The sequence below is a fragment of the Frigoribacterium sp. Leaf263 genome (genome assembly GCF_001422285.1).
Lineage (GTDB): Bacteria > Actinomycetota > Actinomycetes > Actinomycetales > Microbacteriaceae > Frigoribacterium.
Genome location: NZ_LMMO01000004.1, coordinates 333846 through 443065 on the forward strand (window position 1 = coordinate 333846; position 109220 = coordinate 443065).

A 109220-nucleotide genomic window follows, 5' to 3' on the forward strand; every position below is an offset into this window, starting at 1 on the left:
CGAGGGCCGCGACGCCGAGGTTGCGGCACTGGGCCAGGTTGAACACCGGGTCGGGCGAGTCGACCGTCCGGATGACGGCCTCGGGCAGCGCCGCCGCGTACCAGTCGCGGACGACCTCGAAGGCCGCGATGCGGCTGGGCTGCGGACGCCAGGGGAGCACGACGGTGACCATCCCGCGAGCCTAGCGGCGGGGTGTCGGCGATCGGGCCGCGGCGGTGGACACGCTCGGCGTGGGACCCGCTCGGCGGGCCGAGGGTCGCCGGCGGGGGAGCGTCGGCGCCGGCACCCGCCCGCGCCTGCTCGCCCTGCTCGCCCTGCTCGCCGCGCTCGGCGCGTCCGCTGGCCGCGGAACGCGGGCGTCCCCCACGCCGCAGCCGCCGTGCAGACGCCGTCGATACCCTGACGGCGGCTGCTCTGCGCGGCCGACCGTCCGGAACGAGCCGGGCGCCGCCTCCGCGGTCCGCCCCTCGGCCTGCGGGTGCCCGTCGGTCGCCTCGGCCACGATCCGCGGACGGGCCCCGGGTCGGAGAGGCACCCCGTGACCAGCGCATCCACCCCCTCGCCGTCGGCTGGCACCTCCTCGATCCCCGTCCCGCTCGGCGGCCCTCGGAGCGGCGGGGTCCGTGCGGCGGACCGCCGTGCGGCGGACCGCGGCTCGGCGGAGTGGGGTGCAGCCCGGACGGCCGCCCGCCCGCCGATCCGCCTCGCGGTCGTGCTCGGGCTGATCGCCGCCGTCATCTCCGCCGCGGGCTCGTGGATCCCGTCGTTCTGGGGCGACGAGGCGGCGAGCGTCATGTCGGCGCAGCGCCCCCTGCCCAGCCTGTTCCACATGGTCGGCCACATCGACGCCGTCCACGGGCTGTACTACCTCGGGCTGCACTTCTGGATCGACCTGTTCGGCGCCTCCCCCTTCTCGACCCGACTGCCGTCGGCGCTCGCCGTCGGCGCGATGGTCGCCGGGGTCGTGCTGCTCGTCGACCGGCTCGGCACCCGCCGCCTCGCCGTCATCGCCGGAGTCGTCGCCGCCGTGCTGCCCCGCGTCACCTCGATGGGCACCGAGACGCGGTCGTACGCGATCGGCGCGGCCCTCGCCGTCTGGAGCACCTGGGCCCTGGTGCGGATCGTGACCAGCCGGCACCGCGCCTCCCGGGCGGACTGGGTCGCCTACGGCGTGCTCGCCGGAGCCGGCGTCGGCGTATTCGTGTACTTCGGGCTGATCGTGGGCGTGCACGCGCTGCTGCTGGCCGCGCTCGCACGCGACGCGCGTGTCTCGGCCGGAGGCGTGGCGGGTGCCGGCGCAGCCGGAGGGCGCCTGCGCGAGGGTGCCGACGTCCTGCGGGCCTGGGCGGCGACGGTCGTGGTCGCGTTGCTCGCGGTCTCGCCGATCGTCGTCTTCTCGGTCGCTCAGCGGGGCCAGGTGTCGTTCCTCGCGCGTCGCGACACGACGAGTCCGCGCGCGCTGCTCGTCGAGCTGTGGTTCGGCGACGCCCGCTTCGCCGTCGTCGCGTGGGCGCTCGTCGGGGTCGCCGTCGTGGCGCTCGTCGTCGGACTGCTGCACCGCGCCCGTGACGGCTGGACGGCCGCCCTCTCGGTGACGCCCCGGGGAGTGCTCACGGTGACGGCGCTCCTCCTCGCCTTCGTCCCCGCCGTCTCGCTGCTCGTGCTGAACCTCGCCGTGCCCGCGTTCTCGGGTCGCTACCTGTCGTTCAGCGCACCGGCCGTCGCGATCCTCGTGGCGATCGGCATCGACGTGCTCGCCTCACGACGAACGGCGGTCGCGGTGCTCGGAGTCGCGCTCGTCGTGGGGCTCGCCGCCCCCGTCTGGCTCGACCAGCGCGGACCGTACGCGAAGAACGCGACCGGCTGGCAGGACCTCGGCGCCCTCGTCGGCGAGCACGCCTCGGCCGGCGACGCTCTCGTGTTCGACGAGTCGCCGAAGCCGTCGATCGAGCCGCGACTCGCGCTGCACACCTACCCCGACGGGTTCGAGGGGCTGCGCGACGTGACGCTCAAGACGCCGTTCATCGACGCCGACGGCTGGCGCGACGACGTGCTGACGGTGCCCGAGGCGGCCGCGGCCGGTCGCTTCGACGACGCCCCGCGGGTCTGGTTCGTCGAGTACGTCGCGGCCGACGGCAGCACCTCGCCCAAGTCGGGTCTGCGCGAGCTGCTCGGCGACGGCTACGTCGAGGTCGACTCCTGGAGCACGCACCGCGCCCGCCTCGTCGAGCTCGAGCGCTAGCGCCGCGCGCCGCTGCCGGCCGCGCGCCGCTGCCGGCCGCGCGCCGCTGCCGGCCGCGCGTCCCGCGCGCCGGCGCGTCCCCTTCGCGACACCCCGTTCTCGGCGCGACACCCGCATTTATCGGGGTGCATCGCCGAAAACCGGGTGTAGCGATGGGCCGGCCTGGGCTGGCCGGGCGTGGCCGGGCCGACGCGATGGCGCGTCCCCTTCGCGACACCCCGTCCCCTTCGCGACACCCCGTTCTCCGCGTGACACCCCGTTCTCGGCGCGACACCCGCATTCATCGGGGTGTATCGCCGAAAAGCGGGTGTACCGATGAGCTGGCCGGGCCGGGCCGGGCCGGGCCTGGCCGGGCGCGGGCGGGCCGGCGCGCTCACCCCGGCTACCGCGTCAGCGCGGTCAGCTCGGCGCGCGTGCGGGCGCCGGCCTTCCGCAGCAGGTTCGAGACGTGGAACTTCACCGTGTTCTCGCTGATCCCGAGCGACTCGGCGATCGCCCGGTTGCGTGCGCCCGACGCGACGAGGCGCAGCACCTCGCGTTCGCGGACGCTCAGCGCCACGGTGTCGTCGAGCGACCCGCTCTCGGCGGGCGGGTCGAGCGGCAGAGTGACGGCGACGTCGGATCCCCAGCCCGGCGTCGAGGCGACCGAGAGCGAGCCGTCGAGGGCCGTCACCCGCTCGGCGATGGGTCGCAGCGAGTCGTCGTGCACGGTCAGGGCCCCGGCGCCGTCGTCGCGGATGCTCATCAGCAGGTTGAGGCCGTCGCAGTCCCACTGGATGCGCACGCGGCGCGACTCGCCGGTGTCGACGAGGGCGAGCACGGCGCTCCGGACGATGGCCCGGGCCGCGTGGGCGACCTCTCCGGGCAGGGCCCGACCCGTCGCGGGCGGTTCGACGAACTGGACGTCGAGGTCGCCGAAGCGGACGAGGGGCCGCAGATCGCTCCGGAGGCGCGCGAAGGCCCCGACCACCGGCTCGAGCAGCAGCGACCGCTGGTGGTCCGTCTCGGTGCGGATCTCGACCATGGCCGAGGCGGCGATGTCGATGGCCATGGTGCGGGCGGCGCGGTCGTCGAGGCGGGCCGACCGCAGGGTCGCGAGCAGGGACTCGAGCGTGAGGGCCTGCCGGTCGACGAGCTCGGCGACGGTTCGGGCGTGCTCGACGACGAGCGATCGGCTGGCGGGCGACGGCAGATCGGCGAGGGGCGCGGTGGTGTCGAGCATGGGGCCAACCTATCCTCCACACGGCGGCCCACCCGAACGGGTAGTCGCACCTCGTCGGATGCACGGCGCACGAGGAGGTGCGGGCGAGCAGGGTGGTACCCATGCCCTCCGCAGACAGCACCCCCACCCCCGCCGACGCGCTCGAGCTCGTCCGGGCCGAGGTCGATCAGGCGATCCGCGCCGTGGTCGAGACGAGCCCCGACGGTCTCGAGGCCGTGGCCGATCTGGTCTCGGGCGCCGAGCGCGTCTTCGTGCACGGTGCCGGGCGCTCGGGTCTGGCGCTGCGCATGACGGCCATGCGCCTCATGCACCTCGGCCTCGCCGTGCACGTCGTCGGCGACGTCACGACCCCTGCGATCCGCGAGGGCGACGTGCTGCTGACGGCGAGCGGCTCCGGCACGACGGGCGGCATCGTCCGTGCGGCGGAGGCGGCGACCGAGGCCGGCGCCCGCGTCGCCGCGGTGACGACCGCCTCCTCGTCCCCCCTCGCCGAGCTCGCCACGGCCGTCGTCATCGTGCCGGCCGCCGAGAAGCTCGACCGCTCGGGCGACGCGTCGGCGCAGTACGCCGGCGGCCTGTTCGAGCAGGTCGTCGTGCTGGTCGGCGACGCGCTCTTCCACGCCCTGTGGAAGCGCTCGGGCATCGACGCCGACGACCTCTGGCCTCGGCACGCCAACCTCGAGTAGTCGCACCGCGCCTCCTCGATCCTCCCCTCATCCGCATCACAGAAGGAGCACCACATGAAGCTGCAGTTCGCCATGGACACCCTGACCACCGAGGCCGCCCTCGAGCTCGCCGCCGCCGCCGCACCCAGCGTCGACATCATCGAGCTGGGCACGCCGCTGATCAAGGCCGAGGGCTTCCGCGCCATCACCGCCATCAAAGAGGCGCACCCCGACAAGATCGTGTTCGCCGACCTCAAGACGATGGACGCCGGCGAGCTCGAGGCGGGCGAGGCCTTCAAGGCCGGCGCCGACCTCGTAACCGTGCTCGGCGTCGCCGGCGACAGCACCATCGCCGGCGCCGTCAAGGCAGCCAAGGCCCACGGCAAGGGCATCGTCGTCGACCTGATCGGCGTCAGCGACAAGGCCGCCCGCGCGAAGGAGGTCGTCGCGCTCGGCGCCGAGTTCGTCGAGATGCACGCCGGCCTCGACGAGCAGGCCGAAGAGGGCTTCACCTTCGAGAAGCTGCTCGAGGCCGGCAAGGCCTCGGGTGTGCCGTTCTCGGTCGCCGGCGGCGTCAAGGCGTCGTCGGTCGGCTCGGTACGTGACGCGGGTGCGCAGGTCGCCGTCGCCGGTGCCGCGATCTACGGTGCGGACGACGTCGCCGCGGCCGCTGCGGAGATCCGCGCCGCCATCTGACCCGAGTGCCGGTCGGCCCCCGGGTGGCCCTCGGGGGCTGGCCGGGAGGAACGGCCGTCGTCAGCGCCATTGCTGCCGGCGGCCGCACCTCCCGGTCTGCCGGGGTCGAAGCTAGCGCGGACCTGAGCCGTAGTCGAGTCCGTCTCGGGTGGTCGTAGTGTGATCGTGATGAGCGAGCCGATCACCCCCGAGCCCACCTCCGCCCCCGAGCCCGGCATCTACCGGCACTTCAAGGGCGCCCTCTACGAGGTCGTCGGCACGGGCCGCCACAGCGAGACCGACGAGGCCCTCGTGTTCTATCGCAAGCTCTACGACGACTACTCGTTCTGGGTGCGTCCCCTCGACGACTTCGTCGCCACCGTGCAGCGCGACGGCTACGACGGTCTGCGGTTCGTGCGCGAGCACTGAACCACCGCCGCATCCCTCTGCAGGATGATTCTGTGCGGATGATCAGGAATCTTCTGCATACTTGCCGCTTCGCCCGAGCGCACGCCCGTCTGACGGGAGCGTGGGCGGACGACTCGAGGCTCTCACGCCTCGACGGACCCCCACCGCCGATCCCCGGCCTCGACGACGTGTCATCTCCGTCGTCCGAACCGGGTCGTGACCTCCTGCGTGCACCGAGGAGGCGCGGGTCGGCCGAGCACGAGGACTCCATGCCCCCCGAGACACCAGGCACCACCCCTGCGCCCACGACCCGCCGCGCGCTGGCCACCGCCCGCCGCCGGGCCGCGCGCCGCAAGCTGATGACGATCGGCTCGATCGCCGCCGTCGCCCTCGTCGGCGGCACCGGCTTCGCCGTGTACACGACCTCCGGGCCCGCGACCGGGACGACCACCGCCTCCCACGCAGCCGACGTCGAGGCGCAGGAGGCCGCGATCGCCGAGTCGCTCAGCGACGCGAAGGCCAAGTCGACGATCTCGATCGCGAACCAGGTCGTCGCCGCGACCTCGGGCAAGGTCGACACCAGCGCGCTCGAGACGTCGGTCGCCGCACTCGACGACTACGAGTCGCTCGACGCCGACGCGGTCGACGACCGGGTGGCGCACACGGCCAGCACGGCGCAGACGGTCCAGGCCGCCGCCGCCGAGGTCGACAAGAAGGTCAAGGCCGCCGCCGAGAAGAAGGCCGCCGAAGAGAAGGCCGCCGCCGACGCGAAGGCCGCTGCGGAGGCTGAGGCCGCCGCCGAGGCGAAGGCCGCTGCGGAAGCCGCCGCGGAGGCCGCCTCGCTCGCCGAGGGCAACACCGTCGCCGGGGCCCAGGCCACCGCGCAGCGACTCGCCTCGTCGGACTACGGCTGGGGCGCCGACCAGTTCTCGTGCCTCGTCTCGCTGTGGACGAAGGAGTCCGGCTGGAACTACCAGGCCTACAACGCCAACGGAGGCGCGACCGGCATCCCGCAGGCGCTGCCCGGCAGCAAGATGGCGTCGGCCGGCTCGGACTGGGCGACGAACGCCAGCACCCAGGTCGCCTGGGGCCTCGACTACATCGACCGCGCCTACGGCAGCCCGTGCGGCGCCTGGTCGCACAGCCAGGCGGTCAACTGGTACTGATCCGTCCGACTCGAGACGCCCTCCCCCTCGCGGGGAGGGCGTCTCGTCGTTGGAGCGCTTGCGCCTGTACGCGCTCGCGCCCTCGGGCGGGCGTCGAGCTCGAGTGGTCGGAAGGTGCTCTTCGGCGGGCTGGAGTGAGCATCTTCTGACCAGTGGGGCGGGCGCGGGCGCGGGCGCGGGGGCCGGCCACGGATGCGGCCGCCGGTAACACGCCCGACACGCACCGCGCCTCCTCGGCTGTCATGATCGGCGGATGAGACGCCACGCCGCCGCCCTGCTCGAGTTCGACGTCGCCGCTCCGGCCGAGTTCGTCCTGTCGATCGCCGTGTCGCGGCTGTACGACGCCGTGACCGACGAGACCCTGGTCGTGACTCAGAACGGCGAGCCGATCACGGTCCGCGAGCTCGACGACCGGCACGGCACCCGGCTGCATCTCTGCGACGTGCAGGAGGGGCGGGTCGTCGTCGACTACCGGGCCGTCGTCGAGGGCCGCATCGGGCCGGCCGAGCTCGACGAGATCGACCTCGTGAGGTACCTGCGTCCGAGCCGGTACTGCGAGTCGGACACGCTCTTCCCGACGGCACGCGCCGAGTTCGGCGGGCTCGAGGGGCGCGACCTGCTGGCCGCCGTGAGCTCGTGGGTCGGTGCGCACCTGGCCTACGTGCCCGGGGCGAGCGCGCCGACCGACGGCGCCGTGCAGACGCTGCTCGACCGGCGGGGAGTGTGCCGCGACTACGCGCATCTCGTCGTCGCGCTGCTGCGGGCGCTCGACGTGCCCGCCCGGCTCGTGTCGGTGTACGCGCCCGGTCTGTCGCCGATGGACTTCCACGCCGTCGCCGAGGCGTGGGTCGACGAGCAGTGGCACGTGGTCGACGCGACGGCGCTCGCTCCGCGGCAGTCGCTCGTGCGGATCGCGACGGGGCGAGACGCGTCGGACACCGCGTTCCTCTCGAGCCGAGGAGGCGCGGTGACGGTCGCGAGCATGCGCGTCACCGCCGTCGTCGACGAGCTCCCCACCGACGACGTCGCCGAGTTCGTCAGCCTCGGCTGAGCCGCTGAGCCGCCGACCCTCGGCTACCGCTCGGTGAGCGCCGCCGCGTAGGCCTTGACTGAGCGGTGGTAGCGGGGGAGGGTCGGCTCGAGGGCCTCGACGGCGACGCGCAGGGCCTCGTCGGCACGACCGGCGCTGTGCAGCGCGAGGGCGAGGAAGACCTTCGGGGCCGCTCCGGTCGCCGGGTGCTCGGGGGCGTCGCAGAGCATCGCGATGGCCTCGTCGACGCGCCCGTTGTTCCGCAGGGTGGAGGCGTGCTGGACGACCATCCGGGCGGCGCGATCGGGGTCGACGGCGTCGAGACCGGCCGCCGTCGCTGCCGCGTAGTGCCGGTCGGCCTCGACCTCGTGCCCGCCCGAGTCGTAGGCGCCGCCCAGCTCGAACTCGCCCAGGGCGGGGTGCGGCGCCTCGTCGGCCAGCACCTGCACGACCTCGATCCGCCGCTGATCGTCGATGGTCTCGTCGGCCCACGCGGCGGCCACGCGCGCCTCCCAGTCGTCGCGGTCGTCGCTGCTCATGCGCCCACGCTAGTCAGTCCCGGGGCTTCTCCGACGGCTGCGGGGTGCCCTGTCTCCGCCGCCTCCGGGCCATCAGAGTGCGGATGAACCCGATCTCCAACGCGATGCCCATCACGAGGGCGCCTCCCGCGATGATCAGGTCAGCGCCTTGCATGCCGGTCGACAGGGCGTAGATCGGTATGGCGATGATGATTCCGGCGCAGATGACCACATTGCCCGCCGCACCGATATCGGTGGATGACGTCGATCTGTCTGGCTCATCGGGTGTCGGCATCGTCGTCGCGCTCACTTCGTCTCGTTCGGATGGTTCGTGTGGACGTGCTCGAGAAAGACCGTCCGCCCTTCCACGAAGTACCAGACGCGTGCCGTGCCGCGGGCGGTCGGCTTGTGCTGCCAGCGCTCGAAAGCCTCGCCGCCGCGGTCGATGGTCCCGAGTTCGCCGCGGAGTCGGTGGTTCGTCGGCGTCGTCGTGAGCGGCGTGCTCGTCAGGAAATCCCGCGTGTCGGTCATGGCGTTACGGATCGTCGACGTCAGGTCTCGCCATCCCCGGGCTGCCTCGGACGTCGCGAACCGGAGCTCGTACTCGATCTTCTTCGGCGGGCGGGGGACGAGCTCGCCCCTCTTCGTCGTCGCCACGGCTAGGGGCGATCGACGATCTGGTCGGCCTCATCGTCGAGCCACTCGAGATCCACACGGCCGAGCCCGGCGGCGACGGCCGTGGCGGTCTCTTTCCAGGCCGCCAGCTCGACGGTCACGAGATGCGACTCATCGGTGGAGAAGGAGGCGCGCGCCGCGTCGAGGAGATCACGCGCGCAGGTCTCGCGGTCGCCGGGCGACAGGGCGAGCATCCACGGGAAGGCCCGTGACATGCGCTCGCTCAGAGTGCCCTCCGTGTCGACGGTCGCCGTGATCAGCTGAGCGGCGAGGTCGAGGAGCGTCGTGCGCCCGACCGCCTCGCGCAGCGACATCAGGACGAGGTCCTCACCGTCACGACGGGTCACCGTCACGGGGTGGTCCTCGGCCTCGGCGAACACTTCTGCGGAGTGCTTGCTGAGGTCGGACGATCGACGGGTGCGGGAGCGGCTCTCGGTCGTCTGGCTCATGGGGCTACTTTATTCCGAACATGTTCGGAAGTCGAGCCGGCACCGGCCGGGCAGGTGCCTCGGTCAGCGCAGGCCGGGCGGGAGGGGCGACTCCGTCATGAGCTCGGCGGACAGCTCGAGACAGCGGAGACGGGCGGGCGAGAAGTCGTAGGGCATCGTGCCGAGGGCGTCCATCGCGGTGCGGGGCGCGCGTCGAGCGCCGTCGGCACGGGCAGGGGAACCACCGGCACCGCCGTCGTCGGCTGGCGGGTGCAGCTCGTCCCAGAGGTCGATCAGCGCGAAGTCCTCGTCGGGCTCTCCGGACTCGACGATGGCGGCGAGCAGTCGCTCCTCGAAGGCGTGCCGCTCGGCCGCCGCCTGCGCCACCCGCGGGTCGTCGACCGCGACGGTGTCGTCGAGGGCCTCTTCGGCGGCGTCGACGCGGTCGGACTCCGCGCGGAGGTCGGGTCGCGAGGCCAGCAGGATGAACCGCCCGGCCTGCATCGCGGCGCCGAGAGGGCTCAGCATCCGCTCCGACACGAGCAGCGTGTCGAGGTCGGACTGCCGCAGCGATCCCTCGGGCAGGTGCTCGAGACGACGGGCGACGAAGTCGTCGAGCAGCCCCAGCCGACTGCCCCGGGTCCGCATCCGCTCGACGGCCGCCCGCTGTCGCGCGAGCTCCGCCTCGCGGGCTGCGAGCGTGGTCTCGAGGCGCTGCAGGACGTCGGTGACGTCATCGTCATCGCCTCCTGCAGCCGCAGCGGCATGGATGGGAGGCCCCTCGGACCCCGCGCCGCCGAAGGCCCCGCGGATGTCGTCGAGCGAGATGCCCGCGCCGGCCATCGTGCGGATCCACAGCAGTCGGATCATGTCGTCGTACCCGTAGCGGCGTCGGCCGTCGCCGCCCCTCTCGGGTGCGGGCAGCAGCCCGAGCTGTTCGTAGTGACGGATGGCGCGCGGCGTCGTGCCGACGAATGTCGCGGCATCGCCGATCTGGACCTGGCGCGGCGGGATGAAGGACGGGTGCATGAAGGGGCCTTCCTCGGCGGACGGAGCGGGACGGGGACGGAGAAGAGACGGGAGCGGAACCGGGAACGCAGCCTCTGCGACCCCACGGACAACCAGACCACATGACGCTACGGAAGCCGCAAGCCCCACCCGCGGCCCAGACCCCGCATCCGCCGCCTCAGACCCCGCCGACCTCATCGCTCTCGAGGCGCTTGCCCATGCTCACGGCCTCGTACGTCTCGTAGCCGAGGCTCTCGTAGAACGCCAGGACGTCGGTGTTGTCGGGTCGCACCTGCAGCTGCACCTTCGCGCAGCCGAGGGCGGCGAGCATCGACTCGGCCTCGCCGACGAGCGCTCGGCCGAGCCCCGTGCCGCGCTGCGAGGCGGCGACGGCGAGGTAGTGGATCCACCCCCGGTGCCCGTCGTAGCCGACCATCGCCGTGCCGACGACCGACCCGTCGTCGTCCGCGACGAGGAACAGCTCGGGTTGCGTCGTCGTCTTGCGCCGGATGTCCCGGTACGGGTCGTTCCAGGGTCGGGTGAGCCGCGCCTCCTGCCAGAGGGAGACGACGGCCTCGGTGTCGGCCTCGGTGAACGCTCGGATCTGAACCATCCCCCGAGCCTGACACGAGGCGGCGCGGCGCCGGGAAGCAGGGAGGCGCACCTGGGGAGAACGCGAGGCGCACCGAGCCCTGTGGTGGGCTCTCAGCGCGGGGTGGGGGCAGGCAGCGGCACCGAGTACTTGAAGCCGACGTGCGAGTCGACGAAGCCCAGGCGCGTGTAGAAGCGGTGGGCGTCGGTCCGTGCCGCGTCGGAGGTGAGCTGCACGAGGGGCGTCTCGAGCTCGACGGCGGCCTCGTCGGTCACCCAGCGCATGAGCGCCCCGCCGATCCCCGACGACCGCACGCTGCTCGAGACGCGGACGGCCTCGACGAGCAGGCGGGAGCTCCCGCGGCGGGCCATGCCGGGGATCACCGTCAGCTGCAGCGTGCCGACGACGGCGCCGTCGGGGCCGGCGACCACGACGATGTCGTTGCCCGGGTCGGCGATGATGTCGGCGAGGGCCCGGGCGTAGGCGTCACGGTCGTCGTCGCTGGCCGTGTCGCCGCGACCGGCGCTGACCGGGTCGTCCGAGAGCAGCCGCATGATCGCCTCGAGGTCGTCCGGGGCGGCCCGGCGGACGACGAGAGGCGTACCGCCGGTGCGGAGGGTCGAGGGCAGTGTCAGACGATCGATCACGGTGACATTCTCTCGCTCGCCCTGCCCGCGCCTCCTACCCGACCGGGGTGATCCCGGTTCGACCGCGCCGGCCCGCTACGGCGTCGAGTCGGAGCCGGCGACCGGCCCCGTCGACGCGCGATCGAGTCTCAAGCCGAGCACGGTCCGCACGGCGATGCCGCCCCCGCCGCGGTCGTCGTCGAGCCGGGTCATGCCGATCTTGCGGGCGACCCGCTCGGACGCCGTGTTGTCGGGGTGGATGATGGCGACGAGCTCGTCGGCGATCCCGTGCTCGCGGGCGAGGTCGCGGCATGCGGCGGCGGCTTCGGTCGCGAGCCCCCGCCCCTGCAGCTCCGTGCGGACGTGGTATCCGACCTCGAGCTTCGGCTCGCCGTTCACGTCCTGCCAGGTCAGACCGCAGTCTCCGACGAAGACGCCCTCGCGGGTCTCGATGATCCACAGCCCGAAGCCGTCGGCGGCGTAGTTCTCCTCGTTCCAGGCGATCCACCGAGCGGCCTCGTCGCGCGTCTTCGGGGCCGGGTAGAACTCCATCACCCGGGGATCCCCGAGGAGGCGCGCCATGTCATCGAGATCCCCCGACGTCATCGGCCGGAACCGGAGGCGCGGGGTCGCAGCGGGGAGCACACCAGCACTGTAGTCACCGGCACCCACCCCGACCGCCCGACCCCTGGTCAGCACGGCCGGGAGCGAGCACACTGACGCCATGATCTTCTCCGTCATCGCCCCACTGGTGCTGGGCGCGGCCTTCGTCGGCCTGTGCCTCGTCCTCCGAGACGAGCATCGTGCCCGCCGCGCTCGCCGCGGCCGCCCCGAGTAGTCGCGCCGGCCGCTCGTCGGGAGGTGGGGCGGAGCTCCGGCAGGCCGCTCCGGGCGCTACCCTCGCGATGTGAACAACCTCTGGGTCCGCGTGAAGACCTCCTCGGGCGCCCGGCTGTGGGTGCTGGCCCTGGCGGCTCTGACGCTCGTCTGCCTCATCGTCGGATTCGTGGCCGTCGGCGTCGGCGTGAGCAATCTCTCCGGCCTGTGCGGGGTGCTCGACGAATTCGGCAATGAGACGCTCGAGTCGTGCGAGCGCGACGCCTCGAGTCTGGTGTGGGGCAGCGTGCTCGCGGTCGTCGGACTGTTCCTGGCCGGCTTCACGGGGCTGGCCGGCGCCGTCGTGTGGTCCGTCGAGGGGCTCCGCCGCCCCTCCGACCGGCCCGCCGCCGGAGCGGACGGCCACCGTGCTGGCGCGACGGACGGCGATCGCGCCGCCGTGACCGACGGCGACCGCATCGCTGCGACGGGCGACGACCGCGTCGCCGAGACTCCCCAGAGCTGAGACGCTGCGGTGGCGTCCGTGACGAGAAGATCGGCTCGAGTGGGGAATCCACGTGATCCCGGCGCCAGCCGCTGGTTCGGCTGAACCGGATCACTCGGCGGTGGAGGAGCCGACCGTGTCCGCTCCGCGGTCGTGCCGCCTCCGTCCGGGCCTCGGGCACGGCCTGCTGGCCGGGGTGGGGTGCCACCGCGAAACAGCTATTACGCATGGATGCGTAATAGCTCGCGGCGCATGACATGCCCCTGGGATGGGAGCGCGGGCCGGGGCCGGAACTGGATCCGGGACGGGGCGGAGTGGGCGCGGAGCGGGAGCCGGAGCCGGCACGGGACCCGCACCGGGCTGAGGCCCGGGCTAGGGCTGCTGCTCCGCTCGCGGTGCAGCCCCGCCGCTCTCGCCAGCGGGCCCAGCGGACCCAGCTGCGACAGCCTCGCCGGCGCGCACCCACCTCCGGGCCCGCGCGATGCGCACCAGCATCAGAGGCAGGACCACCAGCAGGATCGCGGCGAGGACGATGAGCAGCACGAGGCTGAAGACGTCGACCTCGTCCAGCAGTCGCGTGATCTGCTGGATCATCAGCCCCGTGTACAGCAGCGTGATCCACGCCACCTGGAACGGCAGGGTGATGCTCGAGACCTGCGCGTAGATCATCGCGGCGTCGCGCTCGGCGGGGTCGAGGTCGACCCGGCGGCGCCCCAGCACGGCCTTGCCGACCTTCTTCAGCAGCGTCGTGTCGCCGCCGACGCTCTCGCGCAGAGCACGGTTGAACGGTGCCGAGACGATCATGCAGGTTAGGGCGGACGCCGTGAACGCCAGCCCGAGCGCGACCAGCAGGCTCTCCGCCGCGTCCTCGAAGCCGACGAACACGACGAGGGCGAAGGAGGCGGCGATGAGGACCGCCCCGAACACGAGCGCGATGATGACGACCTTCCGCCGGATCTCGCGCTGCGCGACCGGGGCCCACGGCGGCGCCCCCGCGCGATCGGCCTGCTCGCGCCGCAGCAGGGCGGGGCCGACGACGACCGCCGCCGCGGTCAGCGCCGCGCCCACCGCGACGAACAGCACGGGCACCCACACCGGCGCGCCGTTGATCACGCCGTACGCCACGACCCCCGCCGCCCCCACGACCTCGGCGAGCCCGACGCCGAGGTACCAGGCCCGCAGGCGGCGCCGGCCGGCCGCGCCGCGCCGGACGTCCCACGTCGCGAGCAGCGACCCGAGCACGAGCGGCCCCCCGCCGAGGAGCAGCACCCCGAAGACGGCGAGCATCAGGGTCCACTCGTCCTCAGGAGGCGCGACCCCGAGAAGGAGGAGCGGCGCGGCGATGATCAGCCCCGTCAGGAGGAGGACGGACGCGACGGATGCCAGGACTCTCATGATGCGTGCCCCCCAGGCGGTCGCGGTCGAGGCCCCCGCAGCAGTGCTGACGACCTCTCACCAACCTAGGCCAACCGGCCAGACGACGATCATCGCCCGGCCCGGCGAGCCTCCCGCACCGGCCCCGCACCGGCCCCGAACCGGCCGACCTCACCGCCTCAGGGCTCGAGCCCCTCCGGCACGGGGTACCCGGCGAACGGCTCGGCGCGGCGCTCGAACTCGGCGCGGCGCGATTCGGGCAGCAGCCCGTTCGCCCCGTACGACAGGGCGATGGTCTCGGGCTCCCACCCCTCGTCCTCGGGGCTGGCGAGGCGTTCGGCGAAGGTGCCCTGGGCGTCGTCCTTCGACAGATCCTGGAATGTGAACGAGAGCCACTGGCCGGTCGGCCCCTCGATGCCGCCCGAGACGATCACCTGCTCGGGCAGCGTGGTGCCGCCGGTGTACTCGAGCCGGTCAGCGTCCGGTTGCGGGTAGCGATCTTCGTCGTACACGGGTTCGGACCAGCCGTGTCGGGCGGCGACCTCGCCGATGATGGCGACCGCCGCCTCCTTCTCGGCCCACGTCCGCGGCACCGACGAGGTCTGCTCGGTCGGCAGGTTCACCACCTGCAGCAGCGACTCCCCGCCCCACCCGTTCTCGACCGGGAACGTCACGTCGATGTCGGCCTGATCCCCCGGAGGCGCGACCCACCTCACCGAGAACCGCTCGGTCAGCGCCGTCTTCATCTCGTCGATCATCGCCTCGCCCTCCGCCAGGCCCTCTTCGAGGCTCGGCCCCGCGAGCACCTCGTCGACGCCGATGTCCACCCGGCCGGGGTGCTCGCTCCAGTCGAGCTCGGTCTCGCGCCCCGAGGCGTCGACGACCGTGGTGATCACCGGTCCCGGCGACAGCAGCCAGGCCAGGGCGCCCAGGCCGAGGGTGGGCACGAGCAGAGCCAGGACGACGACCGAGACGACCGTCCCCCGCCTGCTCGACCGGCTCCTCCTGCCCTCGTCGGCGGCGGGCGGCTCGTACGTGTCGGAGGGCATGGGGCCGAGTCTCGGGCAGATCGGCGGGCCTCCGCGTCCACCGCGAGGAGGACGGACCGCGCCGGAAGGGGGATCCAGGACGGTGGGAGGCGCGGGGTCCAGGATGCAGGGATGGCACACATCCTCGTCACCGGCTCGACCGACGGCCTCGGCCGCGGCGCCGCCGAAGCCCTGCTCGACCAGGGGCACCACGTCGTCGTCCACGCCCGCAGCGACTCGCGCGGGGAGGTGCTGCAGCCCCTCGTCGACCGCGGAGCCCGACTCGTCGTCGCCGACCTCTCCGACCGCGACGCCGTCACGGCGCTCGCCGACGAGTTGAACGCGCTCGACACCCCGCTCGCCGCCGTCATCCACAACGCGGGACTCATCCGCGGTGCCGCCATGATGCCCGTCAACGTCGTCGCCCCGTACCTGCTCACCGCTCTCGTCACGGCGCCGACACGGCACGTGTATCTCAGCAGCGGCATGCACAAGAGCGGGACCGCCTCGGTGCTCGACGGCGTCGACTGGTCGGGGTCGCGCGAGACGGGGTCGTACTCCGACAGCAAGCTCTTCGTGACGGCGCTCTCGGCGGCTGTCGCGCGCCTCCGGCCCGACCTGCGGAGCAACGCGGTCGACCCGGGCTGGGTGGCGACGAAGATGGGAGGCGCGGGGGCGCCCGACGACTTCGGACTCGGTCACCGCACCCAGCGGCTGCTGGCGCTCGGCGAGCTGGGCGAGGTCAGCGGGGCGTACTGGTTCCACGACGAGCAGCAGCGGCCGCACGACTCGGTCGGCGACGAGGGGTTCCAGGACGCCGTGCTCGCGGTGCTCGAGCGCGAGACGGGCGTCGCGCTGCCGCAGCGCTGAGCGTGGGTGTGAGGCGGGTCCCCGTCATCGGCGGCGGGTCAGCGCTGACCGCCCCGGATGACGGGGACCCGCCGCACGTGTCACACAGGCTGCTCGACCACGCCCTTGCGGAGGATGAAGCAGCCGTACGGCCCCCAGTCCGACGTCCGCACGACGGCGAACGAGCGCCGCGCCGCCGCGTAGAAGTCGAACCGCTCCAGTGCCTCGACGGCGACCGGTCGCCCGGCCGCCGCGTCGAGCATCTCCTGGAACGCCTCCTGCACCGGCACGACCCGGTCGGGGTCGCCGACCACCTGCATCCGCTTCACCGGGGCCGGCACGAACGTGTCGAGCGGCATCAGCGACAGGATCGCCGCCCCGGCCCGCGGCAGATCGCAGCCGGCCAGATCGATCACCCGTCCGTGGGTCGTGTCGGCCGCGATCGACGCCGCCGGGTGGTTCACGTCGCAGAGCAGCAGGTCGTCGCCGTGGCCCATCGACATGAGCACCATCAGCAGCTCGGCCGTCAGCGCGGGGTCGATCCCCTTCAGCATGATCGCGTCCTACTCGCGAGCCGAGGCCCGGTTGTTGATCTGGTCGAACGCCACGGCCACGAGGATCAGCAGGCCGATCGCGATCTGCAGATAGAACGAGTTCACGGCCAGCAGGTTGCCGCCGTTGTTCAGCACCCCGATCAGCAGAGCCCCGCACGCCGCGCCGATCGCACTGCCCCGGGCGCCCGACAGGCTCGCCCCGCCGATCACGCACGCCGCGATGGCCTGCAGCTCGAACCCGGTGCCCGCGGTCGGCACCCCGGCCCCGAGTCGCGAGGTCAGCAGCACCCCGCCGACCGCCGACAGCAGCCCGGCGATTCCGTAGACCGTGATCGTGACCAGCCGCACCGGCACGCCCGCCAGTCGTGCCGCCTCCGGGTTCGATCCGACGGCGTAGACGTAGCGGCCGAACACCGTGCGCTTCAGCACGAACGCCGCGATCGCTGCGATGACCACGAACAGGATCAGCAGGTTCGGGATGCCGACGACCGAGCCGTTCGCGATCTCCTGGAACCCGTCGGGCAGCCCCTGGATGGTGTTCGCGTCGGTGATGACGAGCACGACGCCCCGGGCTATGCCGAGCATGCCGAGCGTCGCGATGAACGGCGGCAGCTTGAACCTCGTCACGAGCAGCCCGGTGATGATGCCGAGCACGGCGCCGACCAGGGCGCCGAGGAGGAGCGCGAGGGGGATCGGGACGCCCGCCACGAGCAGCTGGGCCGTCGCGGCGCCGGCCAGCCCGAGGATCGACCCGACCGAGAGGTCGATGCCCCCGGTGAGGATCACCATCAGCTGACCGATCGCGAGGATGCCGTAGATCGACACCTGACGCGCCAGGTTCGCGAGGTTGTTCCCGGTCAGGAAGTCGTCGCTCAGCAGAGTCAGCGCGCCGAACACGACGAGCAGGACGACGAGCACGCCGCTCTCGCGGCCGGCGATGCTGCCGAGCGTGGTGACCTTCGGCTTCGCTGCGGCCCGGGCGGCGGCGGCCGAGGCGTCGTCGCCGTTCCGCACCACCCGGATGGTCGTCGTCTCGATGGGTTCGCGCCACATCAGCTTAGGCATTGGGTACTTCCTCGATGTTCTGTCGGGCGACAGGGTCGGAGTGTGGATCGTGACTGAGCGGCGGGATGCCGCGCAGATGGTCGGCGGAGTCGTCGACCCCGCCGCTGGCGAGGCGGAGCACGTCCTCCTCGGAGGCGCCGCCCGGAAGCTCGCCGGCCACGGCGCCCTCGCGGAGGACGACGACGCGGTCGGCGAGGCCGAGCAGCTCGGGCAGGTACGACGAGACGACGATCACGGCGAGACCGCGTCGGGCCAGGTCGTTGATGACGTCGTAGAGCTCGCCCTTGGCGCCGACGTCGATGCCCTTGGTCGGCTCGTCGAACATGATGACCTTGGGCTTCGTCAGCAGCCAGCGGGCGAGCAGCACCTTCTGCTGGTTGCCGCCCGAGAGGGTCGACACGGGCTGGTCGTACGAGCCGGCGCGGATCCGCAGGCTGTCGAGCAGCGCATCGGCCTCGGCGGCCTGCGCCCTGCCGGGGAGCAGGCCCTTCCGCGACCCGACCCGCAGACTCGCGATCGTCACGTTCTCGCGGATCGACAGCTCGGGCAGCAGTCCGAGCACCTTGCGGTCCTCCGTCAGCAGCGCGATGCCGGAGTCCATCATCGTGCGGGGTCCGTCGGCGCGGACGGCCACCCCGTCGATCAGGATCTCGCCCGACGCGACGGGCTCCGACCCGAACACGTTGAGCAGCAGCTCGCTGCGACCCGACCCGAGCAGCCCGCCGATGCCGAGGATCTCGCCGCCTCGGGCCTCGAGGTCGACGGGCGGGCTGTCGGGCGTCCGCTTCAGGGCCCGGAGGCTGAGGCGCGACGGCAGGACCTCGCGCGCCTCCTCGGGATAGAGGGACGACACCTCGCGACCGACCATGGCGTTGATCAGGGTGTCCTCGGTGTAGTCGCTCATCGGGCCGCTCTGCGAGAGCTCGCCGTCACGCAGCACGGTGACCCAGTCGCCGATCGCGAACATCTCCTCGAGCCGGTGCGTCACGTAGAGGATGGCGACGCCCTCCCGCTGGAACTTCCGGATCTGGTCGAGCAGACGGTCCGACTCGGCCTCGGTCAGCGCGGTCGTCGGCTCGTCGAAGACGATCACCTTGACCGCGTCGGCCGTGACGACCTTCGCCACCTCGACCAGCTGCTTCGTCGCCGCGGGCAGCCGCTCGACGATCACGTCGGGGTCGACGTCGTCGAGCCCGAGGGAGTCGAGCACGAACCGGCAGCGGTCGTGCAGGTCGCGCGCCCGGATGACCCCCGAGCGCGAGGGCAGTCGACCCATGAACATGTTCTCGCCGACCGACAGGTGCGGCAGCAGGCTGAGCTCCTGGTACACGGCCTGCACGCCCGCGGTGCGGAGGGCCGCCGGGGAGGCGGTGGTCACCGTGGCCCCGTCGATCTCGTAGTCGCCCGAGTCGCGAGGCACGGCCCCGGTGAGGATCTTGATCAGGGTCGACTTGCCGGCGCCGTTCTCGCCCGCCAGGCAGTGCACCTGCCCGGGGACGAGCTTGAGCGAGACGCCGCTGAGGGCCTGCACGGCGCCGTACGCCTTCGAGACGTCCGTGAGCTGCAGCACGGCGGTGCCTTCGGGCTCGCGGATGGGCATCAGTCGATCTCGGCGGTCTGGGGCTCGAGCAGCGACTTGATCTCGGGGGTCTCCATGTTGTCGCGGTCGGCCACCGCGACGCCGGGGTCGAGGCTCGCCGGCGGGATGCGGCCCTGGGTCGCCATCGCGGCCTCGACGACGCCCTGATAGCCGAGGAACCACGGGTTCTGCACGATCAGCGCGTCGATGCTGCCGTCGGCGAGGGCGGCGTTCTCGGCCGGGTCGGAGTCGAACGCGACGACGGCGATGTCGTCCGCCGCGTCGTTGTCCTTGATGGCCGTGGCCGCGCCGACGCCCGAGCTGTTGTTGTCGGCGAAGACGCCCACGAGATCCGGGTTGGCGGAGATCGCGTCGTTCACCTGCGAGGCGGCGGTCGCGATGTCGTTGTTGTTGTAGCTCTGCAGGCTGGAGTCGATGTCGGGGCAGTCGACGGCGAGCCCGGCGCGGAAGCCGGCGTCGCGATCCTGGTTGGCCTCGATGCCGGCGATGGGCGCCTCGACGAGCACCTTGCCCGTGGTCGTGCCCTGCTCGGTGAGCAGCTGGCACATGCGCTCGCCAGCGGCCGTGCCGGCGAGCACGTTGTTCGTGCCGATGTGGCCCTCGATCTCGGCCGTGACCTTCGTGTCGGCCGTGATGACCTTGATCCCGGCCTCGCGGGCGGCGTCGATGGAGGTGTTCAGCGCCTCGCTCGAGCTCGGTGCGATGAGGATGGCGTCGGCGCCGCGCGAGACGGAGTTCTCGACGAGCTGCACCTGGCCCGCGATGTCGGTCTCGGAGGTCGGACCGAACGTGTTCACCTCGATGCCGTAGTCGGTCGCGGCGGCCTCGGAGCCCGCCAGCAGGGTCTGCCAGTAGGCGGAGTCGCTGGCGCGGATGATGACGTCGACCTTGACTCCCGACGCCGCGCCTCCTGCCCCACCTCCGTTCGAGGCCGCCTCGGAGACCGTCGCCCGGCCGCCGACGACGCCGCCGACGAGAGCCACGAGGGCGATGGTCGCCACGAGGGAGAGTGAGAAGACTGTTCTAGATCGCGCCATTGCGTTTCCACCTAGGTGTGAGAGGGGTTCGGGGTGCTCGTGTTCGTGTTCGTGTTCGTGTTCGTGTTCGGGCGGTCGGCCGGCGCCTCCGGTCGACGAGCGGTTCCGGAGGCGCCGGCCGGGGAGCCGGGCGGCTCCCGTGTCAGGCGGTGCGGCCTGCGGGCGCGATGCTCATCAGCTCGTTGCGCAGACGCTGCGAGGCGATGCCGTCGGCCTGCTCGATGACCTGCGTGATGCGGTCGACGCCGACGGCCTCGATCTTCGCGATGAGCAGCTCGACGGTGGCGCGGTTGGTCTCCGCCTCCTCCTGAGCGTCCTCGCGGATCGGGAACGTGTCGAAGTAGATGACGCCGTCGTAGTCGTGGCGAAGCAGGTAGTAGAGGAACTCGATCGTCTCGAACGGGTGGATCGACCCGATCATGAGCCCGTCGTCGTGGTCGTTGTTGCCGTCGTTGAGGTGGACGCCCCAGAGCTTGCCCTCGGCGAGGAGGAGGGCGGCGCCGAAGCCGGGCGCATCGCCGGCCATGAGCATGTGGGCGAAGTCGAGGGTGGCGCCGACGTTGGGGCGGTCGATGAGCTGCAGCACGTGGAGGGTCTGGCCGACGCTGCGGATGACGGAGTGGACGCGCTCCTCGTAGGGCTTGTACTCGATGCTGATGCGCACGTCGGGGCGGTAGTCGGCGAGCTCCTGGAACGCCTCGACGATGCGGCCGAGGTCCTTCGCGTAGTCCTTCTGGAACGTGTAGTCGAAGCCGTCGAAGCCGAGCCAGACGGTGACGAGGTCGCTGCCGCCGAGGGCTGCGGCGTCGATGCCGGCCTTCGTCAGCTCGATGGCCTCACGGCGGACGGCCTCGTCGCGGTTGCTGTACTCGCCGTGGACGAAGTCCTTGCGGAACCGCATGGCCACGCTGTTGAGGGTGAGTCCGAGCTCGTCGAGGAGGGGCTTCATGTCGGCGGGCTCGATGCCGACGAAGTGCTCGGGGTAGTTGAGATCGACGTAGTCGATGCCCTGGGTCGCGCTGATGCGGCGGAGGGCTGCGGCGGTGTCTCCACCGGCGATGAACGAGTTGAGGCGCGTGGCGAACTTCATGGTGGTGACTGTACGGATCATGACAAGCATTGTCAACCCGCGTCATTCTGATTCACTTGGTTACGGGCCTTTGTGCTGTGTAGGCCGCGCTCTTCGACTCACAGCTTTGACAATTTTTGTCATCAGCGCCTAGTCTCGGCCCTGGCGACGGCAGGTCGCCCCGCATGATGAAGTGGAGAACGGCATGACGGCGCACGCCATCCTGGTGATCGGCAGCATCAACTACGACCTGATCGTCAGTCAGGAGCGGCTGCCGCGCCGGGGCGAGACGCTCGTCTCGACGGGCTTCCGCGGCGACTTCGGCGGCAAGGGCGCGAACCAGGCCGTGCAGGCCGCGCGGCTCGGGGCCGAGGTGCTCTTCGTCGGGGCGGCGGGGGCCGACCGGTACGGCGAGCTCTGCCGGCTGAACCTCGAGAGCGAGGGCGTCGACCACCGACTGCGCCCGACCGAGGCGTCGAACGGACTCGGCATCGTGCACGTCGTCGGCGAGGGCGAGGTGCACGCGACGATCGTCGAGGGCGCCAACGCCTTGGTCACCGGGCAGTGGGTCGGCGAGAACGCCGACCTGGTCGCGTCGTCCGCCGTGGTCGTGCTGCAGAACGAGGTGCCGGCGTCGGCGAACGAGCGGGCCGTGGCGCTCGCCGCGGCCGCCGGGGTGCCCGTCGTCTACAACGCGGCGCCGGCGCGACCGGTCTCGCTCTCGATGACGCGGGCCTGCACCTGGTTCGTGGTCAACGAGGACGAGGCGGCCGAGTACCTCGGGCACCCCCTCGGCGAGGTGACGGACGACGCCGCGATGCGGGCCGTGGTGGGCGAGCTAGGCTCGTTCTGCTCGAACGTCGTGCTCACCCTCGGAAGTCGCGGCTGCTACGTCTCCACCGATCACCGGGCGGAGTTCGTGGCGGCGGTCGCGGCTCACGCGGTCGACACGACCGGCGCCGGCGATTCGTTCATCGGGGCCTTCGCCGCGGCGATCGCCGAGGGGGTCGATCCGTTCCGGGCCGCCCGCACGGCCGCGTTGGTCGCCTCGGTGACGGTCGCGGGGATGGGCGCGCAGTCCAGCATGCCGACACGGGAGGCCCTCGACGATGAAATCGTTCGCCAGACATCAGCTGATCCTCGATCGCGTCGCGCTGGGTGACTCGATCCTGATCGACGACCTCGTCACGGCGACGGGTGCGTCACCGTCGACTGTCCGACGGGACATCCGCGAGCTCGAGCAGTCCGGTCACGTCGTGAGCCTCCGAGGAGGCGCGATCCGGGCCGAGGAGCGTGCGGCCGAGCTGCCCGCCGCGATGAAGTCGAAGATCAACCGCGACGAGAAGGTCGCGATCGCGAGGGCGGCGGCCGCGATGGTGGTCGAGGGCGAGACGATCTACGTCGACTCGGGCACCTCGCTGACCGAGTTCATGGTGGCTCTGCCGAACATCGCGGTGCACGTGATCACGTCGAACACGCAGGTGCTCGGGATGGTGCCGCGCCCCAAGGTCACGGTGACCGCGCTGGGCGGCGACTATCTGCCCGACATCGGCTCGGTGGCGGGCACGATGACCGACCGCCAGCTGGAGGACCTCTACTTCGACCGGGCGTTCATCGGCGTGACCGGCATCGACGCCGACGCCGGTGTGACCACGTTCGACATCCGCGAGGCCAACAAGAAGCGTCTCGTCCAGGCCCACAGCCGAGAGACCGTCGTGCTCGCCGACAGCAGCAAGTTCGACGTGGTCTCCCTCTGCCGCTCGTTCGGCCTCGCCGCCTGCACGGTCGTCAGCGACCGTCACGCCCCCGTGCTCGACGCGGCCGCCGCCTACGTCGTCGCCGGATCCTGAGTCCGGTCCGTCACGAAGACGCGGTGCGACGGCTATCGTCCACGGCATCAGCCAGTGAACGGAGAGAGCATGTCCCGGCATTCAGACAGACCGCACCACGTCGATGAGGCACGGGCCCTCGTCGCAGACGCCGTCGAGGCGGTGAGCTGACATGGATCTCGGGATCGGCGGACGCAGAGCTCTGGTCACCGGAGCGGACTCGGGCATCGGATGGCACACCGCGCAGCAGCTGCTCCGCGAGGGCGTCGTGGTGGTCATCACCGACATCGACGGAGGCAGGCTCGATGCCGCGGCAGCGGAGCTCGAGGCTGCTGACGGGACGCTGTTCGCGTTCCCCGCCGACATCCGCGACGTGGCCTCGCTCGAACGGCTGCACGCCTCCGTGCGGGACGCGGTGGGGACGATCGACATCCTCGTCCAGTGCGCCGGTGTTACCGGAGCGCAGGGCATGTTCCACGAGATCGATGACGAGGGCTGGGTCAGCACCATCGAGACCGACCTCCTCGGGCCGGTGCGGCTGGTGCGCGAGTTCCTCCCCGATCTCCGAGCCGGGGGATGGGGCCGCCTCGTGCTGACGGCGTCCGAGGACGCCGTCCAGCCGTACGACGACGAGCTGCCGTACTGCGCCGCGAAGGCCGGCATCCTCTCGTTCGCCAAGGGCCTGTCGAGGTCCTATGCCACGGAGGGCCTGTTGGTGAACACCGTCAGCCCGGCGTTCATCGCGACCCCGATGACCGACGCGATGATGACCAAGCGGGCGGACGAGAACGGGACGTCGTTCGAGGAGGCCGTCAGCTCGTTCCTCGAGGAGGAGCGTCCGTATCTGGAGCTCGGGAGGCGCGGCGAGGCGGATGAGGTGGCCAGCGTGATCGCGTTCCTCGTCTCGGATCGGGCGAGTTTCGTCAACGGGAGCAACTACCGCGTCGACGCCGGATCGGTCGCGACCATCTGACCGGAGTCCGTGGTCGCCGACCGGTCGAGCGGACCGGCGTGAGCGTCGTGCCGCCAGACGTCGGGCGGCAGGCGGCAGGCGGCGGGCGTCAGGATCCCGGCGTGACGTCCCGGATGACCCTCGCGGGGTTGCCGACGGCCACCACGCCGCTCGGGATGTCGCGGGTGACGACCGATCCCGCCCCGATGACGCTGTCGTCGCCGATGCTCACGCCGGGGCAGACGATGACCCCGCCGCCCAGCCAGACGTTGTCGCCGATGGTGATCGGTCGGGCGGCCTCGAGCTTGTCGCGCCGCGGCTGGGGCTCGACGGGGTGCGTGGGGGTGAGCAGCTGCACGTTCGGCCCGATCTGGCAGTCGTCGCCGATCGTGATGGCGGCGACGTCGAGGGCGGTGAGGCCGTGATTGACGAAGGTGCGGGCGCCGATGCGGATGTTCTCGCCGTAGTCGACGAAGAGGGGAGGCTTGACGTAGGCGTCCGCGCCGAGCGACCCGAGCAGCTCGTCGAGCAGGGGCCGGGCGGCGGCCTCGTCGTCGATCGCCGCGCGGTGGTAGGCGTCGGTGAGCCGCATCGCGCGTCGCGCGAGCCGGGCGCTCTCGGGGTCGTCGGCGATGTAGAGGTCGCCGGCGAGCATCCGCTCGCGGTTGGTGCGGTCGTCTCCGGCGAAGTGATCGACAGTCATGTGTACGAGCGTACGCTGATCGTCATGACCGACCTCGACTGGAACTCCGGCACCTGGACGACGACGCCCACCCGAGTGGAGGTCGCAGCGGACGGGATGCGCGTCACCGCCGCCGAGGGCAGCGACGCCTGGCGCACCACCTCGTACGGCTTCGTGCACGACACCGAGCACGCCCTTCTCGCTCCCTTCGCTCAGGACACCGCGGTCGAGGTGTCGTTCCGCCTCGACTTCGCCGCGCAGTTCGATCAGGCGGGCCTCTTCGTCAAGGTCGACGAGGCGACCTGGATCAAGGCGGGGGTCGAGCGCAGCGACGGCGAGGACAGCCTCGGAGCCGTCGTCACGCGCGGCGTGTCCGACTGGTCGTTGTCCCCCGTCTCGGGTTGGCACGGTCGTCTCGTCACGATGCGCGCGAGCCGGTCGGGCGACGCGCTGACCATCCGGGCGAGGGTGGACGACGAGCCGTGGCGGATGGTGCGGGTCGCACCCCTCGACGCCGATGCGGCGGTGACCGCCGGGCCGATGTGCTGCGCTCCGTCCCGCGGCGATCTCACCGTCCTCTTCACCGCGTGGCGGAGCGTGGCCGCCGATGCGAGCCTGCACCCCGACGACTGACCCGTGACGGGCGACGCCGAGGGAGGGGCGGGGCCGGCATCGCGCACCCCTGCGCGGCGGCCCCACCCGGAAGCACGAGGACCCGAATCCCCGTACCCCGAAGCCGGAGAGTGAACTGCCCCCGACGTGCTGGAGAAATTACCCGGTCTGTCAGCGGCAGGTGCGGTTCTTGTTCGATGTCGAACCATGCTCCGAGTGTCCGTCGGGTCGCCGCCCGTCCAGCGGTGCGACGGACGGGGTCGCGGATGCGGGTCCACGTCGTGCTCGCGCGATCGATACGCGCGTGGCACTGTCAGACCATGCGCTTCGAGACGACGATGTTCCAGGCCGGTCGCAACACCGGCATCGAGGTGCCCGCCGAGGTGCTCGAGGCCCTGGCGGGCGGGCGGCGTCCCGCCGTGCGCGTGACTCTGGGCGACCACTCGTTCACCTCGACCGTCGGCGCCATGGGGGGACGCGCGCTCATCCCCTTCTCCGCCGAGAAGCGTCGTCTGACCGGCATCGGCGGCGGCGACGCCCTGCAGGTCGACATCGAGCTCGACACGTCGTCTCGCGAGATGCCCGTCCCGGCCGACCTGGGCGAGGCGCTCGAGGGCGCCGGGGTCACCGCCGACTTCAAGGCGCTGGCCCCGAGTGCTCGCAAGGCCCACATCGTCTCGGTCGAGGGGGCCAAGACCGACGCGACGCGGGCGCGACGCATCGACGGCGTCGTGCAGAAGCTCCTGCAGTCCCGCGCCGGGGTCTAGGTCGCGGCGCGCGGTCGGCTAGCGGCGCGCGTCCTCCTCGGCGGTCGCGGTGGATCAGCAACCCGCACCGTTCCCGACGGGCCGGCGCTGATCGCAGTCGACCGTCGACCGCTGCTAACCGGCCGGACCCTCATGCAGCACCCTGCGCGCGACGAGGTTGCCGAGCAGTTGGGCGACCTGGACGAGCACGATGATCAGCACGATGACGGTGACCATGACGACCGTGTCGAACCGCTGATAGCCGTACGTGATCGCCAGGTTGCCGAGCCCCCCTCCGCCGACGAGGCCGGCCACGGCGGTCGCGTCGACGAGGGCGACGAAGATGTAGGTGAGTCCGAGGACGAGCGGTCCCAGCGCCTCCGGCACGACGATCGTCGCGAGCACGCGCACGGGCGAGGCCCCCATCGCGGCGCCCGCCTCGACCGAGCCCCGGTCGACCGCGACGAGGTTGGTCTCGGCGATGCGGGCGATCGAGAACGTCGCCACGATCGTGAGGGCGAAGATCGCCGCGTTCGTGCCGATGCTCGTGCCGATCACGACCCGGGTCAGTGGGGAGATCGCCACGATCAGGATGATGAAGGGGATCGGCCGGATGACGTTGATGACCGCGTTCAGCGCGGTGAAGACCACGGCGTTCTGCAGCAGGTTGCCTCGACGGGTCGAGTAGAGCACCAGCCCGAGCGCGATGCCGAGCACCGTCGCCAGGATGAACGACACGGTCACCATCTGGAGGGTCTGCAGCAGCGCTGTCACGATCTTGGGCCACAGCACCGCGGCGTCGAGGTCACGCATCGGCGGTCACCTCCGACACGATCGTCGTGCGCCGCAGATCCACGACGGCCGCGTCGATCGCGTCGTCGTCGCCGAGCAGCTCGATGGTGAGGTCGCCGAAGAGCCGGGACTGCAGCTCGCTGACCCCGCCGTAGACGACGTTGAAGTCGACACCGTGGGTGCGGGCGATGCGCGACAGGAACGGGTCGTTCGTCTCGCGGTCCTCGACGTGGAGGCGGACGATGCGGCCGGTGTGCACCTCCCTGATCCGGTCGAGCGCCCCCGGTGTCGCCTGGTGGTGCAGCACCGACGACACGAACCGCTTCGAGGTCGGGTGCTGCGGGTCGGCGAAGAGGTCGTACGTGGAGCCGCTCTCGATCACCTCGCCGCCCTGCATCACCGCGACGCTGTCGGCGAGCTCGCGGATGACATCCATCTCATGCGTGACCAGCAGGATCGTCAGTCCGTACTCGTCGTTGACCCGCCGCAGCAGGTCGAGCACCTCGCCGGTCGTCTGGGGGTCGAGGGCGCTCGTCGCCTCGTCCGAGATCAGCACGTCGGGTCGGTTGGCCAGCGCCCGGGCGATGCCGACCCGCTGTTTCTGACCGCCTGAGAGCTTCGCGGGGTACTCGAGCGCCTTGTCGGTCAGCCCGACGAAGTCGAGCAGCTCGTCGACCCGGTCGACCGTCTCGTCGCTCGAGAGGCCCGAGAGACGCAGGGGGTAGGCGATGTTGCCGTAGACGGTACGTGACGAGAGCAGGTTGAACTGCTGGAAGACCATGCCGATCCGTCGACGGGCCGCGTAGAGCTCCTTGCCCTTCAGCGATGACACCTCGCGTCCGTCGACGACGACCCGGCCGCTCGTCGGCCGCTCGAGGGCGTTCACCGTCCGCAGCAGGGTCGACTTGCCCGCCCCCGAGTACCCGACGATGCCGAACACCTCGCCGCGCCGCACCTCGAGGCTCACGTCGCGGAGCGCGTCGAACCGACGACCCTGCACGATGTACGACTTCGACACGTGCTCGAACGAGACGACCGGGGCGGCCGTCGGGGCGGCCGTCACGACGTGATCTCGCGCGCGGCCGTCTCGAGCTCGGCGAGGGTGCTGCGCAGATCGTCGGCCGACACCTCGACCAGCTGCGTGTTGCCGAACGACTCCTTCTCCAGGGCCTCGGCCACACGCGGGTCGGCGTACGCCTCGTCGAGGAGGGCCCAGGCCTCGTCGTCGGTGTCGTCGGCCCGCGTCACGACGGCGTTCACGTAGGGGCGGGACTCATCGCTGAGCGAGTCGTCGAGGTAGAGCGCGTCGTCGGCGTCGATCTCCTGCGTCGGGTCGAAGTACGAGGTGCCGACGACGACGGCGTCGAGGCTCGGGTCGTCGAACTGCGTGGGGATCGTCGTCGCGCCGATGGGCACGAACTCCAGGTCGAGGTCGTTGCCGGTCACGTCGTCGACGGTCGGGTAGACGCCGACGTCGGGTCCGAGCTCGATGAGCCCCGCCGCCTGCAGGATGAACAGCGCCCGGGCGCCGTTCGAGGCGTCGTCGGGGATGGCGATCCGGTCGCCCCGCCCGAGGTCGTCGAGCGAGTCGAGGGTGGCCGAGAAGACGCCCCACTGCGTGATGGTGGTAGAGAACACGGGAGTCAGGTCGGTGTCGTTCGCGACGTTGTACGCGCTGAGGAACGCCGTGTGCTGGAACGCGTTCGCGTCGACCTCACCGGCGACGAGCGCCGAGTTCGGCAGCGTCCAGTCGTCGAAGTTGACCCACGTGACGTCGAGGCCCTCCTCGGCGGCGACGGTCTTCACGGTGTCCTGCAGGTCGCTCTCGCCGCTGCCGGCGATCGTCACCGAGAGGCGTTCGCCCGACCCGGATGCGCTGCCGGCGGCCTGGGCGTCGGAGCCTCCGACCGCCGTGCCGGCCCAGAAACCGCCGCCGACGAGTGCCGCGGCGGCGACCGCCCCGAGGCCTGCGAGGAGCCCGCGGCGCCGTCGGCGGCGCGAGTCGTCGAGGGAGGCGCGGAGACCGGAGGGTGCGCTGCCTGCGGTGGTGGACTGCGGTGCGTCGTGCGGTGCTGCGTCGTGATCGGACACGGTGACTCCTGAGGTCGGGGCGGGTGATGGCTGTGAACCCTGCCAGAGGCGCTGCCCGTCATGCACGACATGTGTCGCCAGCTTTCCCCGTGTTTCGTGACGTTTCGTCATGTGACGGGCCGCTGTCGCGAGACGGAGCGGACATGACACAACAGACCACATGAGCGAACACAGCAGAGCCCTCGACGAGCGCCTCGAATCGGTCTTCGGCCCCGTGATCGAGGCGATAGCCGCCGGTGCCGTCGAGCGCGAGCGCGACCGCCGCCTCCCTTACGACGAGGTCGCGGCCCTGCGGGCGGCCGGGTTCGGCGCCCTGCGGGTGCCGACGGACTTCGGGGGGTGGGGCGTCACGCTCGAGCAGGAGTTCCGCCTCCTCATCCGCCTCGGCGCGGCCGACTCGAACCTGCCGCAGCTGCTGCGCGGGCATGTCGCGTTCGTCGAGACGCAACGGGCGCAGCCCGACGGGGAGCTGCGCACCGAATGGCTCAGGAGGCTCGGTGCCGGTGCCGTCCTCGTGGGCAATGCCCAGGCCGAACGCGGCGGCGCGACCACCATCGAGACCCGGCTCGACGAGAGAGACGGCCGTCTCGTGTTGAACGGACGCAAGTTCTACAGCACGGGGACGATCTACGCCGACTGGCTCTGGGTCGGGGCCATGCGGGGCGATGAGCCCGTCGCCCTGGCCGTGCCGGCCGATGCGCCGGGGGTCTCGCGCAGCGACGACTGGAACGGGTTCGGCCAGCGACTCACAGGCAGTGGCACGACCGTGTTCGACGAGGTCGAGGTCGACCCGCGGCAGGTGCTCCCGTGGCGCGAGAACGCGGAGCGTCGCCCGCTGGCCTTCACCCAGGGGCTGTACCAGCTCGTCCTGCTCGCGGCGCAGGCCGGCACCGCCCGGGCCGTCCTCCGTGACGCGATCGACTTCGTCCGCCCGCGCACCCGCACGTTCGGCGTGGCGGGCGTCTCGCGACCGAGCCAGGACCCCTCCGTCCAGAGCGTCGTCGGTCGACTCTCGGCCATCGCGTCGTCGGTCGAGGCGATCACGCTCTCGGCGGTCAGGGGTCTCGAGGCCGCCGAGGGTGAGGACTCGGCCGGCGACGACCGCTTCCAGGCCGCTCTGGCGACGGTCTTCGAGGCGCAGCAGGTCGTGCTGCCCCTCGTGCTCGAGGCCGCGACCTCTCTCTTCGAGGTGGGCGGCGCCTCCGCCGTCGATGCGAACCGGTCACTGGATCGGCACTGGCGGAACGCCCGGACCGTCGCCTCGCACAACCCGGCGATCCACCGCCAGCGCGCCCTGGGGGACCACCGGCTCAACGGCACACCCTTCCGTGTCGGCCCCAGCTCTGCGGCGCCGAACGCCCAGACTGAGGATTCGGGCAGCGTCAGAGTCCATCGACGAGTCTCCTGACCGTTCTCCTCACCCGAACCGAGGACCAGCCCGAAGCGGGCCGCCTCCGTTCGCCAGGGATGCCCCTTTCGCGACTTCTCCTGGCATGACACCGCTGCTGCCCGCCAGAGGGTCGTTCATCGGGACATCTCTTTAGGTCCGGTTTCGTCGCACGCGGTCAAGTGGCGCCTGTCCTGCGGATTCGCGTATGCCTGTCCCGCAAAAATGCCCGGTGAAGGGGGTCTGAGCGCTACAGCCGTCGGATGCTAGTCGGATACGCCCGCGTCTCGACCTCGGGGCAGGATCTCGCAGCACAGCGTGATGGTCTTGCAGCGCTCGGTGTTGACGATCAACACGTGCATGTTGACCACGGCTTGTCAGGCACGACTCGAGCCCGCCCGGGCCTTCGTGAGGCATTGGCCGCGTGCCGGGCCGGCGATGTGCTCGTCGTCACGAAGCTCGACCGTCTCGCCCGCTCGCTGCGTGACGCGACCGACATCGCGGACGAGCTGACGAAGAAGGGCGTTGCCCTGAACCTCGGGGGAGCGGTCTACGACCCCACCGACCCCGTCGGCCGGCTCCTGTTCAACGTCCTCGGCATGGTCGCCGAGTTCGAGGCTGACCTTATCCGTGCCCGCACCCGAGAGGGCATGGCGATCGCCAAGGCCGCCGGCAAGCTCCGCGGCCGCAAACCCAAGCTCACCGCGTCGCAGGAGAAGCACCTCGTGCAACTGCACCGCGCAGGCGAACATACGACGAGCGAGATCGCCGAACTGTTCGGCGTCGCCCGCTCGACGGTCTACCGGGCAATTCAGCGAGGGGAGCAGCCCTGATGTGGTTCTTCACCCGAGTTAGAGCAAAATCAAGACCCTCCGCCGCGTAAGTCGGATTCAGCACCACCGTTGACAACGCCGCATCATGGGAGGAACTGGAATGAAGCAGTCCATCGGGATGCTCGTACTTGGAGCCCTGGGGCTCATTGTCGGACTCACCTTGCTCCTGACGGCCGGTTCACCCTGGGATCCGGGTGGAAGAGGAATGCCAGTCGTGTTCGGGATCGTGGCCGGGCTTGGCGGGGGTCTAGTTCTGTTGGTGATTGGCTTCGCTCGCCTCGTAAGGGGCCCTAAGAACTAACCCCGCTATGTAGAGGCTCAACCGTCGGCAGAGCGCCCTAGAGACGATTGGTCACCGTACCCAATTGCTCGGCGCGACCCGGCCGCAGCATCTGGGCTCAAGCCGGATAGTGTCTCGTGCGTGTGGACTAGCGAAGGAAAATGGCTACCGAACACCGAACGTGGCCGTCAGGTTTTCAAGTGGTGCGTGTGGGTGGGCGTAGCCGGTGTCTTGGTGTTCATCGTTGTTGTCGGTGTGCAGTCTCGGTAAAAGCAGTGCTTATTTCCGGCCACCACGCGACTGACAGCGAGAGCCGGCGGGAATGGTTGGGGCTCCCGCGCCTAGCAGTGGGCCGCTCGCACCACTGAGGCCTAGGTCTGAGCGATCGAGCTGTGTCCGATAGCCGATCCGCGTCCATACGCGTGCGACGGGCCTGCTGCGAGGCGTTCGTGACCAGACGATCTCGGGAAGGGTATGACCTAACCCGAAGGAGTACGTCTGATGGCCCGTTTCCGTTCTCTACCGCTTCGAGCACTCCTGCCCGTGCTCTTCGTCGTCACGGCTGCCATGTGGCTGGGTGTCGGTGTCATCGTCATACCGGGCGATCAGCCCCTCGTAGCTCGATTGATCGGCACGGTCTTCTACGCGGGCGCAATGACGGCCTTCTTCGGTCTGGCCATCAAGCGTGCACGGCGTGGTGCCGGCGGTGTCGACGAGCTGTCCCGGATGCAGGGGGCAGTGAAGGCCGGAGCAATCCCGCCGGACGTTGACACCTCGACCTGGATCCCGATGCTCGAGAAGCGGCAGACCCAGAACCGAAGGACGATATGGCTAGCGCCCGTCATGTTCACGGGCTTCATAGCGCTCAGCCTCTGGCTTGCTGCTACAGCCGGTCCGGTCTGGTTCGTCTTCGGTCTGTTCTTCCTTGCTCTGCTCATCGTGTCGACGGTCAGCGCCTGGCGGGCCTACGACAAGCTCACTTGCATGCTCGACGAGCTACGAAGCAGGTAGCCGCGCCCGGTAGCCGATCGGGGAGCGGTCGGTCGGGCTACTTCTTGCGCCAGACCTGGCGCCGCAGGGCCAAACCGGACGCGATGTTCGCTACTCCGGCGACGATGATGCACCATGAGGCAACGGTCGAAGACCCAGACACGTCGTCGGTCCCAGGAGACGTCACCAAGAGCACGACGCCACCTATCAGGACGAAGGTGCCGACAACAGCCAGCAGGGTGCCGAGGGACTTCGCGGTCATGACTGCACAGTAGCTGGATGCGTCCACGGGTCGGGTGTCCTAAAGGCGATGGGCTACCGAATGGGCGGCGTCTCTCGCCGTGCCAGTCGGCGCAGGCTTAATCCCGCCGTCAGGCCGGCACCTGATGCCGCAACGAGTCCGACGATGGCACCGGAAAGGGGATCACCGAAGAAGAGGCCCAGGGCTAGGCCTGCTGAGATGCCGACTACTGCTGCTGCGGCCACCACCGCTGATGTCTGGCTTCTCGATCTGCCCCAGCGGGGGCGCTGCCGCCACAGCGATGCGCTGACGAGTCCGGCAACCGCTCCGATGAGGGCGAAGACCGCGGCAGCGGGAACTGCGTAGACGAGCGCGATGACGATCCATCCCGCGATCCCGGCGCCGTCGAGTCCGGCGAGGGCACTCCACACGACGATCCACACGATGGGCAGCAGCAGCGCACATCCCGCGCCTACCGCTGCCCCCGTCCCGACCAAAACGCGCACATCCGACCGCGGCGCGCGTCCCGGACGCTCAATGACAACGCTCATGAGGGCTCCCCCTTCCCCATGAGGCTAGGGCTTGCACCCAGGCATGGGCATCCCCCCGACCAGGTGCGCCGACTCTCCTGAAGGTACGAGCTACGCAGCACAATTAACGGCGAGGGGAAGGGGGCGTCAGTGTCCGATAGACGATCCTCTACCGAGGAACCACCTCGACCTCTGCGTCGGGTGTCGGCGGGACGGACAGCGCCCAGGCATTCATCGACTCAAGCACGGGCCGGAGCCCCTGCCCCGTCGGGGTGAGCTCGTAGACGACGCGCGGCGGGATCTCGGAGTACGCCGTCCTGGTGACGAGGCCCGACGTCTCGAACTTCCGGAGGCGGTTGGTGAGGGTGTGCGCGCTGATGCCGGGCAGTGCCTCCTTCAGCTCGGTGAAACGAGCCGGGCCCTCGAGGAGCTCTCGCACGATGAGCGTTGCCCAGGGGCCGTCGAGCAGTGTCAGGAACTTCGCGATGCCGCATTCGGGCCAGATCTCCCCACAGAAAGCCATGAACATGGACAATACGCCATTAGTGCAGTTGACGTAACTGGTGCACCAGATGCATTGATAGCTTCATGACCTATCTCATCCACGGCGCTACTGGCGCCCAGGGCTCCCCAGTCGTCGCATCCCTTCTCGCTTCCGGCGCCGCCGTCACCGCGGCGGTCCGCGACCCGTCCGCCTATGAGGGAGGCGGCGCGCCCGTCGCCGTCGACCTGATGTCGGTCGCGTCCCTCGCGGCGGCCTACGCGGGCGTCGACGGCGTCTTCGTGCACCTTCCGGTCGGCGACGCCGCCCAGCAGCTCGCGCATGCCCGGACGATCGTCGCAGCCGTCGAGCAGGCACGGCCGGCCCGGGTGGTCGTCTCGACCAGCGGGTACCCGACGGAGGGCGACGGCGCGGCTGAGAGTCCCGTCGGCGTCCTCACTGCCGGTCTGCGGGCGACCGGGGCCTCCGTCGCCGTCGCGGCCCCGCGCCTCTTCCTCGAGAACCTGCTGCTGCCGCCGGTCGCCGCGGGCGTGGAGCAGGAGGGCGTCCTCCGCTACCCGATCCGTGACGACTACGCCGTGTCGTGGAGCTCGCACCTCGACGTGGCCGACGTCGTCGCACGACTGCTGCAGGACGGCTCCGTGACCGGTGTCGTCGGGGTCGGTGCGCTGCCCGGCCTCGTTGGCTCCGACCTCGCGGCTGGCTTCGCCGCGGCCTCGGGCACGAGCGTGCGGTTCGAGGCGCAGGACGTCGACGAATTCGGCCGCGTCATCGAGCCCCTCTTCGGATCAGCCGGAGCGGACCCTGTCGTGGCCTCGTACCGGTGGCGGGCCACCCTGCCCTCCGAGCTCATCGACCCTGCCACGAGCGCACAGCAGCGGCTCGGGCTGAGCCCGCGCACCGTCGAGCAGTGGCTCAAGGACCTTCGGGCCTGACCCGTTCGCTGTACGACAGCGAGGGCTGCTCCCCGACCGAGGCGATCTTCAGTGGGGGAGCGGTTCTGATCTGGCCAGGGCCCGCTCGTGGTGTTCGTCGGCGCTAGTCACAAACGATCGTTTCTCCATGCCCGGTAGGGGATCGCTCGCCGGTCACCGACGCGTCGTCACGACGCGACGATCTCGTATTCGGCGTCCATCTCAGATGCGAGGCCTTCCAGGTCGACGGCCGACGGCTCACCGGTAGCCACCCCGGTGAGGTCCACCACCATCCAGTTGCCACCGTGCACCAACGGCACAGGACCTTGCTGGGTATCGCTCCACAGGGTTAGAGCCTTATCCAGTGCCGCCTGGTCTTTGTAGAGGTCGATCTGCACGTGAGGCAGGCACAGCACTTGGTCCGTAGGCACGGAATCGCCGTCCATCGGGGTGACAGGGTCTCCGGCAGGGTCGGTGTCGCAGCCGAGGTGTTCGTCAACGGCGGAGACGAGTTGGTCCATCGACGTGAAGGTTGGCAGGTCGTCGGCCCCCGCCTCAGCGGATCCGCTGCATCCTGATAGCAGTAGGCAGAGAACGCCTGCACCTGCAGAGGCGTCGAGGATGCGTCGTCGGATCATCGTGTCCTACCCTTCGCGACAATGCGGCTGGTGCTGCTGCGAGCATACGCACCCCCTGCAGCTCAACGGACCGTCCTCTGCTCGGTTCGTCCCGTTGGGGGATCCTCCAGCGGCGGAGATCGCAGACGATCGTTTTCGGGTCAATCGCAGTCTGCGGAAACCGCACATTAGCCTCGTCACATGACGAGACGGGACGATCACGGGCGCTCCATTGACCAAGCCCAGGATGCTCTTCACCAAGCCATGCGTGGTAGCGACGTGAGCCATCTCCGCGAGTTGCTATACGAGGGCCTGGCCTTCGAGCTGCCGAGAGAGTCAGTGGTGGGCCGTGCAGCCGATCTCGACGCTCATGCCTCGGGGGCAACACGATTCGACAAGCTGTCGGAGCTTCATCGATCAACTCTGGAACATGATGGTCATGGCCGGACATCGTCGCTCGTGGACATCGTCGTAATCGATAGAGGCCACCGCATCGAGGCTCGCATGATGTACCGCCGCTTTTGGTCGATCATCGAGGGTCGTTGGCAAGTAGTGGCGGGCAGCGCCGAACCGTCCGCATGAGCCCGGGGCTCGAGTTCCACGCCAGCACCCGACCGGCAAGCTGAATGCCGTCGCTCGGAAACGATCGTTTCTGCATGCCCGGTAGACGATCGGCGTCCGGCACACTGGTTGGCATGCAAAGAGAGGTGTCCCTTGTTCTCTTGGAGGGTCTGTCGTGGCCGCTCCGTGAGAACATCCTGCTCAATGACGAGGCGCGAACGACTTACTCGTCAGAGGAGTACGGCCTTTCTGCACGGCTGACGCAGCAGCTCTACGACTGGACCGAGTGGTGGTATGCGCACGAGATGCGTCAGTCTCCCCGCCATCGACAGTGGGCGGCTCGGCTCGTTCAAGACCTGCAAGCCGAGCTTGGCCCGGACTTCGTCGTACTTCTCGACTAGGCGCGTTGAACAGCTGGCTGGAGTGCCCGCTAGACGACCATTGACCGCGACTCATCACAGTGGAAGGCTTCCTGCAATCGATGGAGGTCGCCATGTTCGAGGAGCGCGGGTGGTTTGCCGAGGCTGACGCGAGAGCGCTGAGGCCCGCCGAATCGGTGAACGGTGTCGATCATCGCGGTGATGCTCCCGAGACGGAGCATGGGCGTGAACCGATCCGAATTGGCCTGATCGATCGCTTCTTGCGTGGCTTTCCCTGGCATGACCGGGTTCAACGATCGCGCCACTAGCTACCGGGCCACGTCCGTCCGATATTCGATCGGCTACTGGTCGTCAGGGTCCGGGTAGGAGCCGAGATCTATCGTCGCTCGTTTGCCCTCGTTGTCTGTGGCCGTGATGTCGATCAAGGCGCTGCCGTCTGGGGTGGACGCGGTCAAGAACACCAAGGTGCCGAGTTGGTCTGTCGTCGTGACGATGACATCGGCGGGGTCGACCGTCGCGAAGGCGTTTGCGAGGGTGTCGACATCAGACATTGTGTACTTGAATCCGGGCGTCACGTAGCGGCAGACGTCATGCGTGTCCGACGCGTCCCTCGAGGCCGAGATCAAGGCCCTCAGGGCTGCTTCGGAAGTGCGTACCCCGCGGCCGCAACTCATCGACTGAACAGCAGCGATGGTGGTGCCGATGAGGACGACCGAGCCTGCCAGTGCTGCCCAACGAAGGCCCGTGCGTCGAGGCGAGGCGACGGTGTCCGCAGAGTCCATGGGGATGAACGTAGCGGTATGGAAGGCCTGTCTCGATAAACCATCGTTCACAGGGCCTGGTTCGTCTACTCGGCTGTCAGGGTGATGGGCAGTTCAGCTGCCGCCCCTTCTCCGGCGGAGGACGTCACGGTGAGAACTGCATCTCCGGCGGGGATGTCGGCCGGAAGCTGAAACGTGCCGGCGGCAGTGAAGCGCGGGCCGGTAGCACTCTCGATCGTCCCGAGTTGGCGGGACCCGGAACTTGCCGTCGGTGTGATCGTGATCTCGATGTCTTCGGCGGGCTGGTTCGTCCCGCCCGCGTCCTCGCATCTCGAGGTCATCCAGTCCACGCTGAGCTTGATCTCTCCGCCCGGTCTCAGATCTGAGCTGCCGAGGACGATCTCCTTGACGGCGCAGGAGCCTGAGGCGGTGCCGCCCGTCACGGGTGCGCAGCCTGAGACGATCACGAGCAGCAGTGTCATCCCGCCCACGGATCGTGGCACGCTCGCCGTGAGGCCCTTCTTATCGCGCATGTCCGCAGCTAAACATGACCGAGGTGCCGCCCGAAAGGGGATCCCTCACCGAGATCGATTCCGGACTGACCTATCGAGACAATCTAGGTCCAGCAACTGCGGGGGAGTGGTCGCGGCCCTCGGTCGTCCGGGGACCGATCGTCTTTCGGACGGTCTTACGACACTTGAAACCGATCTGGCCCTCATAACCAGCTCATAGATTTCTCATCGGATTGACCAAGCCGAGGTCCTTAGCTTTGCCCACATGACGAAGACCACGGACACGAACAAGCGCCCGCGCCGCCGCCAGATCCTCCTCGGAACGACCGTGTTCCTGGTCGGGGGCCTCCTGCTCAGCGGCTGCGCCGCCAGCACCACCAGCTCCTCCGCCACGACCGGCTCCGGCGCCACTACCTCGAGCAGCGCGACCGGCGACCTCACGGTCGCTGAGGCCGCGACCGAGGTCACGGAATCGGACTCGAGCACGACAGCCGAGACGATCACGAACACCACCGAGGCCGTCCAGGCGTTCCTCGCCACACTCACCGACGAGCAGAAGGAAGCGGTCACCTACGACTACGACGACGAGACCAAGACGACCTCGTGGTCGAACTTCCCCGTCACCTTCGTCGACAGGGCCGGGCTGAACGTCGCTGATTTGACCGAGGAGCAGCAGGTCGCCGCCCTCCAGGTGCTGGAGGCGCTGCTCAGCGACGACGCCTACGAGACCGTGTCGAACATCATCGCCAGCGACCAGTACCTCGTCGAGAACAGCAGCACCACCGAGTCCTCGCTCGGCCAGTACTACATCGCCCTCTTCGGCGACGCCACCGACACCAGCGCCTACGAGGTCCAGTTCGGCGGCCACCACCTCGGCATCAACGCCACCCTCGACGGCACCGCCGACGCGATCACCTTCGCCCCGACCCACCTCGGCGTGCAGCCCGCGGACTGGACCACCGACGACGGCACCGAGGTGCAGGCCTTCGACGGGATCTACACCGACGCGTTCGCGTTCTACGACTCCCTCACGGCCGAGCAGCAGGAGACCCTGACCTCGGGAGACGTAACGATGTGCGCCCCCGGGGACACCTGCGACTTCAGCACCGGGGCTGGTCTGACCGGCGCCGACCTCACCGAGGAGCAGCGCGAGCTGCTGCTCGACCTGATCGCGAACTGGTCGGGCATGGCTGACGAGGAGAGCGCCGCGACCACCCGTGCCGAGATCGAGGCGACCCTCGACGACACCGTGGTCGTGTGGTCCGGTGAGACGACCTACGACATGACCCAGGGCGACGGCATCAACTTCTCGATCTCCGGGCCGAACGTCTACGTCGGGTTCCAGGCCCAGCAGGGCTCCGCCGGCGCCGACGTCGACGGCGTCTCCACCTCCGGCTGGGGCCACGTCCACACGATCTACCGCGACCCGACCGACGACTACGCGAACAGCGTCGAGCAGCAGGCGGCCACCGGCGGCATGGGCGGCGGCGGCGGCGCTCCCGCCGGCGGCGGCCCCGACGGCAACTAGCCGCCACACACCACGAGAAGGCCACCAGCTCACGAGCGGTGGCCTTCCCGCCCGGGGCGAACAAGCCCCCGACCGCACCCAGTCCATGAAGGAGAAGGCGAACCCATGACGAACCACGACCCCAACCAGCCGCAGAACGCCGACCCGATCCCGCCGGCCGGTCCGCCCGTCGACCCCTCGACCGCGCCCACCCCCGCGACGGCTGCCGAGGCGTCCCCCGCACCGGCTGTCGCACCCAAAAGGTCGTTCTCCCGCCGAGTCCTGGCCATCGTCAGCGCGGCTGCACTGGTGGTCGGCCTCCTCATCGGAGGAGGTGCTGGCATCGCCCTCGGCACGACTGTCTTCACCGGCAACAGCAGCAGCACCGAGCAGGGCGGCTTCGATCGCAACGGCACGCGCCCGGACTTCGGCAACGGCGGACCGCCCGACATGGGCACCGCTCCTGACAGCGCGACACCTCCCGCCACAGACGACGACACGTCCACCGACGACTCCGGCTCGACCAGCAGCAACTCGTCGTCCTGACCCGTGGCGGCCCGGACATGACTTCCGAACTACTGACCATTCCGCGGGCCGCGACAGCCCCGGCAATGCGGGACGTCCGGACCGGAGCTGTTCTCAGCCCTGAGGACGCTGCGGCCCGGATCAGCGCCTACGTCTACGGGAACATGGTCGTCCTGGCCGCCCTTGCCTCCCTCAGCCAAGACGCGATGACCTCCGGGCACGTTGCCGTGGTCGTGGCGGGGGTGGCGGCGTCGACGTTCCTGGCTCACGCCGTCGCTGACGGCATAGGGCGTCGACTTCGCTCCCCGCATCGGCTCACCACCAGTCAGCTCGTGGCCGAGCTTCGAGACTCCGTGCCCGTGCTCTCGGCCGCGATCCTTCCCGTGCTGCTGCTGGCCTTCACCGCCTGGTCGAGCATCCCAGGCGTCTGGGCTCAGGGGATCGCGGGGCTCTACCTCGTGATCCGTCTCGGCCTCATCGGAGCCCTCGTCGCGCGGTACCGCGGTGTGCCAAGTTCACGACGTACGGTCCTCGCCGGCCTGACCTTGGCTGCACTTGGTGCCCTGATCACGGTGATCAAGGTCACTGTCGGGCACTGATCCCGTCGGCAGCCTCAGCTAGCTAGCTACACCCCGCAGATGTCCCGGTAGACGATGGCTTACGCGGACACTCGCGGGGTACCCGGTGCTCGCAAAAGAGCGACCAACCAGACGAGCAGCGTCGCAGGGATGAGCAGTTCTATCAGCGACGGATGGTCGATCACAGTGACGCCGTCGATCAGCCAAGTGCGGTGATCGACCAGATGGTGGGCTTGAGCACNTCATCCTCGACCCGCACCACGACTACACGAAGCTGCTCGCGCTCGCCGCGCCCGACCCCGAGCGCGTCGCGTCGTACGAGTCGATCATCGAGACCGTCGGCGCCGACCGCGTGCCTACACCCCGCAGATGTCCCGGTAGACGATGGCTTACGCGGACACTCGCGGGGTACCCGGTGCTCGCAAAAGAGCGACCAACCAGACGAGCAGCGTCGCAGGGATGAGCAGTTCTATCAGCGACGGATGGTCGATCACAGTGACGCCGTCGATCAGCCAAGTGCAGGTGCGCCCGAGGGGAACCAGCTCCATCCAGCGTCTCCGAAGACCGATGTACCTGGAGAGAGCTCGCAGCCAATCGAGTCGCCGAACAGCACTTGTTCGACAACGATCGAACCGATCCACGCCACCACGAGTACGGACCAGGGCAGGAAYCGAAGGCGGGGATCTCGGACGGCTCGCATCCCACTACCCTCACACCGCCTCCTCGTAGACGCGTCCTCCCCGGTGATGACCAGCATGGCGCCCGAGTACCAATCGGGCTTATCGACCCTCACGGCCGCCTACGCAACCGAAGCGAGCACGCCCGAGCCGTTCAGTTTGGGGATCGTCCAGAGGGCAGGGCGCTATGCCGCGGATGCGGTCAGCTTCTCTGCGGCGTAACGGGACCATGCCGCCTGCAGAACGGCGAACGTCCCTGCGGCGACGACGAGGAGGAAGAAGGTTACGCCGCCTGCTATCCAGAGCCCTTGCCACTGCGACGRTTCGAGGAGCGCTGCGACGATGACCGGGAGCGGCGATATCAGCCAGAGTCCCACGGCCACGGCTAGCGAGGTGCCTCGCTGACGTCCGTTGGTCTCTTCGAGGCTTTCTGCCCACTGCTGGGCTCCGAAACTGGAACTCAGACGCTTCTGGCGGATCAGCGGRAATGGCGAGAACGTGCTCGACGCCCGAACGAGGTGGACTGCCCCGGCTGCGGCGACCAAGAAAAGAGCACCTAGGCCGATAGCTATGGCGACTTCCACACTCGTCGGGATGACGCCTGCGTCTGCCCCGGCGAACGAGGTGGACTGCCCCGGCTGCGGCGACCAAGAAAAGAGCACCTAGGCCGATAGCTATGGCGACTTCCACACTCGTCGGGATGACGCCTGCGTCTGCCCCGGCAATCAGCAGCACCACGGGGATGGGTGACGTGACGAACAGTGCCACGGCGAGGGCTATATGGCGCCAGGCGATTCGCGCCGCATCCGAGAAGCTTCTCGCCTCGGTCTCGCTCAGTGCGGACACGGCTTTTCCGTACTCGCTCTCGGGGGCTTCCATGAAGAGGTCTCGCACCGGCACACCCAATGCCTTACCCAGCCGGGAGAGCGTGTCGAGGCTGACGTCGTTCCCCGCCTCGAGTCGTTGGAGAGTGCGAACGGTCACCCCGCTGACCTCTGCAAGGCGCTCCTGAGTCCACCCTCGTTGAGTTCGTAGTTCAAGTATTCGTGTCTCGCTCATGCTGTCCACAGTATGAAGGGCGCTTGAACGGGTCCATGTCAGGGCCCCGACAAGCAGGCGACATCTACCCGACAGTGCCCAGTTCGCGGCTCGATGTCCCTGCCACGTTCGCCCTGAACACGATGTTCCGACAGGGGATCCTGCACCGGGCGTCAGGTCGTCTCAGTCGGCGCGGATGATGCACCAGGCGCGGTCGAAGGTTCGGGTGTCGAGGTCGCTCTGACGCATCCAGACCTCGAGTGGTGAAGCGTCGCCGAACCAGCCGTCGAGGGTGGTCCAGCTCTCGATGTCGGCGACTAGCCGGTATGAGTCCCCAGGAAGGGTGAGAGGGAGACATTCCGGAAGGATGTCGCTGACAGCCAGGGTGTGCTCGGCTTGGGAGTACCCGTAGAGGTGCGTCACCGGAAGGGGCAGCGCTTTCCGGTCTCGTGTGCGTTGCCATCTCCATGTCGACTCGAAAGCCCTGGTGGCCTTCTCGGCTGCGTCGAACGCTTTCTGCGTCGTCACGTCGAGATCAAGCGATGTCGGGATCGAGAACGTCGCCATCGCCGTCACCTCCTGGGCTGCGTCGGTCGGGAGGTCGAGATCGGCGGGGGAGCTGGCGAGCAGTGTCAGGTCGGGGTCGGGGATCCAGCGGACGAGCCAACCGCCGGTGTCGCCGTCCTCGGGCTCGGTGCCGTAGGTCTCGAGGTCGTGGAAGATCTGGAGGATCCCGTGGTGGGGGAGGTCTTCGCGGGTGTCGGGCCAGCCGGCGCGCATCGGCGAATCCATGACTCCGGATGCCTCGCCCAGGTGGAAGTTGGCGACGTGGGCGAGGGGTTGCCCGTCGCGGCGTCGAGGCCAGTCCTCCTGGGTGATGCCGGCGGCTGGGCCGCCCAGCCAGGACCCGCCGTACATCGCGGTCTCGAGGATCGTGTCGAGACCCGGGTCGGAGCCCTGCTCGGTGTACGCGACGCTGAACTCCACTCTCTCGTCGAGTCTCGCCTCGCGGTACCTCTTCTTCTGCAGCCAGTCCACGATCAACGAGCGGTAGCTGTGGATGGGCGGGCGGTTCTTGTCCTTCATCGCTGTGGTTCTCATTTCATCGGCTGAACTCGTCCCGGGTCCACTGTCGGAGCGGGCAGCGCGCGGCCTCCACACCATTCCAGGCCAAATGGCCCATTCGCCTCAGACACCCACGGTGCGGCGGAACATGCAGACTGCGTAGGACAGCTCGCCGCACCGTTTGCGGATCCGTCCGATAGTCGATCGGCTGACGGACGCATCTTGCACGGGGGTAGATGCCGCTGGATCCGTGTTTAAGACAGTTGCCGAGATCATCTACCTGCGACGGATGCCAGCGAGCGTTTCGATACCTACGTTGGCTTTCGTGATCTTGTCTCTCGCGTTTGGCCCGGCGGTGCTGACAGGTATTGCGATGGCAATCGTTCGAGGGGTCCCTCAGGGTGGCCGAAGGGCTCAACATCGGTGGAGCTTCTGGGCGATGCTCCTCTGGGTTGGCGGAGCAGCTCTTTGCGTCTTGGCCGTCTTTCTTAACTTCCGAGCCTCAGACGGCGTGATGTGGTGGGCGTTTTTCGGGTTGATTCCGATGCTGGCTGGTGCGCTCGTCGCATTCATGGGATTTGTCGTGTCTGGGCCGCCTCCTGCAATACCTAGTGAGTCAGCAGGCTAGGTGGCCCATGTGCCAGACCCCGGGCCGTGTATCTGATCCGCGGGACGGGGGTCGGCGCATCGGGCTTCCAGGCTGTAGCCGGCGGGGCTACTGCCTTCCAGCGAGGCGTTCCTGAGCGCAGAACAGCGCGGCGGGAGGCGCTGCGTCCATGTCCGTGGGGCCGACGTACGCCGGGATCATGAACGGTGCATCGGAGTTCCCCTCGGCGCTTCCCTCAAGGGCTTCAAGCGGAGCGTCGAATGTGTCCGCGGTCGGGTCCTCTGTCGAGGCCCACACAGCAAAGACGCCGTCTGAGACTCCATCCGTGGCGTCGAGGCTGCCGGTCAGTAGCCATTTGCCGAGCGCGTCGTCGTATACAACGGTCACCCACGGAAGTGTTTGGACACCCGCCCATCCGGGTTCGGCCGCGATGCTCGCGTTCAAGGCTGCCGGGGGAGCATCTGCACATACGACGGCATTCGCGATGGGGCGACCGCGGGAGCGCTTTCCTCAGCAGTGGTCTCGACGCTGAGGGGTTCAGCTAAGGGCGTTGACGTTGCGCCGGCGCAACCGGACAGAACAAGGGCCATCGAACCTACGAGGGCGACCATGCCCCTGGTCATGGCTTCTGTGCGATACATCCCGACAGACGTCGTCGTTTGGTCTACGGCTGGGTTGGAAGGAGACGAACTAGCAACGGCGATAAGTGCCACGGGGGCCGCGTACGTGCTGGGGATCGAGTACAACCGTGAATACTTCGACAGCAGATCCGTCGGAGTGAACAAGGCGCCTCGCAACGATCCGCCTCCCTGCTTCGGCACGAGCGGCTACTGCCCCGGCGGGTATGGCCCGTCGCGTCAGGTGAGTGGTGCCCGTTCGTCACTCGGCTCGGTGCTCAATGTGACTCACTAGGACGCCTTCTTGGGGCAGACCTCGGCAATGCCTTTCACGCTTACGGATCGATGACCTCAACTCTGCCCCGACGACGCCTGCTCTAAGGGTGCCCGATAGGGGATCGTTTACCGGGCGCTTCTGGCCAGAGATTCCGATCGGCGGGGCTGCTCAGCGCGGCGGGAAGGCTGTCCTGCGTCCGAGGGCGACGGTCAGCAAGGCGATTGCCGAGAGGGCGATCATCGCGATGGGAATTGCGGCAGGCCCGATGCCGTCGACGAGGATGGCGCCAGCCGCTCCTCCGCCGAAGATGGCGAGGTTGAAGGCTGTGGTGAGCATGGCGTTGGCGACGTCTACGCTCTCGCCGGCGGCATTGCCCATCGCTGTCTGCAGTTGTGTTGCGGAGCCGCCGAAGGCGATACCCCACAAGGCGATCGCAGCGATCGTGGCGGGCGCAGAGGTGGGGAGGGCGAGCAGCAGTGCTCCGGCGATGATGAACATCGCCGTGCTGATGAGAGCGAGGTGCCGCAGTGATCGATCGATGAGTGCGCCGGTGATCCAGATGCCGACGAGTGCCGCCAAGCCGAAGGCGAAAAGGGCGACATCGGGGCGGATGCCGGTGCTCGTGCCGGCGAGGTAAGGGGCGATGTAGGAGTAGAGCAGGTTGTGCGCGAGCATCCAGGTGAATACGACAGTGAGGATCACGGCGATGCCGGGGATCACGAGTACTCGGCCGAGGGGGAGTCTCGAGCTCGAACGCTGACCTGGCGCGTTCGGCACGTGCGAGAGCACGAGCAGGACGACGACCACCGTGATCGCAGAGACCGCGGCGAAGGACCATCGCCAGCCGACCGTCGCACCGAGCCAGGCCCCGAGCGGGGTGCCGATGGAGAGTGCGATGGGTGTGCCGGCCATAGCGATCGCGAGGGCTTGCCCGGCGCGCTCGGGGGCGGCGATACGGCGGGCGTAGCCGGCGAGCATGCCCCAGATCAGGCCGGAGAAGGCGCCGGCGATGAAGCGCACGACGAGGGCGACCGCCAATGTCGGCGCGATCGCGGTGAGCGTGTTGGCGACCAGGAAGCCCAGTAGCCCGATGACGAGCAACGGCTTGCGCGATGTCCCCTGGGTCATCGCGATAGTGGGGATGGCCGCGACGACGGTGCCGAGTGCGTACACCGTGATCAGTTGGCCGGCGGTCCCGTCGCTGACGTCGAACGCGTGGGCGAGCTGGGGCAGGAGGCCTGCTGGAAGCGTCTCGGTCATGATGATGATGAACCCGCTGAGTGCCATGAGGACGAGTGGCAGTGCTGGGAGGGAGCGCTCGTCCTGGTGTCGCCGTCTGGCTGTCGTTTCGGTTCGGGGGTGGGGCACCGATCACTCTTCTCTGTTTATGGAATGGTCGCTCCAATACTGCTGATGGGTCCCCCGTGTGTCAAACTGGATCGACCGATCCGAAAGGGTGAAGATGTCACAGCAGGGACGACCGAGAGCCTTCATCGAGCAGGATGTGCTCGACGCAGCGATGCTGGTGTTCTGGCGCCACGGGTACGAGGCATCGTCCATCGCGCGGTTACGTGCGGCGACCGGGCTCTCGTCGGCGAGTCTCTACGGTGCTTTCGGCTCGAAGGAGGGCTTGTTCGAGCGTGCGGTGGAGCATTACACCGCTGGCCCTGGGCGAGTGAGCGAGCTCGTCGGCGACCCGAGGAGAGATCCGCTCGAGGCTCTCAGTTCGATGCTGCACGGAACGATCGACATGCAGTCGGACGCCGCCCACCCGGGCGGCTGCCTCGTCACGCTCTCCGCGACCCTCGGCGCGGACGGCGACGACGACATCGCCGCGCGGTCAGTCGTGGCCGAGCGGCGCGCCGAGGATCGAGCGCGCATCGAGGCATGCCTTCGTCGAGGGCTCACCGCAGGCGTGACCCGTGCCGACCTCGACCCCGGTGTGGAGGCGATGCTGGTTCACTCGTTCGTGCTGGGGCTATCGACGCAGCTGCTCGATGGTGTGGAACCTGCGATGTTGCACGCTGCCGCAGACCGCATCGTCGACGGAGTGCGCCGCGATGACCAGGCGTGACCAGGTCGCGGCTGCGCACGATCCCACGCAGGGAGGTGCGATAGGCCATACCTCACCGAGAAACACGGTGCCAGCGAACCGAACCCCTGCTCGGAGGCGCGGATCGCCGCCCCGCACCATCGAGCAGACGGACGGCCCTACGAGGTCGACGGCAGCGGCAGCCGCTTCGCAGGCGGGGTGATCGAAGAGCCGTCGCGGCCGTGGTTCGTCGGATCCGTTGGAGCGTCCTGCGGCTCAGGCCGTGGCGGCCGTCGCATGCGCGCCCTCGTACGCCGGTCCGCTCTCGCGCAGCGCCGGGCAGTGCTCGGGGGTCGGATTCAGACAGATGTCGATGACGCGGGACAGCTCCTCGCGGGCCCGCTCGAGCTCGGCGATACCCGCGGCGATGCGGTCGCGCTCGGAGTGGAGCAGGGCCATCGCCTCGGGGGCGGCGACACCGGTGTCGACGCTCGGCAGCAGCTGCATGATCGTGCGGCTCGGCAGCCCCGCCGTGTACAGGCGCTGGATGAGCTGCACGCGCTCGATCGCGGACTCGGGATAGATGCGCTGGCCGCTCGTGGTGCGCTCCGCTGGCAGCAGCCCCTGCTCCTCGTAGTAGCGGAGCGCTCGCGTGCTCACGCCGGCCTTCGTCGCCACATCACCGATGCGCAGCATGCGTCTTCCTCCCGGCCGTTCGGCCCGTCGATCACGTCGACGTCGACGTCGCCGATCTGACGGGTGGACTTGCCCTTCACGTCAACGTCAACACCTAGCGTAGGCCGTGCCGTACCCCGCATCCGATTCGGGCGGCAGAAGGAAGAGCACGCATGGACATCCAGGATCAGGTCGCCCTCGTCACCGGCGCCAACCGCGGCATCGGCCGCACTTTCGTCGAGGAACTGCTCGCGCGCGGCGCCCGCAAGGTCTACGCGACCGCCCGCCGACCCGAGGCCATCGACATCCCCGGGGTCGAGGTGGTGCGACTCGACCTCACCGACCCCGCATCCGTGACCGCCGCCGCCGAGATCGCACAGGACGTCACGCTCGTCGTGAACAACGCCGGCATCTCGACCGGAGCCGGTCTCCTCACGGGCGACATGACGGAGATCCGCCGCGAGATGGACACCCATTACTTCGGCACGCTCGGTGTCATCCGGGCCTTCGCGCCGGTCCTCGCCGCGAACGGCGGCGGCGGGATCGTCAACATCCTGTCGGCGTTGTCGTGGTTCGCGGCGCCCGGCTCGGGCGGCTACGCGGCGGCCAAGGCGGCCGAGTGGAACATGACGAACGCGCTCCGGCTCGAACTCGCCGGCCAGGGCACCCTCGTGCAGGGCGTGCACCTCGGCGCGGCCGACACCGACATCATGGCCGGCTACGACGGCCCGAAGATCGACCCGCGGGACGTGGCGCGCGCCGCGCTCGACGGAGTGGCTGCCGGTGAGATCGAGGTCGTCGTCGACGACTGGAGCCGCATGGTGAAGGACTCGCTGAGCGCGGACCCGAAGGCCTTCTACCAGCAGATGCAGGCGATCCTCGGCTGAATTCACCGTCGGGCATGGCGTGACGGACTTCGACGAGCAGCATGCGGAGGAGTTTGCCAACGACCTGATGGGGTCATCGCCTGGGGGATCGTCCCCTGGTCACGGCGACATCGTTGTGGCGTCCGATAGGAAATCGATGACTGGACAGGTGCAGGCGGGACGCTGGTGACGCCAGGCGGGAACCGCCGCGGGTGGACCGAGTCGTGTCAGAGCCAGGGTGGTGGGCCGTTGATGGTCCAATCGATAGCTTCAATCCGTTCTCGAGTTCGAATGCCTGTTGAGGGATCGATGACCGGTCAGCGGTCGTGATCTGGACGCAGATCGTCCATCACGCCTTTCGCGTCGTCGGCTGCGAACCTTATTACCCTGAGCGAATGACACAGCGGGGCAAGAGGAAGCGGTTCGAGCGAGCGACGATCGGCTTCGGCATGATCCTGGCCGCATTCTTCTTCGTGGTTGCGGACGGCGACAAGCTCTTCATCTTCATGGGAGTCCTCCTTGCGCTGTCTGCCTTGCTGGGGCTCCTGAGGCTTGTTTTTCGTCGCGAACCTTCGTAATTGGTCGCACCACGGGACCTGTCCCGATAGGCGATCATTCACCGGATCGATCTCGCCAGCGGTGCGGTGCGGCGTGGAGTGATGAATGGCGCCTTATGACTTCACCGTCACGAGAAAGCGCTTATTGCGTTCGTCTACGAGCTCACCCGACCACGGTGTCTCGAGGTGTCCGTCGTCCTCGTCGTCGAAGCCGCGCAGGGCCGCCCCGCTGGGAACGCGAAGAATCGGTGTCGAGGAACCATCCTCGGCGAGCACGAGGATGTCCACAACCCGACCGCGCACACGAGTTTCGATGGGGGAGTCGTGGTGGGTTTCGATCAACCGCACTCGTCCGTCCGCGTCCCGCCGACGGAGGCAGCCCAGGTCGACCACATCGTCGCGTTCGATCGCTGAGCCGCAGCATTCGTGCTCCCAGTCGCCCACTTCGACTCTGACGAACAGACGTGTTCCTTTCGTGGCCCGTGTGTGCACGTTAGCGGAGCCGACGCTGATGCCCCATGGACGATCCGCTACCCGATGCCTCGTGGCCTAGCGTGCCAAAACGCGACGTGCCATGCGTCGACGACGAGTCCATCGCTGGTGTCTGCGACCTCGACGTGGCACGTGGAACGCAATTTATTAGGTTAGCCTTACCTACATGATCCGACCCGTACTGCCTCCCTTTCGTCTCATCTCCTCGGCCGTCGTTGTCGCCGCCATCGCCCTGACTGCAGGATGTGCTCCGGCGACCCCCGCGGCCACGGCAGACGGGCGGACCGTGACGACTGTCCTCGGGGATGTCACGGTCCCTGCTGAGATCGAGTCGGTCGTGGTGATCGAGGGGCGTCGCGACCTCGACATCGTGCTGTCGCTCGGACTCCCGCTTGCCGGCTACCCCTTCGATGAGGAGGGCTCCCTCGACCTCGACGCTCCCCTCGGTGACGACCTCGCCGCGGCGGAGGCCGATGGTGCCGAGGGGATCTTCCTGGCGGACGACATCGACCTCGAGGCGATCGCTGCGGTGGCCCCGAGCGTGATCGTCAGCCGTGTCGACGACGTCGAGCCGATCCTCGACGAGCTCCAAGCGATCGCGCCGGTGATCGCCATCGGCGAGCAGGACACCAGCACATGGCAGGACGATCTCTCCCTCGTGGCCGAGGCGACGGGAACGGAGGCGCGCGCCATTGAGTTGATCGCCGCTTACGACACCCGCGTGGCTGAGCTCGCCAGCACATATGCGGACGTCCTCGCCAGCACCACGATCGCCCCGGTGAGCATCGACGGCGAAGGATCAGAGGTGCGTCCATCGCGTCTGCTGTCGCTGGTTCTCCGTGACGTGGGGGCGACGCCCTCCACCTCGTTCGCCAAAGCGATCGACAACGGAGAAGGGGTCGAGTTCGGCCCGGAGCAGCTCGTCGCAGGGTTCGGCGACGCGGATGCGATCGTCGCTCTCGTGAACGAAGCAGACGTCTGGAAGTCGGTGCAGGAGGCACCTCTCTGGCGGCAGCTGCCCGCCGTGCGAGACGGTCACGTGGTTCGTTCCGACAAGCGGACCCACGAGGGAGCCGCGGTGACGGCGATGTGGTCGCTCGACGTCGTCGAAGACCTCCTTCAGACTCTCTGAGCGACAGCTCGATCCGATCACCCTAAAGCCGTGTTCCTCCGCATCCCCGACCCATCCGAAGCGAGCCGCGGTCGGGCACTCCGTTCTCGGGCTTCGACATGGCACGGGGCTCTCGTTCTGCTCGGTGCTCTCGTCGTCGCAGCCGTGATCGCAGTGCTGAGTCTCGCGCTCGGATCCCGGGCTCTCGACCCGGGCGTGGTCGTGCATGCTCTGCTCTCCGGATCGATGGACGACGGCGACGAGGCCTCGGCGATCGTGCTCGGGCAACGCCTGCCTCGCACCCTCATCGGTCTGACCGGCGGTGCAGCGCTGGCCGTGGCCGGTGCGGTCATCCAGGGCCACACCCGGAACCCGCTGGCCGACCCTGGGCTCCTCGGGGTCACGAGCGGCGCCTCCCTGGCGGTCGTCCTGGCCATCTCCGTGCTCGGCGTCACCACCGCGGCTGGGTACGTCTGGTTCGCCTTCGCGGGCGCAGGCCTCGGAACCGTGGTCGTGGTCACGATCGGGCTCGCCGCGGGACGGCGACGGGATGCGAGCCCGGCCGCGCTCGTCCTCGCCGGCGCCGCCGTATCGGCGTTCCTCGGCGCGCTGACGAGCCTTCTTCTCCTCGTCGACGTCGCAGCCCTCGACGCCTACCGGTTCTGGTCGGTCGGCTCCCTCACCGGAGGGAGGGGAGTCGACACTCTTCTCGTGGTCGCACCCGCGTTGGTCGTCGGCATGATGCTCGCTCTCATCCACGCCCGCTCCCTGGATGCCCTCGCCCTGGGTGACGACGCTGCTCGGGCATTGGGACGGCGGCTGCTGCCCACCCGTCTCCTCGGGCTCGCGATCGTGACGATGCTGGTCGGAGCCGCGACGGCCGTCCTAGGGTCACTGGGTTTCGTCGGGCTCCTCGTGCCGCACCTCGCGCGGTGGATCAGTGGACCGGGACACCGCCTGCTGCTGCCGCTCAGCGCGGTGATCGGGGGCGGGCTGACCGTCGCAGCGGACATCGTCGGCCGGCTCGTCGTCGCTCCTGACGAACTGCCCGTCGGCATCGTCCTCGGAGCGATCGGCGCCCCCCTCTTCGTGGTCATCGTGCTGCGTTCACGACGGGGGCGCGCATGACGCCGGCGTGGCAGGCAGCCGTCGCGCGAGCGAGTCGGCCCAGAAGCCCGGGGAGGCATCGTTCCGTGGTCGTCATCGCGGCGGTGATCGTCTCCATCGCCCTCCTCGCCGTCGTGAGCCTCGGGGTGGGCGAGTACCCCATCAGCCCGGGCCGAGTCGTGGCGACCCTCCTCGGAGGCGGCGACCCACGGGAGGCTCTGGTCGTTCGGAGGTTGCGCCTCCCGCGGACCAGCCTCGCCCTCGTCGCCGGCGCAGCTCTCGCCGTCGCGGGCGCGGTCACGCAGACGATGGCGCGGAACGCCCTCGCCAGCCCCGACCTTCTGGGCGTGACGGCCGGCGCCGGCGCTGGCGCGGTCGCCGCGATCGTCCTCGGAGGGGCGGGAGGAGAGGCCATCGAGGGGCTGCTCTCGCTCGGAACCCCGGTCTCCGCTCTCGCCGGCGGACTGCTCGCGGCCGCCGTCGTGGGTGTGCTGCTCCGCGCGGGAGGGGGACGTGGCTTGAGACCCGTCTTGCTCGGCGTCGCGGTCTCGGCGTTCTTCTCGAGCCTGACGAGCTGGATGCTCATCGAGGCCTCGCTGGACGACGTCGAACGTGCGACGGCGTGGCTGACGGGATCTCTCAGCGGCCGAGGCTGGACGGAGGTGCTGATCGTCTCGATCACCCTGGCTGCAGCATCAGCGATACTCGTGCCCGTCGCGAGAGGCCTGGCGGCGTTGCAGCTCGGCCCCGACATGGCCCGAGCGCTCGGCACGCCCATCCCGCTCACGATCGGAACGCTCCTGGGCGCGTCCGTACTCCTGACGTCGATCACCGTCTCGGCCGTCGGGCCCATCGGCTTCGTGGCCCTCGTGGCGCCGCACCTGGCCTCTCTCGCCAGCCGAGCACCTCGACCTCCGCTGATCGTGTCGGGCCTGTTCGGCGCGCTGATCCTCCTCGCGAGCGACCTCGCTGCGCGCACGGTCATCCCGACATTCACCGTGCCGACCGGTGCGGTCACGGCGCTCGTCGGCGCCCCGTTCCTGGTGTGGCTGCTCGTTCGATCGACAGGGACTCCCTGACATGAACGCACTCTTCGACGTCGACGACATCTCAGTCCGCTACGGAGACCACACTGCGGTCGATGGCGTCAGCCTGCAGCTTCGACGCGACCGCATCACCGCCATCATCGGGCCGAACGGATGCGGGAAGTCGACGCTTCTCCGCACCGTCGCGCGCCTTCAGCCCCTGAGCGTCGGCCGGGTCACACTCGACGACCAGGAGGTATCGAGCATCCCGCCCCGGGTCTACGCCCGACGCGTCGCCGTCCTGCCCCAATCCCCCGCCGCGCCCGAATCGCTGACCGTCGCCGACCTCGTCGCCCGCGGCCGCGATCCCCACCGCCGATGGTGGGACGGCTGGTCGCAAGCCGACGAGGACGCCGTCCGTGAATCGTTGGCGCAGACCGCGCTCGTGGAGCTCGCTGATCGACCGCTCGAGTCCCTGTCAGGTGGCCAGCGTCAACGCGCCTGGATCGCTCTCGCTCTCGCGCAGCGAACCGATGCGCTTCTGCTCGACGAACCGACCACGTACCTGGACATCGCCCATCAGCTCGATGTCCTCGACACGGTTCAGAGGCTGCACCACGAGCGCGGTCTCACGGTGATCATGGTGCTCCACGACCTCAGCCTGGCAGCTCGGTACGCCGACGAGGTCGTCGCGATGCGCGACGGCCGCGTCGTCGCCGCGGGCACCGCGCATGAGGTCGTGACCCCAGACGTCCTCAGAGAGGTCTTCGATGTCGACTGCCGAGTCCTCCTCGACGACGGCACGGGCCGGCCGTTCGTGATCCCGGGAGTCTCTCTCGTCGGACGCGAGATGACCAGGCCGGACGGTTCGACTCCAGATGCGACGCCTGTCCGATAGACGACTTTCCATCGAACGCCTCAGCGTCATCGCGGCGGTTGCGGACCGAACCCCGGGCCCCATCTGAGCATCCACGAACCGGCGTCGGCCAGTGGCTCGAAGCCGAAGCGCTGGTAGAGGTCGTGAGCGTCCTCGGTGAAGAGGGCCGTGCGCTTGAGAGCCAGGGGCTCCAGATCGTCCAGGATGCCCGACATGAGGGTGGAGCCCACACCAGCCCCCCTGAGCTTCGGATCGACGAACACATCACAGAGCCAGGCGAAGGTGACCCCATCGGTGATCACTCGTGCGTAGCCGACCTGGGCGCCGCTCTCGATGTCGTAGGCGCCGTAGTTCCGGGACCCGGCCATCGCGGCCCGGTGAGTCTCCGCCGTCCGGCCGCGGGCCCAGTAGGACTCCTCGGAGAGCCACGACACCACCGTCGGCACGTCGATGTCAGCGGGGTCGCTCGAGAAGCGGAACGTCCGGGTCATGCTCGGTACTGTGTCGCACGACGGCAGGTGGTGGGAAGGTCCGATCGCGAACATGTGGCCCGCACCTGTCTCTCCGGGTGCCGACTAGGAGACGCCGAGTGGAAACGGTCCTGGGCGCCGTCCCGCGGGGAGGTATGTTCTCGGCATGACCGAGCGTTCGCAGGACGGCCGTTTGATCGTGCGGGTCTTCCCTGACTTTGCCGGGACCGTGCTCTGGGCTGGCGGGGCGGTCGGTTACGAAGAGGCTCACCTGTCGCGGGAACTCGAGGAGGACTTCCAAGCGTGGGAATCCTTCCACCGATCACGTCTCGATCCCGACCGCCCCAACCACGCGTCGCAGGATGAGCGCGACTTCGCTCTCGTGGGTCGCGCTCTCGCAGAGCGGCTGTCCCAGGAGCTCGGGCGTGGTGTCGAAGTCCACCTCATCGTCGAGGGGTGTCAGCTCTTCCGATCAGTGGATCCGCCAGTCAATCCCCGGGCAGCCAAGGCCCTCCACGGCCGGGCGGAATGGCAGGCGGCGCAGGCTCGTGCCCTCGTCGAGAAGGTCGACGATGGCCGTTGGCATGCCTACAACCCCGTGTCTGGGAGGCGCTTCCACCCCGATCGGACGCGCTCAGACGAGAACGCTCCAGGCCTGCCGGCCGTGGGCGGCTCAACTACTGGCGAGGGTCCAGTTGCCAGGGGTGACGCATGATTCCGTTCGCGGGTTCTCAGCGTTCGTCGACGTGCTTCCCCGTCCTCTTCCGCAGCAGTCCTCGTCGGAAGCGCTGTTGGAGCGACGATTCTCTATTCGACACCGACGCGGAACCCTTCTACGGGGCCGTTCATCACCGTTAGTACGCGGCTACTCGCCACAGCACCTTGTCGCACGCGCTGGCTGCCGCTGTACCAGCACTGTTCCGCTAGACGATCGTGGAGCGAACGTTGCTATGCCCCGATGTAGAGGACATGTGCGGTGCCCCGTAGTTCGCGATTCATGTGGTCACTGGGACGTTTCCCGTCGGCATACCACGCGGCATCTTGTTGACTCGTGACAAGCCAGTTTCGATCTGACGTGGCGTGAGCGAGGTAGTAGTCGGTCCAGGCGCGTAGGCGCTTTGTCAGGGCGGGGGAGAGGCCCAGGGATTCGGGCGTGATCATCCCGGTCTCCCAGAGCGGCCATTCGGCACCATAGTCACAGAACATACGGATTTCGAGTGGCTGCGGGGGCATCTTGTGACGTTAGCGCCCAAGACGCGCCGCGTCTCTCGATGACTCAGCGTCGACTGCATCTGGTGCGACGGGAACCTCCGGCTGCTCGACAGGGTCATGGGGCCACTACCGTGACCTCATGACATATCGATCACGCTTCACTCTGTGGGCGATGGTCTTCGCTGGGCTGACCGTCGCTGCACTGGTCGTCTGCGCTATCGCCACCGTCAGGGCCGGATGGCTCACGCCGGTCTTCTTCTGGCCCGTGCCGGAGGGTACGGAGATCGTCCTGACGAAGCAGCAGTACGAGGATTCGCTCAACGCCCAGGAACTGGGCCGGGTAGCTGCGGTCGTCGCTGTCGTATTCGGTCTCGGCGCTGCTGTCCTCACCTACCTGAGTCGAAGAGCCCGCCGCGCCCGTTAGGAGCTCCGTCAGCGGTCGTCGTGGCTCTGTCATTGCCCTTGGGGCTGTTCGTCAACCCGCCGGGCTCGCCGTGCCAGCCACTTCCATCGCTAAGGCTTTCTGCTGAGGAAGCCCCTGAGTCCGATCGCGAACAGAATGCACGACGGCACGACTAGGAGTGCGCCGATCAGCCAAACCGGCAGGCCTCGTGTCGTGATGCTCGACCAGTCCGGGTTGAAGATGAGCCATGCCACGCCAAAGGCTCCGAGTCCCAATGCAAAGACCATGGTCCCGATGTCCTGCTTCTCGGTTCGCGGTGCTGGCGGTTTTTCCTGCGGCATACCTCGATCCAATCATGAGGCGTGATAACGGTGTCCCAAGAGAACATCTTCGGCGGAGCTGCTCTCGATGCCACGGGTCTAGGGCGCGTCTGTGAGCGTGCCGGCCAGGATTGCGACCGAGATGAGCATGAATATGAGACCAATGACGAGGAGCATGACCGGGTGGCTCTCAATCCCTATGTCGAGGCCGAGTCGCTGGCGGGCCTTTGTGACTCGTTTCGAGAAGGAACCGTGACAAGCGACGAGGACGCCTCCTACGACGATCATCAGACCGGCAGTTACCAGGGCCGTCGCCTCTGAGGTGCTCAAAGTTCCTCCTCTCAGAATAGGTACGAGGCGCTAGCCGACGTGCTTTGCGAGGAGAATCGAACCGACCGAAACATGAACGTATTCAATCGGAGCCCCAGTCTTGTCGCGACCAACCGGGCTCAGAGGCGCCCGACAATAGGTCGGTCGCTGGTCGTTGGCCGCCGGATCTCCCCAGCACGGACGCTGGAGAAAGACCCCTATGAACAAGTACGACCCCCTGCCCGGCAAGACCGCACGGGGCATGCGAACCGCCGGCCTCGCCGCTGTCGCCACGGGCGTCCAGGGGATGTTCCTCTACCGAGCCTTCTTCGACGTCCCGACGTTCGCCTCGTGGATTCTTTGGCTAGCCGTGTTCGTCGTCCTGCTCGCGGGATTCATCTACGCCGGGCTCCGAGACAGCCGGCTCGACAGGGCGGAAGCCGCAGAGCGAGACGAGCTTCTCGCGGGTGACGCTCACAGCGGGCGGCGTCGAGCAGGACTCGAGCGGGCTCAGCGGCACGACGGCCGAGCATCCCAGTAGGGGCGTTTCGCACGCGACCCTGGTCAGACGCGGTTGACTGATCGTCCAAGCCCTGACGGGCTGCGAACGGGGGAGAGCGAATGAGTCTGACGATTCTGGAAGATCGAAAGGTGTGGGGCTCCATCCCGCGCGAGATCACGTACGCGGGCGCGATGGGCGCAGGCTTGTCCACGGGTCTGCTCGTTCTCGCTGCGATCGTCACGGGCATGTGGATCTTCTGGCTCGGTGTCGCGTTCAGCGCCGTGACCGGATCCATGCTGCTCAAGGTCACGTTCTACCTCAAAGCCCTCCCTTACGAGGCCTATGAGGCTTCTGTGGACCGCCAAGACCTGGGCTGACGTGCCGCCCCTCAGGTGGTCGACGGGCGGACGATCTTGCGACAGGCTGACCCGGTGATCGACGAAGCTCGGCATCTGGCTCATGTCCATCGGAAGCACTACGACGCGATCGTCACTGGCCACAAGGTGGCGACCGTCCGGTGGGGCGAGTCGCTTCAGGTCGGAGCAGCGACGTTCGTGTTCGACGGCCATCCGACTGTCCTGCCACTCACCGGGCAGGTCATCGCGGTCTGGCGATACCGGCTCGACGAGTTGACTGCGGAGCAGGCGCACGAGCCTCCGGGAACGGACATGGCACTCTTCGCAGCGCAGCTGCGCGAGAACTACTACCCGGACATGCCGGGCGATGCGATGGTCGACGTCGCCGAGATCACCATCGTCCAGGTGTCCCGGTAGGCCATTCGTGTCCGTACGCGGGCGAAAAGCCCCCTTCGAGGCCGGCGTACGACGGGTCCGGTCTGGTTCGCGCTGGCTCTCGTCTTCCTCGCTCTGCTCATCGGGACGACGGTCAGCTCCTGGCGGAGCTACGACAAGCTCACTCGCATGCTCGACGAGCTGCGGAACAGGGAGCCGCACGCCGGGTAGGGAACCTCCAGCGCTGGACTGACCGAACGAACCGTGTCGATCTACGGCCTGTAGTGGTCGCGCCTTTCCGTGTCCGTGAGGGGGCCAGGGTGAGCCTTGTCACCGCTGAGGACGCCGACGCTCGTGAGCCCCGCCGCGAGGCCGGTCGATAGCAGCTTCACCGCACGAGACAGGAATGACTTCATCATCGGCGATGCTCCTTATGATGTGGCGCTGACGTGTTTCATGAAGGCTCTCACGGCCGGGTTCCGGCCGCTAGGCCATCCTCAGCGCATCGTGTCTCGCTTCCGGCGGTCGTCATCGTCGCCGGTCTGCTGGTCCTGGCCGCGTGGTTCGGCTACCGGCAGGGTCGGCGGCGCGAGCCTGGCGAGGCGTCTCTCTAGAGGATCGGACCCCGATCGGGGGCGGGTCTGCTTTGCTTGCAGTCGTGACTGCTGAGCTGCCGATCATCGAGTTCGCGTTCCCCGGACCTCTGCGAGACAGGATCGTCGCCGCGATCGAGGCGGGGACCAAGACGGCGACGAGCTCGCTCCTGCGGGAGTACGAGGTAGCGGGCGAACAGGTGCCTCAGGTGGGTTTTCGCGGTGGCCTCGTGGATTCGACGGGTCGGCGACGCGTGGTTCTGGAGACGACGAACGTCGAGCTGGTTCGGCTCTGCGACGTGCCCTTGCAGCATGCGTTGGACGAGGGAGAGGGCTACGCGTCAGTCGACGACTGGCGGGCAGGCCATCTTCGCTTCTGGTCCTCCGCACAGATGCAGGAGGAATTGGGCGACGGCTTCACGGTTGACGATTCGAGCGTCGTCGTGCTCGAGCGATTCGAGATCGTCCGATAGACGGTCGGCGGGGGCGACTCGGGCGATAGCCTCGCCGCATGACCTTCGCGAACGTGGGCACACTCGGCACCGCACCCGGAAAGCGTGACGAACTCGTCGCCCTCCTCACCGAACGGAACGAGAGTCTCATCGAGGCCGGCTGCCTGGCCTACGAGGTCGGCGTCGATGCCGATCATCCCGACACGGTCTTCGTCGTCGAGCTCTGGGAGACGGCCGAAGCGCACCGCGCCTCCCTGGCCCTTCCCCAGGTGCAGAACGCGATCGCCCGGGCACGGCCGCTCCTCGACGGCACCTTCGGCGGGTACCGCTTCGAGGTCGCCGGGTCACCTCTCCGAGACTGACCCGACGCCCGCCGCGGGTCGGTGGGCGTGGGCGAGTCACCGCCCGGAGGCCATGGCGCTCGGGCCTGCGCCCGTGACGGCCGCAGCGCTCCCTCCGCTCGCCGTAGTCTCGCGGTGTGCTCTCGACCCTGCTCGCCCTGGCGCCGTGGCTCGCGTTCTCCGTCCTGATCGCCGCCATCGTCGTCGGCCCGGTCGTCGGGGTGCGGCTCGTCGATCGGCCGCGGCCCACCGCCGCTCTCCTCGTCATGGTGCTGATCGCCGTCCTGGCGCTGACGCTGTATCCCGATGGGGACCCCTACCCGACGATCGCCTGCTCGGCGGGGCTGCCTTATCTCGCCCCGACCGCGGTGGAGTCGACGGCGAACATCCTGCTGTTCGTGCCGATCGCTCTCCTCGCGGGCGTGCTCTGGCGGCGACCGGTGGCGGCGGTGCTCGGTGCGTCGGCGCTCTCGATCGTCATCGAGGTCGTGCAGGCCGTCGTGCTCGTGATCGGACGCGCCTGCGACACGAGCGACTGGGTCACGAACACCCTCGGCGCCGTCATCGGCGGCATCCTCGCGGCGGCTGCGCTGGCCTGGAGACGGCTCCGGTCGCGAGGCCCGAGACTGTCGTCATGACCGTTCTGCACGGAATCGACGTCGCTGCCGAGCTGCGCCTCGTCGAGAAGCACTGGACCCCTCGAGTCGTGGGGCGGGTGAACGACCAGTACGTCAAGGTCGCGAAGCTGCTCGGCGAGCTGGTGTGGCACGCCCACGACGCCGAGGACGAGATGTTCCTCGTCGTCTCCGGCACGCTCCGCATCCAGCTCCCCGACGATCAGGAGGTGGTGCTCACGCCGGGGCAGTTCCACATCGTCCCTCGAGGGGTGCAGCACAACCCCGTCGCCGACGAGGAGGTCGAGATCGTCCTCATCGAGACCGTCACCACCGCGCACACCGGCGACGTCGTGGTCGAGGGGACCGTCCCGGTCGAGAAGCAGGTCGGCGACTTCCGCTGACCTCGGCCCGCCGATCGGGTCGCACCCGAGGCCGGGTCGGTGGGGGCGCCTCCTGGGCGGTGGTCGCGCCTCCTGGGCGGTGGTCGCGCTTCCCCGGGCGGTGGCCCCGCTCTCGGTCAGCGGCCGTCGCGCCCGAACGTCGCCGGGTCGACCGGTCGCCTCGCGCGGGGCAGACCCGCCACGACCAGCAGGTACGACTCGGTGACCAGGTCATCGACGAGCTGATCCGGCAGGTCGGCGTCGGGGCGCAGGGTCAGCCAGTGCCGCTTGTTCATGTGGTAGCCGGCGGTGATCCCCTCGTGCTGCTGCCGCAGCGCGACGCCGTCCTCCGGCGCCGCCTTGAGGGTGACGATCGGCTCGCCCGTCGTCGCCGTCATGAGCAGGAAGACCTTGCCGCGGACCTTGAACACCTCCCACTCGGGCCCGAACGGGAACCCGAGCTCGGCGCCCGGGAGCTCGCCGGCGCGGTCGCGGGCCCGCTGCTGCAGTGCGTCAGACGGCACGTGGTCCTCCGTGATCGCCGGCGACGTCCGCCGACCGCGTGCCGAGCGCGACGACGTGGATCGTCGACTTTACCAAGCCCCGGGAGGCGCTTCGGCGGAGACCGTGGCCCGGATCGCCGGCAGCGTCGCCAGCGCGACGATCGTCAGGCCGACGCCGAGGATGACGTATCCCGGGTCGCCGGGTGCCCTGCGAGGCGTCGCGTCGAGGTCGTCGGCCGGAGGCGCGGGTGCGGCGAACACGATGTAGGCCGTCGCCACGGGGCCGATGAGCAGAGATCCGAGGAACCATCCGAGACGGGTGCGGTTCTTCTGCTCGGCGAGCCCTGCGTTGATGAGAGCGAGTGCGACCCACCCCCAGGAGCTGATCCAGGATCGATCCATGCGACGACCGTAGATCATGGTGCGCCGGGAGGTGCCCGTCTCACCCGCAGGCTCGCGGTGCGATATGTGGATGCCCGCGACAAATCCCTTGCGTCGGTGACGGGCGTCGGTTAGCGTCGCTTTCCGAAGAGGTCGTCGAAGCGCTTCCCTGCCCCGTGAACCCGTCGGGGCTCGTCCGCCGGCGCGATCTCCGTTAATCGTCGAAGCGTTTCGACACACGGTTCGACCCGATCGACCCGACCCCGACCGACCCCGACCGAGAGTCCCTGTCAATGACGACATCAGCCCCGATCAGCCGCACCCTCCGCCGAGAGCCCGTGCTCCGATGAGCGTGGTCCGCGGCGTCGACCGCGTCCTCTTCGGCGGCGACTACAACCCCGAGCAGTGGCCCGAGCACGTCTGGCACGACGACGCCCGGCTGATGGCGATCGCCGGCGTCAACACCGTGACCCTCGGCGTCTTCTCGTGGTCGTCGATCGAACCCCGCGAGGGCGAGTACGACTTCGGCTGGCTCGACCGCGTCATCGATCTGATGCACGCCCACGGCATCGGCGTGGTGCTGGCCACGCCGACGGCCTCGCCGCCGCCGTGGTTCACGAAGGCGCACCCGGAGGCGCTGAACCGGACCGCGGACGGCGTCCAGCTCGTCCACGGCAGCCGCGACGTCTACGACCCCTCCGCCGACGCGTACCGCGCGGCGGCGAGGCGGGTCGCCACGGCACTCGGCGAGCGCTACGGCCGGCACGAGGCCGTCGTCGCCTGGCACGTGCACAACGAGTACGGCAGCGTCAGCTACGGACCGGCGACCGACCGCCGGTTCCGCGAGTGGCTGCGCGCCCGCTACGGCGACCTCGGTCGCCTCAACGAGGCGTGGTGGTCGGCGTTCTGGTCGCAGCGCTACGCCGAGTGGGACGAGATCCTCGCGCCGCAGGCCACCCAGTACCTGCCGAACCCGACGCAGATGCTCGACTTCCGCCGCTTCTCGGCCGAGGTGCTGCTCGAGTGCTACCGCGAGCAGGCCGAGATCCTCCGCGCCCTCAGCCCCGACGTGCCGCTCACGACGAACTTCATGCTGCCGACCTGGCTGCACTTCGACCACTGGGACTTCGGGGCCGAGGTCGACTTCGTCTCGATCGACCACTACTCCGACTCGCCCGGGGTCGAGGGCGCCGCCCACGCGGCGTTCGGGGCCGACCAGGCCCGCTCGTTCGCCCGCGGTCGGCCGTGGCTGCTCATGGAGCAGGGCGCGAACGTCACGCAGGTCCCCGGCCGCATGCTCGTCAAGGAGCCCGGCGAGGTGATCCGCACGAGTCTGCAGCACGTGGCCCGCGGCTCCGACGGGGCCCTGTTCTTCCAGTGGCGCGCGCCCCTGGCCGGCGCCGAGGTGTTCCACTCGTCGATGGTCCCGCACAGCGGCCCCGACAGCCGCGCGTTCCGCGAGATGACCGAGCTCGGTCGGGTGCTGGGGCGACTGACCGACGTGGTCGCGCCTCCCGAGGGGTCCGACGCCCGCGTCGTGACGCCCCGCGTCGCCATCGCCTGGGAGCCCGACTCGTGGTGGGCGCTCGAGTCGGCGTCGCTGCCGTCCGACCACTTCTCGCTGCTCGCCTCGGTCCGTCGCGCGCACCGCGAGCTGTGGTTCGCGGGCGTCTCGGCCGATCTCGTGCGCCTCGACGACGACCCGGCCGCGCTCGACGCCTACGACCTCCTGCTCGTGCCGAGCCAGCTGCTGGCGACCGACGAGCAGGCCGCCGGTCTCGACGCCTGGGTGCGTCGCGGCGGCCACGCCGTCGTCTGGTGCTTCAGCGGCACCGTCGACGCCGACCTGCACGTGCGCCCCGGCGGCTACTCGGGCGCGTTCGCCGAGACCCTCGGCATCCGCGTCGAGGAGCCCCACCCCCTGCCGAAGGGGGTCGCCATCGCGATCGAGGGCGGCGGCAGCGCGCACGACTGGACCGAGCACGTCGAGCTGCGGGGCGCCTCCGTCGTCACGCGCTACGCCGAGGGGGTGCTGAGCGGCGAGCCCGCGATCACCGAGAACCGGCGGGGCGACGGCGTCGCGACCTACGTCTCGGCCGAGCTCGACGACGCGACCTTCACGACGGTCGTCACGTCGGCCCTCGCCGCCGCCGGCGTCCGCGCCGAGGCGCCCGGAGCAGGAGGCGGGGTGGAGGTGGTCCGACGGCATGCGGGCTCGGGCGTCGTCGTCGCCGCCATCAACCACACCGCCGAGACCCGCACCGTGACGCTCCGCGGGACGCCGATCGACCTCGAGGGCGGAGCCGACGGCGCCGACGGAGCCGACGGCCCGGTCGTCGACGGTCCGGTCGACCTCGCCCCCGGCGCGTTCGTGTTCCTCCACGAGGCGCCGAGCCCCGCCTGACCAGCCGGCCCGCGCCTCCTGACCCATCGGCCCGGCCGGTCTCCTGACCAGCCGGCCCGCGCCTCCTGACCCATCGGCCCGGCCGGCCTCCCGGCCCGCCGGCCACCGCATCGCACACGCATCGAAGGGGATGCCATGAGACATCGGAAGAGAACGACCCGCGTCGCCGCCCTGGCGACCCTCCTGCTCGGGGGAGCCGCCCTCAGCGGCTGCTCGGCCGCGGGAGGGGGCGACGACGTCGTCCAGCTCGAGTACTGGGGGTGGGGCGTCGGCCAGTCCGAACAGGTGGCCCTGTGGAACGCCGCGAACCCGGACGTGCAGGTGCGGCACACCGACGCCGGAGGCGGAACGGACTCCGCGGCGAAGCTCCTGACCTCGAGCCGGGCGGGCAACGCCCCCGACGTCGCGCTGGCCGAGTACACGACCATCCCGTCGCTCGTGATCGCGGACGTGCCCCGCGACATCACCGATCTCGTGGCCGACGTCGACGACGCGTTCACCGAGGGCACCTGGGCGCAGACCACGTTCGGCGGGCAGGTCTACGCGCTGCCGCAGGACGCCGGGCCCATGGTGCTCACCTACCGCGCCGACCTGCTGGCCGAGACGGGGCAGGCCGTGCCGACGACCTGGCAGGAGTTCGGCGACGTCGCCCGTGCCGTGCACGAGCAGCGCCCCGACACCGTGCTCGCGGCGGTCCCGGCCGGCGAGCTCGGCTTCTGGGCCGGGGTCTCGGCCCAGGCCGGCGCCGACTGGTGGACGGTCGACGAGAGCGGCTGGACGGTCGGCATCGCCGACGAGCGCATGCTCGAGGTCGCCGACTTCTTCGAGGGGCTCGCGGCCGACGGGGCGATCGACACCGACCCCGTGCTGTCGCCCGAGTACAACAAGCGGGTCAACGACGGCACGATCGGCGGCTGGGCGGCCGGCATCTGGGCGCCGAGCGTGCTGGGCGGCGTGGCCCCCGACACGTCGGGGCTGTGGGAGATCAGCCCGCTGCCCGAGTGGATCCCGGGCGAGGCCGCCGTGCCGTTCCAGGGCGGCTCGGCGCTGATCGTCACGAAGAACAGCGAGCACCCCGAGGAGGCCGCGGCGTTCGCCGAGTGGATGAACGCCAGCACCGAGGGCAACCAGTCGCTGCTCGACGTCCGCGGCGTCTACCCGGCGTCGATCGAGGGTCAGGCGCTGGCCGTGGGCAACCCCCCGCCGTCGCTGATGCCGCAGCAGACCGAGTTCTACGACGTCGCCGCCGACGTCTCGGAGGACGTCCTCCCCACCACGTGGGGCCCCAACGTCGCGCTGGCGACGACCACGCTCACCGACGAGCTCAACGCCGCGATCTCGGCCGGCACCCCGTGGCGCGACGCCTTCGTCGCGACGCAGGCCGCGGTCGTCGCCGACATGGAACAGGTGGGATACCAGGTGACCGCGAATGACTGACACCGCGCTGCGCCCCGAGATGACGCACCCCGTGACCGCGAGCCCGGCGCCACGCCCGGCCCGTCGTCGACGGAGCCCCCTGGCCCCCTACCTGTTCGTGGCGCCGGCCGTCGTGCTGTTCGTCGCGTTCATGCTCATCCCGCTCGTCTACACGATCTGGTCGAGCCTCAGGGCGTACCGGATCGAGGAGGGCGCCTCGGTGCTCGGCGTCCGCGTCGACCGCTTCGTCGGGTTCGACAACTACGTCGCCGTGCTGCAGGACGCCGAGCTGCTGGCGAGCTTCGGCCGCCTCGGCGTGTACGGGCTCATCGCCGTTCCGCTGACGCTCGGGCTCGCCCTGCTCTTCGCGCTGCTGCTCGACGTGCCGGCGGTCCGCGCCCGGCGGTTCTCGCGCACCGCGATCGTCATCCCGTACGCGGTGCCGGGCATCACCGCCGCGCTGCTCTGGGGCTTCATGTACCTGCCGAGCACGAGCCCCTTCTCGTACGTGACGACCGCCCTGGGCTGGGGGCCCGTGCCGTTCCTCGAGGCGGGCGGTCTCTTCGGGTCGCTCGCCAACATCGCCATCTGGGGCGGCGTCGGCTTCAACATGATCATCATCTACACGTCGCTGCGGGGCATCCCGGCCGAGATCTACGAGTCGGCCCGCCTCGACGGGGCGAGCGAGCTGCAGGTCGCGCTCCGCATCAAGGTGCCGCTCGTCGTGCCCGCGCTCGTGCTCACCGGGGTCTTCGCCCTGATCGGCACGCTCCAGCTCTACGGCGAGCCGAACACCCTCCGTCCCCTGACCACCGAGATCACACAGAGCTGGGCCCCGCTGATGACCATCTACCGCGACGCGTTCCTGACCGACGACCTGCCCGCGGCTGCCGCCTCGTCGACCATCCTCGCCCTGGGCACCGTGCTGCTCTCGGGCGTCGTGCTCGCGATCGCGAACCGCCGCCGCGCGGAGGCGGCCTCGTGACCGCCGTCCAGACGCCCCGCGGGGCGCGGACCGGGAGCCGAGGAGGCGCGGGTGACGTCGGCGGGACGCCCCGCCCCGGCGGCCGGTCGCCCCGCCCGAGCAGCAAGGGCAAGGTGCTGCCGACGATCGTGCTGCTCATCGGGGCCTTCTACTGCCTCGTGCCGGTCGGCTGGGTGTTCATCGCCTCGTCGAAGTCGCCGGCTGAGCTGTTCACGTCGTTCTCGTTCGCCCCGGGCACCGGCCTGGCCGGCAACCTGAGAGACCTGTTCGCCTACGAGGGCGGGCAGTACGGGCTGTGGGCCGCGAACTCGCTGCTCTACGCCGGCGTCGGCGGCGTGCTCTCGACGCTCGTCTCGACGATGGCGGGCTACGCCCTGGCGAAGTACACCTTCCGCGGGCGGAACCTCATCTTCTTCACGATCCTCGCCGGCGTGCTCATCCCGGGCATCACCCTGGCGATCCCGCAGTACATCCTGCTGAGCGAGATCGGGCTGGCGGGCGGGCCGATCTCGGTCCTGCTGCCGATCATCATCAGCCCGTTCGGCATCTACCTCTCGCGCGTGTTCGCCCAGTCGGCGGTCCCGCACGAGATCCTCGAGGCGTCGCGCATCGACGGCGCGGGCGAGTGGCGCATCTTCCGCCACATCGTGCTGCCGATCATGGTGCCCGGCATGGTGACGGTCTTCCTGCTGCAGTTCGTCGGCATCTGGAACAACTTCCTCCTGCCGTTCGTCATGCTCAGCGACCAGGCGGACTACCCGCTGACCGTGGGGCTCTACACGCTGCTGTCGAAGGGATCGGGCGCCCCCGCGCTGTACTCGCTGGCCATCACCGGGGCGGCCGTGTCGATCATCCCGCTGACTCTGCTGGTGCTGTTCCTGCAGCGCTTCTGGCGGCTCGACCTCATCTCGGGAGGGCTCAAGGGCTGACCCGCTCCGGGCCCGGATGGCGAACGGAGGAGGCGGCGGAGCCGGAGATCGGCGACCATGGAGGAATGGCTACGACGACTCCGCACTCCACCGGGCCCGGCGATCACCCCGCATCGCTGACCGAACCCGTCACGACGACACCGCAGCTGCGGCGATGGGTCTTCTGGCCCGCGGCGATCGTCGTGCTCGGCTTCGTCGCCTTCACCCTGATCGCGCCCGACTCGGCCGAGGCGCTGTTCCTCGGCCTGCAGAGCGGCATCGTCCGCAACTTCAGCTGGTACTACGTGCTGATCGCCGCGTTCTTCGTCGGCTTCAGCCTCTTCGTGGGCTTCAGCCGCTTCGGCAGCATCAAGCTCGGGAAGGACAAGGACGAGCCCGAGTTCTCGACCGGGTCGTGGTTCGCCCTGCTCTTCGCGGCGGGCATGGGCATCGGCCTCGTCTTCTACGGCGTCTCGGAGCCCCTCAGCCACTTCGCCTCGCCGCGCCCCGGCGTGACGGGCACCGAGGATCAGCTCGCGCAGCAGGCCCTCACGCAGACCTTCCTCCACTGGGGGCTCCACGCCTGGGCGATCTACGTCGTGCTGGGTCTCGCCCTCGCGTACGCCATCCACCGGCGCGGGCGTCCCGTCTCGATCCGCTGGGCCCTCGAGCCCCTGCTCGGCGACCGGGTGCGCGGCGGCTGGGGCAACCTCATCGACGTCATCGCGCTCGTCGGGACCCTCTTCGGCGTCGCGACCTCCCTCGGTCTCGGCGTCATCCAGATCGGCGCCGGCCTCGAGGCCGCGGGCATCGCCGAGAGCAGCATCGTCAGCCAGATCGCGATCATCGCCGTCATCACGGCCGTGACCCTCGTCTCGCTCATCACGGGCGTCACCAAGGGCATGAAGATCCTGTCGAACTTCAACCTGATCCTCGCGGCCGCCCTGCTGCTGTTCATCCTCATCGTCGGCCCGACCCAGTTCCTCCTGCGCGACTTCGTGCAGTCCATCGGCGCCTACCTGCAGAACGTCGTCGGCCTCTCATTCAACGTCACCGCCCAGCAGGGCGCCGCCGGCGAGGAGTGGCAGGGCGCGTGGACGACCTTCTACTGGGGCTGGTGGATGTCGTGGGCGCCGTTCGTCGGCATCTTCATCGCCCGCATCTCGCGCGGCCGCACCGTCCGCCAATTCGTCTTCGGGGTGCTGCTCGTGCCGACGGCCCTCACCTTCCTCTGGTTCGCCGTCCTCGGCGGCGCGGCGATCCACCAGCAGACCGACGGCTCGGGCGGCCTGATCGGCGCCGACGGCTCCGTCGACGTCGAGGGCTCGCTGTTCGCCCTGCTCGGCGGGCTGCCCGCCGGCGCCGTCCTCACCTTCGGCGCCATCCTGCTGATCGGCGTCTTCTTCGTGACCTCGTCCGACTCCGGGTCGCTGGTCATGGCGATGATCGCCTCGGGCGGCGACATCGAGCCGAAGAACTGGCTGCGGGTGTTCTTCGCGCTGGTGGCCGCCCTGCTGGCCGTCGCGCTCCTCCTGACGGGTGGACTCGACGCCCTCAAGACGGCCGCGATCACCACGGCGCTGCCGTTCAGCATCGTGCTGCTGCTGACCTGCTGGTCGACGGTGATCGCGTTCACCCGCGAGCGACGCGCGTACGACAAGGCCGAGCGCGACGTGCTGCTCGAGCACGTCGGGGCCTACTACGGCCTCGAGGTCGACGCTCCGGCCCAGTCGGGCGGTCGCGGGCTCAGCCGCTCGTGGCAGGCCGTGAAGCGCCGGGTCAGAGGCGCGTCGACCGAGACGTCGGCGGGCGGCGGGGCCTCGTCGGCCGTGTCGCCGTCGGCGGTCACCGGCGAGCCGCCTCTGCGGGTCGACGTCGTCTCGCCCGACCCGGCCGTCGACGGCCGTCTCGACGAGACCGCGCCCTCGGCCGATGAGCAGGGCGACCGCCCGCAGCGCTGACGGGCGCACCACCGGAGGAGATGGCGGGGCCGGGTCCGACCCGGCCCCGCCGACGTGGCGGCCGTTTCACGACGCCGTCACCCGGATGCCCGTGACCTCATGGGAGGCGCGGCGGGCATCGGCATCACCGTACGATCGACCACCGACATCGGCTCCTGCGGGGTCTAGGGTCGCATCAGGCGGGCGGTCGCTGACGACCGCCCCGGACCGGAGGGACCGCTCATGACCGCACCCGCTTCGGAGGGCGTCGAGATCGTCCGCGACCTCGCCGCGCCTCCTGCCGACGTGTTCGAGGCGTGGACCACCGCCGAGCGCTTCTCGCGCTGGTTCGGGGGCCCCGCGGTCGACGTGCCGCTCGACCGCCTCGCCTACGAGCCCGTCGAGGGCGCCGGCTGGGCCGCCACGATGATCCTGCCCGACGGGAACGCGATGGACTGGGCTGGCGACTTCGTCGAGGTCCAGGCCCCGGTCCGCCTCGTGCTCACCATCACCGATGCGCCGGACGCCCCCGAGCGGGCCACCATCACCGTCGATCTGAGCCCCGCCCCGATCGGGACGACCATGCGCTTCACGCAGGAGACCCCCGGCTTCTCGGCCGAGCAGCAGCAGGGTCTCGTCGCCGGGTGGCAGGGATTCTTCGACGAGCTCGCCGCCGGACTGCCCGCGCGGGGCTAGACAGCCCGGCGGCCGGTCGTCCCCCGACGTCTCAGAACCGGCGGGCGGCGACGTCGGCCCGCTGCGACGCCGACAGCAGCTGCCGGAGGCGCGCGACGGTGACCGGCGCGGCGACCGCGGTCAGATGGTCGGCCGCGAGGGCCTCGGGGTCGGCGGCGTAGATCGGCGTGTACGCGCCCGACTCGGGCTCGGTGCGCCACGACTCGGCGAGCGTGCCCGCGTCGAGGGGCTCGAAGCCGAGATCGTCGACGATCGCCGAGACAGCGGCCGTGGCCCGCTCGTCGTCGCCGAAGACCGGCAGGGCGGTGCGCGGGGTCGAGTCGGCCAGGGCGGGGATGTGGTGGAACAGGATGTTGTTGAACGCCTTGGTGATCACGGCGCCGGGCAGCAGCTCCTGCTCGAGCTCGGCCGTGGTCACCTCGAGCGAGTCGAGGCGCGCGATGCGCCCGTCGCGGTGCGGGTAGTAGTTGCCCGTCGAGAGCACGGCGCGGCCCGCGAAGGCGTCTCGCGGCAGCGACTCGTAGGCGCCGAGCGGCACGGCGAGGACGGGCGTCGGCCCGAACTCGACGGCGTCGCGGGCGTCTCCGGCCCGCGCCCGCGGACCGAGCTCCGCCACGAGGTCGGCGAGCGACTCGGGCCCCCGCGAGTTCGCGATGACGACCTCGTACCCGGCGGCGATCGCGAGCCGGGCGATGCCGCTCCCGATGTCGCCGCTGCCGATGACGCCGAGGCGCTTCGGGGTCGTGTCTGCCGAAGTCGTGTCGGCCGTGGTCGTGTCGATGTCGTTCATGGTCGTCTTCTTCTCGATTCTCGTGTCGTTCGGTGATCGGCGCTCGCCGGGCGAGGCCGCGGGGGTCAGTCGGCGCGGCTCGCGAGGGGTGCGGAGGTCGCCCACCCCGCCCGCACCAGCGACGAGAGGGCCGTGGTGGTCGCGTCGTCGGCCAGGGCCGCCCCGCCGACCCAACTCGTCGCCAGCGCCGCGAGGAACAGGTCGCGGGCGCGGACGTCGCTCCGGGCCAGGCCGTCGCGCTGGGCCGCCGTCAGGAACTCCGCGGTCGTCGTGACGAACCCCTCGCAGGTCGTCGCGAGGGGCGACGCGCTCGTCGTCGTGGCCGCCCGGAGGGGCTCGGGGAGTCCCTCGAAGGCCGCGGCCCAGTCGACGACGGCGCGCAGCCAGCCGTCGAGCGCCGCGGCCGTGTCGGCGGACTCGACGCGGAGCCGCTCGCGCCGGGCGACGAGCTCGTCGTCGCGATCGGACAGGAGCGCCGCGAGCAGGGCGTCGCGCGTCGGGAAGTGCCGGTACAGGGTGCCGGGGCCCACACCGGCCCGCTTGGCGATGGCGTCGAGCGAACCGCCGACGCCGTGCTCGGCGAAGTACTCGTCGGCGGTCCCGAGGATGAGCTCGCGATTGCGCCGGGCGTCGGCCCGCGAACTCCGTGCCGCCGGGGTGATGACTTCGGCCATCGTGCTGCTCCGATCTCAGCGGAGACCGTCTCCGCATAAGAGGAGACTATCTCCGTCTTCTGAGAGCGCAACCCCGCGAGGTCGCGGCGCGGGCGATCAGCCGAGTCGCTCGGCGAGGTGCACGGTGACCTCGTCGCCGTCCGTCTTGCCGATCCGCCGACGGATCGCCGCCGCGACGGGCAGCTTGTGGGTGCCGTCGCCCAGGGCCATGAACGAGCTCCGGAACGGCTCCCCGTCGATGGTCCCGGCGACCTTGACGAGGCCCCGGGTTCCGAAGATCGTCGCCGAGTCGGGCAGCTGCACGCAGGTCCAGAGATCGCCCTCGCGAACCCTGCCGAGGGTCGCCGTGAAGGTGAGGTCGAGCGGGCCGCGGGTGGTCATGCCGCCCAGTCTCGTGACCGCGGCTGCCCGAGGCAAGAGCCCGTCGTCGCCGGGGCGTCGAGGCTGGCGCCCCGTCGACCTCCTCGCCCGACCCGTGGCGAGCGCTGATACCCCGCGAAACCGCTGAGACCCCCGTGCGCGCACGAGGGTCTCAGCGGTTTTCTGGGGTCAGGCGGCGCGGAGCGCTCGCGCTACTCGGGCCGCTGAGCCGCCGGGACGGTCTTCTCGGCGCGCACGGCCGGCTCGTCCTGCCGGGCCCCCGCCGGCCACGACTCGGGCCCCGCCGACCCGGCCGGGTACGTGTCGAGCTCGACCGCGCCGTCGTTCCATGCGGCGACCACGGGGTCGACGATGCGCCAGCACTGCTCGGCCGTGTCACCGCGCACCGAGAGGGTCGGGTCGTCGTCGAGGATCCCGCTGAGCACCTCGCCGTAGGCCGTCAGGTCCGAGCTGCCGAACTCCGCGTGCAGCGCCGCCCGACCGAGGTCGTACGCGTCGCCGGGCCCGTTGACGTTCAGCTCGAGCGACATCTCGTCGGGCGAGATCGCGATGCGCAGGCGGTCGGGCGTGCCGCCTCCCTCGAACTCCGCCGGCACGTGCGCGGGCGGGCGGAACGTGATCACGATCTCGCGCCTCCTCGAGGCCAGCGCCTTGCCCGAGCGCAGCAGGATCGGCACACCGGCCCACCGCCAGTTCGCCACCTCGACCACGACCTCGGCCAGCGTCTCGGTCTCGAGCGCCGGGTCGACGCCGTCCTCGTCGGCGTACGCCGGCAGCTCGCGGCCGTCGACCGTGCCGGCCTCGTAGCGCGCCCGGCGGCTGTTGGCGACGGGGTCGTTCTGCCACAGCCGCGTCGCACGCAGCACGAGCCCCTTCTCGTCGCGCAGATCGGCGGCCGTCAGCGTCGCCGGGGCGTTCATCGTCAGCACCGCCATCACCTGCAGCAGGTGACTCTGGATCATGTCGACCAGGGCCCCCGCGTGGTCGTAGTAGCGCGCCCGGTTCTCGAGCCCGAGCTCCTCGTCGTAGACGATCTCGATGCTCTCGACGTGCGCGTTGTTCAGCATCGGCTCGATCAGCCGGTTCGCGAACCGCAGCCCGAGCAGGTTCAGCACGGTCGACCGGCCGAGGAAGTGGTCGACCCGGTGCACCTGGTCCTCGGGCACCAGCGCCAGCACCTCGCCGTTCAGCTTCCGGGCGCTCGCGAGATCGGTGCCGAACGGCTTCTCGAGCGCCAGCGCCGTGCCCTCGGGCAGATCGAGCTCGGCCAGCGCGGCGCAGCACTTCGCCGTGATCGCGGGCGGCAGGGCGAAGTAGATCGAGGGAGGCGCGGTGCACTCCTCGAGGAGCCCCCGCATCTGCTCGACGTCGGTCACGTCGACGGTGCGGTAGACGGTCGACTCGAGCAGCGCGTCGACCGCCGGCCCCGACGCGTCGACGCGCGCGAACGCGTCGGTCACGTGCTCGCGCCACGCCTCGGGCTCGAACTCCTCGGTGCCGGCGCCCACCAGCTGCACCCGCCGCTCGGACTCGTGCGTCAGCAGCCCGCCGAGACCGGGCATCAGGAGGCGCGCGGCGAGATCACCGCTCGCGCCGAGCATCAGGAGGGTCGCGGACTCGGTCGGCGCGTTCGTCATGCCTGCACGCTAGTCGGGAGGCGCTCCCGGTGCCCTCGCGCGCCTCCTCGTGCAGCCTGGCACCCCGTTTTCGGCGCTGCACCCGCATCTATCGGGGTGTTGCGCGGGGAAGGGGGTGTTCGGCGGGGAGCGCGCGGGGCGCGCGCGGCCGCCGGTGCGGGCCGACCGCGCTGCACCCCGTTTTCGGCGCTGCACCCGCATCTGTCCGGGTGTTGCGCGGGGAAGGGGGTGTTCGGCGGGGAGCGCGCGTCAGCGCGGGGCGCGGGGAGCGCGCGGGGCGCGGCGCGCGGGGCGCGGGGAGCGCGCGGGGCGCGGGGCGCGCGCGGCCGCCGGCGCGGGCCGACCGCGCTGCACCCCGTTTTCGGCGCTGCACCCGCATCTCTCGGGGTGTTGCGCGGGAAAGGGGGTGTCAGGCGGGAAGCGCGCGGCCGCCGGCGCGGGCCGACCGCGCTCCACCCCGTTTTCGGCGCTGCACCCGCATCTATCGGGGTGTTGCGCGGGGAACGGGGTGTTCGGCGGGGAGCGCGCGTCAGCGCGGGGCGCGGCGCGCGGGGCGCAGCGCGCGTCAGGGCTTGCGCGTGGGGCGGAGCGAGAGCGACTCGACGGTCGCCCCGTGCGGCAGATCGACGACGAGTCGGACCGCGTCGGCCACCGACCGCGGCTCCAGGTAGAGCGCGGCGTCGTACTCGCCGCCCTCCTTCTCGACGAGCTCGTGCTGCATGTCGGTGTCGACCCGCCCGGGGTGGATCGAGCTGACCCGCAAGCCGTGCGGACGCTCCTCCTCGCGCAGCGAGTCGGTCAGCGCCCGCAGGGCGAACTTGCTCGCCGCGTACGTGCTGCCGCCGGGGCCGGCGGTGAGACCCGAGCCGCTGTTGATCGTGACGACCGTTCCGCGGGCGGCGCGCAGCGCGGGCAGCAGCTGACGGGTCGCCTCGGCCACGGCGAAGACGTTGACCTCGAAGACGCGGCGCCAGTCGTCGAGGGCGGTGCGCTCGACCTCGGCACCGCCGATGACGCCCGCGGCGTGCACGACGACGTCGAGCGAGTCGAGCCGCGGCACCTTGAACGACCCGGAGCCGAGGTCGGCGACCCAGGCCGTGGCCGACGGGAGCGACGCGGCCACCGCCTCCACCGCCTCCTGCGAGCGTCCGTGCACGATCACGTGGTGGTCGCGACCGAGCTCGCGCGCGATCACGAGGCCGATGCCCCGGGTCGACCCGGTGACGAGCGCGATCCTGGCGGGGGAGCCGCCCTCGAGTCCGCTCACGCGCGGATGATGGGGATCTGGCCGGTCAGCACCGGCATCTCGCGGTCGCTCAGCAGCCAGTGCTCGTCGGTCGCGGTCACGAGGAACGCCAGCGGACCGGGGCGGCACACGACGATCGCGCCGTTGTCCTGGTGCTGCAGGACCTGGTCGAGCGCGCCTCCCAGGTCGCGGTCGTCTTCGGAGCCCCGGGCGGTCACGACGGCGCAGCGGCTCTCGGCGCCCATCGCCTGCAGCAGGCGGCGCATGCCCTCGGGGTCGCTGCGATCGGGGCCGACCGGGTGCTTGGCGTTCATGTCGACCCAGTCGGCGGACTCGAGCACCGCGACGAGCCGCGCCTCGGCCTCGTCGGGGGCGACCTGCGCCAGGTCGTGCACGGTGCCGCGCTGGTCGGGCGCGGCGAAGGTCTCGAGTGCTTCGACCACGGTCGGGGGGAGCGACGCCACAGGAGTCTCCTTAGATTCAGGTGGTCCATCATCCCATCCACAGCCTCGGGACGTTTCAGCCGACAGGAGGAGGTCCCGGCTGCGAAGATGACGGAGTGAACTCAGCCGCCACCACGCCCCCGGCCCTCGGGCTGCTCCTCGACGTCGACGGGCCCATCGCCAGCCCGGTCACGCGCAGCATCGCGATCCCGGCCATCACGCGCGATCTCGTCGCCCTGGCGTCGGCGGGCATCCCCCTGGTCTTCAACACGGGCCGCTCCGACGCGTTCATCCGCGACGAGGTCGTCGTGCCGCTGATGGCCGCCGGCCTGCCGCGCGGCGCTCGCGTGCACGGCGTCTGCGAGAAGGGCGCGTCGTGGTTCTCGATCGGCCCCGAGCACGGCCCCGGCGGCATGAGCGAGGTCGTCGTCGACGAGTCGCTCGCGATGCCCGCCGACTTCTCCGCCGAGATGGACGCCCTGGTCACGAGCGATTTCGCCGACCTGGTCTTCTTCGACCACACCAAGCGCGCCATGGTCTCGATCGAGCAGCTGACCTCGGTCTCGTCGGCCGACTACCTCGCCCGCCAGGCGGACCTCGATCACCGGGCGATGGAGGCGCTGGTCGCCCGGGGGTTCGGGGTGCGCCGTCTCGACGACGTGCGTCCCGACGGCTCCGGCGCCGTCCAGTGGCGCATCGACCCCACGATCATCTCGACCGACATCGAATCGGTGCTGCTCGGCAAGGACCGCGGCGCCGAGCGGGCCCTCGAGCTGCTCGCCCTCGACGGTCCGCTGCCCACGAGCTGGCGCACCGTCGGCGACTCGCGCAGCGACTACGCCATGGCCGACTGGCTGCACGCGCACGGCCACGATGTCGCGCACGTCGACGTCCGCCCCGCCGACGGGGTGCCCGTCACGCCGTATCCGGTGCTCACGAGCGCGACCGACCTCATCCACGACGAGGCCGGCGCGGAGTTCCTGGCCGGCTGGGTCGGCGACCTGCGCGTCTGAGGCGACCTGCGCGCCCGAGACGACCTGCGCGCCCGAGACGACCTGCGCGCCTGAGGCGACCTGCGCGTTTGAAGCGACCCGCGCCTCCTCGAGGCACCCTCTTGCACGTGCTCCCGCGTCGGCGCAACCCCCTCTCTCCTCTGACCCGTGAACGGGTGACATCGGCGGGTCCGCGGGTGACCGCGAGAGGGGTGACGGGTGACGCGACCCGCATGTTTCCGGGCTTCTCGGCCCGGTCGAATCGGTTCGCCCCCGGTGACCCCCGAACGGGGGGAGTGACGCCGTCGGGGCCGCCGCTACTGTTCTGACCAAGTCGCCGTGAGGTCCCCCGAAAGGCCCACACGTCGATCCGGTCACGAGGCGTCGCACCACCCCGACGCAGACGCTCTCACGACCACCGCCGATCCGGGATCACCCCTCCCGGACGGGGCTGGGACCGCTTACCCCGATCCCCTCCCCGACCCGTCGCCGCCGGTGTCGACGCCCTCACAGGTCGTCTCGTGGTGTGCCCTCACCCGTGTCGACCGCGAATCTCCGCAACCCGATGCAGGAGAAGAACACGCATGTCCCGAACCATGCGCGTCCGCGTGAGCGGCGCCACCACCAGTGAGACACCACCACCCGCCGCGGCCGCCCTGCGCGACCGCCTCGACGACCCGACCGTCGCTCCGCCCCCTCGATCGCCCGGCGCCCCCCTCTCGCCCCGCGGTCTGAGACACCTAGCACCCGCGAGCGACGGTCGGGTCGAGCCCCGCCACCCCCTGGGGCCCGACCACCCCGTCGGGCCCGACGACCCCGTCGAGCCCGAGCACCCCACCGAGCCCGCCCGGGCCGGCCGCGGCACAGAGCCCGACCTCGCCGCCCGGGCCGAGCCGCCGCACCCGGCGAAGCGGCTGACCTCCGACCACCACGCGTCGGTCGTCTCGCGCACCGAGGGCCGGGCGCACTCGCCGTTCATGGTGCTGCTCGTGCTGGCCTGCACGATGGGGATCCTGCTCTACGGGCAGTTCCTGCTGAACCCCGCGAATCGAGGCGACCTGCTGCCGTACGCGGCGGTGATCGTCGCCGAGGCGGTGCTCGTGCTGCAGGCGCTGCTGTCGATGTGGACGATCCTCTCGGGCGGTCAGAACCCACGCGACTTCGACTTCCACTCGACGCAGGACGGCCTCTACGACCAGCAGGCGATCGGCCGCCTCGGGGTCCGCGACCAGCCGCACCTGTGGCCGATGGCGATCGGCGGACGACCCGTCGTCGTCGACGTGCTGATCACGGTCTACGGCGAGGATCTCGCGAAGATCGCCCTCACCGTGCAGGCGGCCCTGTCGATGCAGGGCGCGCACCGCACCTGGGTCCTCGACGACGGCCGCAGCGACGAGGTCCGCGAACTCGCGGCGACCCTCGGCGCCCGGTACGTGAGGCGGCTGAGCGGCAACGGAGCGAAGGCCGGCAACGTCAACCACGCGCTGACCGTCGCGAAGGGCGACTACTTCGCGATCTTCGACGCGGACTTCGTGCCGAAGCCCCTCTTCCTGCACGAGACGGTGCCGTTCTTCGTCGACGACAAGGTCGCCTTCGTGCAGACCCCGCAGTCGTACGGCAACCTCGTCAGCCTGGTCAGTCGCGGCGCCGGCTACATGCAGGCGGTCTTCTACCGGTTCATCCAGCCGGGTCGCAACCGCTTCAACGCCGCGTTCTGCGTGGGCACGAACGTGGTCTTCCGCCGGACTGCCGTCGACAGCGTCGGCGGGATCGACACCGACTCCAAGTCGGAGGACGTCTGGACGAGCCTCCACCTGCACGAGGCCGGCTGGCGCTCGATCTACATCCCGCTGACCCTCGCGATCGGCGACGCCCCCGAGACCATCGAGGCGTACAGCAAGCAGCAGCTGCGCTGGGCGACCGGCGGCTTCGAGATCCTGCTGCGCCACAACCCGCTCAGCCCGCGCCGGAACCTCACGATGGATCAGCGGTTCCAGTACACGCTGACCGCCACGCACTACCTCACGGGCATCGCCCCGCTGCTGCTGATCATGGTGCCGCCGATGGAGATCTTCTTCGATCTGCGCCCGATGAACCTCCACATCTCGGTGCTGCAGTGGCTGCTGTTCTACTGCGGCTTCTACCTGCTGCAGATCGCGTTGGCGTTCTTCACCCTCGGCTCGTTCCGCTGGGAGGTGCTGATGCTCGCGTCGGTGTCGTTCCCGATCTACGTCAAGGCGCTCTGGAACGTGCTCTGCGGCAAGGACACCGCCTGGCACGCGACGGGCGGTCGGACGGCGTCGAGTCCGTTCGACTTCCTGATCCCGCAGGTGCTGTTCTGGGTGTTCCTGTCGCTGACGTCGCTCGTCGCGATCTGGCGCGACTACGACAACCGGGTGCTGACCCTGGCCACCGTGTGGAACCTCATCAACACGGCCGTCCTGACGGCGTTCCTGATCGCGGCCCTCAAGGAGGCGCGGGTCATCAGGCGGGCCGCCCGCCGAGGTGTGCCCGCGAGACCGTCGCCGAACGACCCCGTCCCCTCCGCCCCCGTGGTCGCGCCCCCGCTCCGCACCACCGTGGCCCGGCCCGCGCCCCGCACGCAGGAGGAGATCCTCGTGGTGATGTCGGAGGAGTCCGCGGCGCGCGCCTCCGGACGTCGGGCGGTGCTCTCATGACATGGGCGAACCGCCTCCGGATGACCGTCGGCATCCTCGTCGTCATCCTGCTCGTCGGCGTCTTCACGCTGATCTTCACGCAGCGCCAGGCGCAGGTGGTCAGCACGAGCGCCGCGATCGCAAGTCAGGACTTCACGGTCGGCGCCGACTACAGCGGCACGGTCACGAGCACCGAGGTCGAGGTCGGCGACGTGGTGGCGAAGGGCGACGAGCTGTTCGCGCTGCAGAGCCTCCAGCTGCAGAAGGACCTCGACGACGACATCATGGTGCCCGACACCGACGCGTACACGATCTCGGGCGACGGCACGATGACGTTCACGTCGACGGTCGACGGGACGGTCTCGCAGCTCGACGTCCGCGAGGGCGGGTTCGTCGGCTCGGGCACCGCCGTGGCCACGATCGAGCGGTCGGGCACCCTGTTCGTCGCCGCTGAGTTCACGCTCACCCCGCGCGACTACGAGCGGATCCAGGACGGCGCCGACGTCGACCTCATGCTGCCGAACCAGGTGGTCGTGCCGGGCAGCGTCGACCTCGTCAGCGTCGAGACGAAGGACGGCGCGGCCGCCGCGACCGTGCGCGTCGTCAGCTCGCAGCTGACCGAGGGCGCCTACAACGGCCTCGTCGCGAGCGGCACGCCGGTCGAGGCGACGATGCACCTGCGCGACGACGGGATCCTCGCCGGTCCGGTCGACACGGTGCAGGACTTCCTGCGTCAGATCGGGGTCTGAGCATCGCCCGGGCGGGCGGCGCCCGCGGGCTCGGCCGCTCCCTCGCCTCGGCGGCGGCCGTGGCGGCGGGGGCCCTCCTGATCGCGGCCTGCACCGCGGGCGACGTCCGCCCGGACGAGCGCGACGCCGACGCCGAGGTCTACCCCGCGGCGCAGGTCGCCCCCCTGATCGCGGGAGTGCCGTCGGAGGAGGTCGCCGCGCCTCCTCGGATGCGTCTGGCCGACGGCCTCGTGCCCCCGACGAACACGTGGTTCGCGGGTCTGGTCTTCGGCGAGACGCCCCAGCCGGTGTTCCCGTTCCCGATCTCGTTCGCCCTGACCGACACGGGCGTGACCGCCGGTCTGCCCCGCCCGGCCGTCTCGGCGACGTCGATCGTCGCGCCCGCCGTGACGGGGGCGACCCTCGACGTCGGCTCCGAGGAGGCGCGGGTCGCGTCGTACGACGAGGTCGCCGTCACCATCGAGCACCTCTCCGGCGGGGCCGTGCTCGGACGGACGACCGTCGCGCAGGGGTCGCCGATGGTGTCGTACACGGCCGCGGTCGCTCAGACGGACCGGCTCGGGACGGCGGTGTCGGGCCTGGAGGGCGCTGCCGCTGCCGCCGACGCCGGCGCTGCCGCCGACGCCGACGCCGACGCCGACGCGGGTTCGGGCACCGGCGCGGGCGCCGGGAGCCGCGGCACGTTCGAGGCCGGCGGCAGCTCGTGGGGGGTCGTCGTCGTGGGCGGCCGCATCGACGGCGCATCCGTCGAGCTCGACGCCGACGGGTCCATCGATCTCGTCGCCCTGCCCGACGGGGCGACGGCCGATCAGATCGCGATGCTGCTCGACACGGCCGCCTCGCCTCTGGTCGGGGTGCGGACGGCCTTCGGGACGTCCCCTGCCGATGGGGCGGGCGGCGGCGGCGACCCGACCCGCGCCTCCTCGGCCGTCTCGACGACCACGCTCGGCTACGAGACCGCGGCCGGCGGCGACACGCTCGTCGTCCCGGCGCCGCATCAGCTCGGATCGGGCCTCGAGGCGGCCGGGCTGACGAGCACCGGGCTGACCTACGAGACGATCCACGGCGCCGTGCCGCTGACCACGGGTTCGTCGCTGACCTTCGGGGCGCCGGCGCTCGAGGCGTCGGCCGAGCTCGACCTCGACTCGCTCGACGAGTCCGATCGCGACGAGCTGCGGCGGCGGCTGCGGGTCGACACGGCGCTGACGGGGGAGTTCCCGACCGACACCTACTACGGGGGCAAGGCCCTCTACCGCGCCGCGATGCTCTGGCGGCTCGCCGTCCAGCTGGGCGACGACGAATCGGCCGCGACCCTCGAACGCCTGGTCGTCGATCAGCTCGACCTGTGGACCGACCCCGACGGCTGCACCGTCCGCGCCCAGCAGTGCTTCGTCTACGACCCGACGGTGAAGGGGCTGGTCGGCCGCGTGCCGTCCTTCGGCTCCGAGCTGTTCAACGATCATCACTTCCACTACGGGTACCTGCTCACCGCGGCGGGCGTGCTGGGCCGCGACCGGCCCGACCTCGTCGCGCGCTGGGCGCCGGTGATGGATCTCGTCGCCGCCGACATCGGCTCGGGCTCGGCCAGCGGGGCGTTCCCCGACCACCGGGCCTTCGACGCGTACTGGTCGCACAGCTGGGCCAGCGGCTACTCGCCCTTCGCCGACGGCAACAACCAGGAGTCGTCGTCGGAGGCCGTCTCCGCCTCGTCGGGGCTCGCGCTCTGGGCCGCGGCCCGCGGCGACGACGCCCTCGGAGCCCAGGCGACCTGGATGCTCAGCGGCGAGGCCGCCGCGGCCCTCGCCTACTTCGTCGCCCCCGACCTGTCCGACCCCGCGCTCGCCGCCTACGACCACGAGATCGTCTCGCTGAACTGGGGAGCCAAGCGCGACTACGCCACCTGGTTCTCGGCCCAGCCGTCGGCGATCGCCGGCATCCAGCTGATCCCGCTCGACCCGACGTCGGTCTCGTACCTGTCGTCGGATGCGGCAGGAGGCGCGGAGCGGGTCCGCGCGATCGTCGCCGAGGCGCAGGAGCCCGGACCCGTGGCGCCGGGGGAGGCCGCGCCCGGTGGCGGTGACGCTGCCGGGGGTGCCGCCGCCGGGGGTGCTGATGCGCCGGGTGCTGCCGCGCCGCTGGGGGACTACGTGCTGATGTACTCGGCGCTCGCGGGCCCCGACGAGGCCGAGGAGGCGCGGGCCGCGCTCGCCGACCTGCCCGCGTCCGCCATCGACGACGGCAACTCGCGGACGTACGCCCTGGCCTACGTGATGAGCGCCGCCGCCCGCGCCCGCTGACGCGCGCCGCACCTCCTCGGCTCCGGCGACTCGCGCCGCGGCGGCCGCTCAGCCGGCGACGCGCACGTCGTCGATCAGGCGGCGGATCGAGCCGTCGGGCGCGATCTCGACGAGCGCACCGCCCCAGAACTGCAGGTCGGCGTCCGAGTCGAGGCGCCAGAGCGTGCGTCCGTCGGCGAGGTCGACGCCGACCACGGTCGAGAAGACGCGGTGCCCGGCGATGGCGTCCGAGGTGTCGCTGCCGGCGACGTAGGCGACCGAGCGCGACATCGCGACCACCGACGAGTCCGGCGGCACGTACGCCCGGACCCGCTCGGCTCCCGTCTCGGCGTCGAGCAGCAGCAGCGCGCGGTCGTCGGCCGGGTCGCCGAGCCCCGAGCGGGCGCTGAAGGTCTGGACGACCACGTCGTCGTCCCACCGGCCGGGACGCGGGTCGCTGACGACCGGGATGCCGCGGCTCTCCCCCGAGCGCTCGACCTCCCAGCGGTCGACGCCGGTCTCGAGGTCGGCGCAGTGCACGCCGCCGCGGTCCGAGAACGTGACGCAGTCGCCGGTGACGACCGGGAGGCGATCCTGGTCGAAGGGGCGCCGCCAGCGCTCCGTGCCGTCGGACGACCAGGCGGACACCTCGGCGCGCGATTCCATGCCCCGCCCGAAGTCGACCAGGAACACCGTGTCGCCGACCCCGTACGCCTGAGCCGAGGGCGACAGGCCGTCGGCCCACGGGCGCTCGTCGCCGGTCTCGCCGTCGATGACGGTGCCCGTGCCGGCGCTCACCACGAGCAGCCCGTCGTCGAGCAGCACGGACGAGCTGATGCCGCCCGTCTGCTCGTCCGACCAGATCGGGGTGCGGAGGTCGTCGCGGCTGTAGAGGAGGGTGCGCGGGCCGTCCTGCCCGCCGGCGAGGGCCTCGGCCGCGGCGCCGGCCAGGGGGTCGTCCGCGAAACCGTAGACGGGCGCGGGTGAGACGGAGACCAGCACGAGCCCGTCATCGGCGGCGTCGACGATCGGCATGGTGTCGTCGGACGTCGTGACGTCGGCGAGCTCGCCGGTCGCCAGATCGACGCGGGCGAAGCCGGACGCGCCCCGCCCGTAGCCGTAGAGACCCGTCGTGCTGACGATCGCATCGCCCCGGGCCTCGTCGACGAATGCGCTGAGCGTGCCGCCGCCCCCGCTGATCCCGGTGATGTCGACCGACCAGCGGACGGTGCCCGCCAGCGGGTCGAGACGCACGAGCCTCTCGGCCCGGCCGCGCTCGTCGTAGCAGCCGGTCTCGGTGTAGGCCAGCTGCGACGAGGTCGACACGAGCACGTCGGCGCCCACCGAGGCGAGCACCGAGTAGGTGAGGCAGCCGTCGTCGACCTCGGGGAGCCCGAGCGCGGCCGTCGTCAGACGCCACGACCCCGGGGTGGGGCGGTTGCGCAGCTCGTCGACCAGGAGGCCGTCGACCGGGCCGCCGGACGCCCCGCCCGTCGGGTAGCCGGGCTGCGCGGCGAGACCGAGACCGACCACGGCGACGGTCGCGACGACGAGCGCCGTGGCCGACACGACGAGGCGGCGCCCGAAGGAGGCGCGGTGCCAGCGGGCGCGGAGGGTCCCGTCGACGGGACGGTCGCGCTGCTCGCCCACCCGCGCCTCCTCGGTGCCTCGTCGTCGTGCCTCGTCGTGCGGTGTTGTCGTGCTGTGCTGTGCTGTGCGGTCGTGCGCTGCGGCCGTGCGGTGCCGCCGCGCGGTGCGGTGCGGTGCGGTGCGGTGCGGTCGTGCGGTGCCGTGCGGTGCTGTCGTGCGGTGCCGGGTTCAGCGTACGGCCGGTGGTGCGGGGCTGTTCCGGTGGTGCACGCGGACCGGTGGCGACCGCGCGGAGAGGCGGTGACGGCCGCGGGTAGGCTGATCCCCGCCCGATCGCCCCGCCCCTGACCTGCCCCGCCCCTGCCCCGGAAGGCCATCCCCATCGACGTCCTCATCATCTCGATCCTCGCGGTCGCCGCCGTCGCGCTCATCGTGATGCAGGCGGTCTACCGGAGGCGCGTGCTGCGTCGGCGCGAGGCCGCGGGTCAGACCGTGCTCGGCAAGGGGCCGTTCATCCTGCTCGGGGTGATGGCGCTGTTCTTCGTCTTCGCCGTCTTCGTGTTCCCGGCGCTGGTCCGCGCCGGCTGACGCCCGCCCGGCCTCCGCTCGCGCCGGCTGACGCCGCGCCCGCCGCACCCGCCCGCGCCGGCACAGGGGGAGGTGCGGCTCAGCCGAGCGGCGGCGTCGCGTCGTCCGCGGTCGGCGGCACCACCTCGGCCCGTGTCCGCAGACCGTGGGCGACCCCCTCGGCGTCGACCGACACGAGCGTGCCGGCCCAGAGGTCGAGCGTGCCCCGCGAGGGCGAGCGCTCCTGCCAGAGCGTCCGCCCGTCGGACAGGTCGAACGCGGTCATGATCGTCTGCGAGAAGTCCTGGCCGATGTACGACGAGGCGAACCCGACGGTCCGCGACAGGCCCGTGAGGAACGCCTGGGACGGCACCTCGGCCGAGAACGTCGTCGCCCCGGTCAGCGGCGAGAGCCCCAGGATCGTGGCCGGGTCCTCGCCTTCGAGATCGGCCGAGCCGGCTTCGCGCGAGTCGAGGTGCACGACGACCGCCGAGCCGCCGATCAGCTGCTGGTACGAGTCGATCTGCGCCGAGTAGCCCTCGTCGAGCGTCACCCGTCGCTGCCAGCGCTCGCCGCCGTCGCTCGCCTCGAGGCAGCGGAACGTCGACGGCGGGTCGGTCACCAGGACGCAGTCGTCGGTCACGGTCACCTGCCCGTCGAGCGCGAGCGGGGTCGTCCAGACGCGGTCGCCCGAGCGGTCGAGCGCCACGGCCTCGCGGTCTCCGTCTCGGGTGGTGACGGTGACGACGAGCAGGTCGTCGACCGCGCCGGCGTTCTCGAGCACACCGATGTCGCCCGGCACCGGATGCGCCTCGCCCGTCTCCGTGTCGACGACCGTCGGATCGCCCTGCGACTCCGCCTCGACCACGAGGAACGACCCGAGCAGGAACGGGTTGCCGTAGACGCCGAGCTCGCCGCTCCAGATCGACCGGTCGGGGTCGTCGAGGTCGATCAGGCGGTACGGGGTCGCCTCGCCCGAGTCGTACTCGAGGCCCTGGCCGTCGTCGGTGACGCGCTCCGGCGGCTGCAGCGCGACGAGCAGTCGGCCGCGCGAGATGCCCACCGCCTGCTCGATGGGCGCGGTCGGGTCGTCGGCCGGGCCGATGACGTCGCCGAGCACGGTGCCGGTGTCGAGGTCGACCCGCAGCACCCGCGACGCGAGCGAGGTCTGCCCGATCACGGTGCCCCGTGAACCGTCGTCGTCGACGACGACGTTGAGGTACGAGCCGGCCTCGTCGAGTCGCGACGTGAGGTCGAGCACCCAGCGCACCTCGCCCGTGGTCGGGTCGATGCGGGCGAGCAGGGCGACCGGCGACTCGCACCCGTCGTACGCCGTCGCGGTGCTCGTGACGAGGGCGTCGTCGTCGATGCGACCGGCGGCGCGGAACCCCCGGCACCCGGCGGGAAGACCCGGTTCGGCGAGCGTCGCCAGGTCGGTGCTCCACAGCTCGCTCGTCGGGGCGAGGCGCAGGTCGTCGAGCAGCTCGTCGTCGTCGGACCACTCGGGGTAGACCGGCTGCGAGGCGACGCCGAGCACGGTGACGAGCGCGGTCGCGACGAGCAGCGCGACGGCGAGCCCCGTGAGCCGACGACCCGGGGAGGCGCGGTGCCAGCGGCCCCGCAGCCCACCCGTCTCGTGCTCCATGCCGTCATCGTACGAGGGTGGGCGGGGCGCTCGCGGCGTGCGGGGCGAGGGGTGTGGAGAACCGGCGCCGCGCCTCCTCGGCCGGTGTCCCGAGACGGCGACCCGCGCCTCCTCGGCTGCGATCGCCTCGTCACGGGGTCGCACCTGCTTGTATGCTGACGCGTCGTCCCCGGACGGGGGTCGACACCGGCGAACCAGGAGACGACATGGCGAACCCCACGCCCACCCGCGGCCCGCGAAGCCTCTGGCGCACGAAGTCGGTCGAGTCGTCGATCGCCGACTCGAACCTCGCCGAGAACGGCCTGAAGCGCACGCTCGGCACCTGGGACCTCACGCTCATGGGCGTGGCCGTCGCCGTCGGTGCGGGCATCTTCTCGGTCGGCGCGAACGCCGCCGCGAACTACGCCGGGCCCGCCGTCACCCTGTCGTTCGTCCTCGCCGCGCTCACCTGCGGCCTCGCCATCATGTGCTACGCCGAGTTCGCCTCGACCATCCCGGTCGCGGGCAGCGCGTACACGTTCACCTACGCGACGATGGGCGAGTTCCTCGCCTGGATCATCGGGTGGGACCTCATCCTCGAGATGTTCACCGCCTCGGCCGTGCTCGCCAAGTACTGGGGCGTCTATCTCGCGTCGGCGTTCGAGACCTTCGGCATCGGCATCCCCGCGACCTTCATGCTCGGCGGCATCGAGGTCAGCTGGCCCGCGTTCCTCATCGTCGCCGTGTTCACCGCTCTGCTCGTCGCGGGCACGCAGCTGACGGCCCGCGTCGGCGCCGTATTCACCATCATCAAGGTCGCGATCGTGCTGTTCGTGATCGTCGTCGGCTTCTTCTTCGTCCGCGCGGCGAACTACACGCCGTTCGTGCCCGCCGCCCAGCCGAGCACCACGGGCGCCGGCGCCAGCGACACGTGGTCGCAGTCGATGTTCTCGTTCATGACCGGCGCCGCCCCCGCTCAGTACGGCGTCTTCGGTCTGCTGGCCGCGGCGTCGCTGGTGTTCTTCGCGTTCATCGGGTTCGACGTCGTCGCGACGAGCGCCGAAGAGGTCAAGAACCCGCAGAAGACCCTGCCGCGCGGGATCTTCCTGGGCCTGGCCGTCGTCACCGTGCTCTACGTGCTCGTCTCGATCGTGCTGACCGGCATGGTGTCGTACCGCGACCTCGCCGGCGAGGAGGACCCGTCGCTCGCGACCGCGTTCCGTCTGGTCGGCGCCGACTGGGCCGCCGGTGTCATCTCGGTCGGTGCGCTGGCCGGTCTGACCACGGTCATCATGGTGCTGCTGCTCGGCCTGTCGCGCATCGTCTTCTCGATGAGCCGTGACGGTCTGCTGCCGCGCTGGCTCGCGAAGACGAGCCCGACCCGCAAGACCCCGGTGCGCATCCAGGTCATCGCCGGCACGGTCGTCGCGTTCGTCGCCGCCTTCACCGACGTCGGCGTGCTCGAGGAGATGATCAACATCGGCACCCTGTCGGCCTTCGTGCTCGTGAGCATCGGCGTCATCGTGCTGCGTCGCAAGCGCCCCGATCTGCCGCGGGCGTTCCGCGTGCCCCTGTCGCCGGTTCTGCCGATCCTGTCGGCCGCGCTGTGCGTGTGGCTGATGCTGAACCTGACGACGCTGACCTGGGCGCGGTTCGCGGCCTGGCTCGTGCTCGGCGTGATCGTGTACTTCGCCTACGGACGCCGGCACTCGCGCGTCGGCCGCGGCGAGGACGCGGCTCCGGTCGAGCAGGGCGCCGAACGCGGGCGCAGCTAGCGTCGAAGCGAGAAAGAGGGAAGCTGCGCATACGTGAGATCCGTATGTTCCCCGAGATCGGCGAGTCGTCGGTCTTCTGGGAGGCCCGCGGGGATGACATCGATCCGTCGGCCGCCGAGCTGGGGCTCTCCCAGTCCCTCGCAACGGCGCTCGCGGATTGGTACGCCTTCTGGAGCGAACACTCCGATCCCTTCCTCGGGTGGGACTCCGCCGCGAACGCGCATGACTTCCTCCATACCGGGGAACTCCTGCGCGAAGCGGTGCAATTCGAACTGGGCGACGATTTCGCCGTCTCTCGCTTACGCGGGTGAAGCTAGAGGACGCCGAGCTCGAGCAAATCGAGGGTCTCGAGCACGAGGGAGACCTCGGTGCGGCTCGTGTAGTCGGTGTGGACGTCGACGAAGACCACGCGCCCGTCGCCGTCGATGACGAGCACGGTCGGGAACGGGATCTCGGCCGAGCCGCCGATGTTGCTGTCGGCCATGTCGAAGCCGAGCTCGCGGTGCGCGCCGCGGGCCTCGAAGCTCGGCTCGGTGGCGATGCCCAGCGCCCGGCTCAGCACGTTGCCCGGGTCGGACAGCACGGTGAACTCCAGGTCGCCGGCCGCGACGGACTCCTCCGAGCCTGCGGGCGACTGCGGGCTGATGGCGACCAGCTCGACGCCGCGGGCGCGCAACGCCGGGAGGAGGTCGTCCTGGTAGGTCTTGAGCGTGATGTTGCAGTACGGGCACCAGGCGCCGCGGTAGAAGACGACGACCGCGGGAGCCTCGCCGATCGCGTCGATGAGCGCGATGTCACGACCGGTGGGGGTGAGCAGCGAGGCGTCGACGATCTGGTCGCCCACGCGGACGGCGTCGGCCGGGATGCCGAGCGATCGCAGATGCGCCTGCTCGGCCTCGAAGACGGCCTCCAGGTCGGGGCCGATCTCGGCGTTGAAGGTCCGCTGGAAGTCGGCGACCTGCTCGGAGATGTCCTGGGACGACATGGGGTCCTAACGGGTCGGCGCTCGATGAGACCCCTGATCGTAGTCGAGCGCGCGCAGCCGGGCCCGCCGGGTGGCCGCGGGGCGACTCCGCGGGAGGCGAGGCCCCGTCGAGCCGTCAGCTCTACGGCGAGCTGTCGCGTCGCGTGATGCGAGCGGATCGGGGAGGCGCGGTGTCCGGTCGACCCGCGCCTCCTGCCGGTCAGGCCTCGGGGGACTCGGGAGCCTCGAGCAGGTCGAGGGCGGCGATGATCTCGTCGACCTCGGTGCGGGTCGTGTAGTCCGTGTGGACGTCGGCGAAGACGACCGTGCCGTCGTGGTCGACGACGAGAACGGTGGGGAACGGGATGTCGCCCGTCGCGTCCGCGTTGCTGTCGGCGACGTCGAAGCCGAGCTCGGTGTGGACGGCGCGGGCCTCGGCGCTCGGCTCGGTGCGGATGCCGAGCGCGCGGGCCAGGACGTTGCCGGGGTCGGAGAGCACCGGGAACTCGAGGCTGCCGTTCGTCACGGACGCCTCCGAGCCGTCGGGCGTCTGCGGACTGATGGCGACGAGCGCCACCCCGCGCTCGCGCAGACGCGGCAGCAGCTCGGCCTGGTAGGTCTTGAGTGTCAGGTTGCAGTAGGGGCACCAGGATCCGCGGTAGAAGACGAGCACGGCGGGGCCCGCCCCGACCGTCTCGGCCAGCGAGACCTCGGCGCCCTGCGGGGTCAGCAGCGTCGCCTCGACGACGGTGTCGCCCGGCTGGACGGCGTCGGCGGGCACCCCGGCGGCGCGGAGGCCGCTCTGCTCGTCGTCGAAGACCTTCGAGAACTCGGGGCCGATCTGCGCCGTGAAGCCCTCGTTGAACTCGTTCACCTGATCGGCGATGCGGGGCGTGGTGGCGGATCCGGTGTTCGACATGGTCGTCCTCTCGACGGTGAGCGGCACGTCGGGTACGCGCTGTTCAGGTGCGGATGATCGTAGGCAGGCGAGCTGGGGACGGGGCTGCGGCGCGTCACGCGGCGTCACAGAGCGGTGCGCGGGGTCGGCCCGTCCGGAGGCGGGCCGGGTCAGCGCTCGCAGGACGCGGGCCGGGTCAGCTCCGCCTGGACGCGGGCCTGGTCAGCTCCGCCTGGACGCGGGCCGGGTCGGCTTCGGCAGGTGCGGGCCGGGTCAGCTCTGGCAGTGAGGGCACCAGTACGTGTCGCGCAGCTCGAGCTCGCTCTCGCCGAGCGTGCCCCGGAGGATCTTCGTGCCGCAGCGCAGGCACGGCTTGCCGGCCCGCCCGTACACCCAGTCGGTGACCCCGCGGAGGTTGCCCGTCGTCGTGCGGTCGACTCTGTCCCGGTTGGCGAGGATGAGGCGGTGGGCGAGGTCGATCAGCTTCACCCGGTTCTCGACGTCGCCGACGGGACGGGTGGGCAGCACGCCGCGCAGGAAGCAGAGCTCGTTGCGATAGACGTTGCCGACGCCGGCGAGCACCCGCTGGTCGAGCAGGGCGAGCCCGACCTCGCGCGCGGGGTCGGCCTCGAGGTTGGCGAGGGCCGCCGCGGCGTCCCAGTCGGGGCCGAGCAGATCGGGGCCGAGGTACGAGACCACGCTGTCGTCCGCGTCGCGCGCCACGAGCTCGACGAGTCCGAGGTCGAAGCCGACCGCCACCCAGTCGGCGGTCTCGAGAACGACCCGTGCCTGGTACGCGGGGCGACGCCACTTCGTGCCGTGCCGGTAGACGTGCCAGGAGCCCTCCATCTTGAGGTGCGTGTGCAGGGTCAGATCGCCGATGTGGTGCAGCAGGTGCTTGCCCCGGGGGATGACGCCGTCGACGACCTCGCCGGTCAGGTCGACGGTGGCGAAGGCGGGCACGCGGAAATCGGTCGCGGTCAGCGTCTGGCCGCGCAGCACCTTGTCGAGGTTCGTCGCGGCCCGGTAGACGGTGTCTCCTTCGGGCATCGGTCACGACCTCAATCGGATGCCGCTGGGGGTGGGGGCGAAGCCGGCGTCGCGCAGGGCGTCGCCGAGAGGCGTGCCGAGGACGAACTCGCCGTCGACGCGCTCGATGGCGAGCTTGCCGAGCCGCGTGCGGACCGTGCGGGCCAGCGACTCGGCGGCCAGGGCGAGTTCGCGCTCGTCGGGATCGCCGAAGGTCAGCACGGTCTTCCCGCCGCGTTCGACGTAGACGGTCAACCGGCCGTCGACGAGCACGACCAGCGAGCCGGCCTTCCGCCCGGGGCGGTGACCGGCCTTCTTCTTCGTGCCCGGAGCCGCGCCGACGGTCGGGTCGGAGCCCTGCCGGTCGCCGCCGGCCGAGGAGGCGCGGGTCGTCGTCGCAGCGCCCGCCGCGTCGCCTCGGGCCCCGGCTCCCGTCGCCGTGGTCGCCGCCGCAGCGGAGGCCGCCTCGGCCGCCGCCGCCGCGACGCGGGCGGCCTCGTCGGCGGGGGCGCCGTCGAGCGTCTGCCCGGGCCAGGGCAGGGCGGCGCCGTAGGGGTTGGCGGGGTCGGTCGCGGCCAGGGTGACGACCGGGATCTCGAGCTGACGACCGGCTGCGACGAGGGTGTCGTCGTCGCGTCGGTCGCCCTCGTCGCGGATGAACGAGCGGAGCCGGTCGACGGTGGGGCCGGTCGCGAACTGCGCGGCGCCGAGCCCTTCGATGAAGTAGCCGCGGCGGGCGCGCCCGGTCTCCTCGAAGCCGCTCAGCACCTTGTACGCGGTCGAGAAGCCCCCGCGGACGCCCTCGTTGACGACCGCTCCGCGCGTGACGACCCCGTGGCGCTCGAGCAGGATCTCGGCCGTCGCCGCGGCGCGGATCGTGCCGTCGGGTTCGGCGAGGGGCAGCAGCGACCAGCGGCCCCCGACCGTGGGCGGGCCGGCCTGGCGGGGCATCGCGACCCGGCCCCGGCTGCGGTACGACGACCGCGACCGCGTGGGGGTGCGCGGTCTCGGCGTCTTGCCGCCGCCGACCTGGGTGCGCAGGGGCGCGAAGGTGTCGTTGGTGATCTGACCGGCCCAGACCAGCTGCCAGATGGCGGCGACCAGCGATTCGTCGTCGGTGCTCCCGACGGCGTCGGAGAGCTGCCGGAAGAAGTACGCGCCGCCGCCGGCGAGTGCGGCGAGCACCTCGCGCTGCAGGTCGTCGGTCTCGGCGCCCGAGGGTTCGGGCAGCGTGACCTGAGCCCCGTCGGCGAGGTGGAGGCTCACCCAGCCGTCGTTGCCGGGCAGGGTGCCGGTGCCCGACCAGATGATGTCGCCCGTGGCCGTGAGCTCGTCGAGCATGGCGGGGCTGTAGTCGGTGATGCGGGCGGGGAGGATGAGCGACTCCCAGGCGGAGGCCGGCAGCGAGACGCCGCTGAGCTGGTCGACGACCTGCAGCACGCCGTCGAGTCCGCGCAGCCCGGAGCCCTTCAGCCCGGTGGCGACGTGCTGCCAGGCGGGAAGGAACCTCCCGAGCGTCTCGGGCGCGACGGGTTCGACCTCGTGACGGAGCGCCGCCAGCGACTTGCCGCGCAGACGTCGCAGCACCTCGGCGTCGCACCACTCGCTGCCCTGCTGGCGGGGGCGGAACTCGCCCTCGACGACGCGACGCTGGGTGGCGAGCTTGCGGAGGGCGTCGAGGACGACGGCTGCGCCGAGTCCGAGCCGCTCGGCGACCATCGCCGACGTGAACGGGCCGTGCGTGCGGGCGAAGCGGCCGACGAGATCGCCGAGCGGGTCGTCGACCGGCTCGACGAAGGCGGTGGGGACGCCGATGGGCAGGGCGACCCCGAGCGCGTCCCGGAGGCGCGAGGCGTCTTCGATGCCGGCCCAGCGCACGACGCCGCCGTGGGTGAAGCGCAGCACGCGGTTCGACCAGGCGAGGTCGGTCAGCGCGGTCTCGAGGGCGCGGTGCGCGTCGTCGCGGGCGGCGACGTCACCGGCCACGAGGGTGACGGCGAGCCAGCTGCGGTCGATGATCTCGTCGGTGGTGAGCGGGCCGAGCAGTCGCAGGAGGTCGACGACGCCCTCGATGTCGCGGGCACGGCGGTCGGGGGCGAGCCGCTGCAGCTCGAGCTCGTGCTGATCGATGACGTCGGCGTCGAGGAGCTCGCGCAGCTCGGCGCGACCGAGGAGCTCCTGCAGGAGCGTCGAGTCGAGCGAGAGCGCGGCGGCGCGGCGCTCGGCGAGGGGCGAGTCGCCTTCGTACATGAAGGCCGCGACGTAGCCGAACAGCAGCGACCGCGCGAACGGCGACGGCACCTCGGTCTCGGTCTCGACGATGCGGACGGTCCGACTGGCGAGGTCGCGGGTCAGGCTCATCAGCGCGGGCAGGTCGTAGACGTCTTGCAGCACCTCGCGGACGGCCTCGAGGACGATCGGGAACGAGGGGTACTTGCGGGCGACGTCGAGCAGCTGCGACGACCGCTGACGCTGCTGCCAGAGCGGTGAGCGCTTGCCGGGGTTGTACCGCGGCAGCAGCAGGGCGCGGGCGGCGCACTCGCGGAACCGCGACGAGAAGAGCGCCGAGCCGCCGACCTCCTCGGTGACGATGTCGTCGAGATCGTCGAGTTCGAACGAGAACAGCTCGGCCCCGGGAGGCTCGGCGTCGGTGTCGGGGATCCGCACGACGATGCCGTCGTCGGCCGCCATGGCCCCGCCGTCGACGCCGAGCTGATCGCGGATGCGCGCCGACACCGCGAGAGCCCAGGGGGCGTGGACCTGCATGCCGTAGGGGGAGTGGAGGATGAGCCGCCAGTCGCCGAGCTCGTCACGGAACCGCTCGACGACCAGGGTCGTGTCGGTCGGCACGTACGACCCGGCGGCCTTCTGCTCTGTCAGGAACGCGATGAGGTTGCGGGCCGCCCGCTCGTCGAGCCCGCCCGCGGCGACCCGCGCCGTCGCGTCGGCCTCGTTCGAGTTCGACAGCTCGCGGATGTAGCCGCCGATCGCCTTGCCGAGCTCGGCCGGGCGACCGATGCCGTCGCCCTTCCAGAACGGGACCCGCCCCGGCTGCCCGTAGGCCGGCGAGACGAGCACGCGGTCGTGGGTGATGTCCTCGATGCGCCAGCTCGTGGCGCCGAGCGCGAAGACGTCGCCGACCCGCGACTCGTAGACCATCTCTTCGTCCAGCTCGCCGACGCGCGCCGCCTTCTCGCCGACCATGAAGACGCCGAAGAGACCCCGGTCGGGGATGGTGCCGCCGCTGGTGACGGCGAGACGCTGGGCGCCGGGTCGCCCGGTGAGCGTGCCGTGCACGCGATCCCAGACGATGCGGGGTCGGAGCTCGGCGAACTCGTCGGAGGGGTACTTGCCGCTCAGGAGGTCGAGCGTGGCGTCGTACGCCGACCGCGGCAGGGTGGCGAAGGGGGCGCTGCGCCGGACGGTGTCGTACCACTCGTCGGCGTCGAGCTCGTCGAGCGCCACGGCGGCGACGGTCTGCTGGGCGAGCACGTCGAGCGGGTTCGTCGGCACGCGCAGCTCTTCGATGAGACCGGCCACCATGCGCTCGGCGGCGACGGCGGAGTGGATGAGGTCGGCCCGGTGCTTCGGGAACAGCACGCCGCGCGACGTCTCGCCGACCTGGTGACCGGCGCGGCCGACGCGCTGCAGACCGCTGGCGACCGAGGGCGGCGACTCGACCTGGATGACGAGATCGACGGCGCCCATGTCGATGCCGAGCTCGAGCGAGCTGGTCGCCACCACGCAGCGCAGCCGACCGCTCTTGAGGTCGTCTTCGATGAGAGCGCGCTGGTCTTTCGACACCGAGCCGTGGTGGGCACGGGCCAGCAGGGGGTCGGCGCCCGAGGTCTGCCCCGAGCCGCCCATCAGCTGGGCGGGTGCGCCGCCGCCGACCGATGGATTGCGGGCCGGCGGGGAGGGCGCGAAGGGGTCGACGGCGACGTCGGCACCCGCCTCGGACGTGTCGCCGGCCGCATGACCGCCGTCGGCCCCGAGCTCCGCGGCGGCCCCGCCGACCGCGACGAGCTGACCCCGTGCGTCCTCCGTCGCCCGCGCGGCGGTCTCGAGGTCGCCGCCCTGCCTCTCGATCCAGATGTCGTTGAGGCGGGCGGTCAGACGCTCGGCCAGGCGGCGCGAGTTGGAGAACACGATGGTCGACCGGTGCGCCGAGATGAGATCGACGATGCCCTCTTCGACGTGCGGCCAGATCGACCCCTGCGGGGCGGCGCCGGCGGCGGACCCCTCGAGGGGTGCGGCGGTGCCGAGCTCGGTCATGTCGTCGACGGGGACGACGACCTTGAGGTCGAACTTCTTGTCGGCCCGCGGGTTGACGATGGTCACGGGCGCCGGGCCGGCCAGGAACCGCGCGACCTCTTCGGGCGGGCGCACGGTGGCGCTGAGCCCGATGCGCTGGGCCGGCTCGTCGAGCAGCGCGTCGAGCCGTTCGAGCGAGATGGCCAGGTGGGCGCCGCGCTTCGTCGACGCGACGGCGTGCACCTCGTCGATGATGACCGTCTGCACGCCCTTGAGCGTCTCGCGTGCCTGCGAGGTCAGCATCAGGTAGAGCGACTCGGGTGTGGTGATGAGGATGTCGGTGGGGGTGCGGGCCAGCCGACCCCGGTCGCTCGAGCTCGTGTCGCCCGAGCGGACGCCCACGGTGATGTCGGGCGCCTCGGTGCCGAGTCGCCGAGCCGTCTGCGTGATGCCGACCAGCGGCGACCGGAGGTTCCGCTCGACGTCGACGCCGAGGGCCTTGAGCGGCGAGATGTAGAGGACCCGCGTGCGGTGCAGCTTCTCGTCGGGCGGCGGAGACGACGCCAGCGAGTCGATGGACCAGAGGAACGAGGCCAGGGTCTTGCCCGAGCCGGTCGGCGCGATGACGAGAGCGTGATCGCCCTGGCTGATCGCCGTCCAGGCGCCCTCCTGCGCGCGGGTCGGCGCGGCGAAGGCCCCGCGGAACCACTCTCGGGTGGCGGGGGAGAAGCGGTCGAGCACGTCGGTCATCGGTGCCATCTTGCTCCGGACCACCGACATTCCGCCTCGCGCACCTCCTCGGCCGGCCCTGTCGGTGGCCCCGGCTACGGTGGTCGCATGCCTGAACTCCTGCACATCGACTCGTCCGCCGACCTCGCGACCAGTCGGTCGCGGGCCATCACCGGCGCCTTCGCCGACGCCTGGCGCGATCTCGGCGACGACCACACGATCACGCGCCGCGATCTGCACGTCGACCAGCTGCCGCATCTCAGCGACAGCGCGCTGCACTGGCCGCCGCGCCTGCGTCAGCCGGGCGACGCGCCCGACCCCGCGCACGAGGCCCTGCAGCAGACCCTCATCGCCGAGCTGATCGCCGCCGACGTCGTGCTGATCGGCGCGCCGCTCTACAACTACTCGGTGCCCTCGACGCTCAAGGCGTGGATCGACAACATCCATCTGCCCGCCGTGACGGCGCCGTTCGACGGCGACGACCAGCAGCCCCTCGCCGGTCGCCCCGCCGTCATCGTCACGAGCCGCGGCGGCGTCTACGACGTCGGCACCGACACCGAGGGGTGGGACCACGCGACCCCCGTGCTCGACATCATCCTCGGGAAGACCCTCGGCATGTCGCTCGAGGTCATCGCCACGAACCTCACGCTGAGCGATCGCCTGCCCATGCCCGAGGGCTCGCGCGAGCGGGCCGAGCGCGAGTTCGCCGAAGCCACACGGGCAGCGGTCGAGGCCGCCCGACGTCTCGGCTGACGGCCGGTGACCCGCCCGTGACCCGCCGAGGAGGCGCGGCGCTCCGACGAGGGCAGCTGGCCGTCAGCAAGGTGCTCGCCTTCGTGTCGGCGCTCGCCCTGCTCGTCGGTCTCGTCCGCATCCTCCAGGCGCACGTCGTGGCGGGCGCCGCCTTCGTCATCATCGCCGTCGCCCTGATCGCGGTGGCGTTCGCGCTGGCCCGGGCGGCGACCCGGCGTCGCTGACGCGAGCAGCGCCTCTCCGGGCGGCGACCCGGCGTCGCTGACGCGAGCCGCGCCTCCTCGGGCGGCGACCCGGTCTGGGTAGGTCGAGCCGCGCCTCCTCGGCCCGGTGTCGGCGGCACCGCCTACGCTGGCGGCATGCACAGTCGCACACTCGGCCGCACCGGCCGCGAAGTATCCGTCATCGGCCTCGGCACCTGGCAGCTCGGCGCCGACTGGGGCGACGTCAGCGAGAGCGATGCGCTCGACGTGCTCGGCGCCTCCGTCGAGTCGGGCGTCACCTTCTTCGACACCGCCGACGTCTACGGCGATGGCCGCAGCGAGCAGATCATCGGCCGGTTCCGCGCCTCGAACCCCGACGCCGACATCACCGTCGCGACGAAGATGGGTCGCCGCCTCGACCAGCTGCCCGCCAACTACGTGCGGCAGAACTTCATCGAGTGGACCGACCGCTCACGGCGCAACCTCGGCGTCGACACCCTCGACCTCGTGCAGCTGCACTGCCCGCCCACCCCGGTCTTCGAGAGCGACGCGGTCTACGACGCCCTCGACGAGCTCGTGGCGAACGGGGCGATCGCCGCGTACGGCGTCAGCGTCGAAGAGACCGCTCAGGCCCTCACCGCCATCGCGCGTCCGAATCTCGCGACGGTGCAGATCATCCTCAACGCGTTCCGGCTGAAGCCCCTCGACGAGGTGCTGCCTCGCGCGCAGGAGGCCGGGGTCGGCATCATCGCGCGGGTCCCGCTCGCCAGCGGTCTGCTCTCGGGCAAGTACACGACCGCGACGACCTTCGCCGAGAACGACCACCGCAGCTACAACCGCAACGGCGAGGCCTTCGACCAGGGCGAGACCTTCAGCGGCGTCGACTTCGAGCAGGGCGTCGCGGCCGCGCAGGAGTTCGCCGAGGCGGTCCCCGACGGCGTGACGGTTCCGCAGGCGGCGCTCGCCTGGGTCGTCGACCAGCCCGGCGTCAGCACCGTGATCCCGGGGGCCCGCAACGTCGAGCAGGCTCGCGCGAACGCCGCGGCCGGTGATGTCGTGCTCGACGAGGGGCTCGACTCCGAGGTCGTCCGCATCTACGAGAAGTACTTCCGCGAGGCCGTCCACCCGCGCTGGTAGCGCCGCTGGGCCGTACGCCGCTGAGCGCCCGGGCGGCGCCGGGTCGCACTTCAGTCGCGGAGCCCTGCCGCGCCGGGGGCGAGCCGCCCCACACCTCGTATTCGGCGTGACACCCCGAGATCGCGGGGTGTGACGCGGGTTCCGGGGTGTGGGGCCGCGATTCGGCCGCGGGGGCGGTACACGCGCAACGTGCGGGTGCCACCGGGTCATGCGGCGGCGCCGGGCGCTCTGCTGTGCCGCAGCTGCCAGGCGTGCTGCTGGCAGGCACGTCACACCTCGTATTCGGCGTGACACCCCGAGATCGCGGGGTGTGACGCGGGTTCCGGGGTGGTGGGTCGTGGATCAGCCGCGGGGGCGGTACACGCGCAACGCCCGGGGCAGCAGGCGAACCTCGTAGCGGTACCCCTCGACGACGGGGGACCGGCGGCCTCGGCGCCGCAGCTGCCAGGCGTGCTGCTGGCAGGCACGTCACACCTCGTATTCGGCGTGACACCCCGAGATCGCGGGGTGTGACGCGGGTTCCGGGGTGGTGGGTCGTGGATCAGCCGCGGGGGCGGTACACGCGCAACGTGCGGGTGCCACCGGGTCATGCGGCGGCGCCGGGCGCTCTGCGGCGCCGCAGCTGCCAGGCGTGCTGCTGGCAGGCACGTCACACCTCGTATTCGGCGTGACACCCCGAGATCGCGGGGTGTGACGCGGGTTCCGGGGTGGTGGGTCGTGGATCAGCCGCGGGGGCGGTACACGCGCAACGCCCGGGGCAGCAGGCGAACCTCGTAGCGGTACCCGTCGTGCTCGGCGGTCTCGGGCAGCGAGGTGTCGCCCTCGCCGTCGTGCGCGATCGCGGGTCGGGGCGCCCCCGCGACGGTGACCGCGAACCGCGACGTCACCTCGGTCGAGAACGCCTCCTTCTCAGGCAGGAGACCGAGGAGGCGCAGGGTCGCCGTGCTCCTCGGGCCGAACGCGAGCGATGACAGCGCCCCGATCCGGCCGAGTCTCGAACCGGACGACAGCGTGCGCACCTCGAGCGAGCCGTCGTCGAGGGCCCGGCGCCGCATCGGCGAGACGACGTCGTCGTCGTTGCGCCCGACCCCGACGAACACAGACCACGCCGTACGCGCAGCCCCCTGGCGCACAGAGCCACCGCGGCCCTCCACGTCACCGCCACCGCGGCCCACCGCACCGACGCCGGCCGCATCACCGCCATCGCGGCCCACCGCATCGCGGCCCGTCGCACCGGCATCCGACGCACCAGCGTCACCGCGGCTCGCCGCATCGTCGTCTCGCTCGATGGTCACCGTGCGCCCCCGTCGCAGGATCTGCACCCCGGACACGAGCCCGGCCACGCGCTTGCCCAGGCGCCCCTCGAGACGGTCGCGCTCGGCGAGGTAGTCGGCGTAGACGCCCAGGGCCGTGGCGTTGATCGCGAGGTGGTGCGGCTCGCCGTCGACGTCGACGGCGGCGACGTCCACGCGGGCTCCCGAGCCGGCGGACAGGGCGGCGACCGCCGCGTCGACCGAGTCGGTGCCGACCGCACGGGAGAAGTGATCGAAGGTGCCGCCGGGCACGACGAGCAGCGGCAGATCGTGTTCGAGCGCGACCCTCGCGGCGGTCTCGACCGTGCCGTCGCCGCCGACGACCGCGAGCACCCGCGGGGGGTTCCGCCGCCGCAGTTCGGCGGCGACCATCTCGCCGAGGTCGGTGTCACCGAGCGACCGGTAGCGCGCCTCCGGAAGCCGTCTGCGCAGCAGTGCGACGGGGTCTCGTCGACGAGCAGCCCCCGACGCCCCGTTCGAGACCACGAGGACGCCCTCGCCGCGCGACGACGCGGGCAGCTCGATCGGTTCGCCGGCCAGAGCGGCCGGGCCGGCCGGATGCGCGGGCACGGGCAGCACGAGGCGCCCTGCGACGGCGACGCCGGCGCCGAGCAGCGCCCCGCCCACGACGTCCGAGAGCCAGTGCGCCCCGACCTTCAGTCGCGAGTACGAGACGGCGGCCGCCAGCGGGGCGAGGACGAGACCGGTCCGGGGCGACTCGAGCGCCACCCCGGTGACGAACGCCACGGCGCTGGCCGTGTGACCCGACGGGAACGAGGCGCTTCGCGGCTGACGACGCAGCTGACGAGCGATGGGCACGTCGTCGAGCAGAGGGCGCGGACCGCCGATCAGGTTCTTGCCGACGGCGTTGGCGATGAGGCTCGCCATGCCGAGTGAGAGGGCGCCGCGCGACCCGGCCCGCCGGTCGCCGACGAGCAGCAGCACAGCGGCGGTCGTCAGCCAGAGGGTGCCGTGGTCGGCGGAGTGCGAGAGGCGCTTCCAGGCCCGGTCCGACCGCGGGTGCCGCTCGCGACCGTTCATCAGGTGCGCGGCGGCGCGATCGACACGGCGGACCCCCATCGGCAGCGTCAGGAGAGGGAAGAGCCGTCGCCGAGCGGCAGGGACGTCATGGTCGGGGAGCACGCGTCCACCGTACCCGGGCGCGCCTGGCCCCCCGGCGAACCGTCATCGCGGCCGTGCGCGACGCCGAGGAGGCGCGGCGGGGGAGGGAGCACCGCAGCGGCTCTGTGCGCGGCGCCTTCCGCGCCCGCGGCCCTGTGCACGACACCCTCAGCGTCACGCCCGCCGCCCGCCGCCCGCCGCCCGCCGCCCGCGCGCGCGCCCGCGGCCCTATGCGCGACACCCTCAGCGCCACGCCTCCGCGCACACACCCTCAGGCGTGCCGCGTCCCCTCGCCGCCGAGCACGGCGCGATACCCCTCACGGAACGTCGGGTAGGCGAACGCGAACCCCGTCGACCGCAGTCGGGCGTTCGAGAGCCGCTTGTCGCCGCCCGCCTGCCGACCCGTCGGGGGAGCCATCGCCGGCGCCGTGACGCCCAGCTCGGCGGCCAGGAAGAGCAGGACCTCGTCGAGCCGGGCCGGCTCGTCGTCGACCCCGAGGTAGACGGCCTCGGGCTCCGAGACCACCGTCGTGAGGTGCACGATCGCGGCCGCGGCGTCGTCGCGGTGGATGCGGTTGGTGTGAGGCGAGCCGTCGCGCCGTTCGGATCGCGTGGCGCTCCCGTCGCGCACCTGCTCGATCAGTCGCTCGCGACCCGGCCCGTAGACGCCGCCGAGGCGCAGCGTCACCGCCTCGGGCGCACGCTCGCGCAGCAGCTGCTCGGCCTCGAGCAGCACGTCGGCGGTGGGGGTGCCGCCGTGCGCGGGGGTCTCCTCCGTGACGAGGCTGCCGTCGGTCACGTCGTACACGGCGGTCGACGAGACGACGAGGAGGCGCGGGTCGGCAGCCGACGCCGCGATCCCGTCGAGCACGTTGCGCAGGCCCTCCACGTAGGTGGCGCGGTACTCGCCCGGCGTGCGCGAGCCGGCCGCGAGGGCCACGACGACGACCTCGGTGTCGTCGTCGACGACGGGCACCTCGCGGCGCAGGTCGACCGACCGGCCCTCGATGCGGGACGGCAGCAGGTCGGCGCGACGCCGGAGCCCGACGACGCGGTGCCCGTCGGTCGCGAACCGCAGCCCCGTCTCGGTGCCCAGGTCGCCGCAGCCCGCGATCAGAACGCTCATGCTCCGACCCTAGTGGGCCGCGCCTCCCCGGCCGCCGGCCTCAGAGCCGGTCGAGCGTCGCCCGATCGAGCTCGCCGCCGAAGTACTTCGCCAACGCCTGCGAGAACCTCCGCTCGGCCGGCGCCGCCTGGGCGAACAGCGTCAGCGACGAGCGCGCCTTCATCGCGTCGACGCCCCCGAAGACCTGCTCCGGGTCGTCCGTCGGCAGGTCGAGCAGGGCGTCGACGCAGTCGAGCAGCCGCGGTCCGAGCAGCGGATGCGCCAGGTACGCCCGGGCCTCGCCGATCGTCGCGATGGCGTACCGCTCGGCGGTCGCACTGCGACCCAGCCCCGCGACCTGCGGGAACACGAACCACATCCAGTGGCTCGTCTTGCGGCCGTCGCGCAGCTCGGCGAGGGCCCGGTCGTAGGTGCCGTGCGCCTCCTGGGCGGTGACGAAGCGCTCGAGGTCGTGCCGGTCGAGCAGGTCGGAGTCGGTCGGATCGCTCATGATGCCGTTCTACGCCGCACCGGACCCGCTAGTCTGGTCGGCTGCCCGCGGGGCGGCGAGCGTGAGACCGCACGCTCCTGCGGCTGAAAGGCACGACATGACCCCCATCGACCGAGCACCGATCGTCATCGAGCGGATCGCCGTCCCCGCGACCCTCGACGGCCCCGACGCCGCCGACTTCGTCGAGGCGGTCGCCGTCGAGAATGTGACGCGGGCGCATGCGCTCGGCTCGGACGAGATGGCCTGGCTGCCCGACGAGCAACTGCCGAACTGGCTCGACGCCTACAAGGACATGCGCTGGTTCGTCGTCCGCGACGCCGGTCGCATCGTCGCCACCGGCTCGTACGAGAGCCGTCTCGACGGCGACGCCGCGACCACGGCCCACGTCGACGTCACGGTGCTGCCCTCGCACCGACGCCGCGGCATCGGGTCGGCGCTGCTCGCCCACGTCGAGGAGGTCGCGCGCCGCGAGGGTCGCACCCAGGTGATCGCGTACGTGCGCTCCCTCGGTGATGCCGGACCGCGCCTCCTGCCCCCGACCGGCGCCGGCTCGGTCGGCGCCGACGACCCCGCGGTGCGCCTGCTGCTCGGGCGCGACTGGGTGCTCGGGCAGGTGATGCGCTGCAGCCGCCTCGCCCTGCCCGTGGACGAGGAGGCGCTGGCCGGCATCCGAGACCGCGCCCGGGCCGCCGCGGGCGACGACTACCGATTGCGCACCTGGATCGGCCGATCGCCCGACGAGTGGCTGGCCGACCTCGCCGACCTCGAGACCCGGATGAGCACGGACGCACCGTCGGGCGGGGTCGACGAGCCCGAGGACATCTGGACCGCCGAGCGGTTCCGTGACGCCGAGGACCAGGCGCTCGCCGGCCCGCGCACGCGCTTCACGGCCGTCGTCGAGCACGTGCCGACGGGTCGACTCGCCGGATTCAGTCAGCTGGAGGCACCGGCCGAGCGGTCGCGCCCCGCCTTCCAGCAGGACACCCTCGTGCTGCGCGAGCACCGCGGGCACCGGCTCGGCTGGCTGCTCAAGATCGCCACGACCGATCTGCTCACCGCCGAACGCCCCGGCCACCCCGGCGTCTTCACGTTCAACGCGGAGGAGAACCGGCCCATGCTCGACGTGAACGAGGCCGTCGGCTTCGTCCCGTTCGAGTACGAAGGGGTGTGGAGCAAGCAGGTCCGAGCAGACGGGGCGGGTGTGCGCCTCAGGCCGTGAAGTCCGCGCTGATGGTCGCCGTGACCTCGATGTCGTCGGGCTGCAGGTCGAACACGACCGAGCCCGAGGCGTCGACGGACGAGCCGGCCATCATCGACCGTGAGGCCATGAACGGGACGCCACCCGCGCCTCCTTCGCCCGGCCGCAGCCCCGGCTCGTAGACGGCCTGCAGCTCGGGTGCGCCCAGCCCGAGGGCGTCGGCGTAGTCCGAGGCGCGCGCGACGGCGTCCGCCACGGCGGCGAGTCGGGCGTCCTGCTCGACCTCGGCCCGGCGCGCGTGCCCGAGCGACCACTCGACGCCCTCGATCGTGACGCCCTCGACGTGCGCGAGCTCGCCCACCCAGTCGGCCAGCGCGGTGAAGTCCTGGAACCTCACCTCGATCGTCGACCGCGTCCGGTACCGCACCGAGGAGGCGCGGGTCCCGTCGATCGCGACCGGCTCCGTCACGGGACCCACCGACACGGATCGGGCCGTCCACCACGTCGCCGCCCCCTGGCGACGCAGGGTCGTCGCCTGCTCGGTGACGCGGTTGTGGACGGTGACGCCGTCGTCCACGACGCTCGACCGGTCGTCGCCCTCGAGCTCGACCGCCAGCCGCAGCAGACCGCGCTCGGCGCGATACCGGTGCGTGACGCTGCCGGTGACGGCGATGACGGCCACGACCCGACCCCTAGAGGACGACGTCGGAGCTGTCGGGCGCCTGCGTCGTGTCGGCGGTGACCGGGTTCGTCACGCGCGAGATGAAGGCGTTGAGGTCGTCGAGCTCGTCCTGCGAGACTCCGTGCGCGAGGTCGGCGTAGACCTCGACGTCGACGTCGGCGTGCTCGGTCAGCCAGTCGGTCGTGCGCGTGACGGCATCGATCGGGATGACCTGGTCGGCGTCGCCACGACCGTAGAAGACGGCGGGTCGGACGCGCGCGAGGGCCGCGTCGGCGTCGGCGGAGGCCGGGTCGTCGACGACGAAGCCGGCTAGCACGGCCGTGAACGTGAAGCGCTCGGGCGCACGCCGGAGCAGCTGCAGCGACAGCGAGCCTCCCTGCGAGAAGCCGAGCAGGCTCACGCTCGGGTGCGACTCGGCGAGCGAGTCGAGCCAGGTCAGCACGGCCGTCGCGGCCTCGTCGACCGGTGCGGGGTCCGGCGAGCCCGGAGTGGTCAGCGGATACCACGAGAAACCGTCGCCGTGGGCGAGCGGCGCCCGCAGCGAGGCGATCGCGAACGCCTGCGGGAGGTACGGTGCCAGCCCGATCAGATCGCCCTCGTGCGAGCCCACCCCGTGCAGCAGGACGAGCAGCGGCCGACCGTCGCGCTCGGACTCGTCGACGGACCACTGGATGACGGAGGGATCGATCTGCACCATGGGCCGAGCCTATCCAGGGCCGTGGTCGCCGTGTTCGCCTGTAGCGTTTTCGTCACCCGACCGTCACACGGGGTTGGTAGACATGCCCCATGAGCTCCGTGCAGACCCCCGACCCGAATCCCGGCTGGCTCTCCGAAGAGGAGCTCTTCCAGATACGTCAGCGTCTGCCGATCCTCTACGTCGAGGCGGTGCCGGTGCGCGTCGACGGCATGGGCGTCGTGACCGAGGTCGGCGTGCTGCTGCGGGCGTCGTCGGAGGGGTCGATGTCGCGCATGCTCGTCTCCGGTCGCGTCATGTACGGCGAGAGCCTGCGCACCGCTCTGTTCCGCCACCTCGAGAAGGACCTCGGGCCGATGGCGTTCCCGCAGCTGCCGCCGTCGCCGGTGCCGTTCCAGGTCGCCGAGTACTTCCCGCTGCCGGGCTCGTCGGTCTACACCGACGCCCGTCAGCACGCCGTGTCGCTCGCCTACGTCGTGCCGGTCACGGGCACCTGCGACCCCCGCCAGGACGCCCTCGAGCTCACGTGGCTGACCCCGCATCAGGCCGCGAGCGACGACGTCGCCGCCGAGATGGAGGGCGGGCGCGGCGCCCTGCTGCGGGCCGCGCTGGCCTCCGTCGGCGCGCTCCACTAGCCGCCGCCGCGCCGCCGCGCCGGCGCGCCGGCGCTCGTTCGCTGCGACACCTCGAAAGCCGCGCTACACCCGCATTGATCGGGGTGTAGCGCGGCTTTCGGGGTGCTGGGCCGATCATCCACAGCCGAGGAGGCGCGGGTGGCGTCGTGCGGATCACATGCGTCATGCTCGACCCGTGCTCGAAATGCTGATCCGCCGTGCCTCCGTCATCCGAGCGGGCGGCGGCAGCTCGGCGATCGAGCGCGACGCCCGGCGAGGGCTCCTGCAGCGGGTCGCACCCGGCGCCTACGTGCCCGCTCCTGTCTGGCAGGCGCTCACGGCCGTCGAACGCCATGTGATCCGGGTGCATGCCGTCGTGCCGCGGTTCGGCGACGAGGTCGTCGTCTCGCACGAGTCGGCGCTGGCGCTCCGCGGCTTCCCGCTGCTGGGGGACTGGCCCGAGCGCGTGCACGTCATCGACCCCCGGCGTGATCGCGACAAGGTCGGCCCCTGGGCGCATCAGCACGCGGGGCCGTTCGTCGTCGATGAGGTCGATGTCGTCGACGGTCTGCGCGTCGCGGTGTCTCGTCAGGCCGCCGTCGACGCTGTGAGGCGACACGATCTCGCGGGCGGGGCCGTGATCCTCGACCACGGTCTGCGCACCGGTGCTTTCTCGCGGTCGGAGCTCGAGGCGGTGGCGGCGCTGCGTCCCGGCGTTCCGGGCAGTCGACGCGCCACGGCCGCGATCGCCTTCGCCGACGCTCGCGCCGACTCGCCGGGCGAGTCCCTGAGTCGCGCTGTCATCCACCTCGCGGGGCTCTCGAGGCCCGAGCTGCAGATCCGGTTCCCGCGCGAGGGATCGCTCGTGGGGATCGTCGACTTCTGGTGGCCCGAATGCGGAGTCATCGGCGAGTTCGACGGCGAGGTGAAGTACCGCGATGCGGGTCCGAGGCGGGGACGCACGCCCGAGCAGGTCGTCATCGACGAGAAGCGCCGAGAGGACGCCCTGCGCTCGCTGCCCGGCGTGAAGGCCGTCGTGAGGTGGAGCTGGGCCGACGCCCTCCGGGGCGACCCGCTCGTCTCTGCGCTCCGCCGCGCCGGCGTGCGCTGACGCGCTGCGCGGCGGTGCAACGCGCAACACCCCGTTCTCGGCGCGACACCCCGATGAATGCGGGTGTTGCGCTGAGAACGGGGTGTCAGGCGGGTCGCGGCGTCAGGCGCGGGGGTCAGCGACCGCTGCGCTGGCCGCCGCCGGTGCGGGCCTTGCCGCCGACGAGGCCGCCGACCTTGAGCGAGCCGGGGCGACCGCCCTCCGAGGAGGCGCGGCGTCCGCCGGAGCGCTGCCCGCCTTCGCGGGGGCCGCCCTGCGATGCGGCGAAGTCGGCCTGGTCGTTGCGCACGGCGTTGGTGCGGCTCTGACCGCCGTCGCTCTGGGCACGGCGACCGGTCTGGCGGGTGCCACGCGTCTCGTCACGGCCGGCGTCGCGCCCGGCGTCACGGCCGCCCTCGCGGACGGGCGTCACCGCGCCGCGCCCGGACTCCGTCGAGTAGAACGTCGAGGCTCCGCCACGGGGGGCGGCGTCGCGGCGCGCACCGCCGTCGCGGCCGGCACCCTGGCGTCCGCCGTCACGCGAGCCACCCGAGCGAGCGGCACCGTCGCGACCGCGACCGGCGTCGGATGAGCGACCCGCGCCTCCTTGGCGTCCGTCGCGCGAGCCGCCGGCCGAGGCCGCGGGGCGACCCGAGCGGTCCTGGCGGGCGATGGGGTTGCCCTGCGAGTCCTGACGGGCGGCGCGCTTGCGCTGCGCGTTGGCGCCCTGCGAGCGACCGCCGCCGCCCTGCTGCTGCTGGACGGCCGCGCGGGGGGCCGGCTTCACGTAGGCGGCGACCTCGCCGACCAGCGCGGCGACCTCGGGCGAGGACGGCACGACGGCGGTGATGGTCGGACGGATGTCGGCCTTCTTCATCAGCTGGGCGACGTCGCGCTTCTGGCTGGGGATGACGAGGGTGACGACGTCGCCCTCGGCTCCGGCGCGGGCGGTGCGGCCCGAGCGGTGCAGGTACGCCTTGTGCTCGGTGGGCGGGTCGACGTGGATGACGAGCTCGATGTCGTCGACGTGCACGCCACGGGCGGCGACGTCGGTGGCGACGAGCACGCGGGCCGAGCCGTCCTGGAAGGCGGCGAGGTTGCGGTCGCGCTGAGGCTGCGAGAGGTTGCCGTGAAGGTCGACGGCGGGGATGCCGGCGTCGGTCAGCTTCTTGGCGAGCTTCTTGGCGTGGTGCTTGGTGCGCATGAAGAGGATGCGGCGCCCCTTGCCGCCGGCGAGCGTCTGCACGAGGGCGTTCTTGCTGTCGACGTCGGGCGTCTCGAACACGTGGTGGGTCATCTTGGCGACGGGCGAGTTGGCCTCGTCGACCGAGTGCAGCACCTCGTTGTGGAGGAACTGCTTGACCAGCTTGTCCACGCCGTTGTCGAGGGTGGCGCTGAAGAGGAGGCGCTGGCCGTCGTTCGGGGTGGCCTTCAGGATGCGCGTGACGCCGGGCAGGAACCCCAGGTCGGCCATGTGGTCGGCCTCGTCGAGCACGGTGATCTCGATGGCGTCGAGCTTCACGAAGCCCTGCTTCATGAGGTCCTCGAGGCGACCGGGGCAGGCGATGATGATGTCGACGCCGGCTTTGAGGGCCTGCACCTGACGGTTCTGCGAGACGCCGCCGAAGATGGTGGTGGTGCGCATGCCGTAGGCCGCGGCGAGCGGGGCCAGGACGGCGTCGATCTGCGTGGCGAGCTCGCGGGTGGGGGCGAGCACCAGACCGAGGGGGCGACCGGCGCGACGCTGGCCGCCGGCGAGCTTGCCGCCGAGACGGGCCGCCATGGGGATGGAGAACGCGAGGGTCTTGCCCGAGCCGGTCTTGCCGCGACCGAGCACGTCGCGCCCGGCGAGCGTGTCGGGGAGGGTGTCGACCTGGATCGGGAAGGCGTTGGTCTTGCCCTCTGCCGCGAGCGACTTGACGATCGGGGCGGGGACGCCGAGCGAGCTGAAGGTGACGGTGTCGGTCGTCTCGTCGACGGTCGAGCCGTCGGGGGTGGTGTTCTCGGTGTCGAGTGTGGTGGTTGACATGTGGTGCACCTTTCGGGGCATCGGTGTCGAGCCGGGCCAGGCTGCGTGACCACCGTGACGGGCGACGACGTCGTGCTGACGTGTTCGCGCGAGGGCGGGGCAGAGCCGGGAGAACGGCTGTCGTAGCCGGGCTCGAGATGTGGCGACGGTGCAGGTGTGCACGATCGTTTCGCCGCAGAGTGAGCTTCGCGCGCCTGCTGGCTGCCTGGGTGTGTGCCAGGACGGGAGAGGCGGGGAGGGGCGTGCTACGACGCAGGGAGCCGGTCAGGCCGACTCGCAAGTGATCCCAGCTTAGCGGAGGTGCACGGAAAGCGCGACGGGGGTGCCCGAGGAGGCGCGGGTCCTCTACGAGTGGGGGCTAGCGGGCCCCTCCGGGGATGACGTTCTTCACCCCTCAGCGTCAGCCAGGCGACTTCGAAAGCATCAAGCCCCCGTTCGAACGACGCCTCAGCGCACCGTCCCGTACCGCTCGCCCACCGGGATCTCCACGGCGACCGTGTTGCCCGGCTGGGCGAGGGGGCAGGCCCAGGCGGGGTCGTAGGCGCAGCTCGGGTTGTAGGCGAAGTTGAAGTCGAGCACGATCGTGCCGGGCTCGGTGCCCGCGCCGAGGTCGGCGCCCTTGACCGAGTCGATCAGGTAGCGGCCGCCGCCGTACGTGCCACCGGGCCTGCCTGCCAGGGCGTCCTTCACGGGCACGAACAGGCCCCCGCCGTACTGCACCAGCTTCCACACGTCGAGCCGCCCGACGCCGGGCACGCTCGCCACCCCGACGAGGTCGAACTGCACATCGCCGTCGGTGCCCGTCTCGACGACCATGCGTCGCGTCTCGACCGGCTCGACGACGACCTCGAACCGCCAGGCCGGGTCGTACGGAGTCGTCGGAAGCCCGGTGAACCCGGGGCGGTCCTCGGGCAGCAGAGGCGTCGACGGGTGGGTGGTGAAGAGCTCGTCGCGGGTGCGCCGCCAGAGGTCGTGCGCCTCGACCAGATCGGCCGACTCGCGTACATCGCGGTAGAGGCGGTGGATCGTCCGACGCCACGACGCGATGTCGAGCGCCCCCTGCGCCGCACTCGGCCTCGCCGGGGCGAGCACGTCGACGGCCACGGCCTCGCCGGGCGTCGTGAGGTCGGAGGCGGAAGCTGAGGAGGCGCGGGTCGGGTCGGTCACGTCACCCACCGTACGCAGCGCCTCCGACAGTGCTCGCGCCTCCTTCTCAGGTCCGCGACGCGGCCGCCCACGGCCTCGGAACGCCCTCTAGGCGTGCTTCGGGTGCGTCGGCGCCCCGCGCCAGGTCGGCGCGAGCGCCTTCATCCGGAACGCGCGCCACTGCCAGGTCGCCCAGAGCCCGGGCCAGAGCAGCAGGCCGAGGGCCCCGGCGTGGAACTCCATCCGGTCGCGCAGCAGCGTCTCGCCGGTGCCGATGGGCGAGACGGCCATGCGGTGGTTGATGCGCATCCGGGCGAACTGGCCGCTCGTGCCCGTGCCGGTGTCGCGCTGGATCCAGGCGCCGTCGCGCTCGTGCCAGTCGAGGTCGACGTGCGTGCTGCCGAGGGGCAGGACCCCGAGGATGCTCGCCGAGACCGGGTGCGCCTCCTCGGTCCAGCGCTCGGGGAAGCCCTCGGGTGCATCCGAGCGGTACTTCACGAGGGGCGTGGTCACGGCGACCATCACGCGCGGGTCGCGCAGGGCGTCCGTCGCGATGTCGACGGGGCAGGCGAGGCGGATCTTGAGCTGCACGTGCATGCGTCGATCCAACTCCTGCGGCCTGTGGAGGGGGCCGCCTGTGGAGGGGCCGAGGAGGCGCGGGTCGCGGCGGTCCGTCATCGCGCGTCATGCTCGGCCACCGCTCCGCTCGTCCGACCTACTGTGGAGGGATGAACACGCACGGCCAGCAGAAGTACCAGGTCAGGCTCGACCACGGCATCGCCGGAGCCGGCCGCATCGCACCCGGCGCCCACCTCGTCGTGGTCGTCGACGCCCTCGACGGGCACGGGCTGCTCTCGACCGACGAGACGGTCGCCGCCGTGCTCGACGCCGTCGCGGAGGCGTCCGAAGGGGCTGACCGGAGCGAGGGCGCCGATGCCACCGAGCGCGGCGACGGGCCCGTGCACGCCGAGACCGTCGAGGTGCTGCTCGTGACGACCCCCGCCGACGCCGACGGCGTCGCCCGCCGCGTGCTCGAGCGGCAGGCCGACCGGGGCGACCGCGCCGTCGTCGCGATCGTCGCCGCCGGCGCCGTCGAGCCCGACGGCTTCCGCCCTGCGGTCGAGGACCAGCTCGCCGCCGGAGCCGTCGTCGACGCGCTCGCCGCGGTCGGCATCGACTCGTCGTCGCCCGAGGCGGCCGTCGCCTGCGCCGCCGCGGTGTCGCTCCGGCGGGCGACGTCGCACCTGCTCACGGCGTCGGCCTCGGCGGGAGAGCTCGTCGCGACCGGCCGGGCCGACCTCGTGTCGGCCACCCGCGCCTCCTGAGCTGCGCCGCGCCTCCTGAGTCGCGCCGGTGCCTCCTAGCCCGGCCCGCGCCTCCTGAACCGGCCCGCGCCTCCTGAGACGCGCCGCGCCTCCTGAGCCGCGCCGGTGCCCACTGTCGGGGGCGCGGCGTAGCCTGTGCCGCATCGCGACCACCCCGTCGCCCGAACCGCTGGAGGAACCATGAAGGCAGTGCTCACCGACGGAACCGTCGTCGCCGAGGCCCCGAAAGATGAGCTCGTCTCGATCGAGGGCAACTGGTACTTCCCGCCGTCGAGCGTCGACGAGAGCCTGCTCGAGAAGAGCCCCACCCAGTACCACTGCCCGTGGAAGGGCGACACGCAGTACTTCAGCGTCAAGTCGGGCGACACCCTCCTGCAGGATCGCGCCTGGAGCTACCCCGAGCCGATCCCCGCCTCGTTCGAGCGCGTCGGCTCGGACTACTCGGGCTACGTCGCGTTCTGGA

At 70.9% G+C, this 109220-nt stretch carries 116 protein-coding genes and 1 pseudogene (2 of these 117 cut by a window edge); 60 read left to right on the forward strand and 57 right to left on the reverse strand.

The window, feature by feature from the left end:
- On the reverse strand, positions 1-172 hold the start of the coding sequence (locus ASF17_RS10830) for a galactosyltransferase-related protein (RefSeq protein WP_055799458.1). Its footprint begins 482 nt before the window's first position; only the first 172 of its 654 coding nucleotides appear in the window; the start codon lies at positions 170-172; the stop codon falls past the left edge of the window.
- Positions 173-538: 366 nt separating this feature from the next.
- Here ASF17_RS10830 and ASF17_RS10835 point away from each other — a divergent pair, with 366 nt between their 5' ends.
- Positions 539-2242, forward strand: coding sequence for a glycosyltransferase family 39 protein (locus ASF17_RS10835; RefSeq protein WP_055799461.1), 1704 nt, complete (start codon positions 539-541; stop codon positions 2240-2242).
- Between the two features lie 382 nt (positions 2243-2624).
- Here the strand turns inward: ASF17_RS10835 and ASF17_RS10840 are convergent, their stop codons facing one another.
- On the reverse strand, positions 2625-3464 hold the full coding sequence (locus ASF17_RS10840; protein WP_055799464.1) for a helix-turn-helix transcriptional regulator: 840 nt from the start codon (positions 3462-3464) through the stop codon (positions 2625-2627).
- Between the two features lie 101 nt (positions 3465-3565).
- On the opposite strand from ASF17_RS10840, the gene hxlB reads away from it, so the two are divergent.
- From hxlB to ASF17_RS10865, 5 genes are all read left to right on the forward strand, one after another.
- Positions 3566-4150: a 6-phospho-3-hexuloisomerase gene (gene hxlB, locus ASF17_RS10845; RefSeq protein ID WP_055799467.1), complete on the forward strand. Its 585-nt coding sequence runs from the start codon at positions 3566-3568 to the stop codon at positions 4148-4150.
- 54 nt (positions 4151-4204) lie between these two features.
- Positions 4205-4825, forward strand: a complete 621-nt coding sequence (gene hxlA, locus ASF17_RS10850) for a 3-hexulose-6-phosphate synthase (protein ID WP_055799470.1) — start codon at positions 4205-4207, stop codon at positions 4823-4825.
- Positions 4826-4993: 168 nt separating this feature from the next.
- Positions 4994-5233, forward strand: coding sequence for a DUF1653 domain-containing protein (locus tag ASF17_RS10855; RefSeq protein ID WP_055800719.1), 240 nt, complete (start codon positions 4994-4996; stop codon positions 5231-5233).
- 248 nt (positions 5234-5481) lie between these two features.
- Positions 5482-6378 (forward strand): hypothetical protein, encoded by an 897-nt coding sequence (locus ASF17_RS10860; RefSeq protein ID WP_055799473.1) that lies wholly within the window; start codon positions 5482-5484, stop codon positions 6376-6378.
- A gap of 253 nt (positions 6379-6631) precedes the next feature.
- Positions 6632-7429 (forward strand): transglutaminase-like domain-containing protein, encoded by a 798-nt coding sequence (locus tag ASF17_RS10865; RefSeq protein WP_055799476.1) that lies wholly within the window; start codon positions 6632-6634, stop codon positions 7427-7429.
- A 23-nt stretch (positions 7430-7452) separates the two neighbouring features.
- Here ASF17_RS10865 and ASF17_RS10870 read toward each other — a convergent pair whose 3' ends face one another.
- The 8 genes from ASF17_RS10870 to ASF17_RS10905 all read right to left on the reverse strand — a co-directional run bounded on the left by ASF17_RS10870 (position 7453) and on the right by ASF17_RS10905 (position 11900).
- A complete protein-coding gene (locus ASF17_RS10870) occupies positions 7453-7947 on the reverse strand; it encodes a tetratricopeptide repeat protein (protein ID WP_055799480.1) in 495 nt (164 codons plus the stop codon).
- A 13-nt stretch (positions 7948-7960) separates the two neighbouring features.
- Positions 7961-8236 (reverse strand): hypothetical protein, encoded by a 276-nt coding sequence (locus ASF17_RS10875; protein WP_156357395.1) that lies wholly within the window; start codon positions 8234-8236, stop codon positions 7961-7963.
- Positions 8233-8583 (reverse strand): hypothetical protein, encoded by a 351-nt coding sequence (locus ASF17_RS10880; protein ID WP_055799486.1) that lies wholly within the window; start codon positions 8581-8583, stop codon positions 8233-8235. The genes ASF17_RS10875 and ASF17_RS10880 overlap by 4 nt, the downstream gene beginning before the upstream one ends.
- A 2-nt stretch (positions 8584-8585) precedes the next feature.
- Entirely contained in the window at positions 8586-9050 is a 465-nt protein-coding gene (locus tag ASF17_RS10885; RefSeq protein ID WP_055799488.1) for a prevent-host-death protein, read from the reverse strand.
- Between the two features lie 63 nt (positions 9051-9113).
- Positions 9114-10058, reverse strand: a complete 945-nt coding sequence (locus tag ASF17_RS10890; protein ID WP_055799492.1) for a MerR family transcriptional regulator — start codon at positions 10056-10058, stop codon at positions 9114-9116.
- Between the two features lie 157 nt (positions 10059-10215).
- On the reverse strand, positions 10216-10650 hold the full coding sequence (locus ASF17_RS10895) for a GNAT family acetyltransferase (RefSeq protein WP_055799495.1): 435 nt from the start codon (positions 10648-10650) through the stop codon (positions 10216-10218).
- Between the two features lie 92 nt (positions 10651-10742).
- Positions 10743-11276 (reverse strand): GNAT family N-acetyltransferase, encoded by a 534-nt coding sequence (locus tag ASF17_RS10900; protein WP_055799498.1) that lies wholly within the window; start codon positions 11274-11276, stop codon positions 10743-10745.
- Between the two features lie 75 nt (positions 11277-11351).
- Positions 11352-11900 (reverse strand): GNAT family N-acetyltransferase, encoded by a 549-nt coding sequence (locus tag ASF17_RS10905; protein ID WP_055799501.1) that lies wholly within the window; start codon positions 11898-11900, stop codon positions 11352-11354.
- 262 nt (positions 11901-12162) lie between these two features.
- On the opposite strand from ASF17_RS10905, the gene ASF17_RS10910 reads away from it, so the two are divergent.
- Positions 12163-12597 carry a hypothetical protein gene (locus ASF17_RS10910; RefSeq protein WP_055799505.1) on the forward strand — a complete coding sequence of 145 codons (435 nt, stop codon included), beginning with the start codon at positions 12163-12165 and terminating at the stop codon, positions 12595-12597.
- A 351-nt stretch (positions 12598-12948) separates the two neighbouring features.
- Here ASF17_RS10910 and ASF17_RS10915 read toward each other — a convergent pair whose 3' ends face one another.
- Both ASF17_RS10915 and ASF17_RS10920 read right to left on the reverse strand, forming a co-directional pair.
- Positions 12949-13971 carry a hypothetical protein gene (locus ASF17_RS10915; RefSeq protein WP_055799508.1) on the reverse strand — a complete coding sequence of 341 codons (1023 nt, stop codon included), beginning with the start codon at positions 13969-13971 and terminating at the stop codon, positions 12949-12951.
- Positions 13972-14129: 158 nt separating this feature from the next.
- The gene (locus ASF17_RS10920) at positions 14130-14999 is read right to left on the reverse strand and encodes a hypothetical protein (RefSeq protein WP_055799512.1); all 870 of its coding nucleotides are present in this window, start codon (positions 14997-14999) and stop codon (positions 14130-14132) included.
- A gap of 111 nt (positions 15000-15110) precedes the next feature.
- On the opposite strand from ASF17_RS10920, the gene ASF17_RS10925 reads away from it, so the two are divergent.
- Positions 15111-15848, forward strand: a complete 738-nt coding sequence (locus ASF17_RS10925) for an SDR family NAD(P)-dependent oxidoreductase (protein ID WP_055799514.1) — start codon at positions 15111-15113, stop codon at positions 15846-15848.
- An 80-nt stretch (positions 15849-15928) separates the two neighbouring features.
- On the opposite strand, the gene ASF17_RS10930 is transcribed toward ASF17_RS10925, so the two are convergent.
- The 5 genes from ASF17_RS10930 to ASF17_RS10950 all read right to left on the reverse strand — a co-directional run bounded on the left by ASF17_RS10930 (position 15929) and on the right by ASF17_RS10950 (position 21194).
- Positions 15929-16381, reverse strand: a complete 453-nt coding sequence (locus tag ASF17_RS10930; protein ID WP_055799517.1) for an RbsD/FucU family protein — start codon at positions 16379-16381, stop codon at positions 15929-15931.
- Between the two features lie 9 nt (positions 16382-16390).
- Complete coding sequence (locus ASF17_RS10935; RefSeq protein WP_055799519.1) at positions 16391-17446, reverse strand: ABC transporter permease; 1056 nt, start codon at positions 17444-17446, stop codon at positions 16391-16393.
- Positions 17439-19046 carry a sugar ABC transporter ATP-binding protein gene (locus tag ASF17_RS10940; RefSeq protein ID WP_200913471.1) on the reverse strand — a complete coding sequence of 536 codons (1608 nt, stop codon included), beginning with the start codon at positions 19044-19046 and terminating at the stop codon, positions 17439-17441. Before ASF17_RS10940 ends, ASF17_RS10935 begins: the two co-directional genes overlap by 8 nt.
- A complete protein-coding gene (locus ASF17_RS10945; RefSeq protein ID WP_200913472.1) occupies positions 19046-20047 on the reverse strand; it encodes an ABC transporter substrate-binding protein in 1002 nt (333 codons plus the stop codon). The genes ASF17_RS10940 and ASF17_RS10945 overlap by 1 nt, the downstream gene beginning before the upstream one ends.
- A 178-nt stretch (positions 20048-20225) precedes the next feature.
- Positions 20226-21194 carry a sugar phosphate isomerase/epimerase family protein gene (locus ASF17_RS10950; protein ID WP_200913473.1) on the reverse strand — a complete coding sequence of 323 codons (969 nt, stop codon included), beginning with the start codon at positions 21192-21194 and terminating at the stop codon, positions 20226-20228.
- Between the two features lie 163 nt (positions 21195-21357).
- On the opposite strand from ASF17_RS10950, the gene ASF17_RS10955 reads away from it, so the two are divergent.
- From ASF17_RS10955 to ASF17_RS10965, 3 genes are all read left to right on the forward strand, one after another.
- Positions 21358-22314 carry a ribokinase gene (locus tag ASF17_RS10955; RefSeq protein ID WP_156357397.1) on the forward strand — a complete coding sequence of 319 codons (957 nt, stop codon included), beginning with the start codon at positions 21358-21360 and terminating at the stop codon, positions 22312-22314.
- Positions 22262-23002, forward strand: a complete 741-nt coding sequence (locus ASF17_RS10960) for a DeoR/GlpR family DNA-binding transcription regulator (protein WP_055799533.1) — start codon at positions 22262-22264, stop codon at positions 23000-23002. The genes ASF17_RS10955 and ASF17_RS10960 overlap by 53 nt, the downstream gene beginning before the upstream one ends.
- 151 nt (positions 23003-23153) lie before the next feature.
- Positions 23154-23954 (forward strand): SDR family NAD(P)-dependent oxidoreductase, encoded by an 801-nt coding sequence (locus ASF17_RS10965; RefSeq protein WP_055799536.1) that lies wholly within the window; start codon positions 23154-23156, stop codon positions 23952-23954.
- Positions 23955-24042: 88 nt separating this feature from the next.
- Here ASF17_RS10965 and ASF17_RS10970 read toward each other — a convergent pair whose 3' ends face one another.
- Entirely contained in the window at positions 24043-24636 is a 594-nt protein-coding gene (locus ASF17_RS10970) for a sugar O-acetyltransferase (RefSeq protein WP_055799538.1), read from the reverse strand.
- 24 nt (positions 24637-24660) lie between these two features.
- Between ASF17_RS10970 and ASF17_RS10975 the strand changes: the two genes are divergently transcribed.
- Positions 24661-25248 (forward strand): DUF1349 domain-containing protein, encoded by a 588-nt coding sequence (locus tag ASF17_RS10975; RefSeq protein WP_055800721.1) that lies wholly within the window; start codon positions 24661-24663, stop codon positions 25246-25248.
- Positions 25249-25547: 299 nt separating this feature from the next.
- Positions 25548-25994 carry a YdeI/OmpD-associated family protein gene (locus tag ASF17_RS10980; protein ID WP_055799541.1) on the forward strand — a complete coding sequence of 149 codons (447 nt, stop codon included), beginning with the start codon at positions 25548-25550 and terminating at the stop codon, positions 25992-25994.
- Positions 25995-26108: 114 nt separating this feature from the next.
- On the opposite strand, the gene ASF17_RS10985 is transcribed toward ASF17_RS10980, so the two are convergent.
- Genes ASF17_RS10985 through ASF17_RS10995 form a run of 3 tightly spaced genes read right to left on the reverse strand, consistent with a single transcriptional unit; the run spans position 26109 to position 28856 of the window.
- Entirely contained in the window at positions 26109-26786 is a 678-nt protein-coding gene (locus ASF17_RS10985) for a methionine ABC transporter permease (protein WP_055799544.1), read from the reverse strand.
- Entirely contained in the window at positions 26779-27828 is a 1050-nt protein-coding gene (locus ASF17_RS10990) for a methionine ABC transporter ATP-binding protein (RefSeq protein ID WP_055799547.1), read from the reverse strand. Before ASF17_RS10990 ends, ASF17_RS10985 begins: the two co-directional genes overlap by 8 nt.
- Positions 27825-28856 (reverse strand): MetQ/NlpA family ABC transporter substrate-binding protein, encoded by a 1032-nt coding sequence (locus ASF17_RS10995; RefSeq protein WP_235476557.1) that lies wholly within the window; start codon positions 28854-28856, stop codon positions 27825-27827. Before ASF17_RS10995 ends, ASF17_RS10990 begins: the two co-directional genes overlap by 4 nt.
- A 160-nt stretch (positions 28857-29016) precedes the next feature.
- On the opposite strand from ASF17_RS10995, the gene ASF17_RS11000 reads away from it, so the two are divergent.
- The 3 genes from ASF17_RS11000 (at position 29017) to ASF17_RS11010 (ending at position 32367) form a co-directional block, all read left to right on the forward strand.
- Positions 29017-30264: an acyl-CoA dehydrogenase family protein gene (locus ASF17_RS11000; protein WP_082475284.1), complete on the forward strand. Its 1248-nt coding sequence runs from the start codon at positions 29017-29019 to the stop codon at positions 30262-30264.
- A 242-nt stretch (positions 30265-30506) separates the two neighbouring features.
- A complete protein-coding gene (locus ASF17_RS11005) occupies positions 30507-31076 on the forward strand; it encodes a recombinase family protein (RefSeq protein WP_055799550.1) in 570 nt (189 codons plus the stop codon).
- Positions 31077-31857: 781 nt separating this feature from the next.
- Positions 31858-32367 carry a hypothetical protein gene (locus ASF17_RS11010; protein ID WP_156357398.1) on the forward strand — a complete coding sequence of 170 codons (510 nt, stop codon included), beginning with the start codon at positions 31858-31860 and terminating at the stop codon, positions 32365-32367.
- Positions 32368-32404: 37 nt separating this feature from the next.
- Here the strand turns inward: ASF17_RS11010 and ASF17_RS11015 are convergent, their stop codons facing one another.
- From ASF17_RS11015 to ASF17_RS11020, 3 genes are all read right to left on the reverse strand, one after another.
- Entirely contained in the window at positions 32405-32608 is a 204-nt protein-coding gene (locus ASF17_RS11015; RefSeq protein WP_055799558.1) for a hypothetical protein, read from the reverse strand.
- Positions 32609-32661: 53 nt separating this feature from the next.
- Positions 32662-33138, reverse strand: a complete 477-nt coding sequence (locus ASF17_RS15590) for a hypothetical protein (protein ID WP_156357399.1) — start codon at positions 33136-33138, stop codon at positions 32662-32664.
- Positions 33139-33286: 148 nt separating this feature from the next.
- On the reverse strand, positions 33287-33640 hold the full coding sequence (locus ASF17_RS11020) for a winged helix-turn-helix transcriptional regulator (protein WP_055800723.1): 354 nt from the start codon (positions 33638-33640) through the stop codon (positions 33287-33289).
- Positions 33641-33705: 65 nt separating this feature from the next.
- Between ASF17_RS11020 and ASF17_RS11025 the strand changes: the two genes are divergently transcribed.
- Positions 33706-34554: an SDR family oxidoreductase gene (locus ASF17_RS11025; RefSeq protein WP_055799561.1), complete on the forward strand. Its 849-nt coding sequence runs from the start codon at positions 33706-33708 to the stop codon at positions 34552-34554.
- A 167-nt stretch (positions 34555-34721) separates the two neighbouring features.
- Here ASF17_RS11025 and ASF17_RS11030 read toward each other — a convergent pair whose 3' ends face one another.
- Complete coding sequence (locus ASF17_RS11030; protein ID WP_055799564.1) at positions 34722-35054, reverse strand: hypothetical protein; 333 nt, start codon at positions 35052-35054, stop codon at positions 34722-34724.
- A gap of 297 nt (positions 35055-35351) precedes the next feature.
- Between ASF17_RS11030 and ASF17_RS15595 the strand changes: the two genes are divergently transcribed.
- The 3 genes from ASF17_RS15595 to ASF17_RS15600 all read left to right on the forward strand — a co-directional run bounded on the left by ASF17_RS15595 (position 35352) and on the right by ASF17_RS15600 (position 36399).
- Entirely contained in the window at positions 35352-35732 is a 381-nt protein-coding gene (locus ASF17_RS15595; RefSeq protein ID WP_156357400.1) for a nuclear transport factor 2 family protein, read from the forward strand.
- A 113-nt stretch (positions 35733-35845) separates the two neighbouring features.
- Complete coding sequence (locus ASF17_RS11035) at positions 35846-36112, forward strand: hypothetical protein (RefSeq protein WP_055799568.1); 267 nt, start codon at positions 35846-35848, stop codon at positions 36110-36112.
- A 59-nt stretch (positions 36113-36171) separates the two neighbouring features.
- The gene (locus ASF17_RS15600; protein ID WP_156357401.1) at positions 36172-36399 is read left to right on the forward strand and encodes a hypothetical protein; all 228 of its coding nucleotides are present in this window, start codon (positions 36172-36174) and stop codon (positions 36397-36399) included.
- A gap of 33 nt (positions 36400-36432) precedes the next feature.
- On the opposite strand, the gene ASF17_RS11040 is transcribed toward ASF17_RS15600, so the two are convergent.
- The gene (locus ASF17_RS11040; protein ID WP_055799571.1) at positions 36433-36873 is read right to left on the reverse strand and encodes a hypothetical protein; all 441 of its coding nucleotides are present in this window, start codon (positions 36871-36873) and stop codon (positions 36433-36435) included.
- Positions 36874-36938: 65 nt separating this feature from the next.
- Positions 36939-37385, reverse strand: a complete 447-nt coding sequence (locus ASF17_RS11045) for a hypothetical protein (RefSeq protein WP_156357402.1) — start codon at positions 37383-37385, stop codon at positions 36939-36941.
- Between the two features lie 244 nt (positions 37386-37629).
- Between ASF17_RS11045 and ASF17_RS11050 the strand changes: the two genes are divergently transcribed.
- The 3 genes from ASF17_RS11050 (at position 37630) to ASF17_RS11060 (ending at position 39995) form a co-directional block, all read left to right on the forward strand.
- The gene (locus ASF17_RS11050) at positions 37630-38892 is read left to right on the forward strand and encodes a DUF3500 domain-containing protein (protein ID WP_055799578.1); all 1263 of its coding nucleotides are present in this window, start codon (positions 37630-37632) and stop codon (positions 38890-38892) included.
- Positions 38893-38997: 105 nt separating this feature from the next.
- Positions 38998-39417 carry a hypothetical protein gene (locus ASF17_RS11055; RefSeq protein ID WP_055799581.1) on the forward strand — a complete coding sequence of 140 codons (420 nt, stop codon included), beginning with the start codon at positions 38998-39000 and terminating at the stop codon, positions 39415-39417.
- A 65-nt stretch (positions 39418-39482) separates the two neighbouring features.
- A complete protein-coding gene (locus ASF17_RS11060) occupies positions 39483-39995 on the forward strand; it encodes a hypothetical protein (protein ID WP_055799584.1) in 513 nt (170 codons plus the stop codon).
- A gap of 758 nt (positions 39996-40753) precedes the next feature.
- Here ASF17_RS11060 and ASF17_RS15315 read toward each other — a convergent pair.
- The 4 genes from ASF17_RS15315 to ASF17_RS11075 all read right to left on the reverse strand — a co-directional run bounded on the left by ASF17_RS15315 (position 40754) and on the right by ASF17_RS11075 (position 45542).
- Complete coding sequence (locus tag ASF17_RS15315; RefSeq protein ID WP_082475361.1) at positions 40754-41710, reverse strand: helix-turn-helix transcriptional regulator; 957 nt, start codon at positions 41708-41710, stop codon at positions 40754-40756.
- A gap of 162 nt (positions 41711-41872) precedes the next feature.
- Positions 41873-42775: a DUF1963 domain-containing protein gene (locus ASF17_RS11065; RefSeq protein WP_055799587.1), complete on the reverse strand. Its 903-nt coding sequence runs from the start codon at positions 42773-42775 to the stop codon at positions 41873-41875.
- 694 nt (positions 42776-43469) lie between these two features.
- Positions 43470-43748, reverse strand: coding sequence for a hypothetical protein (locus ASF17_RS11070; RefSeq protein ID WP_055799590.1), 279 nt, complete (start codon positions 43746-43748; stop codon positions 43470-43472).
- A gap of 675 nt (positions 43749-44423) precedes the next feature.
- On the reverse strand, positions 44424-45542 hold the full coding sequence (locus ASF17_RS11075; RefSeq protein ID WP_055799593.1) for an MFS transporter: 1119 nt from the start codon (positions 45540-45542) through the stop codon (positions 44424-44426).
- 175 nt (positions 45543-45717) lie between these two features.
- Between ASF17_RS11075 and ASF17_RS11080 the strand changes: the two genes are divergently transcribed.
- Positions 45718-46329 carry a TetR/AcrR family transcriptional regulator gene (locus ASF17_RS11080; RefSeq protein WP_055800726.1) on the forward strand — a complete coding sequence of 204 codons (612 nt, stop codon included), beginning with the start codon at positions 45718-45720 and terminating at the stop codon, positions 46327-46329.
- Between the two features lie 234 nt (positions 46330-46563).
- Here ASF17_RS11080 and ASF17_RS11085 read toward each other — a convergent pair whose 3' ends face one another.
- A complete protein-coding gene (locus ASF17_RS11085) occupies positions 46564-46947 on the reverse strand; it encodes a MerR family transcriptional regulator (protein WP_235476559.1) in 384 nt (127 codons plus the stop codon).
- Between the two features lie 188 nt (positions 46948-47135).
- Between ASF17_RS11085 and ASF17_RS11090 the strand changes: the two genes are divergently transcribed.
- Together ASF17_RS11090 and ASF17_RS11095 are read left to right on the forward strand one after the other, a co-directional pair.
- Positions 47136-47849, forward strand: a complete 714-nt coding sequence (locus ASF17_RS11090; protein WP_055799598.1) for an SDR family oxidoreductase — start codon at positions 47136-47138, stop codon at positions 47847-47849.
- Between the two features lie 305 nt (positions 47850-48154).
- On the forward strand, positions 48155-48406 hold the full coding sequence (locus tag ASF17_RS11095) for a hypothetical protein (protein WP_055799601.1): 252 nt from the start codon (positions 48155-48157) through the stop codon (positions 48404-48406).
- A gap of 93 nt (positions 48407-48499) precedes the next feature.
- Here ASF17_RS11095 and ASF17_RS11100 read toward each other — a convergent pair whose 3' ends face one another.
- On the reverse strand, positions 48500-48829 hold the full coding sequence (locus tag ASF17_RS11100; RefSeq protein ID WP_200913475.1) for a hypothetical protein: 330 nt from the start codon (positions 48827-48829) through the stop codon (positions 48500-48502).
- Between the two features lie 334 nt (positions 48830-49163).
- On the opposite strand from ASF17_RS11100, the gene ASF17_RS11105 reads away from it, so the two are divergent.
- From ASF17_RS11105 to ASF17_RS11120, 4 genes are all read left to right on the forward strand, one after another.
- Positions 49164-50009: an ABC transporter substrate-binding protein gene (locus tag ASF17_RS11105; RefSeq protein WP_235476564.1), complete on the forward strand. Its 846-nt coding sequence runs from the start codon at positions 49164-49166 to the stop codon at positions 50007-50009.
- 144 nt (positions 50010-50153) lie between these two features.
- The gene (locus ASF17_RS11110; RefSeq protein WP_235476565.1) at positions 50154-51116 is read left to right on the forward strand and encodes a FecCD family ABC transporter permease; all 963 of its coding nucleotides are present in this window, start codon (positions 50154-50156) and stop codon (positions 51114-51116) included.
- A 65-nt stretch (positions 51117-51181) separates the two neighbouring features.
- Entirely contained in the window at positions 51182-52174 is a 993-nt protein-coding gene (locus tag ASF17_RS11115) for a FecCD family ABC transporter permease (RefSeq protein WP_162236420.1), read from the forward strand.
- 1 nt (position 52175) lies between these two features.
- Positions 52176-53018, forward strand: coding sequence for an ABC transporter ATP-binding protein (locus ASF17_RS11120; RefSeq protein WP_082475288.1), 843 nt, complete (start codon positions 52176-52178; stop codon positions 53016-53018).
- Positions 53019-53044: 26 nt separating this feature from the next.
- On the opposite strand, the gene ASF17_RS11125 is transcribed toward ASF17_RS11120, so the two are convergent.
- The gene (locus tag ASF17_RS11125; protein WP_055799607.1) at positions 53045-53488 is read right to left on the reverse strand and encodes a GNAT family N-acetyltransferase; all 444 of its coding nucleotides are present in this window, start codon (positions 53486-53488) and stop codon (positions 53045-53047) included.
- A gap of 145 nt (positions 53489-53633) precedes the next feature.
- On the opposite strand from ASF17_RS11125, the gene ASF17_RS15605 reads away from it, so the two are divergent.
- Positions 53634-54182, forward strand: a complete 549-nt coding sequence (locus tag ASF17_RS15605; protein WP_156357403.1) for a hypothetical protein — start codon at positions 53634-53636, stop codon at positions 54180-54182.
- A 636-nt stretch (positions 54183-54818) separates the two neighbouring features.
- Positions 54819-55103 carry a hypothetical protein gene (locus ASF17_RS11130; RefSeq protein ID WP_156357404.1) on the forward strand — a complete coding sequence of 95 codons (285 nt, stop codon included), beginning with the start codon at positions 54819-54821 and terminating at the stop codon, positions 55101-55103.
- A 398-nt stretch (positions 55104-55501) separates the two neighbouring features.
- On the opposite strand, the gene ASF17_RS11135 is transcribed toward ASF17_RS11130, so the two are convergent.
- Complete coding sequence (locus tag ASF17_RS11135) at positions 55502-55732, reverse strand: hypothetical protein (RefSeq protein WP_055799613.1); 231 nt, start codon at positions 55730-55732, stop codon at positions 55502-55504.
- A gap of 199 nt (positions 55733-55931) precedes the next feature.
- Between ASF17_RS11135 and ASF17_RS11140 the strand changes: the two genes are divergently transcribed.
- The 7 genes from ASF17_RS11140 to ASF17_RS11170 all read left to right on the forward strand — a co-directional run bounded on the left by ASF17_RS11140 (position 55932) and on the right by ASF17_RS11170 (position 59348).
- Complete coding sequence (locus ASF17_RS11140) at positions 55932-56252, forward strand: hypothetical protein (RefSeq protein WP_055799616.1); 321 nt, start codon at positions 55932-55934, stop codon at positions 56250-56252.
- An 80-nt stretch (positions 56253-56332) separates the two neighbouring features.
- Positions 56333-56590, forward strand: a complete 258-nt coding sequence (locus tag ASF17_RS11145; RefSeq protein ID WP_055799620.1) for a hypothetical protein — start codon at positions 56333-56335, stop codon at positions 56588-56590.
- 54 nt (positions 56591-56644) lie between these two features.
- Positions 56645-56986: a hypothetical protein gene (locus ASF17_RS11150; RefSeq protein WP_055800739.1), complete on the forward strand. Its 342-nt coding sequence runs from the start codon at positions 56645-56647 to the stop codon at positions 56984-56986.
- Positions 56987-57602: 616 nt separating this feature from the next.
- Positions 57603-58010, forward strand: coding sequence for an ASCH domain-containing protein (locus ASF17_RS11155; protein ID WP_055799623.1), 408 nt, complete (start codon positions 57603-57605; stop codon positions 58008-58010).
- 38 nt (positions 58011-58048) lie between these two features.
- Positions 58049-58351, forward strand: a complete 303-nt coding sequence (locus ASF17_RS11160; protein ID WP_055799626.1) for a putative quinol monooxygenase — start codon at positions 58049-58051, stop codon at positions 58349-58351.
- Positions 58352-58467: 116 nt separating this feature from the next.
- On the forward strand, positions 58468-58968 hold the full coding sequence (locus tag ASF17_RS11165; protein ID WP_055799630.1) for a VanZ family protein: 501 nt from the start codon (positions 58468-58470) through the stop codon (positions 58966-58968).
- The gene (locus tag ASF17_RS11170; RefSeq protein WP_055799632.1) at positions 58965-59348 is read left to right on the forward strand and encodes a cupin domain-containing protein; all 384 of its coding nucleotides are present in this window, start codon (positions 58965-58967) and stop codon (positions 59346-59348) included. The genes ASF17_RS11165 and ASF17_RS11170 overlap by 4 nt, the downstream gene beginning before the upstream one ends.
- A gap of 116 nt (positions 59349-59464) precedes the next feature.
- Here ASF17_RS11170 and ASF17_RS11175 read toward each other — a convergent pair whose 3' ends face one another.
- Both ASF17_RS11175 and ASF17_RS11180 read right to left on the reverse strand, forming a co-directional pair.
- A complete protein-coding gene (locus tag ASF17_RS11175) occupies positions 59465-59851 on the reverse strand; it encodes an MmcQ/YjbR family DNA-binding protein (RefSeq protein WP_200913476.1) in 387 nt (128 codons plus the stop codon).
- A 69-nt stretch (positions 59852-59920) separates the two neighbouring features.
- The gene (locus ASF17_RS11180; protein WP_156357405.1) at positions 59921-60232 is read right to left on the reverse strand and encodes a hypothetical protein; all 312 of its coding nucleotides are present in this window, start codon (positions 60230-60232) and stop codon (positions 59921-59923) included.
- A gap of 325 nt (positions 60233-60557) precedes the next feature.
- Here ASF17_RS11180 and ASF17_RS11185 point away from each other — a divergent pair, with 325 nt between their 5' ends.
- The 6 genes from ASF17_RS11185 (at position 60558) to ASF17_RS11210 (ending at position 68560) form a co-directional block, all read left to right on the forward strand.
- Positions 60558-62615: a beta-galactosidase gene (locus tag ASF17_RS11185; RefSeq protein WP_055799641.1), complete on the forward strand. Its 2058-nt coding sequence runs from the start codon at positions 60558-60560 to the stop codon at positions 62613-62615.
- Positions 62616-62750: 135 nt separating this feature from the next.
- A complete protein-coding gene (locus ASF17_RS11190) occupies positions 62751-64052 on the forward strand; it encodes an ABC transporter substrate-binding protein (protein WP_055799644.1) in 1302 nt (433 codons plus the stop codon).
- Positions 64045-65016 carry a carbohydrate ABC transporter permease gene (locus tag ASF17_RS11195; protein ID WP_235476566.1) on the forward strand — a complete coding sequence of 324 codons (972 nt, stop codon included), beginning with the start codon at positions 64045-64047 and terminating at the stop codon, positions 65014-65016. The genes ASF17_RS11190 and ASF17_RS11195 overlap by 8 nt, the downstream gene beginning before the upstream one ends.
- 113 nt (positions 65017-65129) lie before the next feature.
- Entirely contained in the window at positions 65130-65945 is an 816-nt protein-coding gene (locus tag ASF17_RS11200) for a carbohydrate ABC transporter permease (protein WP_055800745.1), read from the forward strand.
- A 65-nt stretch (positions 65946-66010) separates the two neighbouring features.
- Positions 66011-67885 carry a BCCT family transporter gene (locus ASF17_RS11205; RefSeq protein ID WP_082475290.1) on the forward strand — a complete coding sequence of 625 codons (1875 nt, stop codon included), beginning with the start codon at positions 66011-66013 and terminating at the stop codon, positions 67883-67885.
- Between the two features lie 222 nt (positions 67886-68107).
- On the forward strand, positions 68108-68560 hold the full coding sequence (locus ASF17_RS11210; protein ID WP_055799647.1) for an SRPBCC family protein: 453 nt from the start codon (positions 68108-68110) through the stop codon (positions 68558-68560).
- Between the two features lie 31 nt (positions 68561-68591).
- Here the strand turns inward: ASF17_RS11210 and ASF17_RS11215 are convergent, their stop codons facing one another.
- The 6 genes from ASF17_RS11215 to ASF17_RS11240 form a co-directional block, all read right to left on the reverse strand.
- Complete coding sequence (locus ASF17_RS11215; protein ID WP_055800751.1) at positions 68592-69350, reverse strand: NADPH-dependent F420 reductase; 759 nt, start codon at positions 69348-69350, stop codon at positions 68592-68594.
- A 65-nt stretch (positions 69351-69415) separates the two neighbouring features.
- Complete coding sequence (locus ASF17_RS11220) at positions 69416-70024, reverse strand: TetR/AcrR family transcriptional regulator (RefSeq protein ID WP_055799651.1); 609 nt, start codon at positions 70022-70024, stop codon at positions 69416-69418.
- A gap of 96 nt (positions 70025-70120) precedes the next feature.
- Complete coding sequence (locus tag ASF17_RS11225) at positions 70121-70405, reverse strand: DUF1905 domain-containing protein (RefSeq protein ID WP_055799652.1); 285 nt, start codon at positions 70403-70405, stop codon at positions 70121-70123.
- A 191-nt stretch (positions 70406-70596) separates the two neighbouring features.
- Positions 70597-72042 (reverse strand): glucose-6-phosphate dehydrogenase, encoded by a 1446-nt coding sequence (locus ASF17_RS11230; protein WP_082475291.1) that lies wholly within the window; start codon positions 72040-72042, stop codon positions 70597-70599.
- 565 nt (positions 72043-72607) lie between these two features.
- Entirely contained in the window at positions 72608-73309 is a 702-nt protein-coding gene (locus tag ASF17_RS11235) for an SDR family oxidoreductase (protein ID WP_055799656.1), read from the reverse strand.
- Positions 73306-73752: a hypothetical protein gene (locus ASF17_RS11240; protein WP_055799660.1), complete on the reverse strand. Its 447-nt coding sequence runs from the start codon at positions 73750-73752 to the stop codon at positions 73306-73308. Before ASF17_RS11240 ends, ASF17_RS11235 begins: the two co-directional genes overlap by 4 nt.
- Positions 73753-73847: 95 nt before the next feature.
- Here ASF17_RS11240 and ASF17_RS11245 point away from each other — a divergent pair, with 95 nt between their 5' ends.
- The 4 genes from ASF17_RS11245 to ASF17_RS11260 all read left to right on the forward strand — a co-directional run bounded on the left by ASF17_RS11245 (position 73848) and on the right by ASF17_RS11260 (position 80426).
- The gene (locus ASF17_RS11245) at positions 73848-74744 is read left to right on the forward strand and encodes a hypothetical protein (protein ID WP_055799663.1); all 897 of its coding nucleotides are present in this window, start codon (positions 73848-73850) and stop codon (positions 74742-74744) included.
- 563 nt (positions 74745-75307) lie between these two features.
- Entirely contained in the window at positions 75308-77401 is a 2094-nt protein-coding gene (locus ASF17_RS11250; protein ID WP_235476569.1) for a glycosyltransferase family 2 protein, read from the forward strand.
- A gap of 20 nt (positions 77402-77421) precedes the next feature.
- Positions 77422-78129 carry an HlyD family efflux transporter periplasmic adaptor subunit gene (locus ASF17_RS11255; RefSeq protein WP_055799669.1) on the forward strand — a complete coding sequence of 236 codons (708 nt, stop codon included), beginning with the start codon at positions 77422-77424 and terminating at the stop codon, positions 78127-78129.
- Between the two features lie 59 nt (positions 78130-78188).
- Positions 78189-80426, forward strand: coding sequence for a glycosyl hydrolase (locus ASF17_RS11260; RefSeq protein ID WP_055799672.1), 2238 nt, complete (start codon positions 78189-78191; stop codon positions 80424-80426).
- 48 nt (positions 80427-80474) lie between these two features.
- Here the strand turns inward: ASF17_RS11260 and ASF17_RS11265 are convergent, their stop codons facing one another.
- Positions 80475-82055 carry an outer membrane protein assembly factor BamB family protein gene (locus tag ASF17_RS11265; protein ID WP_055799675.1) on the reverse strand — a complete coding sequence of 527 codons (1581 nt, stop codon included), beginning with the start codon at positions 82053-82055 and terminating at the stop codon, positions 80475-80477.
- Between the two features lie 372 nt (positions 82056-82427).
- On the opposite strand from ASF17_RS11265, the gene ASF17_RS15610 reads away from it, so the two are divergent.
- Positions 82428-82583 carry a hypothetical protein gene (locus ASF17_RS15610; RefSeq protein ID WP_156357406.1) on the forward strand — a complete coding sequence of 52 codons (156 nt, stop codon included), beginning with the start codon at positions 82428-82430 and terminating at the stop codon, positions 82581-82583.
- A 79-nt stretch (positions 82584-82662) separates the two neighbouring features.
- On the opposite strand, the gene ASF17_RS11270 is transcribed toward ASF17_RS15610, so the two are convergent.
- The gene (locus ASF17_RS11270; RefSeq protein ID WP_055799678.1) at positions 82663-84207 is read right to left on the reverse strand and encodes an outer membrane protein assembly factor BamB family protein; all 1545 of its coding nucleotides are present in this window, start codon (positions 84205-84207) and stop codon (positions 82663-82665) included.
- Between the two features lie 206 nt (positions 84208-84413).
- Here ASF17_RS11270 and ASF17_RS11275 point away from each other — a divergent pair, with 206 nt between their 5' ends.
- Both ASF17_RS11275 and ASF17_RS11280 read left to right on the forward strand, forming a co-directional pair.
- Entirely contained in the window at positions 84414-85961 is a 1548-nt protein-coding gene (locus ASF17_RS11275) for an APC family permease (protein ID WP_055799682.1), read from the forward strand.
- A 44-nt stretch (positions 85962-86005) separates the two neighbouring features.
- Entirely contained in the window at positions 86006-86272 is a 267-nt protein-coding gene (locus ASF17_RS11280; RefSeq protein ID WP_055799685.1) for a hypothetical protein, read from the forward strand.
- A gap of 2 nt (positions 86273-86274) precedes the next feature.
- Here ASF17_RS11280 and ASF17_RS11285 read toward each other — a convergent pair whose 3' ends face one another.
- From ASF17_RS11285 to ASF17_RS11300, 4 genes are all read right to left on the reverse strand, one after another.
- Entirely contained in the window at positions 86275-86946 is a 672-nt protein-coding gene (locus ASF17_RS11285; protein ID WP_055799688.1) for a peroxiredoxin-like family protein, read from the reverse strand.
- 199 nt (positions 86947-87145) lie between these two features.
- Positions 87146-87844, reverse strand: coding sequence for a peroxiredoxin-like family protein (locus ASF17_RS11290; RefSeq protein WP_055800754.1), 699 nt, complete (start codon positions 87842-87844; stop codon positions 87146-87148).
- A gap of 252 nt (positions 87845-88096) precedes the next feature.
- On the reverse strand, positions 88097-88873 hold the full coding sequence (locus ASF17_RS11295) for a DNA-formamidopyrimidine glycosylase family protein (protein WP_055799691.1): 777 nt from the start codon (positions 88871-88873) through the stop codon (positions 88097-88099).
- A gap of 3 nt (positions 88874-88876) precedes the next feature.
- Entirely contained in the window at positions 88877-93856 is a 4980-nt protein-coding gene (locus ASF17_RS11300; protein ID WP_055800758.1) for an Lhr family ATP-dependent helicase, read from the reverse strand.
- Between the two features lie 87 nt (positions 93857-93943).
- Between ASF17_RS11300 and ASF17_RS11305 the strand changes: the two genes are divergently transcribed.
- The 3 genes from ASF17_RS11305 to ASF17_RS11315 all read left to right on the forward strand — a co-directional run bounded on the left by ASF17_RS11305 (position 93944) and on the right by ASF17_RS11315 (position 95928).
- The gene (locus tag ASF17_RS11305; protein WP_055799694.1) at positions 93944-94588 is read left to right on the forward strand and encodes an FMN-dependent NADH-azoreductase; all 645 of its coding nucleotides are present in this window, start codon (positions 93944-93946) and stop codon (positions 94586-94588) included.
- A 17-nt stretch (positions 94589-94605) separates the two neighbouring features.
- Positions 94606-94812, forward strand: a complete 207-nt coding sequence (locus ASF17_RS11310; protein ID WP_055799697.1) for a hypothetical protein — start codon at positions 94606-94608, stop codon at positions 94810-94812.
- Positions 94813-94947: 135 nt separating this feature from the next.
- The gene (locus ASF17_RS11315; RefSeq protein WP_055799700.1) at positions 94948-95928 is read left to right on the forward strand and encodes an aldo/keto reductase; all 981 of its coding nucleotides are present in this window, start codon (positions 94948-94950) and stop codon (positions 95926-95928) included.
- Positions 95929-97394: 1466 nt separating this feature from the next.
- On the opposite strand, the pseudogene ASF17_RS16150 reads toward ASF17_RS11315, so the two are convergent.
- The 3 genes and pseudogenes from ASF17_RS16150 to ASF17_RS11330 form a co-directional block, all read right to left on the reverse strand.
- Positions 97395-98321 (reverse strand): annotated as a pseudogene (locus ASF17_RS16150) (phosphatase PAP2 family protein); the annotation flags it as partial.
- 313 nt (positions 98322-98634) lie between these two features.
- Entirely contained in the window at positions 98635-99489 is an 855-nt protein-coding gene (locus tag ASF17_RS11325) for an NAD-dependent epimerase/dehydratase family protein (RefSeq protein WP_055799706.1), read from the reverse strand.
- Between the two features lie 40 nt (positions 99490-99529).
- A complete protein-coding gene (locus tag ASF17_RS11330) occupies positions 99530-99979 on the reverse strand; it encodes a DUF1810 domain-containing protein (RefSeq protein WP_055799709.1) in 450 nt (149 codons plus the stop codon).
- A gap of 97 nt (positions 99980-100076) precedes the next feature.
- On the opposite strand from ASF17_RS11330, the gene ASF17_RS11335 reads away from it, so the two are divergent.
- Positions 100077-101198 (forward strand): GNAT family N-acetyltransferase, encoded by a 1122-nt coding sequence (locus tag ASF17_RS11335; RefSeq protein ID WP_055799713.1) that lies wholly within the window; start codon positions 100077-100079, stop codon positions 101196-101198.
- Here the strand turns inward: ASF17_RS11335 and ASF17_RS11340 are convergent.
- Both ASF17_RS11340 and ASF17_RS11345 read right to left on the reverse strand, forming a co-directional pair.
- Positions 101188-101859, reverse strand: a complete 672-nt coding sequence (locus tag ASF17_RS11340) for an SIMPL domain-containing protein (protein ID WP_055799715.1) — start codon at positions 101857-101859, stop codon at positions 101188-101190. The two genes, ASF17_RS11335 and ASF17_RS11340, sit on opposite strands and share 11 nt — an antisense overlap.
- 10 nt (positions 101860-101869) lie before the next feature.
- Positions 101870-102556 carry an alpha/beta hydrolase gene (locus ASF17_RS11345; protein ID WP_082475294.1) on the reverse strand — a complete coding sequence of 229 codons (687 nt, stop codon included), beginning with the start codon at positions 102554-102556 and terminating at the stop codon, positions 101870-101872.
- Between the two features lie 89 nt (positions 102557-102645).
- Here ASF17_RS11345 and ASF17_RS11350 point away from each other — a divergent pair, with 89 nt between their 5' ends.
- Positions 102646-103188, forward strand: a complete 543-nt coding sequence (locus tag ASF17_RS11350; protein ID WP_055799717.1) for an NUDIX hydrolase family protein — start codon at positions 102646-102648, stop codon at positions 103186-103188.
- A gap of 175 nt (positions 103189-103363) precedes the next feature.
- Positions 103364-104278 carry a hypothetical protein gene (locus ASF17_RS11355; RefSeq protein WP_156357407.1) on the forward strand — a complete coding sequence of 305 codons (915 nt, stop codon included), beginning with the start codon at positions 103364-103366 and terminating at the stop codon, positions 104276-104278.
- A 115-nt stretch (positions 104279-104393) separates the two neighbouring features.
- Here ASF17_RS11355 and ASF17_RS11360 read toward each other — a convergent pair whose 3' ends face one another.
- The 3 genes from ASF17_RS11360 to ASF17_RS11370 form a co-directional block, all read right to left on the reverse strand.
- The gene (locus tag ASF17_RS11360; protein WP_082475295.1) at positions 104394-106286 is read right to left on the reverse strand and encodes a DEAD/DEAH box helicase; all 1893 of its coding nucleotides are present in this window, start codon (positions 106284-106286) and stop codon (positions 104394-104396) included.
- 447 nt (positions 106287-106733) lie between these two features.
- Entirely contained in the window at positions 106734-107390 is a 657-nt protein-coding gene (locus ASF17_RS11365) for a DUF1684 domain-containing protein (protein ID WP_442855747.1), read from the reverse strand.
- A 150-nt stretch (positions 107391-107540) separates the two neighbouring features.
- The gene (locus tag ASF17_RS11370; protein ID WP_055799721.1) at positions 107541-108029 is read right to left on the reverse strand and encodes a hypothetical protein; all 489 of its coding nucleotides are present in this window, start codon (positions 108027-108029) and stop codon (positions 107541-107543) included.
- A 131-nt stretch (positions 108030-108160) separates the two neighbouring features.
- On the opposite strand from ASF17_RS11370, the gene ASF17_RS11375 reads away from it, so the two are divergent.
- Both ASF17_RS11375 and ASF17_RS11380 read left to right on the forward strand, forming a co-directional pair.
- Positions 108161-108757 (forward strand): hypothetical protein, encoded by a 597-nt coding sequence (locus tag ASF17_RS11375; RefSeq protein WP_055799723.1) that lies wholly within the window; start codon positions 108161-108163, stop codon positions 108755-108757.
- A 180-nt stretch (positions 108758-108937) separates the two neighbouring features.
- Positions 108938-109220, forward strand: the 5' portion of a protein-coding gene (locus ASF17_RS11380; RefSeq protein ID WP_055799725.1) for a DUF427 domain-containing protein. Its footprint extends 23 nt past the window's final position; 283 of the gene's 306 nt are visible here — the first part of the coding sequence; its start codon is at positions 108938-108940; its stop codon lies off the right edge, out of view.

Excerpts from the sequence above, each read along its gene's own strand:
- ASF17_RS10840 (WP_055799464.1), bottom strand. The coding sequence starts at position 3,464 with ATGCTCGACACCACCGCGCCCCTCGCCGATCTGCCGTCGCCCGCCAGC.
- hxlB (WP_055799467.1), top strand. The coding sequence starts at position 3,566 with ATGCCCTCCGCAGACAGCACCCCCACCCCCGCCGACGCGCTCGAGCTC.
- hxlA (WP_055799470.1), top strand. The coding sequence starts at position 4,205 with ATGAAGCTGCAGTTCGCCATGGACACCCTGACCACCGAGGCCGCCCTC.
- ASF17_RS10855 (WP_055800719.1), top strand. The coding sequence starts at position 4,994 with ATGAGCGAGCCGATCACCCCCGAGCCCACCTCCGCCCCCGAGCCCGGC.
- ASF17_RS10860 (WP_055799473.1), top strand. The coding sequence starts at position 5,482 with ATGCCCCCCGAGACACCAGGCACCACCCCTGCGCCCACGACCCGCCGC.
- ASF17_RS10865 (WP_055799476.1), top strand. The coding sequence starts at position 6,632 with ATGAGACGCCACGCCGCCGCCCTGCTCGAGTTCGACGTCGCCGCTCCG.
- ASF17_RS10870 (WP_055799480.1), bottom strand. The coding sequence starts at position 7,947 with ATGAGCAGCGACGACCGCGACGACTGGGAGGCGCGCGTGGCCGCCGCG.
- ASF17_RS10885 (WP_055799488.1), bottom strand. The coding sequence starts at position 9,050 with ATGAGCCAGACGACCGAGAGCCGCTCCCGCACCCGTCGATCGTCCGAC.
- ASF17_RS10890 (WP_055799492.1), bottom strand. The coding sequence starts at position 10,058 with ATGCACCCGTCCTTCATCCCGCCGCGCCAGGTCCAGATCGGCGATGCC.
- ASF17_RS10895 (WP_055799495.1), bottom strand. The coding sequence starts at position 10,650 with ATGGTTCAGATCCGAGCGTTCACCGAGGCCGACACCGAGGCCGTCGTC.
- ASF17_RS10915 (WP_055799508.1), bottom strand. The coding sequence starts at position 13,971 with ATGAGAGTCCTGGCATCCGTCGCGTCCGTCCTCCTCCTGACGGGGCTG.
- ASF17_RS10920 (WP_055799512.1), bottom strand. The coding sequence starts at position 14,999 with ATGCCCTCCGACACGTACGAGCCGCCCGCCGCCGACGAGGGCAGGAGG.
- ASF17_RS10925 (WP_055799514.1), top strand. The coding sequence starts at position 15,111 with ATGGCACACATCCTCGTCACCGGCTCGACCGACGGCCTCGGCCGCGGC.
- ASF17_RS10930 (WP_055799517.1), bottom strand. The coding sequence starts at position 16,381 with ATGCTGAAGGGGATCGACCCCGCGCTGACGGCCGAGCTGCTGATGGTG.
- ASF17_RS10935 (WP_055799519.1), bottom strand. The coding sequence starts at position 17,446 with ATGCCTAAGCTGATGTGGCGCGAACCCATCGAGACGACGACCATCCGG.
- ASF17_RS10940 (WP_200913471.1), bottom strand. The coding sequence starts at position 19,046 with ATGCCCATCCGCGAGCCCGAAGGCACCGCCGTGCTGCAGCTCACGGAC.
- ASF17_RS10950 (WP_200913473.1), bottom strand. The coding sequence starts at position 21,194 with ATGATCCGTACAGTCACCACCATGAAGTTCGCCACGCGCCTCAACTCG.
- ASF17_RS10955 (WP_156357397.1), top strand. The coding sequence starts at position 21,358 with ATGACGGCGCACGCCATCCTGGTGATCGGCAGCATCAACTACGACCTG.
- ASF17_RS10960 (WP_055799533.1), top strand. The coding sequence starts at position 22,262 with ATGAAATCGTTCGCCAGACATCAGCTGATCCTCGATCGCGTCGCGCTG.
- ASF17_RS10965 (WP_055799536.1), top strand. The coding sequence starts at position 23,154 with ATGGATCTCGGGATCGGCGGACGCAGAGCTCTGGTCACCGGAGCGGAC.
- ASF17_RS10970 (WP_055799538.1), bottom strand. The coding sequence starts at position 24,636 with ATGACTGTCGATCACTTCGCCGGAGACGACCGCACCAACCGCGAGCGG.
- ASF17_RS10975 (WP_055800721.1), top strand. The coding sequence starts at position 24,661 with ATGACCGACCTCGACTGGAACTCCGGCACCTGGACGACGACGCCCACC.
- ASF17_RS10980 (WP_055799541.1), top strand. The coding sequence starts at position 25,548 with ATGCGCTTCGAGACGACGATGTTCCAGGCCGGTCGCAACACCGGCATC.
- ASF17_RS10985 (WP_055799544.1), bottom strand. The coding sequence starts at position 26,786 with ATGCGTGACCTCGACGCCGCGGTGCTGTGGCCCAAGATCGTGACAGCG.
- ASF17_RS11000 (WP_082475284.1), top strand. The coding sequence starts at position 29,017 with ATGAGCGAACACAGCAGAGCCCTCGACGAGCGCCTCGAATCGGTCTTC.
- ASF17_RS11005 (WP_055799550.1), top strand. The coding sequence starts at position 30,507 with ATGCTAGTCGGATACGCCCGCGTCTCGACCTCGGGGCAGGATCTCGCA.
- ASF17_RS11010 (WP_156357398.1), top strand. The coding sequence starts at position 31,858 with ATGGCCCGTTTCCGTTCTCTACCGCTTCGAGCACTCCTGCCCGTGCTC.
- ASF17_RS11015 (WP_055799558.1), bottom strand. The coding sequence starts at position 32,608 with ATGACCGCGAAGTCCCTCGGCACCCTGCTGGCTGTTGTCGGCACCTTC.
- ASF17_RS15590 (WP_156357399.1), bottom strand. The coding sequence starts at position 33,138 with ATGAGCGTTGTCATTGAGCGTCCGGGACGCGCGCCGCGGTCGGATGTG.
- ASF17_RS11020 (WP_055800723.1), bottom strand. The coding sequence starts at position 33,640 with ATGGCTTTCTGTGGGGAGATCTGGCCCGAATGCGGCATCGCGAAGTTC.
- ASF17_RS11025 (WP_055799561.1), top strand. The coding sequence starts at position 33,706 with ATGACCTATCTCATCCACGGCGCTACTGGCGCCCAGGGCTCCCCAGTC.
- ASF17_RS11030 (WP_055799564.1), bottom strand. The coding sequence starts at position 35,054 with ATGGACCAACTCGTCTCCGCCGTTGACGAACACCTCGGCTGCGACACC.
- ASF17_RS15595 (WP_156357400.1), top strand. The coding sequence starts at position 35,352 with ATGACGAGACGGGACGATCACGGGCGCTCCATTGACCAAGCCCAGGAT.
- ASF17_RS11035 (WP_055799568.1), top strand. The coding sequence starts at position 35,846 with ATGCAAAGAGAGGTGTCCCTTGTTCTCTTGGAGGGTCTGTCGTGGCCG.
- ASF17_RS11040 (WP_055799571.1), bottom strand. The coding sequence starts at position 36,873 with ATGGACTCTGCGGACACCGTCGCCTCGCCTCGACGCACGGGCCTTCGT.
- ASF17_RS11045 (WP_156357402.1), bottom strand. The coding sequence starts at position 37,385 with ATGCGCGATAAGAAGGGCCTCACGGCGAGCGTGCCACGATCCGTGGGC.
- ASF17_RS11050 (WP_055799578.1), top strand. The coding sequence starts at position 37,630 with ATGACGAAGACCACGGACACGAACAAGCGCCCGCGCCGCCGCCAGATC.
- ASF17_RS11055 (WP_055799581.1), top strand. The coding sequence starts at position 38,998 with ATGACGAACCACGACCCCAACCAGCCGCAGAACGCCGACCCGATCCCG.
- ASF17_RS11060 (WP_055799584.1), top strand. The coding sequence starts at position 39,483 with ATGCGGGACGTCCGGACCGGAGCTGTTCTCAGCCCTGAGGACGCTGCG.
- ASF17_RS11065 (WP_055799587.1), bottom strand. The coding sequence starts at position 42,775 with ATGAAGGACAAGAACCGCCCGCCCATCCACAGCTACCGCTCGTTGATC.
- ASF17_RS11075 (WP_055799593.1), bottom strand. The coding sequence starts at position 45,542 with ATGGCACTCAGCGGGTTCATCATCATCATGACCGAGACGCTTCCAGCA.
- ASF17_RS11080 (WP_055800726.1), top strand. The coding sequence starts at position 45,718 with ATGTCACAGCAGGGACGACCGAGAGCCTTCATCGAGCAGGATGTGCTC.
- ASF17_RS11090 (WP_055799598.1), top strand. The coding sequence starts at position 47,136 with ATGGACATCCAGGATCAGGTCGCCCTCGTCACCGGCGCCAACCGCGGC.
- ASF17_RS11120 (WP_082475288.1), top strand. The coding sequence starts at position 52,176 with ATGAACGCACTCTTCGACGTCGACGACATCTCAGTCCGCTACGGAGAC.
- ASF17_RS11125 (WP_055799607.1), bottom strand. The coding sequence starts at position 53,488 with ATGACCCGGACGTTCCGCTTCTCGAGCGACCCCGCTGACATCGACGTG.
- ASF17_RS15605 (WP_156357403.1), top strand. The coding sequence starts at position 53,634 with ATGACCGAGCGTTCGCAGGACGGCCGTTTGATCGTGCGGGTCTTCCCT.
- ASF17_RS11130 (WP_156357404.1), top strand. The coding sequence starts at position 54,819 with ATGACATATCGATCACGCTTCACTCTGTGGGCGATGGTCTTCGCTGGG.
- ASF17_RS11140 (WP_055799616.1), top strand. The coding sequence starts at position 55,932 with ATGAACAAGTACGACCCCCTGCCCGGCAAGACCGCACGGGGCATGCGA.
- ASF17_RS11145 (WP_055799620.1), top strand. The coding sequence starts at position 56,333 with ATGAGTCTGACGATTCTGGAAGATCGAAAGGTGTGGGGCTCCATCCCG.
- ASF17_RS11160 (WP_055799626.1), top strand. The coding sequence starts at position 58,049 with ATGACCTTCGCGAACGTGGGCACACTCGGCACCGCACCCGGAAAGCGT.
- ASF17_RS11170 (WP_055799632.1), top strand. The coding sequence starts at position 58,965 with ATGACCGTTCTGCACGGAATCGACGTCGCTGCCGAGCTGCGCCTCGTC.
- ASF17_RS11180 (WP_156357405.1), bottom strand. The coding sequence starts at position 60,232 with ATGGATCGATCCTGGATCAGCTCCTGGGGGTGGGTCGCACTCGCTCTC.
- ASF17_RS11185 (WP_055799641.1), top strand. The coding sequence starts at position 60,558 with ATGAGCGTGGTCCGCGGCGTCGACCGCGTCCTCTTCGGCGGCGACTAC.
- ASF17_RS11190 (WP_055799644.1), top strand. The coding sequence starts at position 62,751 with ATGAGACATCGGAAGAGAACGACCCGCGTCGCCGCCCTGGCGACCCTC.
- ASF17_RS11195 (WP_235476566.1), top strand. The coding sequence starts at position 64,045 with ATGACTGACACCGCGCTGCGCCCCGAGATGACGCACCCCGTGACCGCG.
- ASF17_RS11205 (WP_082475290.1), top strand. The coding sequence starts at position 66,011 with ATGGCTACGACGACTCCGCACTCCACCGGGCCCGGCGATCACCCCGCA.
- ASF17_RS11210 (WP_055799647.1), top strand. The coding sequence starts at position 68,108 with ATGACCGCACCCGCTTCGGAGGGCGTCGAGATCGTCCGCGACCTCGCC.
- ASF17_RS11215 (WP_055800751.1), bottom strand. The coding sequence starts at position 69,350 with ATGAACGACATCGACACGACCACGGCCGACACGACTTCGGCAGACACG.
- ASF17_RS11220 (WP_055799651.1), bottom strand. The coding sequence starts at position 70,024 with ATGGCCGAAGTCATCACCCCGGCGGCACGGAGTTCGCGGGCCGACGCC.
- ASF17_RS11225 (WP_055799652.1), bottom strand. The coding sequence starts at position 70,405 with ATGACCACCCGCGGCCCGCTCGACCTCACCTTCACGGCGACCCTCGGC.
- ASF17_RS11230 (WP_082475291.1), bottom strand. The coding sequence starts at position 72,042 with ATGACGAACGCGCCGACCGAGTCCGCGACCCTCCTGATGCTCGGCGCG.
- ASF17_RS11250 (WP_235476569.1), top strand. The coding sequence starts at position 75,308 with ATGTCCCGAACCATGCGCGTCCGCGTGAGCGGCGCCACCACCAGTGAG.
- ASF17_RS11255 (WP_055799669.1), top strand. The coding sequence starts at position 77,422 with ATGACCGTCGGCATCCTCGTCGTCATCCTGCTCGTCGGCGTCTTCACG.
- ASF17_RS11270 (WP_055799678.1), bottom strand. The coding sequence starts at position 84,207 with ATGGAGCACGAGACGGGTGGGCTGCGGGGCCGCTGGCACCGCGCCTCC.
- ASF17_RS11275 (WP_055799682.1), top strand. The coding sequence starts at position 84,414 with ATGGCGAACCCCACGCCCACCCGCGGCCCGCGAAGCCTCTGGCGCACG.
- ASF17_RS11280 (WP_055799685.1), top strand. The coding sequence starts at position 86,006 with ATGTTCCCCGAGATCGGCGAGTCGTCGGTCTTCTGGGAGGCCCGCGGG.
- ASF17_RS11285 (WP_055799688.1), bottom strand. The coding sequence starts at position 86,946 with ATGTCGTCCCAGGACATCTCCGAGCAGGTCGCCGACTTCCAGCGGACC.
- ASF17_RS11290 (WP_055800754.1), bottom strand. The coding sequence starts at position 87,844 with ATGTCGAACACCGGATCCGCCACCACGCCCCGCATCGCCGATCAGGTG.
- ASF17_RS11295 (WP_055799691.1), bottom strand. The coding sequence starts at position 88,873 with ATGCCCGAAGGAGACACCGTCTACCGGGCCGCGACGAACCTCGACAAG.
- ASF17_RS11300 (WP_055800758.1), bottom strand. The coding sequence starts at position 93,856 with ATGACCGACGTGCTCGACCGCTTCTCCCCCGCCACCCGAGAGTGGTTC.
- ASF17_RS11305 (WP_055799694.1), top strand. The coding sequence starts at position 93,944 with ATGCCTGAACTCCTGCACATCGACTCGTCCGCCGACCTCGCGACCAGT.
- ASF17_RS11315 (WP_055799700.1), top strand. The coding sequence starts at position 94,948 with ATGCACAGTCGCACACTCGGCCGCACCGGCCGCGAAGTATCCGTCATC.
- ASF17_RS11325 (WP_055799706.1), bottom strand. The coding sequence starts at position 99,489 with ATGAGCGTTCTGATCGCGGGCTGCGGCGACCTGGGCACCGAGACGGGG.
- ASF17_RS11330 (WP_055799709.1), bottom strand. The coding sequence starts at position 99,979 with ATGAGCGATCCGACCGACTCCGACCTGCTCGACCGGCACGACCTCGAG.
- ASF17_RS11335 (WP_055799713.1), top strand. The coding sequence starts at position 100,077 with ATGACCCCCATCGACCGAGCACCGATCGTCATCGAGCGGATCGCCGTC.
- ASF17_RS11345 (WP_082475294.1), bottom strand. The coding sequence starts at position 102,556 with ATGGTGCAGATCGATCCCTCCGTCATCCAGTGGTCCGTCGACGAGTCC.
- ASF17_RS11350 (WP_055799717.1), top strand. The coding sequence starts at position 102,646 with ATGAGCTCCGTGCAGACCCCCGACCCGAATCCCGGCTGGCTCTCCGAA.
- ASF17_RS11360 (WP_082475295.1), bottom strand. The coding sequence starts at position 106,286 with ATGTCAACCACCACACTCGACACCGAGAACACCACCCCCGACGGCTCG.
- ASF17_RS11370 (WP_055799721.1), bottom strand. The coding sequence starts at position 108,029 with ATGCACGTGCAGCTCAAGATCCGCCTCGCCTGCCCCGTCGACATCGCG.
- ASF17_RS11375 (WP_055799723.1), top strand. The coding sequence starts at position 108,161 with ATGAACACGCACGGCCAGCAGAAGTACCAGGTCAGGCTCGACCACGGC.